The sequence below is a fragment of the Aquabacterium commune genome, assembly GCF_004362855.1.
Taxonomy (GTDB): Bacteria; Pseudomonadota; Gammaproteobacteria; order Burkholderiales; family Burkholderiaceae_C; genus Aquabacterium; species Aquabacterium commune.
Window position 1 is genome coordinate 350,407 of record NZ_SNXW01000001.1, and the last position, 114,657, is coordinate 465,063.

At 68.5% G+C, this 114,657-nt stretch carries 96 protein-coding genes, 1 other RNA gene, 2 pseudogenes and 1 riboswitch (2 of these 100 cut by a window edge); of the genes and pseudogenes, 41 read left to right on the top strand and 58 right to left on the bottom strand.

Annotation, left to right across the window (positions count from 1 at the left end; genetic code table 11):
- The 8 genes in view from EV672_RS01580 to EV672_RS01615 are tightly spaced (at most 53 nt apart) and all read right to left on the bottom strand, a layout consistent with a single transcriptional unit that may run on beyond the window.
- Positions 1-771: the 5' portion of an adenosylcobinamide-GDP ribazoletransferase gene (locus tag EV672_RS01580; protein ID WP_166643408.1), read on the bottom strand. Its footprint begins 123 nt before the window's first position; 771 of the gene's 894 nt are visible here — the first part of the coding sequence; the start codon lies at positions 769-771; its stop codon lies beyond the left edge, outside the window.
- Positions 772-778: 7 nt separating this feature from the next.
- Positions 779-1,852 carry a nicotinate-nucleotide--dimethylbenzimidazole phosphoribosyltransferase gene (gene cobT, locus EV672_RS01585; RefSeq protein ID WP_133605820.1) on the bottom strand — a complete coding sequence of 358 codons (1,074 nt, stop codon included), beginning with the start codon at positions 1,850-1,852 and terminating at the stop codon, positions 779-781.
- A 12-nt stretch (positions 1,853-1,864) separates the two neighbouring features.
- The gene (gene cobO, locus EV672_RS01590) at positions 1,865-2,434 is read right to left on the bottom strand and encodes a cob(I)yrinic acid a,c-diamide adenosyltransferase (RefSeq protein ID WP_133605821.1); all 570 of its coding nucleotides are present in this window, start codon (positions 2,432-2,434) and stop codon (positions 1,865-1,867) included.
- 35 nt (positions 2,435-2,469) lie between these two features.
- Positions 2,470-3,282, bottom strand: coding sequence for an ABC transporter ATP-binding protein (locus EV672_RS01595; protein WP_133605822.1), 813 nt, complete (start codon positions 3,280-3,282; stop codon positions 2,470-2,472).
- The gene (locus tag EV672_RS01600; protein ID WP_279536164.1) at positions 3,279-4,265 is read right to left on the bottom strand and encodes a FecCD family ABC transporter permease; all 987 of its coding nucleotides are present in this window, start codon (positions 4,263-4,265) and stop codon (positions 3,279-3,281) included. Before EV672_RS01600 ends, EV672_RS01595 begins: the two co-directional genes overlap by 4 nt.
- Before the next feature lie 53 nt (positions 4,266-4,318).
- On the bottom strand, positions 4,319-5,239 hold the full coding sequence (locus tag EV672_RS01605; RefSeq protein ID WP_243738458.1) for an ABC transporter substrate-binding protein: 921 nt from the start codon (positions 5,237-5,239) through the stop codon (positions 4,319-4,321).
- On the bottom strand, positions 5,230-5,823 hold the full coding sequence (gene cobU, locus EV672_RS01610; protein WP_133605824.1) for a bifunctional adenosylcobinamide kinase/adenosylcobinamide-phosphate guanylyltransferase: 594 nt from the start codon (positions 5,821-5,823) through the stop codon (positions 5,230-5,232). Before cobU ends, EV672_RS01605 begins: the two co-directional genes overlap by 10 nt.
- A 38-nt stretch (positions 5,824-5,861) precedes the next feature.
- Complete coding sequence (locus tag EV672_RS01615) at positions 5,862-7,889, bottom strand: TonB-dependent receptor (protein ID WP_166643409.1); 2,028 nt, start codon at positions 7,887-7,889, stop codon at positions 5,862-5,864.
- Between the two features lie 74 nt (positions 7,890-7,963).
- Positions 7,964-8,216: riboswitch (cobalamin riboswitch) on the bottom strand.
- An 84-nt stretch (positions 8,217-8,300) separates the two neighbouring features.
- Between EV672_RS01615 and EV672_RS18920 the strand changes: the two genes are divergently transcribed.
- The 3 genes from EV672_RS18920 to ssrS all read left to right on the top strand — a co-directional run bounded on the left by EV672_RS18920 (position 8,301) and on the right by ssrS (position 9,236).
- Positions 8,301-8,582: a cell division protein ZapB gene (locus EV672_RS18920; protein WP_243738459.1), complete on the top strand. Its 282-nt coding sequence runs from the start codon at positions 8,301-8,303 to the stop codon at positions 8,580-8,582.
- 5 nt (positions 8,583-8,587) lie between these two features.
- The gene (locus EV672_RS01625; protein WP_133605826.1) at positions 8,588-8,944 is read left to right on the top strand and encodes a cell division protein ZapA; all 357 of its coding nucleotides are present in this window, start codon (positions 8,588-8,590) and stop codon (positions 8,942-8,944) included.
- A 114-nt stretch (positions 8,945-9,058) separates the two neighbouring features.
- Positions 9,059-9,236: non-coding RNA, 6S RNA (gene ssrS, locus EV672_RS19330), on the top strand.
- A 92-nt stretch (positions 9,237-9,328) separates the two neighbouring features.
- Here ssrS and EV672_RS01630 read toward each other — a convergent pair.
- Entirely contained in the window at positions 9,329-10,324 is a 996-nt protein-coding gene (locus EV672_RS01630) for a GGDEF domain-containing protein (protein WP_166643410.1), read from the bottom strand.
- 233 nt (positions 10,325-10,557) lie between these two features.
- Here EV672_RS01630 and EV672_RS01635 point away from each other — a divergent pair, with 233 nt between their 5' ends.
- Entirely contained in the window at positions 10,558-11,463 is a 906-nt protein-coding gene (locus tag EV672_RS01635) for an NAD(P)-dependent oxidoreductase (protein ID WP_133605828.1), read from the top strand.
- Between the two features lie 27 nt (positions 11,464-11,490).
- On the opposite strand, the gene EV672_RS01640 is transcribed toward EV672_RS01635, so the two are convergent.
- The gene (locus EV672_RS01640; protein WP_133605829.1) at positions 11,491-12,393 is read right to left on the bottom strand and encodes a LysR family transcriptional regulator; all 903 of its coding nucleotides are present in this window, start codon (positions 12,391-12,393) and stop codon (positions 11,491-11,493) included.
- A gap of 102 nt (positions 12,394-12,495) precedes the next feature.
- On the opposite strand from EV672_RS01640, the gene EV672_RS01645 reads away from it, so the two are divergent.
- From EV672_RS01645 to EV672_RS01660, 4 genes are read left to right on the top strand one after another with little or no spacing between them, the layout of a single operon-like run.
- Positions 12,496-13,392 (top strand): alpha/beta hydrolase, encoded by an 897-nt coding sequence (locus EV672_RS01645; RefSeq protein WP_166643411.1) that lies wholly within the window; start codon positions 12,496-12,498, stop codon positions 13,390-13,392.
- Entirely contained in the window at positions 13,389-14,639 is a 1,251-nt protein-coding gene (locus EV672_RS01650; protein WP_133605831.1) for an efflux RND transporter periplasmic adaptor subunit, read from the top strand. Before EV672_RS01645 ends, EV672_RS01650 begins: the two co-directional genes overlap by 4 nt.
- A gap of 10 nt (positions 14,640-14,649) precedes the next feature.
- On the top strand, positions 14,650-17,856 hold the full coding sequence (locus EV672_RS01655; protein ID WP_133605832.1) for an efflux RND transporter permease subunit: 3,207 nt from the start codon (positions 14,650-14,652) through the stop codon (positions 17,854-17,856).
- Positions 17,853-19,454: an efflux transporter outer membrane subunit gene (locus EV672_RS01660; RefSeq protein WP_243738460.1), complete on the top strand. Its 1,602-nt coding sequence runs from the start codon at positions 17,853-17,855 to the stop codon at positions 19,452-19,454. The genes EV672_RS01655 and EV672_RS01660 overlap by 4 nt, the downstream gene beginning before the upstream one ends.
- A 43-nt stretch (positions 19,455-19,497) precedes the next feature.
- On the opposite strand, the gene EV672_RS01665 is transcribed toward EV672_RS01660, so the two are convergent.
- A complete protein-coding gene (locus EV672_RS01665; RefSeq protein WP_133605833.1) occupies positions 19,498-20,655 on the bottom strand; it encodes an HD-GYP domain-containing protein in 1,158 nt (385 codons plus the stop codon).
- Between the two features lie 186 nt (positions 20,656-20,841).
- The gene (locus EV672_RS01670; protein WP_133605834.1) at positions 20,842-21,930 is read right to left on the bottom strand and encodes a substrate-binding domain-containing protein; all 1,089 of its coding nucleotides are present in this window, start codon (positions 21,928-21,930) and stop codon (positions 20,842-20,844) included.
- 178 nt (positions 21,931-22,108) lie between these two features.
- On the opposite strand from EV672_RS01670, the gene EV672_RS01675 reads away from it, so the two are divergent.
- The 6 genes from EV672_RS01675 to EV672_RS01700 are packed head-to-tail and all read left to right on the top strand — an operon-like array spanning position 22,109 to position 29,944.
- Positions 22,109-23,782: an OFA family MFS transporter gene (locus tag EV672_RS01675; protein ID WP_133605835.1), complete on the top strand. Its 1,674-nt coding sequence runs from the start codon at positions 22,109-22,111 to the stop codon at positions 23,780-23,782.
- A 27-nt stretch (positions 23,783-23,809) separates the two neighbouring features.
- A complete protein-coding gene (locus EV672_RS01680; protein ID WP_133605836.1) occupies positions 23,810-24,292 on the top strand; it encodes a formate dehydrogenase subunit gamma in 483 nt (160 codons plus the stop codon).
- Positions 24,289-25,890 carry a formate dehydrogenase beta subunit gene (locus tag EV672_RS01685; protein WP_133605837.1) on the top strand — a complete coding sequence of 534 codons (1,602 nt, stop codon included), beginning with the start codon at positions 24,289-24,291 and terminating at the stop codon, positions 25,888-25,890. Before EV672_RS01680 ends, EV672_RS01685 begins: the two co-directional genes overlap by 4 nt.
- A gap of 53 nt (positions 25,891-25,943) precedes the next feature.
- Positions 25,944-28,832, top strand: a complete 2,889-nt coding sequence (gene fdhF / locus EV672_RS01690; RefSeq protein ID WP_133605838.1) for a formate dehydrogenase subunit alpha — start codon at positions 25,944-25,946, stop codon at positions 28,830-28,832.
- A complete protein-coding gene (fdhD, locus tag EV672_RS01695; protein ID WP_133605839.1) occupies positions 28,829-29,692 on the top strand; it encodes a formate dehydrogenase accessory sulfurtransferase FdhD in 864 nt (287 codons plus the stop codon). Before fdhF ends, fdhD begins: the two co-directional genes overlap by 4 nt.
- 18 nt (positions 29,693-29,710) lie before the next feature.
- Positions 29,711-29,944, top strand: coding sequence for a formate dehydrogenase subunit delta (locus EV672_RS01700; RefSeq protein ID WP_133605840.1), 234 nt, complete (start codon positions 29,711-29,713; stop codon positions 29,942-29,944).
- A gap of 2 nt (positions 29,945-29,946) precedes the next feature.
- Here EV672_RS01700 and EV672_RS01705 read toward each other — a convergent pair whose 3' ends face one another.
- Both EV672_RS01705 and EV672_RS01710 read right to left on the bottom strand, forming a co-directional pair.
- Positions 29,947-30,720 carry a helix-turn-helix transcriptional regulator gene (locus tag EV672_RS01705; RefSeq protein ID WP_166643412.1) on the bottom strand — a complete coding sequence of 258 codons (774 nt, stop codon included), beginning with the start codon at positions 30,718-30,720 and terminating at the stop codon, positions 29,947-29,949.
- A gap of 156 nt (positions 30,721-30,876) precedes the next feature.
- A complete protein-coding gene (locus EV672_RS01710) occupies positions 30,877-32,373 on the bottom strand; it encodes a cytochrome P450 (RefSeq protein ID WP_133605842.1) in 1,497 nt (498 codons plus the stop codon).
- A gap of 105 nt (positions 32,374-32,478) precedes the next feature.
- Between EV672_RS01710 and EV672_RS01715 the strand changes: the two genes are divergently transcribed.
- Genes EV672_RS01715 through EV672_RS01735 form a run of 5 tightly spaced genes read left to right on the top strand, consistent with a single transcriptional unit; the run spans position 32,479 to position 35,693 of the window.
- Complete coding sequence (locus tag EV672_RS01715) at positions 32,479-33,669, top strand: AraC family transcriptional regulator (RefSeq protein WP_133605843.1); 1,191 nt, start codon at positions 32,479-32,481, stop codon at positions 33,667-33,669.
- Positions 33,666-34,016: a DUF2185 domain-containing protein gene (locus EV672_RS01720; protein ID WP_133605844.1), complete on the top strand. Its 351-nt coding sequence runs from the start codon at positions 33,666-33,668 to the stop codon at positions 34,014-34,016. Before EV672_RS01715 ends, EV672_RS01720 begins: the two co-directional genes overlap by 4 nt.
- Before the next feature lie 6 nt (positions 34,017-34,022).
- Complete coding sequence (locus tag EV672_RS01725; RefSeq protein ID WP_133605845.1) at positions 34,023-34,892, top strand: hypothetical protein; 870 nt, start codon at positions 34,023-34,025, stop codon at positions 34,890-34,892.
- Positions 34,883-35,488, top strand: a complete 606-nt coding sequence (locus EV672_RS01730) for an IMPACT family protein (RefSeq protein WP_133605846.1) — start codon at positions 34,883-34,885, stop codon at positions 35,486-35,488. Before EV672_RS01725 ends, EV672_RS01730 begins: the two co-directional genes overlap by 10 nt.
- Positions 35,478-35,693: a DUF3820 family protein gene (locus EV672_RS01735; protein ID WP_133605847.1), complete on the top strand. Its 216-nt coding sequence runs from the start codon at positions 35,478-35,480 to the stop codon at positions 35,691-35,693. The genes EV672_RS01730 and EV672_RS01735 overlap by 11 nt, the downstream gene beginning before the upstream one ends.
- A 59-nt stretch (positions 35,694-35,752) precedes the next feature.
- On the opposite strand, the gene EV672_RS01740 is transcribed toward EV672_RS01735, so the two are convergent.
- Both EV672_RS01740 and EV672_RS01745 read right to left on the bottom strand, forming a co-directional pair.
- Positions 35,753-36,583, bottom strand: a complete 831-nt coding sequence (locus EV672_RS01740; RefSeq protein WP_243738461.1) for a crotonase/enoyl-CoA hydratase family protein — start codon at positions 36,581-36,583, stop codon at positions 35,753-35,755.
- 41 nt (positions 36,584-36,624) lie between these two features.
- A complete protein-coding gene (locus EV672_RS01745; protein WP_133605848.1) occupies positions 36,625-38,658 on the bottom strand; it encodes an NADPH-dependent 2,4-dienoyl-CoA reductase in 2,034 nt (677 codons plus the stop codon).
- A gap of 187 nt (positions 38,659-38,845) precedes the next feature.
- Between EV672_RS01745 and EV672_RS01750 the strand changes: the two genes are divergently transcribed.
- Complete coding sequence (locus tag EV672_RS01750; RefSeq protein ID WP_133605849.1) at positions 38,846-39,388, top strand: PadR family transcriptional regulator; 543 nt, start codon at positions 38,846-38,848, stop codon at positions 39,386-39,388.
- 4 nt (positions 39,389-39,392) lie between these two features.
- Here the strand turns inward: EV672_RS01750 and EV672_RS01755 are convergent, their stop codons facing one another.
- The 4 genes from EV672_RS01755 to EV672_RS01770 form a co-directional block, all read right to left on the bottom strand.
- Positions 39,393-40,631 (bottom strand): GGDEF domain-containing protein, encoded by a 1,239-nt coding sequence (locus EV672_RS01755; RefSeq protein WP_133605850.1) that lies wholly within the window; start codon positions 40,629-40,631, stop codon positions 39,393-39,395.
- A complete protein-coding gene (locus tag EV672_RS18775; protein ID WP_133605851.1) occupies positions 40,628-41,866 on the bottom strand; it encodes a GGDEF domain-containing protein in 1,239 nt (412 codons plus the stop codon). The genes EV672_RS01755 and EV672_RS18775 overlap by 4 nt, the downstream gene beginning before the upstream one ends.
- 234 nt (positions 41,867-42,100) lie before the next feature.
- On the bottom strand, positions 42,101-42,862 hold the full coding sequence (locus tag EV672_RS01765) for a hypothetical protein (RefSeq protein WP_133605852.1): 762 nt from the start codon (positions 42,860-42,862) through the stop codon (positions 42,101-42,103).
- Entirely contained in the window at positions 42,859-43,665 is an 807-nt protein-coding gene (locus tag EV672_RS01770) for a hypothetical protein (protein ID WP_133605853.1), read from the bottom strand. Before EV672_RS01770 ends, EV672_RS01765 begins: the two co-directional genes overlap by 4 nt.
- 117 nt (positions 43,666-43,782) lie before the next feature.
- Here EV672_RS01770 and EV672_RS01775 point away from each other — a divergent pair, with 117 nt between their 5' ends.
- Positions 43,783-44,025: an oxidoreductase-like domain-containing protein gene (locus EV672_RS01775; protein WP_243738462.1), complete on the top strand. Its 243-nt coding sequence runs from the start codon at positions 43,783-43,785 to the stop codon at positions 44,023-44,025.
- Between the two features lie 18 nt (positions 44,026-44,043).
- On the opposite strand, the gene tssH is transcribed toward EV672_RS01775, so the two are convergent.
- The 8 genes from tssH to EV672_RS01815 form a co-directional block, all read right to left on the bottom strand.
- Positions 44,044-46,857 carry a type VI secretion system ATPase TssH gene (tssH, locus tag EV672_RS01780; protein WP_133605854.1) on the bottom strand — a complete coding sequence of 938 codons (2,814 nt, stop codon included), beginning with the start codon at positions 46,855-46,857 and terminating at the stop codon, positions 44,044-44,046.
- A gap of 5 nt (positions 46,858-46,862) precedes the next feature.
- Complete coding sequence (tssG, locus tag EV672_RS01785; RefSeq protein ID WP_133605855.1) at positions 46,863-48,152, bottom strand: type VI secretion system baseplate subunit TssG; 1,290 nt, start codon at positions 48,150-48,152, stop codon at positions 46,863-46,865.
- Entirely contained in the window at positions 48,116-50,053 is a 1,938-nt protein-coding gene (gene tssF, locus EV672_RS01790; RefSeq protein ID WP_133605856.1) for a type VI secretion system baseplate subunit TssF, read from the bottom strand. The genes tssG and tssF overlap by 37 nt, the downstream gene beginning before the upstream one ends.
- A gap of 45 nt (positions 50,054-50,098) precedes the next feature.
- Positions 50,099-50,590, bottom strand: coding sequence for a type VI secretion system baseplate subunit TssE (gene tssE, locus EV672_RS01795; protein ID WP_133605857.1), 492 nt, complete (start codon positions 50,588-50,590; stop codon positions 50,099-50,101).
- Between the two features lie 112 nt (positions 50,591-50,702).
- Complete coding sequence (locus EV672_RS01800) at positions 50,703-51,239, bottom strand: Hcp family type VI secretion system effector (RefSeq protein WP_133605858.1); 537 nt, start codon at positions 51,237-51,239, stop codon at positions 50,703-50,705.
- A 65-nt stretch (positions 51,240-51,304) separates the two neighbouring features.
- Positions 51,305-52,786: a type VI secretion system contractile sheath large subunit gene (gene tssC / locus EV672_RS01805; protein WP_133605859.1), complete on the bottom strand. Its 1,482-nt coding sequence runs from the start codon at positions 52,784-52,786 to the stop codon at positions 51,305-51,307.
- 3 nt (positions 52,787-52,789) lie between these two features.
- A complete protein-coding gene (tssB, locus tag EV672_RS01810) occupies positions 52,790-53,320 on the bottom strand; it encodes a type VI secretion system contractile sheath small subunit (RefSeq protein ID WP_133605860.1) in 531 nt (176 codons plus the stop codon).
- Between the two features lie 25 nt (positions 53,321-53,345).
- A complete protein-coding gene (locus EV672_RS01815) occupies positions 53,346-54,038 on the bottom strand; it encodes a tetratricopeptide repeat protein (RefSeq protein ID WP_133605861.1) in 693 nt (230 codons plus the stop codon).
- Positions 54,039-54,352: 314 nt separating this feature from the next.
- On the opposite strand from EV672_RS01815, the gene tssJ reads away from it, so the two are divergent.
- From tssJ to EV672_RS01835, 4 genes are read left to right on the top strand one after another with little or no spacing between them, the layout of a single operon-like run.
- Positions 54,353-55,075, top strand: a complete 723-nt coding sequence (gene tssJ, locus EV672_RS01820) for a type VI secretion system lipoprotein TssJ (protein ID WP_133605862.1) — start codon at positions 54,353-54,355, stop codon at positions 55,073-55,075.
- A 44-nt stretch (positions 55,076-55,119) separates the two neighbouring features.
- Positions 55,120-56,490, top strand: a complete 1,371-nt coding sequence (tssK, locus tag EV672_RS01825) for a type VI secretion system baseplate subunit TssK (RefSeq protein WP_133605863.1) — start codon at positions 55,120-55,122, stop codon at positions 56,488-56,490.
- Between the two features lie 55 nt (positions 56,491-56,545).
- Entirely contained in the window at positions 56,546-57,313 is a 768-nt protein-coding gene (icmH, locus tag EV672_RS01830) for a type IVB secretion system protein IcmH/DotU (RefSeq protein WP_208110681.1), read from the top strand.
- A gap of 49 nt (positions 57,314-57,362) precedes the next feature.
- The gene (locus EV672_RS01835) at positions 57,363-57,941 is read left to right on the top strand and encodes a DUF2147 domain-containing protein (RefSeq protein WP_133605864.1); all 579 of its coding nucleotides are present in this window, start codon (positions 57,363-57,365) and stop codon (positions 57,939-57,941) included.
- A gap of 17 nt (positions 57,942-57,958) precedes the next feature.
- Here the strand turns inward: EV672_RS01835 and EV672_RS01840 are convergent, their stop codons facing one another.
- Positions 57,959-59,338, bottom strand: a complete 1,380-nt coding sequence (locus EV672_RS01840; RefSeq protein WP_133605865.1) for a replication-associated recombination protein A — start codon at positions 59,336-59,338, stop codon at positions 57,959-57,961.
- A gap of 169 nt (positions 59,339-59,507) precedes the next feature.
- Between EV672_RS01840 and EV672_RS19190 the strand changes: the two genes are divergently transcribed.
- Together EV672_RS19190 and EV672_RS01845 are read left to right on the top strand one after the other, a co-directional pair.
- Positions 59,508-59,633: a hypothetical protein gene (locus tag EV672_RS19190; protein ID WP_279536165.1), complete on the top strand. Its 126-nt coding sequence runs from the start codon at positions 59,508-59,510 to the stop codon at positions 59,631-59,633.
- Between the two features lie 400 nt (positions 59,634-60,033).
- Entirely contained in the window at positions 60,034-62,034 is a 2,001-nt protein-coding gene (locus EV672_RS01845; protein WP_208110682.1) for a DEAD/DEAH box helicase, read from the top strand.
- Positions 62,035-62,133: 99 nt separating this feature from the next.
- On the opposite strand, the gene lolA is transcribed toward EV672_RS01845, so the two are convergent.
- The 3 genes from lolA to EV672_RS01860 form a co-directional block, all read right to left on the bottom strand.
- Positions 62,134-62,895 (bottom strand): outer membrane lipoprotein periplasmic chaperone LolA, encoded by a 762-nt coding sequence (gene lolA / locus EV672_RS01850; protein WP_243738463.1) that lies wholly within the window; start codon positions 62,893-62,895, stop codon positions 62,134-62,136.
- A gap of 11 nt (positions 62,896-62,906) precedes the next feature.
- A complete protein-coding gene (locus EV672_RS01855; protein WP_166643436.1) occupies positions 62,907-65,324 on the bottom strand; it encodes a DNA translocase FtsK in 2,418 nt (805 codons plus the stop codon).
- A 268-nt stretch (positions 65,325-65,592) separates the two neighbouring features.
- Positions 65,593-66,264 (bottom strand): Crp/Fnr family transcriptional regulator, encoded by a 672-nt coding sequence (locus tag EV672_RS01860; RefSeq protein WP_133605867.1) that lies wholly within the window; start codon positions 66,262-66,264, stop codon positions 65,593-65,595.
- A 288-nt stretch (positions 66,265-66,552) separates the two neighbouring features.
- Between EV672_RS01860 and trxB the strand changes: the two genes are divergently transcribed.
- The 4 genes from trxB to fabI all read left to right on the top strand — a co-directional run bounded on the left by trxB (position 66,553) and on the right by fabI (position 69,164).
- Positions 66,553-67,509 carry a thioredoxin-disulfide reductase gene (gene trxB / locus EV672_RS01865; protein ID WP_133605868.1) on the top strand — a complete coding sequence of 319 codons (957 nt, stop codon included), beginning with the start codon at positions 66,553-66,555 and terminating at the stop codon, positions 67,507-67,509.
- A 219-nt stretch (positions 67,510-67,728) separates the two neighbouring features.
- Positions 67,729-67,962 carry a 50S ribosomal protein L28 gene (gene rpmB / locus EV672_RS01870; protein ID WP_133605869.1) on the top strand — a complete coding sequence of 78 codons (234 nt, stop codon included), beginning with the start codon at positions 67,729-67,731 and terminating at the stop codon, positions 67,960-67,962.
- Positions 67,963-67,975: 13 nt separating this feature from the next.
- Positions 67,976-68,146 carry a 50S ribosomal protein L33 gene (rpmG, locus tag EV672_RS01875; RefSeq protein ID WP_133605870.1) on the top strand — a complete coding sequence of 57 codons (171 nt, stop codon included), beginning with the start codon at positions 67,976-67,978 and terminating at the stop codon, positions 68,144-68,146.
- A 169-nt stretch (positions 68,147-68,315) separates the two neighbouring features.
- Positions 68,316-69,164 (top strand): enoyl-ACP reductase FabI, encoded by an 849-nt coding sequence (fabI, locus tag EV672_RS01880; RefSeq protein WP_133605871.1) that lies wholly within the window; start codon positions 68,316-68,318, stop codon positions 69,162-69,164.
- A gap of 102 nt (positions 69,165-69,266) precedes the next feature.
- Here the strand turns inward: fabI and EV672_RS01885 are convergent, their stop codons facing one another.
- The 9 genes from EV672_RS01885 to EV672_RS01925 all read right to left on the bottom strand — a co-directional run bounded on the left by EV672_RS01885 (position 69,267) and on the right by EV672_RS01925 (position 77,313).
- The gene (locus tag EV672_RS01885; RefSeq protein WP_133605872.1) at positions 69,267-70,493 is read right to left on the bottom strand and encodes a DesA family fatty acid desaturase; all 1,227 of its coding nucleotides are present in this window, start codon (positions 70,491-70,493) and stop codon (positions 69,267-69,269) included.
- Positions 70,494-70,634: 141 nt separating this feature from the next.
- The gene (locus EV672_RS01890) at positions 70,635-71,078 is read right to left on the bottom strand and encodes a type 2 periplasmic-binding domain-containing protein (protein WP_133605873.1); all 444 of its coding nucleotides are present in this window, start codon (positions 71,076-71,078) and stop codon (positions 70,635-70,637) included.
- A 19-nt stretch (positions 71,079-71,097) separates the two neighbouring features.
- Positions 71,098-72,429 (bottom strand): hypothetical protein, encoded by a 1,332-nt coding sequence (locus EV672_RS01895; RefSeq protein WP_133605874.1) that lies wholly within the window; start codon positions 72,427-72,429, stop codon positions 71,098-71,100.
- Between the two features lie 209 nt (positions 72,430-72,638).
- Complete coding sequence (locus EV672_RS01900; RefSeq protein ID WP_243738464.1) at positions 72,639-73,457, bottom strand: lysophospholipid acyltransferase family protein; 819 nt, start codon at positions 73,455-73,457, stop codon at positions 72,639-72,641.
- Positions 73,454-74,797 carry a dihydroorotase gene (locus tag EV672_RS01905; RefSeq protein WP_133605875.1) on the bottom strand — a complete coding sequence of 448 codons (1,344 nt, stop codon included), beginning with the start codon at positions 74,795-74,797 and terminating at the stop codon, positions 73,454-73,456. The genes EV672_RS01900 and EV672_RS01905 overlap by 4 nt, the downstream gene beginning before the upstream one ends.
- Positions 74,794-75,759: an aspartate carbamoyltransferase catalytic subunit gene (locus EV672_RS01910; RefSeq protein WP_133605876.1), complete on the bottom strand. Its 966-nt coding sequence runs from the start codon at positions 75,757-75,759 to the stop codon at positions 74,794-74,796. Before EV672_RS01910 ends, EV672_RS01905 begins: the two co-directional genes overlap by 4 nt.
- Entirely contained in the window at positions 75,759-76,274 is a 516-nt protein-coding gene (gene pyrR, locus EV672_RS01915) for a bifunctional pyr operon transcriptional regulator/uracil phosphoribosyltransferase PyrR (RefSeq protein ID WP_133605877.1), read from the bottom strand. The genes EV672_RS01910 and pyrR overlap by 1 nt, the downstream gene beginning before the upstream one ends.
- Entirely contained in the window at positions 76,271-76,729 is a 459-nt protein-coding gene (gene ruvX, locus EV672_RS01920; RefSeq protein WP_133605878.1) for a Holliday junction resolvase RuvX, read from the bottom strand. The genes pyrR and ruvX overlap by 4 nt, the downstream gene beginning before the upstream one ends.
- On the bottom strand, positions 76,726-77,313 hold the full coding sequence (locus tag EV672_RS01925) for a YqgE/AlgH family protein (RefSeq protein WP_133605879.1): 588 nt from the start codon (positions 77,311-77,313) through the stop codon (positions 76,726-76,728). Before EV672_RS01925 ends, ruvX begins: the two co-directional genes overlap by 4 nt.
- Before the next feature lie 74 nt (positions 77,314-77,387).
- Between EV672_RS01925 and EV672_RS01930 the strand changes: the two genes are divergently transcribed.
- Entirely contained in the window at positions 77,388-78,887 is a 1,500-nt protein-coding gene (locus EV672_RS01930) for a cryptochrome/photolyase family protein (protein ID WP_243738465.1), read from the top strand.
- Positions 78,888-78,902: 15 nt separating this feature from the next.
- Here EV672_RS01930 and EV672_RS01935 read toward each other — a convergent pair whose 3' ends face one another.
- From EV672_RS01935 to EV672_RS01965, 7 genes are all read right to left on the bottom strand, one after another.
- Complete coding sequence (locus tag EV672_RS01935) at positions 78,903-80,018, bottom strand: GGDEF domain-containing protein (protein WP_243738466.1); 1,116 nt, start codon at positions 80,016-80,018, stop codon at positions 78,903-78,905.
- A gap of 22 nt (positions 80,019-80,040) precedes the next feature.
- Positions 80,041-86,271 (bottom strand): hybrid sensor histidine kinase/response regulator, encoded by a 6,231-nt coding sequence (locus EV672_RS01940; protein ID WP_133605881.1) that lies wholly within the window; start codon positions 86,269-86,271, stop codon positions 80,041-80,043.
- Between the two features lie 23 nt (positions 86,272-86,294).
- On the bottom strand, positions 86,295-88,628 hold the full coding sequence (locus EV672_RS01945) for a methyl-accepting chemotaxis protein (protein ID WP_133605882.1): 2,334 nt from the start codon (positions 88,626-88,628) through the stop codon (positions 86,295-86,297).
- A 65-nt stretch (positions 88,629-88,693) separates the two neighbouring features.
- On the bottom strand, positions 88,694-89,269 hold the full coding sequence (locus EV672_RS01950) for a chemotaxis protein CheW (protein WP_133605883.1): 576 nt from the start codon (positions 89,267-89,269) through the stop codon (positions 88,694-88,696).
- A gap of 15 nt (positions 89,270-89,284) precedes the next feature.
- The gene (locus EV672_RS01955; protein ID WP_133605884.1) at positions 89,285-89,650 is read right to left on the bottom strand and encodes a response regulator; all 366 of its coding nucleotides are present in this window, start codon (positions 89,648-89,650) and stop codon (positions 89,285-89,287) included.
- A gap of 108 nt (positions 89,651-89,758) precedes the next feature.
- Positions 89,759-90,166 carry a response regulator gene (locus EV672_RS01960; protein ID WP_133605885.1) on the bottom strand — a complete coding sequence of 136 codons (408 nt, stop codon included), beginning with the start codon at positions 90,164-90,166 and terminating at the stop codon, positions 89,759-89,761.
- Between the two features lie 42 nt (positions 90,167-90,208).
- Complete coding sequence (locus EV672_RS01965) at positions 90,209-90,361, bottom strand: rubredoxin (RefSeq protein ID WP_133606457.1); 153 nt, start codon at positions 90,359-90,361, stop codon at positions 90,209-90,211.
- A gap of 153 nt (positions 90,362-90,514) precedes the next feature.
- Between EV672_RS01965 and thiD the strand changes: the two genes are divergently transcribed.
- From thiD to mpl, 3 genes are read left to right on the top strand one after another with little or no spacing between them, the layout of a single operon-like run.
- A complete protein-coding gene (thiD, locus tag EV672_RS01970; RefSeq protein ID WP_133605886.1) occupies positions 90,515-91,477 on the top strand; it encodes a bifunctional hydroxymethylpyrimidine kinase/phosphomethylpyrimidine kinase in 963 nt (320 codons plus the stop codon).
- Positions 91,467-92,771 (top strand): glutamate-1-semialdehyde 2,1-aminomutase, encoded by a 1,305-nt coding sequence (gene hemL, locus EV672_RS01975; RefSeq protein ID WP_133605887.1) that lies wholly within the window; start codon positions 91,467-91,469, stop codon positions 92,769-92,771. The genes thiD and hemL overlap by 11 nt, the downstream gene beginning before the upstream one ends.
- Positions 92,772-92,828: 57 nt before the next feature.
- A complete protein-coding gene (gene mpl / locus EV672_RS01980) occupies positions 92,829-94,205 on the top strand; it encodes a UDP-N-acetylmuramate:L-alanyl-gamma-D-glutamyl-meso-diaminopimelate ligase (protein ID WP_133605888.1) in 1,377 nt (458 codons plus the stop codon).
- A gap of 48 nt (positions 94,206-94,253) precedes the next feature.
- Here mpl and EV672_RS19335 read toward each other — a convergent pair.
- From EV672_RS19335 to EV672_RS02015, 8 genes and pseudogenes are all read right to left on the bottom strand, one after another.
- Positions 94,254-94,361: pseudogene (locus EV672_RS19335) on the bottom strand (PEP-CTERM sorting domain-containing protein); the annotation flags it as partial.
- A 72-nt stretch (positions 94,362-94,433) separates the two neighbouring features.
- A pseudogene (locus EV672_RS18925) lies at positions 94,434-95,294 on the bottom strand (SdiA-regulated domain-containing protein); the annotation flags it as partial.
- 30 nt (positions 95,295-95,324) lie between these two features.
- Complete coding sequence (locus EV672_RS01990) at positions 95,325-95,999, bottom strand: lamin tail domain-containing protein (RefSeq protein ID WP_133605890.1); 675 nt, start codon at positions 95,997-95,999, stop codon at positions 95,325-95,327.
- Positions 96,000-96,140: 141 nt separating this feature from the next.
- Positions 96,141-98,216 carry a CocE/NonD family hydrolase gene (locus EV672_RS01995; protein ID WP_133605891.1) on the bottom strand — a complete coding sequence of 692 codons (2,076 nt, stop codon included), beginning with the start codon at positions 98,214-98,216 and terminating at the stop codon, positions 96,141-96,143.
- 41 nt (positions 98,217-98,257) lie between these two features.
- The gene (locus EV672_RS02000) at positions 98,258-99,919 is read right to left on the bottom strand and encodes a GMC oxidoreductase (RefSeq protein ID WP_133605892.1); all 1,662 of its coding nucleotides are present in this window, start codon (positions 99,917-99,919) and stop codon (positions 98,258-98,260) included.
- 79 nt (positions 99,920-99,998) lie between these two features.
- Positions 99,999-101,033: an AraC family transcriptional regulator gene (locus EV672_RS02005; protein ID WP_133605893.1), complete on the bottom strand. Its 1,035-nt coding sequence runs from the start codon at positions 101,031-101,033 to the stop codon at positions 99,999-100,001.
- A 120-nt stretch (positions 101,034-101,153) separates the two neighbouring features.
- The gene (locus EV672_RS02010; RefSeq protein ID WP_133605894.1) at positions 101,154-102,317 is read right to left on the bottom strand and encodes an alkane 1-monooxygenase; all 1,164 of its coding nucleotides are present in this window, start codon (positions 102,315-102,317) and stop codon (positions 101,154-101,156) included.
- An 80-nt stretch (positions 102,318-102,397) separates the two neighbouring features.
- The gene (locus tag EV672_RS02015) at positions 102,398-103,453 is read right to left on the bottom strand and encodes a 2Fe-2S iron-sulfur cluster-binding protein (protein WP_133605895.1); all 1,056 of its coding nucleotides are present in this window, start codon (positions 103,451-103,453) and stop codon (positions 102,398-102,400) included.
- Between the two features lie 147 nt (positions 103,454-103,600).
- Between EV672_RS02015 and EV672_RS02020 the strand changes: the two genes are divergently transcribed.
- Positions 103,601-104,602, top strand: coding sequence for an AraC family transcriptional regulator (locus EV672_RS02020; RefSeq protein WP_133605896.1), 1,002 nt, complete (start codon positions 103,601-103,603; stop codon positions 104,600-104,602).
- Positions 104,603-104,919: 317 nt separating this feature from the next.
- Here EV672_RS02020 and EV672_RS02025 read toward each other — a convergent pair whose 3' ends face one another.
- The gene (locus EV672_RS02025; RefSeq protein WP_133605897.1) at positions 104,920-106,926 is read right to left on the bottom strand and encodes a sigma-54-dependent Fis family transcriptional regulator; all 2,007 of its coding nucleotides are present in this window, start codon (positions 106,924-106,926) and stop codon (positions 104,920-104,922) included.
- Positions 106,927-107,447: 521 nt separating this feature from the next.
- Here EV672_RS02025 and EV672_RS02030 point away from each other — a divergent pair.
- From EV672_RS02030 to EV672_RS02045, 4 genes are read left to right on the top strand one after another with little or no spacing between them, the layout of a single operon-like run.
- Positions 107,448-108,947: a benzaldehyde dehydrogenase gene (locus EV672_RS02030; protein ID WP_243738467.1), complete on the top strand. Its 1,500-nt coding sequence runs from the start codon at positions 107,448-107,450 to the stop codon at positions 108,945-108,947.
- A 59-nt stretch (positions 108,948-109,006) separates the two neighbouring features.
- A complete protein-coding gene (locus EV672_RS02035) occupies positions 109,007-109,912 on the top strand; it encodes a transporter (RefSeq protein ID WP_133605898.1) in 906 nt (301 codons plus the stop codon).
- A 37-nt stretch (positions 109,913-109,949) separates the two neighbouring features.
- Entirely contained in the window at positions 109,950-110,570 is a 621-nt protein-coding gene (locus EV672_RS02040; RefSeq protein WP_133605899.1) for a gluconate 2-dehydrogenase subunit 3 family protein, read from the top strand.
- A gap of 32 nt (positions 110,571-110,602) precedes the next feature.
- The gene (locus EV672_RS02045; protein ID WP_133605900.1) at positions 110,603-112,195 is read left to right on the top strand and encodes an FAD-dependent oxidoreductase; all 1,593 of its coding nucleotides are present in this window, start codon (positions 110,603-110,605) and stop codon (positions 112,193-112,195) included.
- A gap of 17 nt (positions 112,196-112,212) precedes the next feature.
- Here the strand turns inward: EV672_RS02045 and ugpQ are convergent, their stop codons facing one another.
- A complete protein-coding gene (gene ugpQ, locus EV672_RS02050) occupies positions 112,213-113,022 on the bottom strand; it encodes a glycerophosphodiester phosphodiesterase (RefSeq protein WP_133605901.1) in 810 nt (269 codons plus the stop codon).
- A 125-nt stretch (positions 113,023-113,147) separates the two neighbouring features.
- Between ugpQ and EV672_RS02055 the strand changes: the two genes are divergently transcribed.
- Positions 113,148-114,657 carry the 5' portion of a DUF3683 domain-containing protein gene (locus EV672_RS02055; RefSeq protein WP_133605902.1) on the top strand. 2,537 nt of this gene lie beyond the right edge of the window, so the window shows 1,510 of its 4,047 coding nt (coding positions 1-1,510); it begins with the start codon at positions 113,148-113,150; its stop codon lies off the right edge, out of view.

Genomic DNA, 114,657 nt, shown 5'->3' on the forward strand with positions numbered 1-114,657 from the left:
GAAGACGCCCGCGATCACGGCGGCCCCCAAGGTCTGCCCCATGGCCGCCAACAGGGTGCCCGTGGGCCAGCCGGCCTGGGCCAGGCACAGCCACATCGCACCTGCCACCAGGGTGGTGCCCCCTGCGGCCGCCAGCACCTGCGCGCCACTCACCTGCATGGCCAGGGGCTTGGCCTTGGCGTGGTCGGCGTCGCCCGCGTAAGGCAGCAGGCGGATCAGCACCACCGGCACCAGGCGCGACAGGGCGTGGCACCACACCAGCGCCATCGCCGTCCAGGCCAGCAGCACCTCGCGGACGTGGCTGGTCTCGGCGCTGTTGAGCTCTTGCAGGCGCGGCGTGGCCAGCGAGGCCAGCACGGTGGCCTTGAGGCCCAGCATCAGCACGAGGCCGATGGCGCCATAGGCACCGATGCGCGAGTCTTTCATGATGGTCAGCGCGCGCTCGCGGCCGACGTGGCCGCCCAGGGCGTCGCAGGTGTCGGCCCAGCCGTCTTCGTGGAAGGCGCCGGTCAGCCAGACGGTGGCCGCCATCGACAGCCCCACGGCCACGGCGGGTGGCCACCACTGCGCGGCCAGCACCAGCACCAGCGCGCCCCACAGGCCCACCATGGCGCCGACCAGGGGGAAGTGGCGCAGACAGCTTTGCAGCCACTGCGGCTGCCAGCCCACCCAGGCGGGCACGGGCACGCGGGTGAGGAATTGCAAGGCGACGAAGAACAGGCGCAATTCGTGGCTCAGTGTGTGGCGAACGGCGTGCAGCAGTGAGGTCATCCGCGCATCATGCCCGCGGCTCGGCAGTGCCACCCCCGGCCGTGCTGACCCCGGCGGCCTCGAAGCTGGCCATGTCGCACAGGAGGTGGCAGGCCGACACCAGCAGCGGCCAGGCCAGGGCCGCGCCGGAGCCCTCGCCCAGGCGCAGGTCCAGCTTGAGCACGGCCTCGGCGCCCAGGTGCGCCAGCATGCGGGCGTGGCCGCTTTCGTCCGACTGGTGGGAGAACACGCAGCGCTGCAGCACCTGCGGCTGCAGGGCCTGGGCCACCAGCACGGCGCTGCTGACGATGAAGCCATCGACCACGATGACGCGGCGCTCGGCCGCGGCCTGCAGGATGGCGCCCACCATCATCGCGATCTCGAAGCCCCCGAAGGCGGCCAGCACGGCCAGGGGCTCGCGCACCTCGGCATGGCAATGCAGCGCTTCTTGCAGCACGGCGAGCTTGCGCACCAGGCCGCTGCGGTCCAGGCCGGTGCCCCGGCCCACGCAGTCGGTGAGCGGCTGGCCGCTCAGGCGCGCCATCAAGAGCGAGGCGCTGGAGGTGTTGCCAATGCCCATCTCGCCCAGCAGCAAGGCATTGCCCTGCAAGCCACGGACCACGTCGGCGCCGGCCCGCAAGGCTTGCTCGCATTGGGCTGCGCTCATGGCGGGGCCCTGGGTGCAATCGGCGGTGCCGGGCGCCACCTTGGCATCGACCAGGCCCGGGTGCGCCGGCAGCGCGCTGGCCACACCGGCGTCCACCACGGTCAGCGCCAGGCCATGCTGGCGCGCCAGCACGCTGACCGCCGCGCCACCGCCCAGGAAGTTGGCCACCATCTGCGCCGTCACTTCCGCCGGGAAGGCCGACACGCCGCGCGCGGCCAGGCCATGGTCGCCCGCGAACACCACCATCTGGGGCTGCTGCAGCACCGGCCGCTCACTGCCCAGGACCAGGCCGATCTGGCGGGCCAGGCCCTCGATGCGGCCCAGCGAGCCCAGCGGCTTGGTCTTGTGGTCGAGGAGGTGCTGCAGCCGCGCGGCCAGGGCTGCGTCGTGCAGGTCGGCCACCTGCGGGATGAGGTCGTGCGGGGTCGCGTGCATGGGGTGGGCCACTCAGTCTTCGATGCCGCGCTGCGCCGGGATGCCGGCCTCGTAGGCGTGCTTGACCTTGCGCACCTCGCTGACCGTGTCGGCGATGGCGATGATTTCGGGCGGGCAGTCGCGCCCGGTGATGACGACGTGCACGTGCGAGGGGCGCGCGCTCAGCGCCTTGACCACCTCGTCCAGCGGCACCCAGCCGTAGATCAGCGGGTAGGTCATTTCATCGAGCACGACCATGAAGGTCTCGCCCGCGGCGATGACTTCGGCGGCCCGCGCCCAGCCTTCGCGTGCCAGTTGCGCCGAGTGTTCGAGGTCTTTGCTTTTCCAGCTGAAGCCGTCGCCCAGGCCTTCGATGGCGATGCCGAGTTGCTCCAGGGCACGGTGCTCGCCGAAGCGCGCGCTGGGCACCTTCATGAACTGGAAGATGCGCACGGACTTGCCACGGCCATGGGCGCGCAGGGCCAGGCCAAAGGCCGCCGTGCTCTTGCCCTTGCCGTCGCCGGTGTTGACGATGAGCAGGCCGCGGCGCTCGGCCTTCTCGCGCTGTTGCGGGGCTTCGGTGGGGGGGGTCTGGATGTCCATGGTGTGCGCTTGAAGGGGTTGTGTGCGGATGGGTTTCAGTAGCAGGGCAAGGCCGTCCAGCGCCCATCGACCTGGGCGATGCGCACGGCCTGCGCGAAGACGGTTTCGATGGCACGGTGCACGGCGGGCTCACCGGCATCGCCACAAGCGAGCAACACGCCCGATTGCATCACAGCGATGCGGTCGGCGGCCAGCGCCAAAGGCAATTCATGCAAGACGCTGACGACGGCACGGCCGCGCTGTGCCTGCGTGCGCAGCACCTGGGCCAGCAGGCGTTGGTGCGGCGCGTCGAGGTGGGCCGAGGGCTCGTCGAGCAGCAGCACCGGCGCCTGGGTGGCCAGGGCGCGGGCCAGGTGGGCGCGCTGGCGCTCACCGCCCGACAAGGCCTGCAAGGCACGGTGGCGCAGGGCGAGCAAGTCGGTGTCCTGCAAAGCCTGTTCGATGGCCTCGCGGTCGGCCGCCGAGTGCGCCGGCCAGCCCCACCAGCCCTGGTGCGGCAGGCGGCCCAGGGCCACGGTGTCATCGACCGAAAGGGCCTCGTCGCCGGGTGGGGTCTGGCCCATCCAGGCCAGCTGTCGGGCGCGTTGGCGGGCATGTTCGCGGGCATGTCGGCGGGCCGACACCCGCGCACCGCTCTGGCCATGCAACAACACCTCGCCCGAGGCCACCGGCCACAGCCCGGCCAGGGCCTGCAAGAGGCTGGACTTGCCCGCGCCATTGGGCCCAACGATGGCCAGCCACTGGCCCGCATGTGCCGCCAGGCTGACGCCGCGCACCACCGTGGCCTGGCCGCGCTGCACGCTCAGCTCGCGGGCCTGGAGCACAGGGACGTTCGGTGCCGCGCTCATGCCGGCCTCCGGTGCAGCAACACCAGCAGGTACAGGCCACCCAGCACCGCGGTCAACACACCGACGGGCAATTCCTGCGGCGGCAGCAGGCCGCGCGCCAGCACGTCGGACACCAGCATCAGCACGCCGCCCATGGCGCTGGCCGCCCACAAGAGCACGCGGTGGCGCCCGCCGCTGATGCCGCGCACCAGGTGGGGCGCCGCCAGGCCCACGAAGGCCACCAGACCGGCCTGAGCCACGGCCGCCGCGGTGGCCGCCGCCAGCACGCCCACCAGCACGCCGCGGGCCAGGCCCAGCGGCACGCCCAGGCTGCGCGCGGTGTCTTCGCCCAAGGCCAGCGCGTCCAGCACGCGCGACAGGGCCAGGGCCAGCGGCAAGGTGAGCGCCCACACCCCGGCCATGAGGGCACAGGCGTCCCAACCGAGCAAGGCGGTGTTGCCCAGCATGAAGGCCTGCATGGCCCGCCAGGCTTCGGCCGACCACAGCATCAGCCACTGCGTGAGCGCGCCCAGCACCACCCCGACGACGACGCCGGCCAGCAACAAGCGCAGGGTGTGGGCCGCGCCGCGGGCGAGCAAAAGCGTGAGCAACACGCCGCCCAGGGCGCCGACGAAGGCCAGGGCCGTCAGGCTCAGGCGCGCACCCAGGCCGGATGCCACGGCTGCGTCATTCCCCCCCGGCAACCAGCCCCAAGCACCGCCCGCGGCCAGCGCCAGGGCCATGCTCAGGCCGGCCCCGGAAGCGCTGCCCAGCAGGTGGGGCTCGGCCAGCGGGTTGCGGAACAGGCCTTGCGCCACCGCGCCGCCCAGGCCCAGCAAGGCCCCCACGAGGAAAGCCCCCAGGGTGCGCGGCGCGCGGATGTCCCACACGATGGCGCGCTGGCCGGCGTCGCCCCAGGCCTGCCAGGGCGCTTGCCAGCCCTCGGCGCCCATGCCCAGGCCCAGCAAGGCCAGCACGGCGACCAGGGCGAGGCCGGCGGCCAAGGGCACCGCCGGGTGCGTGGCTTGGCGTGCAGTTGGGAGGGGGTGCGGCGCCGTCATCGGGGCGCGGCAGGCGCGTGGTCCTGCAGGCAACGGGCCAGCACCATCGCCGCCTGGCCGACACGCGGACCGGGCCGCGACAGCACGTCCATGTCGGCCGGTGACAAGGCGCAGATGCGGCCCTGCCGCACCGCCGCCATGGCGGCCCAGCCGGGGCGCTGGGCCAGGCCTGCGCGCTCGCCGGCCGACACCACGATGAGCGCCGGCCGGGCCTTCACCACGAACTCCGGGTTCAGCTTGGGGAAAGGCCCCAGCGCAGCGGGCACCACATTGCGCGCGCCCAGTTGCGTCAGCAATTCGCCGATGTAGGAAGACTCGGACGCCGCGTAAGGCGCGCTGCCCACCTCGACGTACACGGCGATGCCGCGTGCGCGCTCCGGCACGGCCAGGCGCGCCACGCGCAGTTCATCCTGCAGGCGCTGCCACTGCACGGCTGCGGCCTGCGGCTGGCCGATGAGCGCCGCGACCTTGTCCAGCACGCGCCGCACCTGGCCCAGCTCGGTGGCGTCCAGCTCGGCCACGGCCAGGCCCAAGCTGCGCAGCCGCGCGCTCAGGCGCGACGAGGGCGCCAGCAAGACCAGGTCCGGGCGCAGGGCCACGATGCGCTCCACGTTGGCATCTTCCAGGCCGCCCAGCTTGGGCAGGTGGGCCACTGGCGCGGGCCAGTTCGACCAGCGGTCGGTCGCCACCAGGCGCTCGCAAGCGCCCAGCACGCACACGGATTCGGTCAAAGACGGCAGCAGCGACACGATGCGCTGCGGCGGTGCCGGCAAGGTCACGGGGGTGCCGCGGTCGTCCACCAGGGTGATGGGGGTGGGTGTTTTGGCGGTGGCGGTGGCAGTGGCGGTGGCGGTGGCGGCCACCAGCATGACCGAGGCCGCCCATGCCCTCAGGCCGGTGCGCCGCGTCAATCCCAACGCTGCACCTGCTGCGTGAAAGGCTGGCCGGCGGCCATCAGCGTGATGTGGCCGCAGCAATGGGCCACGTCCTGGTGCAGGCGCCCCAGTTCATCGACCACGCGGCGCACACCGGCGCCCAGCGGGATCACGCCCATGCCGATCTCGTTGGACACCAGCACCACCGGACCCTCGCGCTCGCGCAGGGCCGCCAGCAGGTCCAGCCGGCGCTGTGCCCAATCGGCCTCACCCACCAAGCCATCGGCTCGGGCGTCGGCCCGGGCATCGGCGGCACCGTGCAGGGGCATCAGCACATTCGTCACCCACAGCGTCAGGCAGTCGATGAGCACCAGGCGCTGCGGGTCGCGCACGCTGCGCAAGGCCCCAGCCAGGTCCAGCGGCGCCTCGGTGGCATCGAAGCTCGCCGGGCGGTCCAGCCGGTGCCGCGCGATGCGCTCGCGCATCTCGTCGTCCGACACCATGGCCGTGGCCACCACCGTCACCCCGTGCTGCGGCGAACGCTGCAACCAGGCTTGCGCCAGCCGCTCGGCATGGCGCGACTTGCCGCTGCGCTGGCCGCCGAGGATGAGGTGGTGTGGGCTCATGGACGTTGGGGTCGGTGCGAGGGTGCGCCAGCGACGCTTCAGAAGCGCCGCGTGACGGCGAGCTTCAGGCTGCGGCCGGCGTAGGGGTACACGCCACGCACCGTGGCACTCGCACCGCAGGGGTTCGAGCCGTCCAGGGTGTAAGCGTAACCGTAGTCGAAGCCACGGCGGTCGGTGAGGTTGTTGCCACTGACGGCCAGTGTCCAGTCGCGGTCTGACCACGCATAGCGCGCGTCCAGCAGCGTGGACGAGGGCACGCGCATCGAGCAACCGTTGCTTTCATCGCCGCTGTAGCGCGATGCGGCCAGGAACTGCACACCCGCGTCCAGGGTCTGGTGATCGTCGATGCGCCAGCTGGCGCGCAGCGTGGCCGAGCGCGGCGCCACCAGCACCATCTCTTTGCCCGCATTGACGCCCTCGCGAAAGCGTGCGGTGAGCTGCTGCACCACGGCCGACACGCTCAAGCGCTGCGTGGCCTGCCAGCGGCCTTCGGCCTCGACGCCCTTGCGCTGCGTCGGGTCGATGTTGGCATTCGCAAAGACCGAAGCGTCATAGACGATTTCGTCGCGCGTTTTCTGGGTGAAGTAGCGCACCGTGGCCGACTGCGCACCCTGCGCCCACTTCACACCGATTTCGCGGTCGCTGTTGCGCTGCGGGCGCAGTGGGCCCTGGCTGGGCGTCAGGCGGTTTTCGTCGATGTTGGCCAGGCGGTAGGACGTGGCCGCGCGGCCATAGACCTCCCACCCGGGGATCACGGTCTGGCTCAGGCCCAACTCGCTCGCGTAGAGGTGATCGTCGCGGTTGTAAACCGAGGCAGGCAGGCCGAACGAGCCGCCGGTGCCGGGGAAGTTGCCCACCTTGTTGACCGTCTCGCTGCGCCAGCCCGCGCTGATGCGCGTGGCCGTCGGCAGGGCCACATCGCCACGCGCAAAGAAAGCGCGGTTGCGCTGGGTGCCCGTCTCCAGGCCCAGGCTGCCGGTCTTGTCGAAGCGCCACTCCTGCAGGTCCACGCCCGAGACAGCCTTCACATCCACACCGGAGAAGTCCTGCGCGTAGCGCACGGTCGGTGTCAGCTGCGACTGCTGGCTGTTGCTGCGCACCTCTGCAGACCCGAACGACACATAGCGCGAGGCCGATGTGCGCTCGCGCTTGCCTGCGTCCAACTGCAGCGCCCAAGCTGGTGAGGCCTGCCACGCGAGTTGCGTTGTGTAGCGCATTTCACTGGCATTGGCGTAGTCCCTGGGCGTGTCGGTGCTGCGCGGACGCTGGCGTGCATCCTCGAAACTCAACGCTCCCGGCAGGCGCGAAGCCTGGTCTTCGTGCTGCACGCGAAACGCTGCGCGCACGTCCTTCAGCCGCAACTGGGCGCCGAAGCTGCCCACGTCCTGGCGGTACTCGGCGTTCTCGCGCCAGCCACCGTCGCGCACGCGTTTCACGGCAGCGTCCAGCAGCCAGGGGCCCATGCCGTATTCGCCACTGGCGCCCAGCTCATGGCCACCGAAAGACGCCACCGCCGCCTGCACGCGGCCCGACGTCACCGCTGCGCCGTCACGCGCCCCTTCGGGCTGCTTGAGGATCACGTTGATGGCGCCTGCCGAGGCGCCTTCGCCCCACATCACGCTGCTGCTGCCACGCACGATCTCGATGCGGTCGATGCGGTCCAGGGGGATCGCGCTGAGGCGGGCGGTGACGTTCTCGTTCTCGCTGAGGCGGATGCCATCCACCAGCACCACCACGTTCTGGCTGGCCGCATCGCCAAAGCCGCGCAGGTCGATCTTGTTCTCGCGGCCATTGGTGAGGTCCGCGCGGGCGGGCACGCCGCCCAGCTTGCGGATGGCCTCGTTGGCGTCCGACACGCCCGAGCGCTCGATCTGCTCGGCGGTGATGACGGTGGCGCCGATGGGCGCCGTGCGCAGCAACTGCGGCATCCGGCTGGCCGACACCACCACCGGGTCCACCTCATCGGCCCGCGCCGCGCCCCACGACAAAGCAGACAGCACACCACACGCCACGGCCACGGCCGAACGCACCCCGGGTGCGACACGCACCGAGTTCACAAAAAACATGATTGAAACAGACAGGCAAGAGCCCGAGCCAGCGTCCCCGCAGGCATGGGCGGAACAGCCCGACGGCATCGCTGCCATCGAACCCCTTGCTGGCCGGTATCCGGGCTGGGCGATGCGACCTGTGAAACCTTCCCAGGCCCGAAGACCCAGTGGCTGAAGCACACAAGCGGAGCACACGCAGCGATGGACAATCACTGCACGGCTCGACCGCCGACCGTTGCGGGGGCAGCGCAAGTCAGGCTGGCATCGGCGATGCGCAGACCCTCTTGCTTCCCGTTTAACTGCACCGGCGGAACACCGGTGCGAGCACCAACGGGGCGGATTCTACGCCCTGGCGCCCCGCCCTCCAGCGCACGCCTACAATCCGGCAACGTCCGACGCCTTTGCCGACGCTCCAGGTGGCCGCGCCCCATGTCCAGAATCGACGAACTCACCGACCGCATCGAACGGCTCCTGCTGCGCCACGAAGAGCTGCGACGCACCAACGACCTGCTGGCCCAGCAAGTCACGGTGATCACGCAGGAGCGCGACTCCCTGCGCGCGCGCCTGGCCGCCGCCCGCGGTCGCATCGACGCCCTGCTCGACAAGCTGCCGCTGCCCGCCACGGGCGCCCACCCCGGCATGGACGCCGACGTGGATGCCGATGACGTGGACGCGGCCGACCACGGCCATCCCCAGCCCCCCGACGCCTGAGCCCCATGAACCAGATCGAAGTCTCCATCATGGGCCAGAGCTACCGCCTGGGCTGCCCCGAAGGCGGTGAGGCGCGCCTGCGCGAGGCCGTGGCCCAGGTGGACCGCGAGATGTGCGCCATCCGCGACAGCGGCAAGCTCAAGGCGCGCGAACGCATCGCCGTGCTGGCCGCGCTCAACCTGGCCTATGTGCTCAGCGAACGGCAGGTGGCCGCGGCCGCACCGGCAGCAGGGCCGTCGCCATCGCCCGCACAGGCCAGCCGCCCGGACACCGACGCAGCCACCCCCACCGACGCCGCCTACATCGACCAGCTCATCGCCCGCCTCGACCAGACCCTGGGCCAGGACGGCCACCTGATTTGAGGCCCTGGCCACGGCCTGCGACAACACGATGTCAGTGCACCGCAAGCCCCTGTGAAAGGGGACGACATCGGCGCAATTTCTCGCCCACGCCGCGCGCCAAGTCGTAGAATGGAAGCGTCCGTCGGGTTCGTGGTTGTTTTTATTTCCTTGAACCGATGCTCTTAGAGCCAGGGCTTGGAACATCGCCCACTGGTGTGATCGTCTCGCGTCAGACGAACCCGAGGTGGTGCTGACCTCGCCCACCTGAATCCCCTGGGTTCAGGAATGCGGCAACCAGTTTCCGGCGGACCTTGCATGCACAACGGCCAGACACCTTCACAGGGTCTGGCCGTTTTTTTTGTGTGGCTTTGCTTTGTGTGGCTTTGCCGAACGCTCGACGCGGGCTCAGGTGGCTGGCGTGAACTGGATGCTGGCCAGCACGATGCGGTTGCCGCCTTTTTCGCGGGCACCGGCCAGGGCACGGTCGGCGCTGCGCATGAGCTCATCGACCAGACCCGCCGTGTGCGGGAAGCTGGCCACGCCCATGCTGACCGTGAAGGGGATGGGCTGGCCGTTGTGCGCCACGATGTGCTGGGCGCACTGGCGGCGCAGCTGCTCCATGCGCGAATGCGCCGTGGCCAGGCCCACGCCCGACAGCAGCACCACGAAGCGGTCACCGCCCAGGCGGCAAGGCGCGTCCATGGCGCGGGTGCCGGCACGCAGCAGGCGGCCCAGGGATTCGATGACGCGCTCGCAGCCGTCCAGGCCGTGGTGCTGTCGGATCTCGTCCATGTTGTCCACGGCGATGGCCACCAGGGCAAATTCGCGCTGCTCGCGGCTGGAGAGGTCGGCCTCGCGGCAGAGCTGCTCCTCGAAGTGCGCGCGGTGGTAGAGGCCCGAGAGCGCATCGCGCACCTGGCTGCCCTCGACGTCACGGCGCAGGTTCTCGTTGGCCTTTTGCTGCTGCTCCAGCTGGGCGAGCGCACCTTGCAGCTGGGCTTCGCGCCGCCTGGCGTCGGTGACATCCTGCCAGACCGACACCAGCTTGCTCGCGCCCTCTTCCGGCGTGAAGGCCTGGCGCCAGGCGGTGAATTCGCGGCGAACGCCCGCCAACTCCAGCTTGTGTTCAGAGATCACACCGCCGGGCGTGGCCTTGGCCTGCAGGTCGGCGGCACGCAGCGCCACGGCCAGGGTGGCATCGAAGAGGTCGGCGTCTTGCGCACCCACCAGTTCGCGGCCTTCCAGGCCCAGCAGGCGGGCGACCACGGTGTTGGCGAGGTCGTAGCGACCGGTGGACAAATCCTTGACCAGGACGCCCACGCCCAGCTGGTCAAGCGCGTGCAGCACCGCGATGTTCAAGGCGGTGCCGTCCAGCAAACCCGGAGCGAGGAGATCGGCCATGTGTGTGTGAATGAGTTCCGGGCCGCCTGCGCCGGACAGGTGCCGGGCGACCGATGTGTCGATGTTCGCTGAAATTCCAGCATGTGGCTGTCCTTCAAACGAGGGATCCACCTGGGGTTTTCGCGAAAGTCGTGGCATTTCGCACAGGCATTGGCCTAACCACTTGCCTGTTTGTTGCATCCCGGACAATACGGCAAGTCCGGAATCCCTGCCGCTGCTGCGGCCTCCCGCCCATGTCGAACACCCCCTCGCACGTCGCTCACATCGCTCTTTTGGGTTGCGGCCTGATGGGCCAGCCCATGGCCCGCCGCCTGCTGCAGGCCGGCCACACCCTCACCGTCTGGAACCGCACCCGCAGCAAGGCCGAGGCGCTGGTCGGCGATGGCGCGCAGGTGGCCGCCACGCCCGCGTCGGCCGTGGCGGGCGCCGACGTGGTCATCACCATGCTGGACAACGGCGAGGTGGTGCGCCAGGTGCTGTTCGAATCTTCGGGGCACGGCGGCTCGGCGGCCGATGCCATGCGCCCCGGTTGCCTGTTCATCGACATGGGCTCCATCCTGCCGGCGCAGGCCCAGGCGCATGCGCGCGACCTGGCGCCCCGCGGCCTGCGCGTGCTGGACGCGCCGGTCTCGGGCGGCACGCTGGGGGCGCAGGCGGGCACGCTGGCCATCATGGTCGGTGGCGCTGCGGCCGACTTCGACGCGGCCGTGCCGGTGCTGTCGGCGCTGGGGCGGCCGGTGCACGTCGGCCCGGCCGGTTCGGGGCAACTGGCCAAGCTGGCCAACCAGATGATCGTGGGCATCACCATCGGCGCGGTGGCCGAGGCGCTGCTGCTGGTCGAGCGGGGCGGGGCCGACCCGGCAAAAGTGCGGGAGGCGCTGCGCGGTGGCTTTGCCGAAAGCCGCATCCTGGAAGTGCATGGGCAGCGCATGGTCGAGGGGGATTTCGCCAAGCGCGGCTCGCTGGCCATCCAGCTCAAGGACCTGCGCAACGCCCTGCACACGGCTGGCGAGATGGCCTTCGACGCGCCCATCACCGAAGCGCTGAGAGGGCTTTATGCCGATGCCGCCGACCACGGCATGGGCGATCTGGACCAGTCGGGCCTGTTCTGCGAATTGCGGCGCCGCCAGGCAGGTTGAACGCGCTGCGCGGCTTCAGCGGCGCATTCAGCGGCGCATGGCCGGCATGCCCTCGAACACCTCCGCGACCCACTCCACGAAGGCCTGCACTTTGGTGGACAGGTGGCGACTGGATGGGTAGATGGCGTGCACCGGGAATGACTCGACCTGCCAGTCGGCCAGCAGGGGCACGAGGCGACCGGCGCGTTCGTGCCACTCCACCAGGAAGGCGGGCAGCTGGCCCACGCCCAGCCCGGCCACGCAGGCATCTTCATAGACGTTGGAGTCGTTGAGGGCGAGGCCGCCGTCGAACTTCAGCGCCAGGCGTTCGCCGTCCTTTGTGAAATCCCAGCCCACCACGCCGCTGCCATCGAAGTAGTTGATCCAGCGGTGGCGGCGCAGTTCCTGCGGGTGTATCGGCACGCCGTGCTCGGTGAGGTAGGACGGCGCCGCGCAGGTCAGAAAGCGCATGGAGCCGATGCGCCGTGCCGCCATGGCCGAGTCCTGAATGGCCCCGATGCGGATGACGCAGTCCACGCCCTCGCTCACGAGGTTGATGGGGCGGTCGGTGCAGCCCAGCTCCAGCGCGATGCCGGGGTGACGGCGCAGGAAATCGGGCACGGCTTCGCGCACCAGGTAGCGGGCCATGGCCGAGGTCATGTCCACGCGCAGCCGGCCGCTGGGCGCGCCTTGGCGGGACGAGACCGACTCGTCGGCCTCGCGCACATCGTCGAGCACCTGCACGCAGCGCTCGTAGTAGGCGGCGCCATCGGCCGTCAGCGTGACGCGGCGGGTCGAGCGGTGCAGCAGCCGGGTGCCGAGTTGGGCCTCCAGGTCCTGCACCAGGGTGGACACCGTTGCCTTGGGCATGCCCAGGGCCTCACCGGCACGCGTGAAACCGCCGGTGTCCACCACCTTGACGAAGGCTTCGAAGGCCTTGAGCTTGTCCATTGTTCAAATTCCTGAACAGTGATTTCAATGACAGGCAGTTTATTGAATAAAAGAAAGTCAATAAAGTGCAGCCCACGATGTCCCCACTCCCCTGCCTGCGCCATGTCCACTGATTCCTGCACGTCGGGCCCCAACGCCTCGGCCGATGCCCAGTTCGACTGGTCCGGCCACAGCGGCCCGCTGCACCTCAAGCTCTACAAGTCGCCCGCTCACCCGGTGGCTTGCGGCAGCCTGCTGGTGTTTTTCCACCCGGGCGGCTTTTTGGTGGACGACCTCGAAGAAGCCGATCACTGCCTGCGGGTGGTGGCCGATGCCTGCGAGGTCCATGTGCTGGCCCCGAGTTACGCCCTGGCGCCCGAGCGCCCCTTCCCTGCCGCGGTCGAGGACGCCCACGCGGTGCTGGGACAGGTCAGCGCGCACAAGCGCCTGCTGGGGTGGAAGGGCACGCACCTGTTCGTGGGTGGCGTGGAAGCCGGCGGCAACCTGGCCGCGGTGTCGGCCCTGGTCAGCCGCGACCGCCATGGCCCGCCGCTGGCCGGGCAGATCCTGGTGATGCCCATGCTCGACGCCAGCCTGGGATGCCACTCCATGCGCTGCGCCGAAGACGCCCAGGACGGCGGCAGCATGGCCCGCACCCTGGCCGACAGCTACCGCCGCTACCTGCCCCGTCCGGCCGACCGCCTCCACCCCTACGCCAGCCCGCTGAAAGCGCGCCGCCTGGGCGAGCTGCCACCGGCCCTGATCTTCCACACCGAGGGCGACCCCCTCGCCGACGAGGCCGTGGCCTACGCCGACAAGCTGCGCCAAGCGGGCAACCACGCCAGCGACATCGCCCTCCCCCCTGCCGACGTCAAGGACAACCAGGACCGCTGCGAGATCACCGCCGACGACCCCTGCATCCTCGCCATGAAACGCTTTCTGGCCGACATCGCCCAGAACGCCCATCCGCCTGCCACATCCAGCACACCCAACACATCCGCCAAGGGAGCTCAACCATGAACGCCACATCCCGCCCCGATCTCCACACCCGTGCACGTGCCCGCTTGCGCCCCGTGGCCCAGGCCATCGCCACCGCCATCACCATCGGCATCGTGAGCGCAGGCGCTCTGAGCCTGAGCGGCTGCGGCAAGGAACAAACCGCCCAGGCCGCCGCGCCCCAGGCCCCGCAAGCCGCGCCCGTGAGCGTGGCCGAGGTCATCACCCGCCAGGTGACGCAGGAGCGCAGCTTCTCCGGCGTCATCGAGGCCATCGAGCGCGCCCAGCTGCGTCCGCGGGTGGCCGGCACCGTCGAGCAGGTGCGCCTGCAGCCCGGCGCGCTGGTGCGCAAGGGCGATGTGCTCTTCGTCATCGACCCTCGCCCCTACCAGGCCGAGGCAGCGCGCCTGGAAGCCGCCGCCGCCAGCTCGCAACTGAAGGCCGAGCTGGCCCAGGCCGAGCTGGTGCGTGCACAGCGCCTGCTGGCCGACAACGCCATCGCCCAGCGCGACCACGACGAGCGCCAGTCCACCGCCCGCCAGCTGGAAGCCGCCGCCCGCGCCGACAAGGCCTCGCTGCAATCGGCCCGCCTGAACCTGGAATGGACGCAGGTGCGCGCGCCCTTCGACGGCCGCGTCGGCAAGGCCGAAGTCACCACCGGCAACCTGGTGGACGGCAACACGGTGCTGACCACGCTGGTGTCGGCCAACCCGATGTACGTGAGCTTCAACGGCGACGAAGGCACTTTCCTGCAAGTGGGCAAGCTGGCCCGCAGCAACCCCAAGGCGCTGAAGGTGCGCTTGGGCCTGGCCAACGAAGACGGCTTCCCGCACGAGGGCCGCCTGGAGTTCGTGGACAACCAGATCGACCCGCAGGCCGGCAGCGTGCGCATGCGCGCCGTGGTGGACAACAAGGACGGCCTGCTCACGCCCGGCCTGTTCGCCAAGGTGCAGATCGGCAACGACAACCAGGCCGGCGCGCCGTCTGCCCTGGTGGCCGAGCGCGCCATCGGCACCGACCAGAACCGCAAGTTCGTCTGGGTGGTCGATGACAAGAACCAGCCCGCCTACCGACCCGTCCAGCTCGGCACCCAGGTCGGCGACCTGCGCGTCATCACCGCGGGCCTGAAGGCCGGCGAGCGCGTCATCGTCGATGGCCTGCAACGCGTGCGCCCTGGCGCGCCCGTGGCGCCGCAGCTGGTGCCCATGAGCGGCCCGGCAGCCTCTGCCGCCCCAACGTCTGCCGCCTCAGCCGCCACCGCCGCCAAGTGAGGCCCACACCATGAACTTCTCACGCTTCTTCGTGGACCGGCCGATCTTCGCGGCCGTGCTGTCCATCCTCATCTTCATCGCGGGCACCATCGCCATCGTGCGACTGCCCATCTCCGAGTACCCGGAAGTGGTGCCGCCCTCCGTGGTGGTGCGCGCGCAGTTCCCCGGCGCCAACCCCAAGGTGATCGCCGAAACCGTGGCCGCGCCGCTGGAAGAGCAGATCAACGGCGTCGAGCACATGCTGTACATGTCCTCGCAGGCCACCACCGACGGCGCCCTGACGCTGACGGTGACCTTCAAGATCGGCACCGACGTGGACCAGGCCCAGACCCAGGTGCAAAACCGCGTGCAGCGCGCCTTGCCGCGCCTGCCCGAGGAGGTCCGCCAGATCGGTGTGACGACCATCAAGAGCTCGCCCAACCTGACGATGGTGGTCCACCTGCTGTCGCCCAAGGGCAGCTACGACGACGTCTATCTGCGCAACTACGCCACGCTCAACGTGAAGGACCGCCTGGCGCGCCTGAGCGGCATGGGCGACGTGCAGGTGTTCGGCGCGGGCGACTACGCCATGCGCATCTGGCTGGACCCGCAGAAAGTGGCCCAGCGCAGCCTGACGGCCGGCGACGTGGTGGCCGCCATCCGCGAGCAGAACGTGCAAGTGGCCGCCGGCGTGATCGGCGCACCGCCCGACACCAAGGCGCCGTTCCAGCTGTCGGTGAACGCCTCGGGGCGCCTGCAGACCGAGGAAGAGTTCGGCAACATCATCGTCAAGACGAACGCCGACGGCGGCATCACCCGCCTGCGTGACGTGGCCCGCATCGAACTGGGCGCCAACCAGTACGCGCTGCGCTCGCTGCTCAACAACAAGCCGGCCATCGGCATGGGCATCTTCGAGGCGCCGAATGCCAACGCGCTGCAGCTGTCGGCCGATGTGCGCAAGCTCATGGCCGAGCTGAAGAAGGACTTCCCCAGCGACGTGGACTTCGACATCGTTTATGACCCGACGCAGTTCGTGAGCGCGTCCATCGATGCCGTGGTCAAGACCCTGATCGAGGCCGTGGCCCTGGTGGTGCTGGTGGTCATCGTCTTCCTGCAGACCTGGCGCGCTTCGCTGATCCCGCTGTTGGCGGTGCCCGTGTCCATCGTCGGCACCTTCGCCGTGCTGCTGGCCTTCGGCTTCTCGATCAACACGCTGTCGCTGTTCGGTCTGGTGCTGGCCATCGGCATCGTGGTGGACGACGCCATCGTGGTGGTGGAGAACGTCGAGCGCAACATCGCCAACGGCCTGACGCCGCGCGAGGCCACCATCCAGGCCATGAAGGAGGTCTCCGGGCCCATCATCGCCATCGCGCTGGTGCTGTGCGCCGTGTTCGTGCCGATCGCGTATGTGGCGGGCCTGACGGGCCAGTTCTACAAGCAGTTCGCGATGACCATCGCCATCTCCACCGTGATCTCGGCCTTCAACTCGCTGACCCTGTCGCCAGCCCTGGCCGCTGCGCTGCTCAAGCCGCACGATGCGCCAAAAGACGCCCTCTCGCGCGGCATGGACGCGGTGCTGGGCGGCTTCTTCAAGCGATTCAACCGCGTCTTTGACCGGGCCTCGCACCGCTACCAAGGCGGCGTGGGCGGCACGCTCAGGCACAAGACGGCCACCATGGGCGTCTATCTGCTGCTGTGCGTGGGCGCCTTCTTCGTCTTCAAGGCCGTGCCCTCGGGCTTCGTGCCGGCGCAAGACAAGCAGTACCTGGTGGGCTTCGCGCAGCTGCCCGATGCGGCCTCGCTGGAGCGCACCGACGCGGTCATCCGCCGCATGACGGACATCGCCCAATCGGTGCCGGGTGTGGCCAATGCCGTGGCCTTCCCCGGCCTGTCCATCAACGGCTTCACCAATGCGCCCAACGCCGGCATCGTGTTCTACACGCTGGACGACTTCGCCAAGCGCAAGGGCCCCGGCCTGTCGGGCAACGAGATCGCGGCCGAGGTCAACAAGCGCCTGGGTGCCATCCAGGACGCCTTCATCATGGTCTTCCCGCCGCCCGCGGTGGAAGGCCTGGGCACCATCGGCGGCTTCAAACTCTTCCTCGAAGACCGCGGCAACGTGGGCTACGACGAGCTCTACAAGGCCACACAGGCCCTGCAGATGAAGGCCTGGCAGACGCCCGAGCTGGCCGGCGTGTTCAGCAGCTTCCAGATCAACGTGCCGCAGCTGTTCGCCGACGTGGACCGCACCAAGGCCAAGCAGCTGGGCGTGCCGCTCTCCAGCATCTTCAACACGCTGCAGATCAACCTGGGCTCGCTCTACACCAACGACTTCAACAAGTTCGGCCGCACCTTCCAGGTGGTGGTGCAGGCGGACGCGCCTTACCGCGCCTCGCCCGACAGCATCGCCAACCTCAAGGTGCGCAGCAACTCCGGCGAGATGATCCCGCTGGGCAGCCTGCTGAAGATGTCGGATTCGTACGGCCCGGACCGCGTGCAGCGCTACAACGCCTACGTCTCGGCCGACATCAATGGTGGCCCCGCCCCAGGCGTGTCTTCGGGCCAGGCCCAGGCCGCGATGGAGCGCATCGCCGCCGAAGTGCTGCCCAAAGGCGTCGGCATGGAATGGACCGACCTGACCTACCAGGAGATCCTGGCGGGCAACACGCTGGTCTATGTGTTCCCGCTGTGCGTGCTGCTGGTCTTCCTGGTGCTGGCCGCGCAGTACGAAAGCTGGACGCTGCCGCTGGCCGTGATCCTGATCGTGCCGATGTCCATCCTGTGCGCGCTGGCGGGGGTCTATCTCACCCACGGCGACAACAACATCTTCACGCAGATCGCGCTGTTCGTGCTGGTGGGGCTGTCGGCGAAGAACGCCATCCTGATCGTGGAATTCGCCCGCGAGCTGGAGCACCACGGACGCAGCATCGTTGAAGCTGCGCTGGAGGCCAGCAAGCTGCGCCTGCGCCCCATCCTGATGACGTCGATCGCTTTCATCATGGGCGTGGTGCCGCTGGTGCTGTCCACCGGCGCTGGCTCGGAGATGCGCCATGCCATGGGCGTGGCCGTGTTCTCCGGCATGTTGGGCGTGACGCTGTTCGGCCTCTTCCTCACCCCCGTGTTCTACGTGCTGCTGCGCAAGTTGGCCGTGAAGCTGGAGGGTCAGCAGCCTTCCTCCAAGACCGCCACGACCACCACCGCAGCCACCCACGACCTGCCCGCTCCGGAGGCACCATGACCCATTCCCTCTCTCTGCCCCAAGGCCCTGTGACCTTGCCAGTGACGATGCCATCGACGCCCACCACACGCCCACGCCAGCGCACGCACGCCTTCACCGCCACGGCGGCGGCCGTGCTGGCCACCCTCGTGCTGGCCGGCTGCAACACCGCCCCGGCCAGGCCCGACGCCCGCATCGCCATGCCCGAGGCCTACAAGGAAGCCTCCGCGCTGGCCGCCGCTCAAGCCACCGACCTGGCCCAGCCAGCGGCCGACGGCAGCCGCTGGAAGCCCGCCGAGCCCTCCGAGGCGCAAGCCCGCGGCGCCTGGTGGGAAACCTTCGGTGACCCCACCCTCAACCAGCTGGAACAGCAGGCCGAAGCCGCCAACCCCGGCCTGGCCGTGGCCGCCGCCCGCGTCAAGGCCGCGCGCGCCCTGCTCAGCAGCAGCCAGGCCAGCCGCCTGCCACAGCTGGGCGTGAGCGCGGGCGTGGCCCGCCAGAAGCCGTCTGCGGCCGAGCAAGGCCTGAGCGCCGACCAGAACATCGCGCCCAGCAGCCTGTGGCAAGCGGGCCTGTCCGCCAGCTACGAGGTGGACCTGTTCCAGCGCGTGGCCAACAGCGTGCAGGCCGCCGAGGCCGATGCCCTGGCCTCGCAGGCCAACCACCGCTCGGTGCTGCTCAGCCTGCAAGCCGATGTGGCACAGACCTACTTCCAGCTGCGCACGCTGGACGCCGTGGTCGCGCTGCTGACGCAAACAGCCTCCCTGCGCGAGCAGAGCCTGCAACTGGCGCAACGCCGCCTGGCCGCGGGCGATGTCTCCGAGCTGGACGTGGCCCGGGCCCACACCGAGCTGGCCACCACCCAGGCCGACCTGCAAGCCCAGCGCGGCGAACGTGCCCGCACCGAGCACGCCCTGGCCGTGTTGCTGGGCCAGCCCCCTGCCGCCTTCGGCCTGGCCGCACAGCCGCTGCCCGCCGATGCGCGCGTGCCCCTGGTGCCGGCCGGCCTGCCCTCGGCCCTGCTGGAGCGCCGCCCCGACGTGGCCGCCGCGCAAGCCCGCATGATGGCCGCCACCGCCCGCGTGGGCCAGGCCCGCTCGGCCCTGTTCCCGGCGCTGCGCCTGACGGCCGATGGCGGCTTTGCCTCCTACGAGCTGCGCGACCTGTTCCTGTGGAGCGCGCGCAGCTGGGTGGCCAATGCCGTGCTGTCGATGCCGATCTTCGATGGCGGTCGCAACCGCGCGGGCGTCAACCGCGCCGAGGCCGTGCTGGAAGAGTCGGTGGCCGACTACCGCCAGACCGTGCTGGGCGCGTTCGGCGATGTGGAAGACAAGCTCTCGGGCCTGGGCAGCGTGCGCGCACAGACCCTCTCGCTGAGCGAAGCCGTGGTGGCCGCGCGCCGCTCGGCCGAACTGGCCGACAAGCGCTACCGCGCCGGGGAAGACAGCTACCTCACGCTGCTCGACACCCAGCGCAGCCTGCTGGCGGTGGAACGCCAGGCCGTGCAACTGCGTGGCGCCTGGGCCACCGGCACCATCGGGCTGATCCGCTCGCTGGGCGGCGGCTGGGCACCCACGCCCCCTGGTCAGCCTGCGGCGGCGCAACCGACCAAGTCCTGAAGGCCTGACGTCCCGGTGAAGAGGTGCAGCGCCCCGGCGGCGCTCAACCCGATGCGGCCAGCGTGGCAGGCAGATCGTCGCCATCCGACAGCTCTTGTCGGATGCGCGTGCGGTCCGCCTCTGCCGCGATCAAGGCCTCCACGCAGCGCGCGTCCAGGCGGTGCAAGGCTGCTTCGCGGCGCAACTCGGCCACGCACTCGGCCTCCGACCATGCCCGCTTGTACGGCCGCGTCGATGAGATCGCGTCATAGACATCCGCCACCGCCACGATGCGCGCCTCGATGGGGATGTCGTCCAGCATCAGCCCCTGCGGGTAGCCCGAACCATCACCGCGCTCGTGGTGGTGCGCCACCACATTGAGCATCACCGACGCAGCGAGGTCGTTGTCGATGCCCAGGTCGCTGACGATGTTGCGCGCCAGCTGCACCCCCACCGGCACGTGCTGCTGCATGCAGCGCCGCTCCTCGTCGTCCAGCTTGCCCGGCTTGAGCAGGATGCGATCGGGAATCCCCACCTTGCCGATGTCGTGCAGCGGCGCGAACAGGTGCAGGTACTCGATGAACTCGTCGCTCAGGCCCAGGCTGTCGGCCAGCGCCACGGCGATCAGGCGGGAGTAGCCGGCCATGCGCTCCAGGTGCGCGCCGGTTTCCACGTCGCGCATGCGGGCCAGGCCCTTGGCCACATCGACCGCACCCACCAGCGTGTTGACCGCCGCCATGCGCAGCACATAGAGCTGGGCCAGGATGTCGGCGATGACGTCAAGGTCGGTGGTGATGTCGGGCGTGAAGGCCCCGGGCTGGCGGGAGTCGAAGAACAGGAAAGCCGACAGGCGGTTGCCGGCGTACACCGGCACCGTGTAGCTGCTCTGGTAAGACTGGGACTTGAGCCACAGCGAGTGCAAGGAGGGCTCGCTCAGGGCGAGGTCCATGTTGTCGATGACACGGGGGATGTGCTCGGCCGCCAGCGTACGCAGGGAGGGCACAGCCGCCAGGTGGACCTCGTAGTGGCGCAGCGGCTGGCCGTCGTCCGAACTGCTGGCGAAGGTGCGCAGCAAGTCTTTGGCGGGTTCGTACAGCACCAGTGCGATGCGGTTGACGGCAGGGTGACGGGCCCGAACGATGTCATGCAGCCCCGCGAGGCGGCCCGTCATGTCGGAGCGCGACATCGCGATGTTCTTGAGGACCAGGCTGTCGAAGGGCATGTGAAGAGGTTCGAGCACCACGGAGAAAGCGGTGTGGCCCGCCAGCGCACTGGCTTGACAGCCAACGCCACAGTGTCGGATGTTCGAAGCGGGGCATGCGCCTGTCAATCAAGACAAGCCCGCAAAGCGTGCAGCCCTCACGAACGGCCAGTCACCCAAGCCACCCAGACGCGCCACGCGCGTGGCTCAGCGGCGACGCCCCGACGCCATCTGGGGAAACGCTTTCTGCAAGGTCTCGACCTGCCCGCACTTGACGGCCGAGTAACCCGGCAGGGCATTGACCACGGCGTGGAAGGCCTCACCGCGCATCACCTCCAGCACCGCCTGCAGCTCGGGGCGCTGCAAATCGGCATCGCGGCACAGGAAAAAATAGCGCTCGGTGGCCACGGGCACGAAGTCCAGCTTGAAGCGGCGCGCCGGTGGCTCGACCCCGAAGCCCACATCGGCCATGCCGCTGGCCACGTAGGCCGCCACCGCCGCGTGCGTGAACTCGGCCAGCTCCCAGCCGGCAATCTGGCTGGTCGGCACTTTCGCCTGGCGCAGGCAGCACTCCAGCAGGAAGCGCGTGCCCGAACTGGGCTGGCGGTTGACGAAGCGCACGCCCTTGCGCGCCAGGTCCTGCACGCCGTAGATTTCCAGCGGGTTGCCATGCGCCACGAACAGGCCCTGACGGCGCGTGGCCATGTGGATGACGCGGCTGTGCTTGGGGCTCAACCACTGTGCGTAGTGCTGCAAGGCCACGTCCTCGAACACACCCTGCGGCACGTGGAAGCCCGCCAGGTCGCACGAGCCCGCGTGCAAGGAGGCGACGCCCTCCTGGCTGCCCACGTACTTGCGGTCGATGCGCTCGCCACGCTGGGCCAGCACCTCGAGGAGTTTTTCCACCGCGAAGCCGTGGCTGGCATGCACGCGCAGGCCGGTGGCGCCTGCGGACAGCACCCGGCCGAGTTCGGCTTCCAGCTCGGAGGCCAGGCTCTCCAGCGTGGGCGAGAGGCGCGCCTGGATGCGGTGCCCCGCCCAGACCAGGCGCTCGGCCAAGGGGGTGAGGGTCGAGCCCTTGCCGCGGTCCATGTTGAGCAGGGGCATGCCGAGCTGCGCCTGCCCCTGGCGGACGAGGTTCCACGCGTGCCGGTAAGACGCGCCCGTGTGCTTGCAGGCGCCCGAGAGGCTGCCGTGCTCCTGCACCTCGGCCAGCAAGCTCAGCAAGCGCGGCGACAACTGCTGACCGCTGTCGTCGGTGATGGTCCAGTGAGGGGTGATGGAAACGGTGTGCAAGGCAGGCCAAAGTTATGCTGTCAACAGCATGAAATATATGCTTTCACACATCGAACAGTTTCGTGGATATCCCCATCTATGAGTGAAAGACGACAACCCCTAAGATGCATGGTGTGCTGTCAAAGCATATGAACAACATCCACCCAGCGTGACGGGCTGTCCGCCTGCAGGAGACAACATGGCGATCGAAGCGCTCGGCAACCCCTCCGGACCGCCGGCCACCCAGGCCGGCTTCCTCGACAAGGAACGCATCATTGCGGGGTCCGGCTTCAACCGCTGGCTGGTGCCACCGGCTGCGCTCGCCATCCACTTGTGCATCGGCATGGCCTATGGCTTTTCGGTGTTCTGGCTGCCGCTGTCCAAGGCACTGGGCATCAAGGAGCCCCTCCAGTGCGGCGCCAACGTTGGCTTCTTCGCCGAACTGTTCACCACCACCTGCGACTGGAAGGTCTCCACGCTGGGCTGGATGTACACCCTGTTTTTCGTGCTGCTGGGCAGCTCGGCCGCGCTGTGGGGCGGCTGGCTGGAACGCGCCGGTCCGCGCAAGGCGGGCGTGGTCAGCGCGGTGTGCTGGTGCGGCGGCATGCTGATCTCGGCCCTCGGCGTGCACCTGCACCAGTTCTGGCTGATGCTGCTGGGCTCGGGCGTGATCGGTGGCATCGGGCTGGGCCTGGGCTACATCTCGCCGGTCAGCACCCTGATCAAGTGGTTCCCTGACCGCCGCGGCATGGCCACGGGCATGGCCATCATGGGCTTCGGCGGTGGCGCCATGATCGGCTCGCCGCTCGCCGCCGAGCTGATGAAGCGCTTCGCCACCGACACCAACGTGGGCGTGGCCTTGACCTTCGTCGTCATGGCCCTGATCTACTTCGTGTTCATGATGGCCGGCGCGCTCGGCTACCGCGTGCCCGCCACCGGCTGGAAGCCCGCAGGCTGGACGCCCCCGGCAGCCCAGACGGGCAACGCCATGATCACCTCCAAGCACGTGCACGTGAAGAAGGTGTGGGGCATCCCGCAGTTCTGGCTGGTGTGGATGGTGCTGTGCATGAACGTGTCGGCCGGCATCGGCGTGATCGGCATGGCCAGCCCGATGCTGCAAGAGGTGTTCGGCGGCAGCCTGATCGGCGTGGCCGCGAAGTTCAAGGACCTCGACAAGGCCCAGCTCAAGGACATCGCCGTGGTGGCCGCGGGCTTCACCGCCCTGCTGAGCCTGTTCAACATCGGTGGCCGCTTCTTCTGGGCCAGCCTGTCAGACAAACTGGGCCGCAAGCTCACCTACATCGTCTTCTTCGTGCTGGGCGGCCTGATGTACGCCAGCGTGCCGGCCAGTGCGCTGGGCGGCAACAAGCTGCTGTTTGTGGGCGCCTTCTGCGTCATCCTGAGCATGTACGGCGGCGGCTTCGCCACGGTGCCGGCCTACCTGGCCGACCTGTTCGGCACGCAGATGGTGGGCGCCATCCATGGCCGCCTGCTCACGGCCTGGGCCACGGCCGGCATCCTGGGGCCCGTGGTGGTGAACTACATGCGCGACTACCAGATCGGCCTGGGCCTGCCGCGCGAGCAGGTTTACAACCAGACCATGTACATCCTGGTGGGCATGCTGGTGGTGGGCCTGCTGTGCAACCTGATGGTGCGCCCGCTGGACCCCAAGCACTTCATGACCGATGCCGAACTGGCCGAGGAAAAGCGCCTGGCGCACGAGAAGGCCGCGGCCAGCGAGGTCGGCGCGGGCTCCGGCGCGGCTGGCCAGACGAGCAGCGCCATCGTCCTGCTGGCCTGGCTGGGCGTGGGCATCCCGCTGGCCTGGGGCGTCTATCGCACCGCGCTGAGCGTGGCCAAGTTCTTCAACTGACCCGTGACCTGACAGGTGGTGCATGCCATGACTTCGCTGACCGACATCCCGCGTGAGGCCGAGGTTCGCCGGCTCATCGCGGTACACGCCGACATGCCTGGCGGCCTCATGCCGCTGTTGCACGCGATCCAGGACACCTGCGGCTTCGTGCCCCCCGACGCGGTGCCCCTGATCGCCAAAGGCATGAACCTGTCGCGTGCCGAAGTGCATGGCGTCATCACCTACTACCACCACTTCCGCAGCACGCCGCCGGGGCGCCACGTCGTGCACATCTGTCGCGCCGAAGCTTGCCGCTCCTGCGGCTCGGAAGCGCTGATGCAGCACGCCCAAGCCGTCATGGGTTGCGCCGAGCACACCACCCGCGCCGACGGGGTGGTGACGCTCGAATCCGCCTACTGCCTGGGCCTGTGCGCCAGCGCTCCTTCGGTGCAGATCGATGACCGCGTCCACGCCCGCATGACGCCCGCCAAGCTGGACAAGCTGCTCAAGCAACTGGAGGTGAGCCCGTGAGCCAAGCCCCCGTCACCGTGTTCGTGCCGCGCGATTCGGCCGCACTCGCCGTCGGTGCCGACGAGGTCGCCCAGGCTTTGACCGAGGCTTGCACTGCACGCGGCATCGGGCTGCACTTGGTGCGCAACAGCTCTCGCGGCATGTTCTGGCTGGAGACGCTGGTCGAGGTGGCCACGCCCCAAGGCCGCATGGCCTTCGGGCCCGTGGAAGCCGACGACGTCGGCGCCCTGCTGGACGCGGGCCTGCTGGACGGCAGCACGCACGCGCAGTCGCACCCGCTGAGCCTGGGCCTGACCGAGCAGCTGCCTTGGCTGGCCAAGCAGGAACGCCTGACCTTCGCCCGCATGGGCCTGACCGACCCGCTGTCGCTGGCAGACCACGAAGCCCACGGTGGCTGGGCCGGCCTGCGCCGTGCCATCGCCCTGGGTGGCGAGGCGGTGGTGCAGGAGGTGCTGGACTCGGGCCTGCGCGGTCGCGGCGGCGCGGCCTTCCCCACGGGCATCAAATGGCGCACGGTGCGCCAGACGCCCGCGGCGCAAAAGTACATCGCCTGCAACGCCGACGAAGGCGACTCGGGCACCTTCTCCGACCGCATGACGCTGGAGGGAGACCCCTTCATGCTCATCGAGGGCATGGCCATCGCCGGACTGGCCGTGGGCGCGACCCAGGGCTACGTCTACGTGCGCTCGGAGTACCCGCACGCCATCGACACCTTCAATGCGGCCATCGCGCTGGCCACGCAAGCCGGCTTCCTGGGTGACGACGTCTGCGGCAGCGGTCAGGCTTTCCACCTGACCCTGCGCAAGGCCGCGGGCTCCTACGTGTGCGGCGAAGAAACCGCCATGCTGGAGAGCATCGAGGGCAAGCGCGGCATCGTGCGGGCCAAGCCACCGCTGCCGGCCATCGAAGGCCTGTTCGGCATGCCCACGGTCATCAACAACGTGATCACGCTGGCCAGCGTGCCCATCATCCTGGCCAAAGGCGCGGCTTTCTACAAGGACTTCGGCGTGGGCCGCTCCAAGGGCACGCTGCCCTTCCAGCTGGCCGGCAACATCCTGCGGGGTGGGCTGGTCGAGAAGGCTTTCGGCCTGACGCTGCGCGAGCTGGTCGAAGACTTCGGCGGTGGTACGCGCAGCGGCCGGCCCATCAAGGCCATCCAGGTCGGTGGGCCGCTGGGGGCTTACGTGCCCCCGTCGCAATGGGATGTGCCACTGGACTACGAGGCCTACGCCGCGCTCGGCCTGGTCGTGGGCCATGGCGGCATCGTGGTGCACGACGAGACGGCCAACCTGGCCGAGCTGGCGCGCTACGCCATGGCCTTCTGCGCACTGGAAAGCTGTGGCAAGTGCACGCCCTGCCGCATCGGCTCGACCCGTGGCGTGGAAGTGATCGACCGCATCACCCGCAACACCGGCGAAGTGCGCGAGCAGCAGGTCCACCTGCTGCGGGACCTCTGCGACACGATGCTGAACGGCAGCCTGTGCGCCATGGGCGGCATGACGCCCTACCCCGTGCTGTCGGCGCTGAACCACTACCCGGCGGACTTCGGGCTGGACGCCACGCCGGCCACCGGCAAACCCGCGACCGCCACCGCCTGAACGCCATCCCGCATCCACGTCGCCATCCTGACGACCCTGCCACGGAGCACCCCATGCTCGACCACTTCAAGCAAGACATCGACTTCGGCACGCCCGCCAGCACGTCCACCGAGCTGGTGACACTCACCATCGACGGCCAACAGGTGGCAGTGCCCAAGGGCACCTCGCTGATGCGCGCGGCGGTCGATGCCGGCGTGCGCGTGCCCAAGCTCTGCGCCACCGACAGCCTGGAGCCCTTTGGCTCCTGCCGCCTGTGCCTGGTGGAAGTCGAAGGCCGCAAGGGCTACCCGGCCTCGTGCACCACGCCCGCCGAGGCCGGCATGGTCGTGCACACGCAGACGCCCAAGCTGCAGGACATCCGCAAGGGCGTGATGGAGCTCTACATCTCCGACCACCCGCTGGACTGCCTGACCTGCAGCGCCAACGGCAACTGCGAACTGCAGGACATGGCCGGTGTGACGGGCCTGCGCAATGTGCGCTACGGCACCGCGGGCCAGGACGTGGCCGGCGTCAGCGGCGAGCACCATTGCCATGCCGAGAAAGACGAGTCCAACCCCTACTTCACCTACGACGCCAGCAAGTGCATCGTCTGCAACCGCTGCGTGCGGGCGTGTGAAGAAACGCAGGGCACCTTCGCGCTGACGATTTCAGGGCGTGGCTTCGAGAGCCGTGTCTCGCCCGGCCAGGACCAGGCCTTCATGGACAGCGAGTGCGTGTCCTGCGGCGCCTGCGTCGAGGCCTGCCCGACGGCCACGCTGCAGGAAAAAACGGTCACCTTCTACGGCCAGCCCGAGCACAGCGTCATCACCACCTGCGCCTACTGCGGCGTGGGCTGCGGCTTCAAGGCCGAGATGAAGGGCAACACCGTGGTGCGCATGACGCCCTGGAAAGACGGCAAGGCCAACGAAGGCCACAGCTGCGTCAAGGGCCGCTTCGCCTGGGGCTATGCGACCCACCAGGACCGCATCACCACGCCCATGATCCGCGCCAGCATCCACGAGCCCTGGCAGGAAGTCAGCTGGGAGGTGGCACTCACGCACGCGGCCTCCGAGATCAAACGCATCCAGGCCAAGTACGGCCGTGACTCGGTGGGCGGCATCACCTCCTCGCGCTGCACCAACGAAGAGGCCTACCTCGTGCAGAAGCTGGTGCGAGCGGCCTTCGGCACCAACAACGTGGACACCTGCGCCCGCGTCTGCCACTCGCCCACCGGCTATGGCTTGGGCCAGACCTTCGGCACCTCGGCCGGCACGCAGACCTTCAAGTCGGTGGAACACGCCGACGTCATCGTGGTCATCGGCGCCAACCCGTCCGATGCCCACCCCGTGTTCGCCTCGCGCATGAAAAAGCGGCTTCGCCAGGGTGCCAAGCTCGTCGTGATCGACCCGCGCAAGATCGACCTGGTGGCCTCGCCGCACGTGAAGGCGCAGCACCACCTGCCGCTCAAGCCGGGCACGAACGTGGCCGTCATCACCGCCATGGCCCATGTGGTCGTGACCGAAGGCCTGGTGAACCAGGCTTATGTGGCCGAGCGCTGCGACGACAAGAGCTTCCAGCAGTGGTGCGATTTCGTGGCCCGCCCCGAGAACTCGCCCGAAGCCTTCGAGGCCGACACCGGCGTGCCCGCCGCCGAGCTGCGCGCCGCTGCCCGGCTGTACGCACAAGGCCCCAACTCGGCCATCTACTACGGCCTGGGCGTGACCGAGCACTCGCAAGGCTCGACCATGGTCATGGGCATCGCCAACCTCGCCATGGCCTGTGGCATGGTGGGCCGCGAAGGCGTGGGCGTGAACCCGCTGCGCGGCCAGAACAACGTGCAGGGCAGCTGCGACATGGGCAGCTTCCCGCACGAGCTGCCGGGCTACCGCCACATCTCCGACACCACCACGCGCAGCCTGTTCGAGCAGGCCTGGGGCGTGACGCTGAACCCCGAGCCGGGTTTGCGCATCCCCAACATGTTCGAGGCCGCGCTCGACGGCGAGTTCAAGGCGCTGTACTGCCAGGGCGAGGACATCGTCCAGTCCGACCCCAACACCCAGCACGTGGCCGAAGCGTTGTCGCAGATGGAATGCATCATCGTGCAGGACATCTTCCTCAACGAGACGGCCAAGTACGCCCACGTCTTCCTGCCGGGGTCCTCGTTCCTGGAAAAGGACGGCACCTTCACCAACGCAGAGCGCCGCATCTCGCGGGTGCGCCAGGTGATGCCGCCGATGGCGCGCTACGCCGACTGGGAGACCACGGTGAAGCTGTCGGAGGCCCTGGGCTACCCGATGCACTACACCCACCCCGAGCAGGTCATGGCGGAAATCGCCGCGCTCACGCCCAGCTTCGCCGGCGTGAACTACGCCAAGATCGACCGCCTGGGCAGCGTGCAGTGGCCGTGCAACGACGACACCGACGAGGCCGGCACCCCCACCATGCACATCGACCGCTTCGTGCGCGGCAAGGGCAAGTTCTACCCGACGCAGTACCTGGCCAGCTCGGAGAAGGTCACCCGCCGCTTCCCGCTGTTGCTGACCACGGGCCGCATCCTGTCGCAGTACAACGTCGGGGCCCAGACGCGGCGCACGGCCAACAACGCCTGGCACAGCGAAGACCTGCTCGAACTGCACCCGCACGATGCCCAAGAGCGTGGCGTGAAAGACGGCGACTGGGTCGGCATCGAAAGCCGCGCGGGCCGCACCGTGCTGCGCGCCCTGGTCAGCGAACGCATGCAACCGGGCGTGGTTTACACGACTTTCCACTTCCCCGAATCGGGCGCCAACGTCATCACCACCGACGCCTCCGACTGGGCCACCAACTGCCCGGAGTACAAGGTGACGGCCGTGCAGGTCGTGGCCGTGGCGCAGCCCTCCGAGTGGCAGGAACGCTACGTGGCCTTCAACCGCGAACAAATGGACCACCTGGCCCGGGCGAAATCCCCCGCCGTGACGCCATGAACCTCGACAGCCCCTTGCAGCCACCCGCGGGTGCGCGCGCCGTCCACGTCACCGAGCACCGGGGGCACGGTGGCGCGCTGCAGCGCAGCGACTGGCTGGCCGAGGAGGTGCCCGTGGCCCTGGTGTTCAACGGCATCTCGCACGCCGTGATGATGGCCAGCCCGCAAGACCTCGAAGACTTCGCGCTCGGCTTCGGCCTGACCGAAGGCCTGCTGCTGAGCCCGGGCGAGCTGCACGGCGTGGAGGTGTTGCCCGTGGGGGACGACCCGCACATGGCCCAGGGCATCGAGGTGCAGATGGCCGTGTCCTCGGCCTGCGCCTGGCGGCTCAAGGGGCGCCGCCGCAGCTTGGAGGGCCGCACCGGCTGCGGTCTGTGCGGCACCGACAGCCTGGCCGACGCCTGCCGCGCTGTGCCGACGCCAACGCCTCGGTCGGTCGCCCCACAGGCACTGGCGCTCGCCATGGCCAGCCTGCGCGACTGGCAACCCCTGCAGCAGCTCACGGGGGCCACGCACGCGGCCGCGTTCTGCGACCTGGACGGCGCCGTGCAGCTGGTGCGCGAAGACGTCGGTCGCCACAACGCCCTGGACAAGCTCGTGGGTGCCATGGTGCGGGCCCGCCTGGCGCCCGACACCGGCTTCATCGCCATCAGCAGCCGGGCCAGCTACGAGATGGTCCACAAAACAGCGATGGCCGGCGTCTCGGTGCTGGCCGCGGTGTCAGCGCCCACCGCGCGCGCCGTGGACACCGCCCTGGCCGCTGGCATCGCCCTGGCAGGCTTTGTGCGCGGCCAGGACTGCGTGGCCTACACCCACCCGGAACGCCTCCACCCCGAAGGCATCGGCCTGCACACGCCGTGAACCCGAAAGGCCGTGACCATGAACACCGACCACCTCGTCCAGATGGCCAACCAGATTGGCAGCTTCTTCCAGTCTTTCCCGGATGCCGCCGAGGCCCGCCAGGGCATCGCCACCCACCTGCGCAAATTCTGGGAGCCGCGCATGCGCAAGCTCATCCTGGAACGCGCTCGGCAAGGCGAAGCCAGTGGCCTGGACGCGCTGGTACTGCAAGCCCTGCTGGAGCACCAGACCGCGCTGCAGCCCCAGGCATAACCTCATTGGGTTAGCAGCCTCACATCCGAAGCCATGGCACAGGCCTGCGTGCGGTTGCTGACGTGCAGTTTCTGCCGCACGCTCTCGACCTGGTTCTTGATGGTGTGTTCGCTGCGCCCGCAGATGCGCGCGATTTCCCAGTTGGTCTTGCCCTGGCACATCCAGTGCAGCACCACGCGCTCACGCTCGGTCAGGCGCTCGAGCCAGGCCGGCTGCTTGTCTTCGCCCATGTCCTCGGCAAACAAGGCCCGCTGCAGGGCCAGGGCCATGTGCGGCGTCAACAGGCGCAGCAGCGCTTCGGTCTGCTCGCCCGGGGTGTCTTCCATGCGCGACAAACAGAAGTAGCTGGCCGAGCGCGAGCTGTGGTCCAGCACGCCGTGGGCGGCCATGTTGTGCAAGCCCATGTCGTGGAACACCTCGTGCCAGCGGGTGTCGCCCAGGCTGGCCGTGTCTTGCGCACGCACGAGCTGGGGCTTGCGCTGCAGCGCCCATCGCCCGATGACCGGGCTGCGAAAGCGCCCGCCCTCCAGGGTCAAGGCGTCGAAATAGCCTGGGGGCCAGCCCTGCTGCAGGACCCGGCGCAGCACCACGCCTTCCCGATCGGTGCGCAGCACACCACATGCCATGCTGGCGTGGGGCAACACGGCCTGCAAAGGGCCCGTGGCCCAGGCCAGGAAATCGGACTGGGTGGCCACATCTTCAAGGGCCTGCTGCAGCGCGATGACGCGCAACAAGGTGCTCGCTTCGGGCTGAGGGCATGGGGCGGTGTACGGCATGTCGGGTCTCCAATGCCGTGTTTTACGGATGCCGCTGCGCGGCAGATGCATCGGAAACCCTGGCAGACACCCCCTGAACGGGTTATGACTCAGCCAAATTCATCGACAGATGGCGCCAAACACCCGAAAGCGACCTCTCACGCCCAGGTGAGCACCTCAAGCCGCGGTCCGCCGCCTCACGCGCATCTTCAAACCCACGGGCACCATGGTCAGGGCCATGTGCTCTTGCGCAGGGCGACCGTCCGGTGTGTCCACGGCGGCAATGTCGAAGGTCTGCAGCAGCATGGCCGCGGCGAGCTTGATCTCCAGCATCGCCAGGAAACGCCCTGGGCAGATGCGCGGGCCCGCACCGAAAGGCATGGACACCCGCTTGGCCGAGGCCGGCGCCAGGTGCTCGGCCTCGGGCAGCCAGCGCTCGGGCAGGAAGCGCTCGGCCTGGGGGAAGACCTCGTCGCGCACCGTGTCGTGGCGCATCACCAGCAGCACCGGGGTGCCTGCGCGGATGGGCACGCCGGCCACCTCGGTGTCCTTGAGCGCCTCGACCAGGTTGAAGGGCCCCACCGGTTTGAGGCGCATGCTTTCGTGGATGCAGGCCTCCAGCCAGTCGAGCTGGGCCAGGTGCTCGGGCGTCCACTGCGCCATCGGCAGGGGGCCTTCGGGCGTGGCCAGCAGGCGGTCGATCTCCTCGCGGGCGCGGGCCAGGGCGACGGGGTTGCGCCAGAGCTGCTCGATCATCCACGACAAGCTGGTGGCGGTGGTGTCTTCGCCGGCCAGCAGCATGGTGAACACATTGCCGGCCACGTCCTCGTCGCTCATGCCGCTGTCGGGGGCGTCGGCGGCCACCAGCATCGCCTCCAGCAGGTTTTGCGGCGCGGCACGGCGCTCAGGCGCTTGCAGGCGCACACGGGCCTGGGCCATGAAGTCGCGGATGGCGCCATTGACCAAGCGCATGCTCTCGTCGAGCGCACGGTCGCGAGGCAGCTTGACGACCTGCCAGTACGGCACCAGGGCGTGGGCGCGTCGCCAGATGGTGGGGAAGATTTTGTCGAGGTGGCGCTGGATGACGTCGTCGTTGGACTGCAAGGTGTTGACGTCAACCCCGAAGGCCAGGCCGGAGATGGCGTCCACCGTGAAGCGCATCAGGTCGGCCTGCAGGTCGATGTCCTGGGCGCCTTCGGTGGCCTGGTCTGCCGTGTGCAGCCAGCGCGCGCGCAAGCAGTGCGCCACGTTCAGCAGCGCAGGGAAGTAGGTGCGCACCTGCTGCGGCGCAAAGCTGGCCATGACCATGCGGCGCTGGCGGGCCCAGTGCTCACCCTCGGCCACGAAGACGCCATCGGGGATGCCCATCTCCCGCATGATGGCCTGCATGCGCGAGGGCCGGCGGAAGGTCTCGGGGCGTTCGCGCAGCAACTGGCCGATGAGGTCGGTGTCGGCCACCACCATCACGTGGAAACCGGCCAGGCGCACCTGCATCAGCGGGCCATGGACCTTGACCCAGTCTTCCATGTTCTGGTGCATGCGGTGCAGGCTGACCTGCAAGGCGTTGCCCACCACGGGCCAGGGTGGCGGCCCGGGCAGGTCGCTGAACCGGCGGGGCGGGGCCTGGGTGCTGACAGCTGCGGACTCAGGCGCTTCAAGTGTGGCGTGCTTCATGGTGACCGACTGTGCCGCCTGGTAAGGCGGATGTCATTGGCCGCACACGCCAGTGGCTTGTCTTCTGGTGCCAGCAGGGCCTGTCGCTGATCTACCATCGGCGCTGTGAGCCACCCTCCCGCCACCCCCTCTCCGTCTTCCTCGCCTTCCCAGCCTGCCCCCTCCTGCGGGCTGGGCTTTGCCGCCAGCTACGCCCGCCTGGTGGCCGACCACGTGCGCGCTCGCGACCTCGACCCGCGCCCCGTGCTGGCCGCCTTGGGATTGGACCTGGCTTCGGACGACGCCGACGGCAGCACGCCAGCATTGCCCGACAACCCCATCGGGGGCAGCGATGCCAGCACGCGCTGGGTGCCGGCCACCCGCCTGGCCGAGGGCCTCGCCGTGGCCGCCGAGCTGTGCGGTGACCCGCACACCGCCTTGCACATCGCGCAGCAGGTGCGCCCGGCCAACATGGGCGCCTTGGGCTACACCTTGATCAGCTGCGCCGCTTTCGAGAACGGCCTGGCCCTGTTCGAGCGCCTGCAAGGCCTGATCTGCACCCAGGTGCGCGCGGTGCACGTGCTGCAAGGCGAGCGCATCCGCAGCCGCCTGGAGCCCCTGGGCGAGGTGCCCCGCGACACCGCGCTGTGGACCTTCGCCCTGGCCACCCGCCTGGCCTTTGCGCGCTGGGTGTCGGGCCGCCACCTGGTGCTCGACGCCGTCTGGCTGCCCTGCACCGCCCCGGCCGACCCGGCGCCGCTGCAGGCCTATTTCGGCTGCCCCCTGCACTTCGATGCCGACGTGGCCAGCGAACTGGCGCCCGCCGCCTGGCTGAACCTGCCCAACCCGCACGCCGACCCGCACATGCACCGCCTCATGAGCGCCGTGACCGACCAGCAATGGGCGCAGCAGGCGCACGACGGCAGCCGCCTGGCCACGGTGCTGCGCCAGCACATTGCCGCGCGCCTGCAAGCCGGTCACCTGCCCCTGCTGGAAGACCTGGCCCCCGCGGTCGAGGCCGATCTGGGCACCTCGCCGCGGCAGCTGCAGCGCCGCCTGGCCGAGCAACACCTCAGCTTCAAGGACCTGGTCGAGCAGGTCCGCCGCGACCAGGTGCTCCACGAATTGCGCCACACCACCCTGCCCCTGGCCGACATCGCCCAGCGCGCCGCCTACGCCGAACCCAGCTCCCTGCACCGCGCCGTGCGCCGCTGGACGGGGCTCACGCCCCTGGCCGTGCGCCAAGGCCACGCCGCGTCGGGGACAATCGACACCGCCCTACCTCCGTCAGCATCGCCCCCCACATCGCCCCCATGAGCAAGAAACTCCACATCGCCGCCGAAGACATCCGGCCCCTGGCCACCGGCCTGGGCACCTGCATCGCCACCGACAAGATCACCGTGGCCGGCCTGCCCGTGCGCTTCATGTACCGCGAAGACCCCATCGGCCAGAACGACAGCGGCTGGCGCTTCCTGGCCGGCACCGAGAGCGATGCCTACATGGAGAACGCCAAGAACCAGGGTGCTTACGACGTGAACATCCTCGCCAACCTGGACCCGTCCATCATCCCCTTCCTGCAGGCGCCCATCGGCGCGGCCTTCCAGAAGATCGAAGCCGGCGGCACCTTCGAAGAAGCCGGCGACTGGGAACCCGACGAGGACTGAGCCGCCATGCCGCCTTCCAGCCGCCTGCACGCCGAATGGCTGCGCCTGTACGCTGCGGACACCACGGCTGACCCCACGGCCACGCCCGCGCTCGTCGATGCCCAAGGCCGCACCCGCACCCTGGTGCTGGCGCTGGGGCGCCCGGCCGACTGGGCCACGCTGTCGGCCGTGTGGCAAGCGGTGCAGGCCGAAGGCGGGCTGCCGGCGCCGGGCATCGCGGTGTCCGGCACCGACAGCTTCCATCTGTGGTTCTCCCTGGCCGAAGCGGTGCCTGTGGCCGAGGCCCACGCCTTCCTGCGCGCCCTGTGCCAGCGCTGCCTGGGCCACATCGGTGCCGCACGGCTGAGCTTGCTGCCTGCCTTGGACGATGCCTCGGTGTCGCACGGCGCACAAGCTGCCACCCTGGGTGGCACCGCCGTCGGCGCCCAGGTCGGCACCCAAATCGTCACCCAGGTCGGCCCTCATCACGCCGCCGCCATCCCGGCCCAGCAAGGCGAGGCCGAGCAATGGTCGGCCTTCGTGGCGCCCGACCTCGCGCCCATGTTCAATGGGGCACCGTGGCTCGACCTGCCGCCCAGCCCGGAGGGCCAGGCCGAGCTGCTGTCGCGCTTGCGCAGCATCCAGCCGACCGAATGGCGCGCAGCGCAAGCCTGGCTGCATGACGCAGGTGGTGCAGGTCTTGCCAGCGGCGCGCATGCTGCGCCGACAGACACCGCCGCACACCTCGCAGCACACCTCGCTGCGCCAGCGCCAGGCAGCGGCGCCCTCGGCCCGCACGCCTTCCTGCGCCAGGTCATGAACGATGCCTCGGTGCCATTGGCCCTGCGCATCGAAGCGGCCAAGGCGCTGCTGCCGCACACCCCGCCATGCCCTTGAGCCTGGCCAGCCCGGTTCACAGCGAGCTGGTCATCAAGAAAAGCCGCTTCATCGGCTGCGTGCAGGCCGTGGCCGACCGCGCAGAAGCCCAACAGGTGGTGGCCCGCCTGTGGGCCGAGCACCCCACCGCCACCCATGTGTGCTGGGCCTTGCTGGCAGGGGGCCAGTCGGCCGCGGTGGATGACGGCGAACCCAGCGGCACCGCCGGGCGACCCATGCTCGAAGTGCTGCGCCGGCAGGACCTCGAAGGCGTGCTGGCCACCGTGGTGCGCTATTTCGGCGGCGTGCAGCTGGGCGCAGGCGGCCTGGTGCGCGCCTACACCGACAGCGTGGCCCAGGCCCTGCTCAAGGCCGAGAAGGTGCCCATCACGCGGCACTGCACCGCGTCCTGCCGCGTGCCGTACGCGCTGGAAGGCCTGCTGCGGCGCGAGCTCGATGCGCATGGCGCGCAGTTGCTGGACGTGGCCCATGGCGACGATGTGAGCGTCACCTTCAGCCTGCCAGACAGCGCGCTCGCACCTCTCCGAACACGCTTGAACGACGCCGCACACGGCCGCATCGCCTGGACGACCGAGGAGGCCCACGGTGAACCCTGAAGACCTGCTCAAACTGGTCACCCACACCATGCCCTTTGGCAAGCACAAGGGCGTGGTGCTGGCCGACCTGCCCGGCAACTACCTGAATTGGTTCGCGCGGGAGGGCTTCCCCAAAGGCGAGATCGGCCGGCTGCTGGCGCTGATGCAGGAGATCGACCACAACGGCCTGAGCGGGTTGCTCAAACCGCTGCGCCCGGGCCGCTGAAACCCCGATGAGGCGCGGTGAAGCACGGTGAAGGGCGTCGAGGCCCGCCGCGCGGCGCCTCAGTCCTTGAACTCGGGCGTCTGCTTGGCCATGGAGGCCATCATCGCCGTCGTCAGGTCCTTGGACATCAGCATGGCCGCGTTCCAGCTGGCGATGTGCTGCAGGCCATCGGCCACGCTGTGGTCGCGGGTGTGGTTCAGCACTTCCTTGGTGCCGCGGATGGACAGCGGCGACTTGGCCGCGATCTGCAGCGCGATCTCGCGCACGCCGGCATGCAGGTCATCACGCGACTCGAACACCCGGTTGACCAGGCCGATGCGCAGGGCCTCCTCGGCGTCCACCTTGCGGCCGGTGTAGGCCAGCTCGCGCACCAGGCCCTGGCTGCCGATGATTTTGGGCAGGCGCTGCAGCGTGCCCACATCGGCCACCATGCCGATGTCGATTTCCTTGATGGTGAAGTAGGCGTCTGCCGAGCAATAGCGCATGTCGGCGCAGCTCACCAGGTCCACGCCCCCGCCGACGCAACCCGAATGGATGGCGGCCAGCACCGGCTTGCGGCAGCGCTCCAGGCTGGTCAGCGTGTCTTGCAGTTCGAGGATGAGGGCGCGCAGCTTCTCGCGCATGCGGCCGTCGCAGTCGTCCTGGATCTGGCCTTGCAGGCCCATCATCATCGTCAGGTCGATGCCGGAGGTGAAGTGCTTGCCCTCGCCCTGCAGCACCACGGCGCGCACACCGGGCGTGCGGTCGGCCCACTGCATGGCCGAGCGGATGTCCTGCCACATCTGCCAGTTCATGGCATTGGCCTTGTCAGGCCGGTTCAGGGTGACGGTGGCGACCTTGTCGGCCAGCGACAGGCGGAGGGTTTCGAGCGTGGGGATGGCGTCTGACATGGGGGTCTCCTCGCGGTCAATATGGGTCGATCAGGGTCGGCTCAGAGCGCCGCGGCCAGCTCGGTGCCTTGCTTGATGGCCCGCTTGGCGTCCAGCTCGGCGGCCACGTCGGCCCCACCGATCAGGTGCACCTTCTTGCCAGCGGCCTCCAGGCCGGCCTGCAGGGCGCGCAAGGGCTCCTGGCCAGCACACAGCACCACGTTGTCCACCGGCAGCACCAGCTCCTGCGCACCCACGGTGATGTGCAGGCCTGCGTCGTCGATCTTGCGGTAGGTGGCGCCAGCGATCATCTCGACCTTGCGGTTCTTGAGGGACGTGCGGTGGATCCAGCCCGTGGTCTTGCCCAGGCCGTCACCGACCTTGCTGGTCTTGCGCTGCAGCAGGTAAATCTGGCGCGGCGGGGTGTCCAGGTGCGGGGCCTTGATGCCACCGCGCTCGGCGTAGCTGGTGTCGATGCCCCACTCGGCGTAGAACTTGGCCGCGTCCAGGCTGGGGCTGCTGCCTTCGTGCGTCAGGTACTCGGACACGTCGAAGCCGATGCCACCGGCGCCGATCACGGCCACGCGCTTGCCCACGGGCTTCTTGTCGCGCAGCACGTCGAGGTAGCTCATCACCTTGGGGTGGTCCACGCCCTCGATGTCCGGGGTGCGCGGCGCCACGCCGGTGGCCAGCACGACCTCGTCGAAGCCACCCGCGGCCAGCTCGTCCACGCCCACGCGGGTGTTGAGCTTGAGCGCCACGCCGGTGAGTTCGATCTGCTTGCCGAAGTAGCGCAGCGTCTCGTAGAACTCTTCCTTGCCGGGAATCTGCTTGGCGATGTTGAACTGCCCGCCGATCTCCGAGGCCGCATCGAACAGGGTGACGTCGTGGCCACGCTGTGCGGCGGTGGTGGCGAAAGCCAGGCCAGCCGGGCCCGCGCCCACCACGGCGATGCGCTTCTTGGCCGATTGGGTCGATGCCAGCGGCTCGATCTTCAGGATGGTTTCGTGGCACGCACGCGGGTTGACCAGGCAGGACGTGATCTTGCCGCTGAAGGTGTGGTCCAGGCAGGCCTGGTTGCAGCCGATGCAAGTGTTGATCCGGTCGGCCTGACCGGCGGCGGCCTTGTTGACGAAGTCGGGGTCGGCCAGCAGCGGGCGCGCCATCGAGACCATGTCGGCCTGGCCCTTGGCCAGGATGGCCTCGCCCACTTCCGGCGTGTTGATGCGGTTGGTGGTGATCAACGGCAGCTTGACCTTGCCCTGGAGCTTCTCGGTCACCCAGGCGAAGGCCGCGCGCGGTACGCTGGTGGCGATGGTCGGGATGCGGGCCTCGTGCCAACCGATGCCGGTGTTGATGATCGTGGCACCTGCGGCCTCGACGGCCTGGGCCAACTCGACCACTTCGTCGAAGGAGGAGCCGCCGTCCACCAGGTCCAGCATGGACAGGCGGTAGATGATGATGAAGTTCGGGCCCACGGCCTCGCGCACCTTGCGCACGATCTCCACGGGAAAGCGCATGCGGTTGGCGTAGGAGCCGCCGAATTCGTCGGTGCGCTGGTTGGTGCGCGCGGCGATGAATTCGTTGATCAGGTAGCCCTCGGAGCCCATCACCTCGACGCCGTCGTAGCCGGCGACCTGGGCCATCTTGGCGCAGTGGGCGAAGTCGTCGATGGTGCGCTTGACCTCGTCGGTGGTGAGCTCACGCGGGGGCATGGGCGAGATCGGGGCCTTGATGGGGCTGGGGCCGACCAGGCCGGGGTGGTAGGCGTAGCGGCCGAAGTGCAGGATTTGCAGGGCGATCTTGCCGCCGGCCTCGTGCACGGCCTGCGTCACCACCTTGTGCTGCTCGGCTTCTTCCAGCGTGGCCAGGCGGGCACCACCGGGATAAGGGCGGCCGTCGTCGTTGGGGGCGATGCCGCCGGTCACCATCAGGGCCACGCCACCGCGGGCGCGCTCGGCGTAGAAGGCGGCCATGCGGTGGAAGCCGTCCTTGGCCTCTTCCAGGCCCACGTGCATGGAGCCCATCAGCACGCGGTTTTTCAGGGTGGTGAAGCCCAGATCGAGGGGGGCAAGCAGGTGCGGGTAGGCGCTCATGGTGGGGTCTCGCTCGGTGTCCTGGATGGGGACGTGGTGGGGATGTTGTGGGGGACGTCGTGGGGAAATTCGTTGTCGTGCAGAACTATGCAACCAGTTGCATGACTGCGAGCCATGAATGTAGGAGATTTGGCGTCACCCTGCAACTGGTTGCATACCGGAGTGCCCGCCGTTTAGACTGCACCCCATGTCCCTGGCCCACGCACTGCTGACCTCGCTGCAGGAGAAGTCCTCCTCGGGCTACGACCTGGCCCGCCGCTTCGACAAATCCATCGGATTTTTCTGGCGCGCCACCCACCAGCAAATCTACCGCGAGCTCGCCCGCATGGAGGCCGCGGGCTGGATCGCCTCGCAGGCCGCCCCGGACGGCGGCCGCACCCGCAAGAAGCTCTACCAGGTCTGCCCGGCTGGCCGCAAGGAGCTCAAGCGCTGGGCGCGCGAGCCCGCCCCCATGGTCGAGCTGCGCGACGAGCTCATGGTGCGCCTGCGCGCCGACGCCGTCGTCGGGCCGCTGGGCCTGGACAAGGAAATCGAGCGCCGCGCCGCCCTGCACGCCGAGAAGCTCGCCGCCTACGAGGCCATCGAGGCGCGCGACTTCCCCGCCGGGGCCGAGCTCTCCCGCGAAGCGCGCATCCAGCACCTCATCCTCAAAACGGGGATCATGTACGAAGCCAGTTGGGTGGCTTGGTCGCAAGAAGCGCTGGCGGTGCTGCAAGACGCCAAGGGCTGAGCCCTCAGCCACACCCGCCACTGTTCGCGCCCATGCAGTGGCGATCGCGCCCATCCCGCTTGGCCTGGTACAGCGCGGCATCGGCCTGGCCCGCCACCGCCGGCAACTGCTTGCGGTCGGTCGCCGGGCAGGCGAGTGCCGCCCCCACGCTGATCGTCACCACCCCGTCCACGCCGCCGCCACCGTGGCGCAGCCCCAGCATGCGCACCGCGGCGCACAGGCGGGCAGCCACCTCCTCTGCCAGGGCCACATCGGCGTGCGGCAGCAGCACGATGAATTCCTCGCCACCCCACCGCGCCAGGGCCGCATCGGGCTCTCGCAGGGCGGTCTGCAAGGCTTGCGCCACAAGCTTGAGGCACTGGTCCCCCGCGGGGTGGCCATGGTGGTCGTTGTAGGCCTTGAAATGGTCCACATCGACCAGCAACACCGCCAGGCATTCGCCCGAACGCTCGTGCTGGCGCCACTGCGCTTGGGCCACCTCGTCAAAGCGCCGTCGGTTGGGCACACCGGTCAGGGCGTCCTGGCGCGACAGCGCCGCCATCTGCGCCTGTGAGGCCTCCAACTCGCTGCGCAGCACGGCCTGGCGCTCCTTCTGCTGGAAGCGGCGACGCTCTTCCTTCTCCATGCGCAAGTTCATGATGAGGGTGTAGCCCGCCACCACGACCAGCACGAGGAAGGCGGGGGCTTCGATCTCCGGGTAGGGCGAGGGTTGGCCCATGGCCAAGCCCACCGAAGCCACATGACAGGCCACCACGCAGGCAGAAAACAGCAGCGCGAAGCGGAAGCGAAAGCGCTGCACCAGCGTGCCATACACCAGGATGGGCAAGAGCCCGCAGCGGTACATGCCCGCGTAAGGGCTGTCGGTGCTCACCAGCACCACCGTCAGGCACACCGCCGCCGCCACACCGCTGGCCACGACGACGCCCTCCAGCCGGTGGGCAGGCATCGCCTTCACCAGCTCGATGTGCCGCCAGGGCGTGTACAAGACGGCCAAGGCCACGGGGGTGAACACCAGCAAACGCAAGCGGACCGCCAGCCAGAAGGTGTCGGGCGCCATCAACCAGTCGGACAGCAAGAAGAGGTTGAAGATCACCAGCGCCACCACGCCGCTGACCATGAAGTGGCGGATGCGCGCCTCGTGGGTGCTGTCGATGAAGCGCTGCTCCTGCGCCTCATCGAAGCGCAACACAGGCTGGCGGTGGTCCCTGCGCATCCAGTCGCGCACAGCCATCACGATGCTCATGCCCTGCCCTCCCCGCCCGCCGGCGTGCAGCGGATCACGCCGTCGCTGCCCATGTCACAGACGCGGTTGCGGCCCTGCGCCTTGGCGGCATAGAGCGCGTCATCGGCACGTTTCATCAGCAGCAAAGCCTCGTCGCCCGGCCGCGGCCGCATCGACGCCACGCCCACGCTCACCGTGACGACCGGCACGCTTGGCGAGCCGCCATGGGGCACGCCCAGCGCCTGGACGCTGGCCTGGATGCGCTGGGCCACGCTCAGGGCCGAAGCGTGGTCCACGTCGTTCATGATGAGCACGAACTCCTCGCCGCCCAAGCGCGCCACCAGATCGCCCGCCCGGCGCGAGCAAGCGCTGAGCGCCCGCGCCACGGCCTGCAGGCAACGGTCGCCGCTGAGGTGCCCATGGTGGTCGTTGTAGCGCTTGAAGTGGTCGATGTCGATCATCACCAGCGCCATCGGCACCTGCCGCTGCTGCGCGTGCGCCCAGGTCTGCGCCAGGAAGTCTTCGGCATGGCGGCGGTTGGCCACCTCGGTCAGGGCATCGGTGCGCGCCATGCGGGCCAGTTGCTGGTGCGAGGTGTGCAGCGCGTCCTGCAGCGCCTGTTCGCGTTGCGCCAGCAGGTAGGCCATGCGCTCGTCGCGCTCCAGGGTGTAGTTGCCGTACAGCGTGAACACGGTGACGGCGCCCAGCAGCAAGGTGGTGTTGATGGCCAGCACACCCGTGAAGTCGGGCAGCGTGGTGGCCAGGCCCAGTTGCACCGCCATGGTGAACGCACCGAGGGCCAGCGCCGGCCAGAAGCGCGCCAAGGTACAGGTATAGACCACGATGATGTTGATCTCGACCAGCCTGGCCACCGCCCAGCGCCCCTCTGCCTGCAGCAGGATCAGCGCCGTCAGCGTCACCGCGAACATGCCCGCCAGGACGATCAGCCACTCGGTGAGCCAGGGGATGCGCAGCGCGTTCAGCACGGCCAACCCGACCAGCACGACGGGCCCGAACACCAGCAGGCGCACGGCCAAGGCGAACTTCACGGTGTCTGGCGTCAGCAATGCGTCCGCCACGACCATGCCGGCGAACAACATGACGGCGGCCAACCCGGCTTCGGTGATGGCACGTCGGCGACTGCCTTCGGCTTGCGCCAGGAAATGGGTTTCCAGTGCCGCAGGGAACGACAGCGCAGGCAAACCCTGAGCCAGGGTTTGCTCGACCCGCTCGGCGTGTTCGGCTTCCACCGACATCGCCCCATCCGACCGCATCACTGCCGTGCCCACGCCAGCCACTCCCGTACAGCCTCAGCCACATCACAGGGAAGGTTGCCATCCCCCACGGAGATGACTATGGCCCCGAGCGGCGCAAAACACACCCGGGATAAACGCCGTGGTCGCTGGCCGGGCCCCGTCAATGCGGGAGTGCACATGTCACGCCGCGCCGGCACGCTGGGCAGTGCTGCCCCAGGGATGACACTGTGGATCTCAGCGAGGGGCCTGGTTGGCCTCGCCATCGCCACGCTGGCGCAGGCGAGGCTGGCTGAACGGCAGGTTCAGTCGCGCGTGCTCGATCAGCACAGGCATGGGTGGCATCGGCCCCTGCAGGCGGAAGGCCATCTGCCGGCCGATGCCCACCCTCAGGTTCCCCCGCACCTCGGGGCGCAAGCGCAAATCGACGTCCAGCGGCACCTGCAAAGGCGCGCGCAACTCGCCGCTGGCCAGCACGTCCAGGTCGAGCGGCACCTCGATCTTGATCGGCACGTCCAGCTTGACGGGCAAGTCCAGCACCAAGGGCACGGTGACCTCGAAGCGCGGCAGCCAGCTCACCACCGGCACGCTGAGCTGCAGCGAGGTGCGCACCGGCACGCTCTGCGCGACGTGCACCACCGTGTCCACGGGCACACGGGTCTGCAAGCGGGCCCGCGCCTGCAGGCTGTCAGACACCTCGACCGCCAAAGTCTGGTGCACCGGCACCACCACCCGTGGCGCCAGGTTCACCCGGGTCTGCAGGGGCGCCGAGACCTCGGCCAGGGCTTGCAGCCCCTCGGGCAGGCGCAATGTGATCGGGTGCTGGCGCAACTCGACGATGGCATCCCAGCGGGCATAGACGTACCAGGTGGCCGCAAGCATCAGCAAGCCCCACAGCAAGAGCACCGCGACCCCGACCAGCACCAGCGCCACCGGGCGCACCGGGCGGTTCCAGCCGCGCGGTGGGTGCGCGCCGTGCAGGGTCGCCACAGGCTTCACGGCGCGGCGCCCGTGCTGCGGCGCAAGGCCATGGTCACCGCCTCGAAAGGCACGGTCAGGTCCATCAGGTCCAGCCCCGCCTTCACCTGCTGCTGCGGGAAGGTCAGCCGGGCCGCCACGGGCTCGGTGATGGGCAGGCGCATGGCCTCGTGGATGGGCACCTGGGTGTGGATGACCGTGTCGATGCGGGTGCGCAGCGGCTCGGTGATGCGCACCTGGGCCAGCGTGGTGAACGCGATCGGCAGGTCTTTGTGCACCGGGATGACCATGTCCACCGGCACATCGGCCTTCACCGGCACGCGCCCCTGGATGGGCAGGGTCAGGTTGAAGCCCAGCACGCGGGTGCGCACCTGGGTGTCGATGTCCACCGTCTGGTCGAGGTGGATGGTCTGGCGCACCGGCACGTCCAGGCGGATGGGCAAGACCGTGTCGATGCTGACCTGCACGGGGATGGCGTCTTGGATGGGGATGAGCAGGTCTTGCTGGATGGGCACCCGGACCGGCAAGGTCTGGTCGATCCGCACAGCCACCTGGCGGGTCAGCTCGGCGCGCACCGACAGCGCATCGGGCAGGCGCACCAGGGCCTGCTGCTCGCGCAAGGCCACGTTCACGACCAGGTGGTGCCAGGCCCACCAGCCCGCCGCCACGGCCAGCGCCGACATCAGCAAGATCAGCAACAGCGCCGTCAGGATGAGGTGGCGCCAGGTGATGGTGTGACCATAGACCGCGAGCATGGGGCTCTCGGCCATGGCGGATGCAGTGGCGCTGGGGGTGTCGGGGGTGTCGGGGGTGTCGGGGCTCACGCTTTGACTATGCCACGGGCACAGCGCGCCAAAGGCGGCCAGGCTGGCTAAGATGCCGCCTGTGTCGCCAGCCAGCCCCGCCGGCTCATTGCCACCTCTTGCCCCAGACATCACACCGTGTCCGACCCGTTTTTCAGCCAAGCCTTGTTCACGCAGCCCTTGTTCGAGCTGGCCACGGCCCAGGCCGTGTTTGCAGCGCTGCAGTCGCTCGCCCAAGCACGGGGTGTGAGCCTGCGCGCGCCGCCGCCCGAACCCACCACCTGCTGCGGCCGTGGCTGCAACGGCTGCGTCTGGGAGGGCTTTTACGCTGCCGCCACCTTCTGGCGTGACGAGGCCCTGCTGGTGCTTGACGTGCTTTAAGCCCCAGCCGCGATCGGCTCAGTCCACCTGGAAGGTGAAATCGCCCTGGGCGTCGGTGCCGACGTGGATGCGCTGCAGGCGACCGCCCTGTGCCATGCGCGCCAGCACGTGGTCGGCCACCGCTGGCAGGAGGCTGCCGTTGAGGATGTGGTCCACCGCACGCGCGCCGGTGTCCACCTCGGTGCAGCGGGCCAGCACGGTGTCGATCAAGGCCTCGTCGTAGGCGAACTCGGCCTGGTGCTGGGCCTGCACGCGCGACGCAATGCGCTCGAGCTTGAGGCGGATCACCTCGGCCAGCACATCGTCGTGCAAGGGGTAGTAGGGCACCACCTTCGTGCGGCCCACGAACGCGGGCTTGAACGTCTTGTAGAGCACCGGCCGCAGCCCCTCGGCCAGCGTGTCGGCGTCGGGCATGGCCTCGGGCGCTTTCATCACGGTCCCGCCGACAGCCTCGTCCTGGGCGAAGCAGGCCTGCATGATCTGCTGGGAGCCCGCGTTCGAGGTCAGGATGATGAGGGTGTGGCGGAAGTCGATCTCGCGGCCCTCGGCATCGTCCATGCGGCCTTTGTCGAAGACCTGGAAGAACATCTCCAGCACGTCGGGGTGGGCCTTCTCGACCTCGTCAAGCAAGAGCACGCTGTAGGGCTTGCGGCGCACCGCCTCGGTCAGCACCCCACCCTGGCCGTAGCCCACATAGCCCGGGGGCGAGCCCTTGAGGCCGCTGACGCTGTGGGCCTCCTGGTACTCGCTCATGTTGATGGTGATGAGGTTGCGCTCGCCGCCGTAGAGGCTGTCGGCCAGGGCCAGGGCCGTTTCGGTTTTGCCCACACCGCTGGGCCCCACGAAGAGGAACACGCCGCGCGGCTTGCACGGATCTTCCAGGCCGGCGAAGGCGGTGCGCACGCGCTGCGCGATGGCCTCCAGCGCGTGGTCCTGCCCGATGACACGGGCCTGCAGCGCCGCCGACAGGCCACGTGCTGCGGCGACCTCGTCCTGCACCATCTTGCCCAGGGGGATGCCCGTCCACGACGACACGATGTCGGCCACGACCTGCGCGTCCACCTGCAGGGGCACGAGCGGGCTGGCTGGCGCATCAGCATGCGCCCCCCCTTGCGCCCCCCCTTGCACACCCTCTTGCCCGCCACGCTGCAAGGCTGCCAGACGGGCCTGCAGCCCTTGGAGTTCGGCGCGCTCGGCCTCGCTCAGGCCACCGGCGTGCTGCTCGGCGCGCTGGCGCAGGGCCAGGATGTCCTGCACGGCCTGCTGCTCCAGGTGCCAGCGGGCCTCGTCGGCCTGCAGGCGGGCTTGCAGATCCATGCGCTGCATGCCGAGGGCGTCGAGGCGAGCGGCATGGGAGGCAGGGTGGGCGCTCGGGTGAGAGGCCAGGTGAGCGCCCTCCAACGCCAGGTGCACGCCTGCGGCGAGCTCGCGCTGCAGCGCCTGCGATTCGGCATCGATCTGCGCCAGGCTGCGGCGGGTGTCTTCGATGCGGGCAGGCGTGCTGCGCTGACCCAGGGCCACGCGAGCGCACGCTGTGTCCAGCACGCTCACGGCCTTGTCGGGCAGCTGACGGCCGCTGATGTAACGCGCCGACAGGCGCACCGCCTCGGTGATGGCCTCGTCAAGCAGCTGCACGCCAAAGTGCTGGGCCATCAGCGGCGCCATGCCGCGCAGCATGGCCGCGGCCACAGGCTCGCTGGGCTCTTCGACCTTGATGACCTGGAAGCGCCGCGCCAGGGCCGCGTCTTTCTCGACGTGCTGCTTGTACTCGCTCCAGGTGGTGGCCGCGATGGTGCGCAACTCGCCGCGCGCCAAGGCGGGCTTGAGCAGGTTGGCCGCGTCACCGCCACCGGCGGGGCCGCCCGCACCGATCAGCGTGTGCGCCTCGTCGATGAACAGGATGATGGGGTGCGGGCTCTGGCGAACCTCGCCGATGACGTTCTTCAGGCGGTTCTCGAACTCGCCCTTGACCGAGGCCCCGGCCTGGAGCAAGCCCATGTCCAGCACGTGGATGGCCACGCTCTGCAGCACCTGCGGCACGTCGCCCGCGGCGATGCGCAGGGCCAGGCCCTCGACAACCGCCGTCTTGCCCACGCCCGCTTCGCCGGTGAGGATGGGGTTGTTCTGGCGCCGGCGCAACAGAATGTCCATGGCCTGGCGGATCTCGGCATCCCGACCGATGACGGGGTCGAGCTGCCCGGCGCGGGCGCGCTCGGTGAGGTTGGTGGTGAACTGGTCGAGCGCGGGGGTGCGCGCGGGCTGGGCCACACCGGCGCTGCCTTCGCGCGCACCCTCACGCACACTTTCGTGCAGTGGCTCGCCCGCGCGGGCAGTCGCGGCAGGCACCTCGAACACAGCCTCAGGTGACGCGGAGGTCAGCTCGGCCAGATGGTGCTTGAGCTCGGCCAGCGGGAACTGCCGCAGGCGTGCCGAGGTCTGCACCGCCAGCTGCGCCAAGGTGGGTTCCGTCATCCAGGCCAGCAACAGGTGCCCGCTGCGGATGCGGCCTTGTGGCGACGCCAGCGAGGCCATCAACCAGGCCTGCTCCAACAAAACAGGCACATGCACCGAGAACACCGGCGGGCGCATGCTGTGGCGGGTCTCTCGCTGCAGTTCAGCCTCCAGGTCCTCGCGCAAACCTTCCAGGCTCACACCGGCATGGCGGCACAGCAGGATCAGGTCATTGGCCGGCTGGGCCAGCAAGGCCAGGAAGATGTGCTCCAGGTCCACCTCGTGGTGCCCGCGCTGTTTGCACAGGACCACGGCCTGTTCGGCCGCGCGCCGGGTGGCGTCGTTGAGCTTGGCGATCAGCAGTTCGAGCGAATGGGACATGGTGTTCAGGCGAAAGCAAAGAGGCGGGGCGCCGGTGTGGTCGAGGTGGCGGTTGCTGGGCGGTCGGCCGCAGCACAGGCAGAAGAAAGCGGCTTCACAGCGGCAGGGCCGCCGGACACCAACGGAGGTTCAGGCTCACCGGGGCGGATGTCGTAATGCACGTCCTGTCTGTCGGACGACGCCGGCTCGGTCAGCAGGAAGGTGTCCCAACCCAGCCGTCCGGACAGGGGCGACCGCTCGGCGTCCAGTGCGCAGCCTCGCACCGCGTCGCGGCACAGCAGCAGTTGCACCTCCACCTCCAGCGCCGGCCCCAGCAACAGGCCCAGCCATTGGTGCAAGGCCTGTGCCCCCGCACCGCCAGGCAGAAAGCGCAAGAAAGGGGTGTGGTCCAGGGGGCCGAGCACAAGGCGAACGCAGAGGTTGCGTTGCCACACGCGTTCGCCCAGCAAGGCCGAGCGGCCCAGCACGCCGGAGCCGCCCGACACCGCCGCACCAGCACCAGCACCAGCACCAGCAACAGCACCAGCAACAGCAGCACCACCCAGCACCGTGCGCCCGGCCTCCGGCACCCGGTACCAGCGCCCCACGAAGGGCTCGATGCGCACCGGCACGCCCAGGTAATGCGACAGCAGGCGCTGCAAGTGCGCCATGGGCAAGGTGCGCTGCTGCAGGATGCCGGAGAAGTACGCCAAGGCCTCGTCGCTGACCCCACCGCGCTCGGCCCCCAACCGGTGCCTCAGGCCCTTGAGGCCCATGCCTGACAAAGCCAACGCTTCGGACACCAACGCGCGCGGCGCGGGTGAGACGCCCTTCGACTCGCGGTGACGCACAGCCTCCTGCTCGTGGCGCAGCGCCAGGCGGTGCTTGCACCAAGCCTGGTAGAAAAGCGTCACCGAGCGGTGGCTGAAGACGTCCAGAAAAGCCCGCGCCGCGGCATGCCGCCCCTTGACCTCCGCCTGGGCCAGCCACTCGGTGTAGAACAGAGGCAAAGCGCCAGACACCCCCAGCAAGCCCAGGCACGCAGGCGTCAGGTCGATGCGCTGCACGCCCTCGGCAGACACCACGCCATCGCCTTGCAAGGGCAGACCCACCACCTCGGGCGAGGTCCAGTGCGCTTGCAGGGATTCGATCTCGCTGGCCGGAAAGCTCAGCGACACCGAGTTGTGGAACTGCACACGCTCCAGCCCCACCCAGCGTTCCAGCAGGCGCACGGCCTGGAAGAAGCCGAACTGCTGCGGCGCATGCAGCAGCTGTGAGATCACAGCAAGGGGCGCGCGCCATGCCGGGGTGGACATGCGATCAACTCCTCGTGGGTGCGTGCGGACAGCACGGTCAGCCGGACGTAGCTGTTGATGTGGACATACAGCCCGAAAAAGTGGTCCAGCACCGTGGCGAACAAGCTCAGGCCCGTGCCCACGAAGCCCTGCTCATCAACGGTGAGGCGCACTTCGGTGCCGCGCACGAAAGTCGCAAACGGCTCACCCGGCAACCAAGCGGTGTCCGGCTTGAACGCGATGGCCACCAAAGCCTCCACCTGGCGGCGGTTGCTGAGGCTGTGCGGCAGGTCGTAGAGTCGCAGCAGCTCCTTGAGCGCGTCGATGCCGCCGCCGGTGAGCGACAAGTGGTTGAGCGACAGGTGCGAGATCAGGCGCCACAACATGCCTTTGTCGCGACGCACCCGCTGGCTGCGCGTGGGCTTGCGCAAGAGCACCACCTCGCGCGCAGGCCCACCACCGCCCATGAACAGGTCGCCACCTGGGGTGCCCGGCGCCAGCAAATGCGGCAAATCACGGTTGGTGGCCAGCACGTCCAGCGAAAGCGTCTCCACCGAGGGCGTGGTGAGGCGCTGGCTGGCGTCCACCAGGGTCAGCAGCAGCTCATGGCCTGGGCTGCGCTCGGCCAGGTCCTCGTCGCGGTGCAATTGCCAGTAGGCGGCGATGGCGCCAGGCGCGCTCGCTGCGCCTTGCGGGCTGAGGCCATCGTCGGCCAGCAAGGCGCCGTGTTGCAACGAAAAGAAGGGCTTGACCTCGTCGATCACGTCACCGTGTGCCGTCTGGCGCACCCGGTACACCCGCTCCAGGGCATGCACTTCGTGGCCATGGGCGCGGCGGCCATCGACCACCACCGCATGGCTGTCCTGCTGGTGGGTGATGCGGATCGGGTCGGCCGCCTGGCGGAACAGGTTGACCACCGGCGCGGCCCCCAGCACGATGTTGTGCACGGCCACCGCCTCCAACAGGCGGCTGGCATCGGCATCGGCGCGCAGCCCGGCCACCAGCACATGCACCGTCAAGCGCGATGCCAAGGCGCCCTCACCCGCGGCGCTTGGCGTAACGCCTGTCGCAAGGCCTGGTGAGGTGGGAACGGAGAACAGCGCCGGCAGGTCCACGAACTGGAACTTGTCCGGGAAGGCGAAGTACTCCGTGAGCAAACGGTAGGCTGGGTGGGAACGGTCGTCCCAATCGATGAGGGCCTCATCTTCGGCAAAGCCCACGCCCTGGGGCAAGGCCGCTTCGCCACCCGCCGCGTGGCGCCAAGGTCGGCCTGCGTCGGTCTGCCACATCACGCCGACGGCCTGGCGGCACAGGGCTTCGCGCAAGGCACTGACCTGGGAGGCCTCGCCGTCCAGGTAAATGCGCAGAGGGGCCGACAAAGCCGCTTGCCACGACAAGGCCGGCGAGAGCTTGTCAAGCGTGATGGACAGCACCGACGTGGCCTGCGGCGGCAAGGGCGTGCCTGCAGGCGCACCCAGGGCATGCCGGAAGCCGACGCTGGCCACGCGCAGGGGCAAGAGCGTGGTCGCCTGGCTGGTGCGGAAGCGGCACGGCACGCCTTTGACCGGGCGCGACGTCAGCTCGGTGCCACGCGGCAGGATGGCAGGCTGGCTCATCTGCAAGGCCTGGGCGCTGAGGTCGAAACGCGCCACAGCGCACGACGGGAACGGGCGCAGGTAGTGAGGGTACAGCACCTCCAGCAGGGCTTCGGTGAACAGCGGGAAGTCGTCGTCCAGGCGCTTGTGGACGCGCGCGGACAGCAGCGCGAAAGACTCCATCAGGCGCTCGACGTGCGGGTCATCGCCCACATCCCCGGAGAGCTGCAAGCGCCCAGCGATCTTGGGGTAGCGCTGTGCGAAATCGGCCGCGCGGGTGCGCAGGAAGGCCAACTCGCGTTCGTAATGGGGCAGGAGGTCGTCCATGGAACGGCAGGGGACGGTGAAGGGCGTTGACCGACCGAGCAAGGCTCAAGCGGCGTGCATGAAGCGGGACTGGGTGACGTGGTAGCGCGAGGCCGCGGGCATGAGCACCGCGTCAAAGCTCACGCCTTCTTTCAGAGGGGTCACGACCAGCATCGCGCGGACGGTGAACTGCAGGGCCGTGCCGGTGCTCGCATCCAAACGGAAATCGACGCTCACATGGCGCAGGCGGGGCTCGTGGCGCTCAATGGCCTGGGTCAGGCTGCGCGCGATGTGGCGCTGGTCCTCTGAGCTGGCCAGCACGCGGGAAGCGAAATCGCGCACACCGAAACTCAGCACGGAGCGACGCGCGTGAGGCCCCAAGGCCTCGCTGTCTGCATGCAGCGCAGTGCGCGTGTTCAAGAGACGTTCCAGGTCGGCTGCCACGGCGTCACGCAACTGGTCGAGCGTGTACGTGGGCATCACGCCATCTGGCACGTCCTGATGCGCACCCAGCAGGCGATCGAACAGGCTGCGGCGGATCCGCAAGGAGGATGACATCCGGGGCTCCAAGGGCAGAAAAAAAGCATCCGACGCACCATCCGCCGGATGCAAAACCTGATCCCCCGGGGTCCACACCGACCCCAGGTTTGACGCCTGACTCAGGTCAGACTCAGTTCGGCGCGTCGAACGCGGCCTTGTTGGTGGCCAGGCTCCAGGAAGCGACTTGACCCGGCTTGGACTTGCCGTCCATGGTCTGCTGGGTGTAGGTCCACTGGACAGCGGAGTAGCGCAAGCCGAAAGTTTCTGTCGGCAGGCCTTCCGACTCGACCTGAGGCACCACCTGCGAGATCAGCACCTTCTTCAGCTGGATCTTGAGGTACAGCACGCGGTCATTGGTGCCGTTGGCGCGCATGAAGTGGATTTCCACGTCGTCGTACAGCGTACCGGCCGAGCAAGCCTCCCACAGTTGAGGACTGACCAAGTCCAGGTCCTTGGTGAAGATCATTTCGCCGTGCTCGCAGCGCTCGGCGGTGTGACCACCCGCGGTCGACGCCGTGGCCGACTTGGGCTGGCGGATGATGTGGTTCCAGCTGATGGCTTCGAACCAGGGCGCAGCGTGCTGGGTGCCAGCACCGGCATCACGCGATTCGCCCTTGATTTCCTTGCCGTTCAGCGGCTTGCCGAACTTGATGTAGATGTCTTTCATGATTCACTCCTGTGTTGTTGTGCCGCCGCGGATGCCTCCACCCGCGGTCGAGCTGGTGGGAAAGGTCACTTCGAGCCTTGCGGCAACTCGGCAACCAGACGCAGCGACACCGACAGTTCGTCCAGCTGGTAATGCGGGCGCACAAAAGCCACCGCGCGGTACGAGCCGGGGCGCCCCGGGACTTCGCTGACTTCGACGCTGGCCTCACGCAGCGGCTTCTGGGCACGGATCTCCTGAGAGGCGTCCTGCGCATCCACCACGTACTGCATCAGCCAGTTGTGCAAATAGCGCTCGACGTCCAGCGTGTTGGCGAAGCTGCCCACCTTGTCGCGCATCATGGCTTTCATGTAGTGCGCAATGCGGCAGACCGCGAACATGTACTGGAGTTGAGCCGACAGGGCCGCATTGGCATTGGCCGCATCGCTGTCGTACTTCTTGGCCTTCTGGGCCGACTGCGCACCAAAGAAGGCGGCGTAGTCCGTGTTCTTGCAATGCACCAGGGGGATGAAGCCCAGGTCGCTGAGCTCCTTCTCGCGGCGGTCGGTGATGGCGACCTCGGTGGGGCATTTCAGCGCGATCTCGCCGTCGTCCGTCTTGAAGGTGTGGGTGGGCAGGTCTTCGACCAGGCCACCGCCCTCGACGCCACGGATGGCGGCGCACCAGCCGTACTGCTCGAAGGCCGCCGTCAGCCTCGTGCCCATGGCGTAGGCGGTGTTGACCCACAGGTAGCGGCTGTGGTCGCTGCCATCGACCTCTTCGACGAAATTGAAGCCCTCGGTGCTGGTGCCTTCCTTGGGGTCGTAAGGCAGGCGACCGAGGAAACGCGGCACGGTCAGGCCCACGTAGCGGGCGTCTTCCGATTCGCGGAAGGACTTCCACTTGGCGTAGTCCACCGTGTCGAAGACCTTGGCCAGATCGCGGGGTTTGCCCAGCTCGGTGAAGGCTTCGAGGCCAAAGAGCTCGGCCGAGGCAGAGGAGATGAAAGGTGCATGGGCGGCGGCCGCCACATGGGCCATCTGCTCCACGAAGAACATGTCTTCTGCGCCTCGGCCGATTTCATAGTCGCCGATCAGGGCACCGAAGGGCGCGCCACCGAAGGTGCCGAACTCTTCCTCATAGACCTTCTTGAACAGCGTGGACTGGTCGAAGTCGATGGCGGTCTTGAAGTCCTTGACCATGTCCTTCTTGGTGGCGTTGAGCAGCTTGATTTTCAGGCGCTCGCCGGTGGACGTCTGCTTGCAGAGGTACTGCAGGCCGGTCCAGGTGGACTCCAGCTTCTGGAACTCGGGCGCGTGCATGACGGCGCTGAGCTGGGCCGAGATCAGGCGGTCGATGTCGGCGATGCGCGCATCGATGCTGGCCGAGAGGTTGTCCGACACCGTCACGGTGCCCGCCATCACTTCGCGGACGAGCTCACCGATGATGTCCTTGGCGCGGGCATGCTCGACCTCTGTCTTGGCGACCTTGCTGCGCGCGACGATGTCATCGAGCAGGCTCTGGGCTTCGGCGGCCGCAGGCTGGCCATGGGGTTGCAGTTGGGCGCTCATGGTTCACTCCTGATGGGTGGTGTCGGAGGCCACCTGGGCCTCGGCTTCCAGCAGGCGGCGCTGCTCGGTGTTGCCCAGCACTTCGCCCAGGGCGTCTTCCAGCTTTTCGTTGCCGGCCAGCTTGTTGCGCAGGTCGGAGAGCTTGGTGCGCGCCTCCAGCAGCTTGCGCAGGGGCTCGACCTGCTGCACCACGGCCTCGGGGCGGAAGTCGTCCATGCCCTCGAAGTCCAGGTTCACGGCGAACTCGCCACCTTCGGGCGACAACAGGTTGGGCACGCGGTAGCTGGCACGTGGCGCCATGCCGGCCATGACCTCGTCAAAGTTGTCCATGTCGATCTGGACGAACTTGCGGTCCTTGAGCTTGGCCAAGGGCTTGTCAGGATCGGGCTGGCCGGTGAAATCCGCCATCACGCCCATCACGAAGGGAATTTCCTTTTGCTCGATGGCATCCCCGACTTCCACGTCGTACGTGAGCTGAACGCGGGGTGGGCGAACGCGCCCCAGGCGCTGTTGAACGCTGTCTTTCTTGGCCATGGCCGGACTCCTTGATTGAACGGGTTTACTGCAAAGCCCCAAAGGGGTTGGTGCGCGCGGAGGGAACAGGGGACGGTGCCTGCGTGGGCCGCGGTGCAGCGACCGGCGCTGCGGCAGGCACAGCACCCGGGGCCTGAGACACCGGCGCTGCGGGGCGGGGCCGCACGACAGCGCCCCGGGCGCGGCCATTGCCGGCGACCGGGCCGGCGGCAGGGGCAGACGCCTGCGCGGGCGCAGACGCGGCCGGAGCCGACAGCAAGATGGGTTCGCCCAGGGCCTCGTGGATGATGCGGGCGACGCTCTCGGCCTCGCTGCGGGTCGAGCCATTGACCTCGTTGACCTTGCGCAACTGCTCCAGCGCCTGGGCGCTGACCCGCAAGCCGCTGACGGCCAGGATGCTCTGCGCGGTGAGGTCGCGCACATCGCGCTGCAGCACCTCCTGGGCCTCGGTGATGGCCAGCCCGTACTGGCGCGCCTCGAAGTGGATCTGCGCCTTCTTCAGCCACGGCTGCTTGGCAGCCGGGTCCACCTGGATGGCACTGTCGAGTTGAGCCAGGGCCTGGTCGGTCTGGCCCTGCTTGAGGGCCTTGTCGGCCGCGGCCATGCGTTCATCGACCTTCTCCTGCAGCGCCAGCTTGTCGGTGACGCCAGACTTGCCCGACATCGAGCCGCAACCCGCCAACACCGTGACCGCCGCCGCGCTGGCGAGCAGCGCCATCCACCTGTGACCGGCACGCGGACGCACCCCCAAATGGGCCGCGCCCACAAGCGCACGGCTCTTGTCATTCGAATGCAATCGAACACTCCCTGATGGTTCAAATGTCGGCACCGGCTTCATGTTGAGTCGGTTGCCTTTGCGGCGGATTAGAGCCGAATTCAGAGGTCGTGCATTCCCCCATTGGAGGGTGATTTACAGACTCTTGCATTCGGTTGCATGTGCGCTCCCCTCTTGTGGGGGGACGCCGCCAAAGAAGCCACCGCAGCTGCCTACACTACGCGCGGCGATGGGCGCAGCTTGCCCCGCACACACACATGAACCCAGGGATCCACGGACGCTTTTCAGCGGCCCCGGCCGCATCGTTGCTGGCTGGGCGCCTGACGCTGCTACTGGCGTCGTGCCTGGCGTCGTGCGCATCGGCACCACCGATCACCGATGCGGTGAGCGCCGCGGGCACGGCCGGCGCAACAGGCGCAGAGGCCCCGAGCGGGGTCATGGGTTTGCTGGGCTCGGTGGCCGACAAGGCCCTGGAAGTCACCGGCATCAAGGCGCCCGCCAAGCTGCCGGACAACCTGCCTGACAGCGTCCTGCCCGACCGCCGCATCCGCTGGCAACTGCACGCGAGCAGCTCACTGAACGCGACCGACAACGGCCAGCCCCTGGGGCTCGTCACGCGCATCTTCAAGCTGCGCAACCCTGACAGCTTCCTGCAAGCCCAGGCGGACGTCTTCGGCGACCCGGCCCGGGAAAAACAAGCCCTGGGCGATGACCTGGTGGCCGTGCGGGAAGTGCAACTCGTGCCCGGCCAGCACCACGAGGCCACCGACAAGGTCGCGCGCGATGTGCCCTACGTCGGCATCGTGGCGCTCTACCGCCGTCCAGCAGCTGGCCGATGGCGTTACGCCTTCAAGGCGGCCGACGCCGAACTCGGTGGGCTGTCGCTGGGTGCGCACGCCTGCGCCCTCAGCGTGCAATCAGGCACCCCCGTGGGCCAGGCGGCAGGCAGCGCGCGCTCGGTCGCGGTGAGCTGCCCCTGACATCGCACACGCACTGACACCACATCCAGCAAGGAGTACCGCCCATGATCCCGTCTGCCAAGGTCCTGTGGGGCGAAGGCTTGTTCCTGAGGCCCCAGCATTTCCAGCAACAGGACGCTTACCACGAGTGGCGGCTGGCCCAAAGCATGCGCGCCTTGCATCCCTACGCCTGGGGCGTGCGACATCTCAAGGTCGATGCCGATGCACTGCAAGCTGGGCGGCTGCACCTGCTGGAGCTGCAAGTGGTCTTCCCCGACGGCGAACTGCTGAACGCGCCCGCCGAAGACGAGTTGCCGCCGCCCATCGACCTGGGCAGCCTCGGCCAGAGCCCCTCCGATGTGCATGCCGAGGGCAGCACGCTGGCCTTCCACCTGGCCATGGCCCCCGTGCGCCACCAGGGCAGCAACCTGGCGGCGACCCAGGAAGAGGCCGACACGGCCGTGCGTTACCACCGCGTCGCGCAGCACATCGGCGATGGTTACACGGCGGCGGTGTCGGCGGAGGTCGTCACGCTGCACAAGTCGGTGCGGCTGCTGTCCGAGCCAGTACCCCGCTCGCACCTCATGAGCCTGCCGCTGCTGCGGCTCAAGCGGACCTCTGCGGGTGGCTTCGAGCTGGACGGGCGCTTCATGCCGCCCTGCGTGCACATCCAGTCTTCGCCGATGTTGTCCCTGCACCTGCGGCGCCTGCTGGAAGTGCTGCAGGCCAAGGTCGATGCGCTGTACGGCATGCACCGCGAGCCTTCGCGCAACGTCATCGAGTTCCGCTCGGGCGATGTGGCCTCGTTCTGGCTGCTGCACACGGCCAGCACGGCGCTGGCAGGCCTGAGCCACCTGGCCCGCCACCCGGCCCTGCACCCCGAGCGCCTGTTCGAGAAACTGCTGGAGCTGGCCGGGGCGCTGATGACTTTCTCGAAAACGTTCACGCTGGCCGACCTGCCCAGCTACGACCACCAGCAGCCGGGACCGGGCTTTCAGCGCCTCGACCAGATCCTGCGGGAGCTGCTGGAAACCGTCATCTCCACGCGCTGCTTCGCGATCGCGCTGCAAGAGCGCATCCCGTCCTTCCACCACGGCCAACTGGCGTCGGAGCAGATCACCCAGGGCACCCAGTTCTTCCTGGGCGTGAGCGCGGCCATGCCACCGGCCGAGCTCGTCGAGGTGGTGCCGCAGCGCTTCAAGGTCGGTGCGCCGGACGATGTGGACAAGCTTGTGCTGTCGGCCATGCCCGGCGTGCGCCTGGTGCATGCGCCCCAAGTGCCGGCCGCCGTGCCGGTTCGCCCTGGCAGCTATTACTTCAGCCTGGAGCCCCGCGGCAGCCTGTACGAGCGCATGCTGCAGGCGCAAGCCCTCACGCTTTACGCACCCACCGGCATCCAGGACCTGCGCCTGGAGCTGGTCGCGGTGAACGCCTGAAAGGCACGCTCCCATGATGTCTTCATCGCCCGCATCCCCTTCATCGCCATCCTTGATGAGCGAACCGACACCGCGCACCGCCGTGGCCACAGCGCCGCCTCAGCCCGCGTCCGCCCCCATGCCGGCGCGCCTGCTGGACCTGATGTACGACGGCTTTTACCTGCTGTTCCTGGTCAAGGGCAAGCACGCCCCGCAGGATGCCGACGTCTTCCGCGACCGCCTCAAGCAGTTCCTGACGCAGTTCGAGCGCGGTGCCGGCAAGCTGGGCGCGTCCACCGAAGACATCTACGCGTGCAAGTACGCCTATTGCGCGACGGTGGACGAGGCCATCCTGACCTCTGGCTTCAAGGTGCGCGACAGCTGGCAGCGCTTGCCGCTGCAAGTGCAGTTGTTCGGCGAGCAACTCGCCGGCGAGCAGTTCTTCCAGAAGCTCGAAGAACTGCGGCAGCAGGGCCTGCCCCGGCTGCAGGCGCTGGAGGTGTTCCAGATGTGCCTGTTGCTGGGCTTTCAGGGCAAGTACCTCATCGAGGGCACGGAGAAGCTGGGTTACCTGACCGCCCGCCTGGGCGACGAGATCGCCCGCATGAAGGGGCAGAGCGTGGGCTTTGCGCCGCACTGGGCCGCACCCGACCGCATCCGCCACCAGCTGCGTCACCAGGTGCCTCTGTGGGTGGTCGGCGCGGTGTTCGGCGCGATGGCCTTGCTGGCCTTCACAGGGCTGCGCTGGCAGCTGGGCGAACACACGCAGGTGGCCCTGGGCGCTTACCACCACGTGGTGCAACTGGCGCCCCAGGTGGCGAACATCACGGTGACGCTGCCTTGATGTTGCACGAACTCTGCAATCATTGGGGTTTTTGCGCGACAATCTGTGCATGCGTGCCTCACACCCCACATTCAGCAATACAGCCCAGACCACCTCCCGCACGGTTCAGGTCCGCGCCCCGCGCGGCGGCCTGCGTTCAAGCGCGGGCTCGCCCATCTGGCGCCCGCTGAGCGCTGCGTTCCTGCCTTTGCTCCTGTCCTTGGTACTGCTCCTTGGCAGCCAGGGCACGGCCTGGGCCCAGAGCACGCCTGCGGGCGAGTGGCAGACCATCGACGACCACTCCGGCAAGGCCGTGTCCCACGTGGTGGTGAAAGAGGTCGGCAAGACCTTGCAAGGCAGCATCACCCGCATCCTCGACCCCAACAAGGTCAACCTCCAATGCGAGGCTTGCGAGGGTCCGCTGCGCGATGCGCCCTTCATCGGTCTGACGATCATCCAGGGCGTGGGGAGCGTCCCCACCGAACCCCTGACCTGGGAAGGCGGCCACATCCTCGATCCCAAGAGCGGTCGCAGTTACCGCGTCCGCCTGCGCCTCAAGGACGAGGGCCAGACGATGGAAGTGCGTGGCTATTTCGGCTCGCCGTACTTCGGTCGCACGCAGATCTGGCGTCGGGTGACGGCGCCGTGAGTTGGCGCGACCGCTGATCAGTCGCTGGCGTCTTTGTCGGGGTCCGCACGCCCGTCTGCGGCCAAGGTACGCAACTGCGCCACGCGGTCCGAAATCTTGATCTCCAGACCGCGGGGCACCGGCTGGTAGAAGGCCTGCGGCGCCATGCCGTCGGGGAAATAGCGCTCGCCGGCGGCCACCGCATCGGGCTCGTCGTGGGCATAGCGGTAGCCCTCGCCGTGCCCCAGCGTCTTCATCAGCTTGGTGGGCGCGTTGCGCAGGTGCATGGGCACGGGGCGCGTGGTGTCTTGCTTGACCCAGGCGCGCACGGCCTTGTACGCCGTGTAGGCCGCGTTGCTCTTGGGCGCGATGGCCAGGTAAATCACGCATTCGGCCAGGGTCAGCTCGCCTTCGGGTGAGCCCAGGCGCTCGTAGGTTTCGGCGGCATCGAGGGCCATGCGCAGGGCGCGCGGGTCGGCCAGGCCGATGTCTTCGCTGGCCATGCGGATGAGCCGGCGCACGATGTAGCGCGGGTCCACGCCGCCATCGAGCATGCGCACCAGCCAGTAGAGCGCGGCGTCGGGGTCCGAGCCGCGCACCGATTTGTGCAGCGCCGAGATGGTGTCGTAGAACTGGTCGCCACCCTTGTCGTAGCGGCGCAGTTGCTCGCCCAGGGCGCGCTGCAGCAGGGCCTCGTCGATCAGGGCGTGGCCCTTGAGCATGCCGCTCAAGGTCTCGTAGGTGTTGAGCACGCGGCGCGCATCGCCATCGGCATAGGCGATCAGGCGGGCGCGGGCGTCCGGCGTGAGCTCAGGACCCGACAAGGCCTGTTGGCCACGCTGCAACAGCGCCGCCATGGCGTCCTCTTCCACCGCGCGCAGCACATGCACCGTGGCCCGCGACAGCAAGGCGGCGTTGACTTCGAACGAGGGGTTCTCGGTCGTGGCGCCGATGAAGGTGAACAGGCCGGATTCGACGTGCGGCAGGAAGGCGTCCTGCTGGGCCTTGTTGAAGCGGTGCACCTCGTCCACGAACACGATGGTGCGGCGACCGTTGCGGCGCACGGCCTGCGCCTGCTCGACGGCCTCGCGGATGTCCTTGACGCCCCCCAGCACCGCCGAAATCGCCAGGAACTGCGCGTCAAAGGCATGGGCCATCAGGCGCGCCAGCGTGGTCTTGCCCACGCCGGGGGGGCCCCACAGGATCATCGAATGCGGCTGGCCAGACTCGAAAGCCACGCGCACCGGCTGACCCGGTCCGAGCAAGTGGTCTTGGCCGACCACCTCGTCGAGCGTGCGGGGGCGCAGTCGTTCGGCCAGCGGGGCATGGCTGGCAGCCGCGCTGTCATCGGCGCCCGGCTTGGCGTGCGCCCGCCGGTCGGGGTGCTCTGGCAAGTCGAGGGACAGGTTGTCTTGCATGGGGAGATTGTCGCCGCGTGGCGGGCCAACATCGAAAGCCAGAAAAATGACAGTTTGATGAAGGTAAACACTGATTTGAACCTTTCGCGACAGGCGCATCCTTGAGGCTCACACCGGCGCTCGTTCACGGTCGGCTTCCCCCATTTGAGAAGGAAAGCTGAGGTCCCCCATGTTGACATTGACCATCCTTGCCCTGGTCACCATCCCCATGCTGATCGACCTGGGGCTGCGCGGTCGCCACCAGACGATCGAGCTCTCCATGATGCGCACGGGCACGACACTGGACAAACCCTGATATTTGCGCCACAATGAGCGTCTTCGTTCTTCAGAGGACGAAGTTTTCCGTTCATCCCCTCTGACCTTTTTCAAGCCAGGTCGTGGCAGCAACCTCGGAGACACCTCCGGCGCGTTGCCCACAGACCTGAAGCGACGGCGCAGTCCGGGCACAGCCCGCGATGCTCAGATCGTGTCTTGAGTTCCGGTTGGCGGCGATGCCGTCGCTTTCACCGACTCAACGTGGTCATCCACCGCCAGGGCTCGTCAGCCCGCGGTCGTCACGAGGTCTGGACACGAATCCCAGCGACTCCACCCTGGCCGCGGCCAGCCGGCAACTTTGCCGCAACCGCGCCATGGCGTTTCTGACCCCATTTTTCATCCGGGGTCGGCAGCGCATTGCTTTGCTTGAAAGACGTCACATGACTGATTCCTCCCGCGATCAAGAGATCAACCCCATCGCCTCGACCGAAGGCGGCACCGAGACCATTGCCAACGTGGACGCCCACAGCGCTTCGCTGATCGACGCCCTCGCCCGCCGCATCCAGGCCGAAGGCAGCGATGCCGAGTTCGGTGCCGCCGATGAAGCCGACGACAGCACCCCCGCCGAACCCGAAGGCCCCGGCTTTGGCGCCCTGGGCCTGAGCGAGCCGCTGTTGCGCTCCCTGCGCGATTCTGGCTACACCCAGCCCACCACCGTGCAGGTGCAAGCCATCCCCGCCGCCATCAAGGGCGTTGACCTGATGGTCGCCTCCAGCACCGGCTCGGGCAAGACCGCCGCGTTCATGCTGCCCGCGCTAGAGCGCCTCATTGTCGCAGCACGTGGCGAAGGCAAGCGCCGCATCCAAGGCCCGCGCATCCTGGTGCTGGCCCCCACGCGTGAACTCGCCATGCAGGTCGCCAAGGCCGCTTCGACTTACGGCAACCACATGCAGGGTCTGCGCGTGGCCACCATCGTCGGTGGCGTGCCTTACGGCTACCAGCTCAGGGCCCTGAAGGGCCCGCTGGACGTGCTGATCGCCACCCCTGGCCGCCTGCTCGACCACATCGGCACCGGCGCCGCCGTGCTGAGCAGCGTCGAAACGCTGGTGCTGGACGAAGCCGACCGCATGCTGGACATGGGCTTCATCGAAGACATCGAACAGATCGCCGAAGCCATTCCGGCTGACCGCCAGACCCTGATGTTCTCGGCCACTTTCGCCGGCCACGTGGGCCAGCTGGCCCAGCGCCTGACGCGCGACGCCATGCGCATCGAAGTGGCTTCGCACACCGACAGCCACGACAACATCGAGCAGCGCCTGCACCTGGCCGATTCGCTGTCCCACAAGAACGACCTGCTGGACCACCTGCTGACCACCAAGGAAGTCGATCAGGCCGTGGTGTTCACCAGCACCCAGCGTGACGCCGACATCCTGGCCGACCGCCTGGCCGACATGGGCCACGCCGTCGCCGCACTGCACGGTGGCATGCCCCAAGGCCGCCGCAACCGCGTGCTGCAAGCCCTGCGCTCGCGCGAGTTGCGCGTGCTGGTGGCCACCGACGTCGCCGCCCGCGGCATCGACGTGCCCACGATCACCCACGTGATCAACTACGGCATGCCCATGAAGGCCGAGGACTATGTGCACCGCATCGGTCGCACGGGCCGTGCCGGTCGCTCCGGCCTGGCCGTGACGCTGGCCGAGCGCCGCGACATCCCGATGGTGCGCCGCATCGAGCGCTTCACCACGCAGCGCATCCCCGAGTCGGCGATCGCCGGCCTGGAGCCCAAGACCAAGATCATGGCCGACAAGGGTGGCCCGCGCCGCGACAAGCCGATGCCCGGCTACGGTCGCCGTGACGACCGCGGCCAGCGCTTCGGCGGCGGCGGCTACGGTGGCGACCGCGGTGGTGACCGTGGTGGCTTCGGTGGCGGTCAGCGCGACGGCGGTTGGGGCGAGCCCCGCGGCTTCGCACCCCGCGAAGACCGTGGCGACAACCGTGGCTTCACGCCGCGCGAGGAGCGCCCGTCCTTCAAGCCCAACCACGACCCGCGCTTTGAAGGCCAGGGCCGTCCGTCGGAAGACCGAGGCTTCGCACCGCGCGAAGAGCGCAGCTTCGGTGGCCCGCGCTCTGACGACCGTGGCCCGGCCAAGTCCTTCGGCAACAAGCCTTTCGGTGCCAAGCCTTTCGGCGGCAAGCCTTTCGGTGACCGCAGTTTTGGCGACCGCCCCCAAGGCGACCGTCCCTTCGGTGACAAGCCCTTTGGCGACAAGTCGTTCGGCGGCAAGCCGGCTGGCAAGTCCTTCGGTGGCAAGCCCTCCTTCGGCGGCGAGCGCTCGTTCGGCGACAAGCCTGCCTTTGGCGCCAAGCCCGGCTTCAAGTCGGGTGGTCCCAAGCCTGGCTTCGGCGGCAAGCGCCCCGGCTTTGGCAAGCGCGAAGGCTGATCCAGCCTGAGCTGAGGGCAACGGCGGGGATGTCCCTGCCGCCCTCACCGACCTGACCTCACCCGGACGGCGCGAACGTCGTCAGGGTGAGCGTCAAGGTCAAGGTTGCGCCAGCACGTCGGCCCCCTTGGGCGGCGTGAACTGGAAGCGATCGGCCGCCACCTTGGCGTGCGGCTCGAACTGCGTGAATGTCAGGCGCGAACGTTGCCCGAAGCTGTCGAGGATCTCCAGCTCGGCCAGTTGTCCTTGACGGAAGCCCACGCGCACCGACTGGAACTGCCCTTCCTTGTGACGAGGACGGGCCTCCACCCAACTCAAGGCCACTGTCGCTGTGGACGCCCCCGAGGGCGCCACGGCCGACGGTGCCATCGCTTTTGTTGCCTGTTGAGCCGTCGGGGTCGCGGACGCCGCACCCGACGAGGACACAGCCACGATCGCATCCGATGGCACTTGGCTCAGCACGAAGTCTTTGTCCAGTGAACCACCGGCCAGCAAGGCCGCCGGCGTGGCGCCCAGGGCCTGGCCCATGGGGCGCACCGTGACCTGGTTGAGGTCGGCGTCGTACAGCCACACCTGCTTGCCATCGCCCACGATGAGCTGCTCCATCGGCGCCGTGTAGGCGAAGCGGAAGCGGTTGGGCCGCAAGAACTCCAGCGTGCCGGCGGACTTGCGCGTCTTTTTGCCATCGGGCGAAGTCACGGTCTGCGTGAAGCTGCCGCGCCCGGACTGCACCTCTTTGACGAAGGCACGCAGCTGCGCCACGGCATCCTGATCGCGGGGTGCGGCAGCTGTCGCTGCCCCCGCGTTGGCACAGGTCACGGCCAGGGCCGCACCACACATCCACAAAGCTGTTGTCGCCATGCTTGTTCGCATCACACGTCCCACGGTGCCGCGTTGGCACCGCCTTCCCCGCCGCGTTGCGGCACGATGAGTTCACGGTTGCCGTTGGTGGCCATGCTGGACACCAGGCCGGATTTCTCCATCTGCTCCAGCAGGCGCGCGGCACGGTTGTAGCCGATGCGCAGGTGGCGCTGCACCAGCGAGATCGACGCTTTCTTGTGCTGCAGCACGATGGCCACGGCGTTGTCGTACATCGGGTCTTGTTCGCCATCGCCACCGCCCGAAGGCGAGCCGTCCAGGTTGCTGCCCTCGTCGGCCAGGCTGCCACCTTCCAGGATGCCTTCGATGTAGTTGGGCTCGCCCTGCGTCTTGAGGTACTCGACCACGCGGTGCACCTCTTCGTCACTGACGAAAGCGCCGTGCACGCGCACCGGCAGGCCCGTGCCCGAGGGCATGTAGAGCATGTCACCCATGCCCAGCAGCGCTTCGGCGCCCATCTGGTCGAGGATGGTGCGGCTGTCGATCTTGCTGCTGACCTGGAAGGAAATGCGCGTCGGGATGTTGGCCTTGATGAGGCCGGTGATGACGTCCACGGAAGGCCGCTGCGTGGCCAGGATCAGGTGGATGCCGGCTGCGCGGGCCTTCTGCGCCAGGCGCGCGATCAATTCTTCGATCTTCTTGCCAACCACCATCATCAGGTCGGCGAGTTCGTCGATCACGATCACGACATGCGGCAGGCGGTCCAGCGGCTCGGGCTCGTCGGGCGTCAGGCTGAAGGGGTTGGGGATCAGCTCGCCGCGGGCCTTGGCCTCGTCCATCTTCTTGTTGTAGCCGGCCAGGTTGCGCACACCCATCTTGGACATGAGCTTGTAGCGGCGCTCCATCTCGCCGACGGCCCAGTTCAGGGCGTTGCTGGCGAGCTTCATGTCGGTCACGACCGGACACAGCAGGTGCGGGATGCCCTCGTAGACGCTCATTTCCAGCATCTTCGGGTCGATCAGGATGAGGCGCACATCGCGCGCCTCGGCCTTGTAGAGCAGGCTCAGGATGGTGGCGTTGATGCCCACCGATTTGCCCGAGCCGGTCGTGCCGGCCACCAGGCAGTGCGGCATCTTGGCGAGGTCGGCCACCACGGGCGCGCCAACGATGTCTTTCCCCAAGCCGATGGTCAGCATCGACTGGGCAGCGTGGTAAACCTCGGAGCCCAGGATCTCGGTGAGCCGGATCATCTGGCGTTTGGCGTTGGGCAACTCCAGGGCCATCAGGTTCTTGCCAGGAATGGTCTCGACCACGCGGATGCTGACCAGCGAGAGCGAACGGGCCAGGTCCTTCGCCAGGTTGACGATCTGCGAGCCTTTCACGCCTGTGGCCGGTTCGATCTCGTAGCGCGTGATGACCGGGCCCGGCGAGGCTGCAACCACGCGCACCTCGACGCCGAAGTCCTTGAGCTTCTTCTCGATCATGCGAGACGTCATCTCCAGGGAGTCGGCGGTGATGGTCTCCATGCGGCCCGGGGCGGCGTCGAGCAGGTCGATCTGCGGCAGCTTGTTGTCGCCCATTTCGGCGAACAAGGGCTTTTGTTTTTCCTTGACGACGCGCTCTGACTTGGGCACCTCGATCACCGGTTGCTCGATGATCAGCGGGATGGGGTCGGCGGGCAGCTCGTGGCGCACTTCTTCGACCACGCGCTCGCGCTCGATGGCGGCTTGCTCCCCGATGCGCAGGTCTTGTGCCACCTCGCGTTGGGCTTCGTGCTTGTCGCGCAGGCCCTCGATGCGCTCGCCGATGCGCTCGGCCAACTCCAGCCAGGAAAAGCGCAGCGCCAGGGCGAGGCCCGCGACCAACAGCGCGATCCACAGCACGCCGGAGCCGTTGAAGCCCAGCCAGGTCATGCCCAGCTTGCCCAGGGCGTAGCCCAGCACACCGCCAGCGCGCTCGCCAGCCAGCAGTTCTTCGTGGCGGTACAGGCGCGCCCATTCCAGCGCACAGCTCGACGACATCAGCAGCACCGTGCCCAGCCAGACCGTCCAGGCCGGTGCATCAGCTTCAGACGTGCCGTGCGCCGCTTGCTGGGCTTGTCCTCCGACGGCCACGGACACCGCTGTGTCGCGGCGCAACCAGCGCGCCAGGCCGCTCAACCAGGCCCGCCCGCCGATGAGCAGCAGCCACCAGGCCGACAAGCCGAACAGCATCAAGGCGATGTCGGAGACCTGCGCGCCCAAGTTGCCCACCCAGTTGGCAGCATCGCGGTGCTGACCAGACGTGGTGAAAGCCGGGTCCAGCCGATCGTGGCTGATCAGGGCCAGCAGGAACAGCAACCAGGTCACACCGCCCAGCAGCAGCCCCAGTTGGAAACGCAGGGTGTTTTCGGCCGGTGCCGCGGGCGCGGCCACGCGCTGCCCGCCCGGCACACGGTGCAAACGGCCGGAAACCGTGGTGGCCGTGCCCATGCCGCGCACCAGCGACTCATCGCGCCGGTCTGCCGAAGCGCGGGCCGGCTTCGCCCGCTTGCCGCTCTGGGAGGCCGCACCGGCGTCGGTCTGAAGGGAGTCCAGGGGAAAGGTCATGCCACGATTGTGGATCAAAGCAGCGCCCTCACCCGCTCACGGCGCACGCCATTGACCACCCGACACAGTTTCGGGAGGCGCAGCAAAAAGCCGACCCATGGGCCGGCTTTTCAAGGAACTGCTTGTCGGCCAATGAGCGGCCGCATCATGATCAGGCGGTCGCGGCCAGCCGGTCCTTCAGCACCACGCTGCCGGAATCCTGCGTTTCGATCAGGCCGCGCTCTTCGAGGTCCTTCATCACGCGCGACACCATCTCACGCGAGGCTCCCACGTGTTTGGCCAGATCCTGGCGCGACACCTTGCCACGGATGACCTTTTCGCCAGCATCTTCGTCGGCCATGTCCAGCAAGGCGCGGGCCACGCGGCCGTAAACGTCCAGCAGAGCCAGGGATTCGATCTGGCGGTCGGCATTGCGCAGGCGCTGCACCAGGCCACGCAGGATGGCGTAGCTCAGCGAAGAATTCTCGGGCAGGCAACGGGCGAACTCGGCACGGCCCAGCACCAGCACATCGGTCTGGACCTCGGCGCGCACGGTGGCCGAATGCGGCTCGTTGTCGATCAGGCTCATCTCGCCGAGGTAGTCTCCCGCCTCCAGCACGGCCAGGATGACCTCGCGGCCACGCTCGTCGGACGCCACCACGCGGGCACGGCCGGTCAACAGGATGAACAGGGCGTTGGTCTTGCGACCGCGCTCCACGATGAGCTCGCCGCGGCGGTAGCGGCGCTTGACCACACCCTCGGCGATGGCTTCGGCCTGGGCTTGCGTCAGCATCGAAAACAGCGGAACGCGCCGGATCAGGTCAAGGTTGGACAACATGGCCATGGAGGGCTCCTCAGCGGGTATGGAGACGGTCAAGTCCGTCGTGTGACGGGAACTTCAGGTGAAAAAAAGCACCTGCGCGGGTGTGACAAACAACCTGTCTGACCATATTTCGGCATCCGCGCGGGATTTTTTAGCACTTTATGGAATCTCACACCAGCCGCATCGCCGGAACAGCCATGGGAATCCCTCACAGCTCGCAGCCGACGCATCTCTGAGCGAAAATGGCCGCCAACGAACGCACGGCCATCCGCGGCCTGATCCTGCGGCACGCCACCCAGAAAGGCAACCATGAGCACCCCCCAGCACAGCAACGTCCTCATCCTCGGTTCGGGCCCTGCCGGCTACAGCGCCGCCATCTACGCCGCGCGCGCCAACCTGCACCCCACCCTGGTGACCGGCATGGCCCAGGGCGGCCAGCTGATGACGACCACCGAGGTGGACAACTGGCCTGCCGACGTGATGGGTGTGCAAGGCCCGGAGCTGATGCAGCGCTTCCAGCAGCACGCCGAGCGCTTCAACACCGCCATGGTCTATGACCACATCAACCAGGTGGACCTCTCCAAGCGCCCCTTCACGCTCAAGGGCGACAGCGGCACCTACACCGCCGACGCCCTGATCATCGCCACCGGCGCCTCGGCCAAGTACCTGGGCCTGCCCTCCGAGGAGGCCTTCATGGGCCGCGGCGTGAGCGGCTGCGCCACCTGTGACGGCTTCTTCTACCGCGACGCCGTGGTGTGCGTGGTGGGCGGCGGCAACACGGCCGTCGAAGAGGCGCTGTACCTGTCGAACATCGCCAGCAAGGTGCACCTGATCCACCGACGCGACAAGTTCCGCGCCGAAGCCATCATGATCGACAAGGTCCAGGAGAAGGTCGCCGCCGGCAAGATGGAGCTGCACCTGTTCAACACGCTCGACGAGGTTCTGGGCGACCAGAGCGGCGTGACGGGCGTGCGCATCAAGAATGTCAACGACGGCTCGACGAAAGAGATCGAGCTCAAGGGCTGCTTCATCGCCATCGGCCACTCGCCCAACACCGACATCTTCAAGGGCCAACTGGAGATGAAGGACGGCTACATCCTCACCCGCAGCGGCAGCAACGGCTTCGCCACCATGACCAGCGTGCCGGGCGTGTTCGCTGCCGGCGACGTGCAGGACCACGTGTACCGCCAGGCCATCACCAGCGCCGGCACGGGCTGCATGGCCGCACTCGACGCGCAACGCTTCCTGGAGCAAGGCGGCGCCTGAAAAGCGATTGCAGCCGGATTTTGCCAAACGGTCAGAATCTGGCTATAATCGATGTCTTTGCAAATTCGTCCCGACGCCAGTGGCGGGTTCACGGTTTTTCGTGGGCTTGATCACAGTGCTCGGAAGGGTGTTCACCAGGGCTTGCGTCCTGCTCTGTGCACTGGCCACGCAACATCAGCATCGCCCCAAGCGGTGCATATCAGCGAACGGAGAAGCGTCATGGCACGCGTCTGTCAAGTCACGGGTAAGGGCCCGATGTCCGGGAACAATGTTTCCCACGCCAACAACAAGACCAAGCGTCGTTTCCTGCCCAACCTGCAGTACCGCCGTTTCTGGGTCGAGAGCGAAAACCGCTGGGTGCGTCTGCGCATCAGCGCCGCCGCTCTGCGCCTGATCGACAAGAAGGGCATCGACGCGATCCTGGTGGATCTGCGCGCCCGCGGCGAACTGTAATTAGGAGAACACCATGGCTGCTAAAGGCGGACGCGAAAAGATCAAGCTGGAATCCACTGCGGGTACCGGCCACTTCTACACCACCAGCAAGAACAAGAAGACCACGCCCCAAAAGCTGGAATTCATGAAGTTCGACCCCAAGGCACGCAAGCACGTCGCCTACAAGGAAGTCAAGCTGAAGTGATGTGTCGGGGTGCCCCGGCACCCCTCATGCCACACGCAAAGCCCACCTGGCGCCAAGCCCGGTGGGTTTTTCTTTGCGCGCAAGCTTTGTCCTAGCGCGCCACTCGGCTGACTTGCGGCATTCATGTGTGCAGCGCAGCATGGGGCTTTGGCCGCCCTGCTCACCCACCATGCCCGACACCGCCCCCGACGCCACTCACAACACCACTCACAACGGCGACGCCAGCACCCACACCTCGCCCACTCAGGCCCTGCCGCCCCTGCTGGCCGGCAAAAAGGCGCTCGTGGTGGGCGTCGCCAACGGGGACTCCATCGCCACGGGGTGCGCGCGGGCGTTTCGGCTGTGTGGCGCCGACGTCGCCCTGACCTACCAGAACGACAAGGCCCGGCCCCACGTCGAGCCCATCGCCCAGGAGATCGGCGCCGAGATGCTGCTGCCGCTGGACGTGACCCAGCCGGGCCAGATGGACGCCGTGTTCGAGGCCCTGCAGACCCGTTGGGGCCGGCTGGACCTGCTGGTGCACTCCATCGCCTTCGCGCCCAAGGCCGATTTGCAATCGGGCCTGCTGCAGAGCTCCGCCGAGGGCTTCGCCATGGCCATGGACATCTCCTGCCACTCCTTCCTGCGACTGGCCCGACGCGCAGCGCCGATGATGACCGAGGGTGGCACGCTCTTCGCCATGAGCTACCTCGGGGCCAACAAGGTGGTGCCCAACTACAACCTGATGGGCCCGGTGAAGGCCGCGCTGGAAGCCAGCTGCCGCTACCTGGCCTACGAGTTGGGACCGCAAGGCATCCGGGTGCACGCCATCTCGCCCGGCCCCATCGCCACACGCGCAGCCTCGGGCCTGAAAGAGTTCGACGTGCTGCTGGCGCACGCGGCCAGCGAGGCGCCCTTGCACCAGCCCATCGACACCATGGACGTGGGCCTCACCTGCGCGCACCTGGCCAGCCCGCTGGCACGCCACCTGACCGGCTCGACGGTGTACGTCGATGGCGGGCTCAACATCATGGCGTGAGCGCCCAGCTGTCGGACATGAAAAAGCCGCCTCATGGCGGCTTTTGTTGGCGGCGTTTGCTGGCAGCTTTTGCGGCGAACGGCGCCAACCGGTTGAGGCAGCTCAGGCGTGGGCTGCGCGCAGCTTCAGCGAGAACTCCTGCAGCGCCTGGATGCCGCTGGCTTCGGCGCGCTGGCACCAGTTCTGCAGGTCGGCCACCAGTTGCTCGGCGGACACATTGGTGCGCGTCCAGAGGGCACGCAGCTCCTCGCGCATGGCGATCAGCTTGGCCAGGTGCGGGTGGGCCTCACAGGCTGCGGCCACTTCCTGCGGCACGCCGGCGGGCATCTGCTCGACGTCGCGGTGCATCCAGCGGCGCACGCGCGCCAGGCGGCTGGCAGCGCCCTCTTCCCCCGAAGCCTTCAGGCGGTTCAGTTCACTGCGACAGGCCAGGCGCACCTCACGGGCGTAGCCAGCCATCAGCTCGTAGCGGTTGGCCACGATGGCTTCCAGCGTCTTGGCGTCGGCCACGGGCTTGATGTTGCCCAGGGTCAGGCGCGGCGGGGTCTTGCGGACCTTGGCCAGGCCCAGCATTTCCAGGCCACGGATGTAGCCCCAGCCGATGTCGAATTCGTAGGGCTTGACCGACAGCTTGGCCGAGGTCGGGTAGGTGTGGTGGTTGTTGTGCAGTTCTTCGCCACCGATGATGATCCCCCAGGGGGAGATGTTGGTGGAAGCGTCGGGCGCCTCGAAATTGCGGTACCCCCACCAGTGGCCCAGGCCGTTGATGATGCCGGCCGCCGTGATGGGGATCCAGACCATCTGCACGGCCCACACGGTGATGCCGATGGCGCCGAACAAGGCCAGGTCGATCAGCAGCATGGCGATCGGGCCCCAGTTGTTGCGCGGGGTGTAGAGCGTGCGCTCCAGCCAGTCGTCGGGCGTGCCGTGGCCAAATTTCTTGAGCGTGTCGGCCTTGGCGGCTTCCACGGCGTAGAGTTCACGGCCGGTCAGCAGCACAGTCTTGATGCCGTGGGCCACCGGACTGTGGGGGTCTTCGGCGGTTTCGCACTTGGCGTGGTGCTTGCGGTGCACGGCCACCCACTGTTTGGTGACGGTGCTGGTGGTCAGCCACAGCCAGAAGCGGAAGAAGTGCGAGGGGATGGCATGCAGCTCCAGCGACCGGTGGGCCTGGGCGCGATGCAGGAAAATCGTCACCGAAGCGATGGTGATGTGGGTGAGAAGCAGGGTGTAGGCAACAATTTGCCACCAACTGGCATCGGCCAGACCCTGAATGGCCCAGCCCAGCAGGCCGTCGTGCAGGGCCTGCAACAAAGCGGAATCGAACATCAAAAGACCTTTCAGCGGGACGCAAGATTGTAGGTGTCCGCGAGGGTGCGCCCGTCCCTGCCGAAAAGATAAAGGGTTGCCGCGCGGCCAAAGCCACGAGACAACCCTGAGTCGCCGGTCATTTGACCGCTCGGAGGCAGATCAGTCGATCGTCAGCACGGCTTTGACGGTGCCGTCCACCGCCGATTTCTCGATGTAGCCGATGGCGTCGGGGTTGGCCGCCACGAACTTCTTGACGTCGGCCGAGCTGCCCAATTCCTTGGGCGGCGTGGCCTTGCCGGAGAAGGTCAGGCGGGCCCAGGTGGCCTTGACCTGGGCCGAGGTCTTGCCGGTGGCCTTGGTGTAGAACTGCTCGTGCACGGGGCTGCCGTCGGGCAGGTCCACGGGCGCAGCGGTGCTGCCGGACGGCAGGGTGTTGCTCTTGCCCAGGAAGATCGACGAGACCTGCTCGGGCGAGAGGTTGGCGATGGCGCTCTTGGGGTTGACGATCACGGCCACCTGGGCGGATGCCGCGTGGGCCAAGGTCAGCAGGCCGATGGCGACCGCAGACTTCAGCACGGACTGGAGGGTGTGGGGGTGTTGCATGTGTGTGGCTCCCTCAGGCTCAAAACACGAAATCGACGGCCAGGCTCAGCACGTTGACTTTCTTCTTGTTGTTGAAGAAGTCCTGGCCCGAAGCGGTCGTAGCGTCGGGGTTCAGGAACAGGCCGTTGCTGCTGGAGGGCTTGGAGATCCGGTCGAACTGCGCTTTGAGGGCCATGCCCGTGCGGAAGTCCCAGCGGGCGCCCAGGGACAGGGTGTTCTGTGCCACCTTGCCGCTGTTCTGCAGGGCAACGGCGCCGCGATAGGCATCTGCACTGAAGTTGGCCAAAGCAGGGTTCACCGTGCCGTTGATGCCATCCACCGTGAGGCGCGAGACCACGGCGTACGGCAGGACCGAGCCGATGCGGTAGCCGCCCAGGACGTACCAGCCCGTGGTGTCTGCCACCGTGCCTTGCTGGATTTTGCGCACCGTGTACTCTGTGGCCAGCACGATGTTGTTGCGGTCCATGGAGAAGCCTATGCCTGTGAAGGACGAATCGGTGCCGTTGGTGGCGACAGCAGCGGAGGCGCCGGCCGCCAAGGCGCCGGCCTGGGCGCCGAGTTGGGCCGAACCGGTCTGAAGCGCCACGCCCGGACCGAGCAAGGCCAGACCTGACAGCAGGGTGTTCGTCGATGCCGATTCAACGGTCAGCTTGCCCTGACTGTGGCCCAGGCGAACGGTGTAACCGTCGTCGAACTCGGCCTGCAGGTTCAGCCCGAACTGGTTTCGCAACTTGACGACCACCGGGTCCAGGGCAGCACCGTTGCTGGCCAGCGCGGAGGCGTACTTGGCCTTGGTCTGGCCGGCCCACAGGGTGCCCGTGACAGTGGCGCTGCCCAGGGTGATTTGGTGGCTCAGGTCGCCGCCGTCGGTGAAGCTCACCGGCACCTGGCCATAGACGTCCAGCGGAGGACGCACGGGGGTGTTGGCGTAACCCACGTCGCGGAAGTCGGACACCATGAAGAACGGCGCGCCGATGCGACCCACACGCAGCGTGGTCGAGGGCGTGGCTTGCCACTTGGCAAAGGCCCACTCGATCTGGGGCGTGTACTCGCCGGTGGCGCGGTACTTGGTCAGCAGCTGGGCAGTGGCCGAAACCGTGTCGGTGAGTTTGTAGGTGCCTTGCAGGCCCAGCTTGGTGTCGGGGTCGAAGCTGGCCGAACGATCGGCACCACCGCCTTGACCGGGGTAGTTGAAGTAGGCCTGGTCGTTGTTCGTGCGGGACACACCGACGGTGCCGAAGCCGGACAGGCGCAGCTTGCCGTCGGCGAAGGTGTACTCGGCCTGAGCGCTCATGCAGACGACCATGGCGGCTGCAGCCAGGGGCAGGCACCGAAGGTTCTTTTTGGACATGGAGGGACTCCTCAAGGGGTTGGGGTCGATGCCACGGCGCCCAGGCCTCGGTCGAGGAAACCCATGAGCGTCGCAGGCCCTTTGCGCGATGCGGCAAGGGGTGGCCTAAGACTATCGGCCGATGGCCCGAGAAGTTGTCCGAAAAAGCACCCAAATGCTGCGCAATTGTTCACACAAGCGCGCAACACATCTTCACGGCTGAAGGTGGATCAAGTCTGATCGGCTTGATGCGCTGCCTGGATCGCGGCCGACAGGCGCTGCGACATCTCGCTGTGCAGCCGCTCGGTCAGCACGCGGCGGTCGGCGTGGACCACGGTTTCGGCGGGCAGGATCTGCACCGACACCGTCAGGTCCTTGGCGCTGGCCACCATCCACATCGACGTCAGCAACCCCGTGTCGCCGATGTAAGCCGCCGAGGGGCTGACGGCATGCTGGGCGTCGCGGTAGCTCAGCACCACCGGCTGGATGGGCGCAGGCGCGTCGATGGCCGACTGCACGAGGTTGGCATGGAAGTGCATGAGTTCGTGGCCCGCCCCCGTGGTGCCTTCCGGGAAGACGGCCACGCTCTGGCCATCGCGCAGGGCTTGCGCCATCAGGCCCAGCACGCGCATGGCGTCGCGGCGGCGCTCACGCACCAGGAACAGGGTGCCCGCGGCCGTCACCAGGCGGCCGATGACCGGCCATTGCCCGACCTCGGCCTTGGAGACGAAGCGCGAGGGCATGACCGAGTTGATGACGATGATGTCCAGCCAGGAGATGTGGTTGGAGACCACCAGGCGCGCCCCCGCATGGGGCCTGCCCTGGCACTGCACGGTCAGGCCCAGCAGGTTGAGCAGGCGCATCGACCAGGCGATGGTGCGGCGCTCGCGCGTGGCGACGTCTTGCGCATCCCAGACGGTATAGACCAGCACCAGCCCGTAGAGGATGTGCGCCACCACGCGGCTCAGGCGCCAGATGGCGATCGGTGCGCGCCACCAGTTCGTCGCCATCGAGGCTGTGGGCACGGGCCCAGGTGCCGCGGCGCTCATGGGCTTGCGTTCAGGGCGGCAGACTCGTGGGCCACCTGGCCGGCCACCAGGGTCAGGCGCACGCGGCCTGACAGCTCGAAGCCGGTGGTCTCGAACGCGAACGGCGTGTGCTTGCCCTGGCTGACCAGCTCGGCCGGCGTCACCGTCCAGCGCGCGGCGGGGTCGAACACGACCACATCGGCCACGCCACCGGGCACCAGGCGCCCAGCGCTCGACGACAACGAACCCAGGGCATCGCCCAGCACCTTCACCGGGCCTTGCGTGACCACCGACAGCGCGCGGCGCAGCTTGTCGGCCGCGGGCTGGGCCTGGTGGTCGGCACCGGCCCACTTCAGCGCCAGGCTGAGCAGCAGTTCCAGACCGGTGGCACCGGGCTCGGCCTCACCGAAAGGCAGCACCTTCTCGTCTTCGCTGACCGGGGTGTGGTCGGAGACCAGCGCGTCCAGCGTGCCATCGGCCAGGCCGGCCTGCAAGGCGTCGCGGTCGCGGCCCTGGCGCAGCGGCGGCGTCACGCGCATGACCGCATTGAAGTAGCCGATGTCAACGTCGGTCAGCAGCAGGGAGTTGATGCTGACGTCGGCCGTGATGGGCAGGCCCTGCGCCTTGGCCTGGCGCACCAGCTCGACGCCAGCGGCGCTGCTGATGCGGCACAGGTGCAGTCGGGTGCCGGTGGCGCGCACCAGCTCGATGAGGGTGTGGATGGCGATGGTCTCGGCGCTGACGGGCACGCCCGAGAGGCCCAGGCGCGTGGCGACCGAGCCGCTGGCGGCCACGCCCTTGCCCAACCACGGGTCCTGCGGGCGCAGCCAGACGGTGTAGCCGAAGGTGGCGGCGTACTGCATGGCACGCTGCAACACCAGGGTGTCCTTGATGGCGACCTCGGCTTGCGAGAAGCCGATGCAGCCGGCCTCGACCAGCTCGGCCATCTCGGTGAGCGTTTCGCCCTTGAGGCCCCGCGTGAGCGCGCCCAGCGGGAACAAGCGGCAGCGGCTGAGCTTGCGGGCACGCAGCTTGAGCATCTCGACCAAGCCAGGCTCGTCGAGCGTGGGGTCGGTGTCGGGCAGGCAGACCACGCTGGTCACGCCGCCGGCGGCAGCAGCGGCCAGCTCGGACTCCAGCATGCCTTCGTGCTCGTGACCCGGCTCGCGCAGGCGGGCGGCCAGGTCCACCAGGCCCGGCGCCACGATCAGGCCGGTGGCGTCGATGCTGCGGTCAGGCGCGAAATCGGCCGGCACCTTGCCGATGGCGCTGATGCGGCCCGAGGTGATGGCCAGGTCACCGACCTGGTCCAGGCCGGAAGCGGGATCGACCAGGCGGCCGTTCTTGATGATGATCTTCATGCTTCATTCCCCGCGATGATGCCCATCACCGCCATGCGCACCGCGATGCCGAAGGTGACCTGCGGCAGGATGACGCTTTGCTTGCCATCGGCCACGGCCGATTCGATCTCCACGCCGCGGTTGATCGGGCCCGGGTGCATCACGATGGCGTCGGGCTTGGCCAGGGCCAGCTTGGCTTGCGTGAGGCCGAACTCCTTGAAGAACTCGCCGGAGCTGGGCAGCATGCCGCCGGTCATGCGCTCGTTCTGCAGGCGCAGCATGATGACGACGTCGGCATCCTTGATGCCCTCTTCCATGCTGTGGCAGACGCGCACGCCCATCTCGCGCAGGTCGCCGGGCACCAGGGTGCGCGGGCCGACCACACGCACCTCGGGCACGCCCAAGGTGGTCAGCGCGTGGATGTTGGAGCGGGCCACGCGCGAATGCACGATGTCGCCCACGATGGCCACGGTCAGGCTGGAGAAGTCTTTCTTGTAGTGCCGGATCGTGTACATGTCCAGCAGCGCCTGTGTGGGGTGCGCGTGGCGGCCGTCACCGGCGTTGACCACGTGCACGTGCGGGGCCACGTGCTGGGCGATCAGGTAGGGCGCACCCGACTCGCTGTGCCGCACGATGAACATGTCGGCCTGCATCGCGGACAGGTTCGCGATGGTGTCCAGCAGGCTCTCGCCCTTGGAGGCCGACGAGCGCGCGATGTCGAGGTTGATGACGTCGGCGCTCAGGCGCTTGGCCGCGATCTCGAAGGTGGTGCGCGTGCGCGTGCTGTTTTCGAAGAACAGGTTGAAGACGCTCTTGCCGCGCAGCAGTGGCACCTTCTTGACCTCGCGCTCGTTGACGCTCAGGAACTGCTCGGCGGTGTCCAGGATCTGGTGCAGGATGGCCTTGGGCAGGCCTTCCGTGGACAGCAGGTGGATCAGCTCGCCATGCGCGTTGAGCTGCGGGTTGCGTTGGGGTTTTTTCATCACACCCTCTCGAAATGGAACTGGAAGCGACCTTCCGGCGTGCGGTCCAGGGACACGCGCTCGTCGTCGGGCAGGGCAATGCGGGCGGCGGAGAACGCCGGCTCGATGGGCAGCTCGCGGCCGCCCCGGTCCACCAGCACGACCAGGGTCACGCTGGCAGGGCGACCGAAGTCGAACAGCTCGTTGATGACGGCGCGCGTGGTGCGGCCGGTGTAGAGCACGTCGTCGATCAGCAGGATGCGGCGTCCATCGACCTCGAAGGGCAGGTGCGTGGCGTCCTTGCCCACGGCCAGACCGCGCGAGCTGAAGTCATCGCGGTGCAAGGCCGAGGAGATGACGCCGTGCGGCGTCTTCAGGCCGAGGTCGGTGGCGAGGCGTTCGGCCAGCCAGGCGCCGCCCGACCAGATGCCGACCAGGGCCGTGTCCGGCGTGGCCAGACGGCGCACGCCATCGAGAAGGCTGCCGTAGAGGGCCTCGGCGTCGAGGCTCAGGGTGTGGGGTGCAGGGGATGTCACTCGGGCCTCTCGGAGGGTGTGGCGGCGGGGGTGGCAACAGGGGTCGCGACCGGGATCGCGTCAAAGAATTGCTGCAGCAGGATGGCCGCCGAGGCCGCGTCCAGGTCGCGTGCGCCGAAGGACTTCGCCTCGGTGGTCGAGTAGCGCTCATCGACCTCGTGCACGGGCAGGTGGAAGCGGCCCGAGAGCTGGCGGCCGAACTTGCGCGCGCGCAAGGTGTTCTCGTGCTCGGCGCCGTCGGGGTGGTAGGGCACGCCCACCACCAGGGCGGCGGGCTGCCACTCGCTCACCAGCTGGCCGATGCGGGCAAAGCGTGCGTCGCCCTCGGCCGCGATGGTTTGCAGGGGCTGGGCCTGGCACGTGAAGCTGTTGCCCGTGGCCACGCCCACGCGCTTGAGCCCGTAGTCGAAGGCCAGGAAGGTGCGGACCGCGGACGACGGCGTCGGCCCGGTCATGCGTGCCCGGCCTCGCCCATCAGGAAGCTGCGGTCCACGCCCAGCAGAGACAAAGCCTTGTCATAGCGCTGCGCCACCGGTGTGGCGAAGATAAGCTCCGGATCCGCGTTGACCGACAGCCAGCCATTGCGCGAGATCTCGTCTTCCAGCTGCCCGGCGCCCCAGCCCGCGTAGCCCAGCGTGACGAACACGCGCTTGGGGCCAGCGCCGCTGGAGAGCGCTTCCAGCACATCGCGCGAGGTGGTCATCTCCAGGCCGCCCGAGATCTTCAACGTCGAGCTGTAGTGCTCGCCATCGTCGCCCAGGCCCTCGTGCAGCACGAAGCCGCGCTCGGTCTGGACAGGGCCGCCGTAGAACACGGGGCGCGCGGCGAGGTCATCGCGGTCCAGCGACAGGTCCACGCGCTCGAACAGGTTCTTGAGGTTGATGTCCGTCGGGCGGTTGATGACCAGGCCCAGGGCGCCGTTGTCGCTGTGCTCGCACAGATAGACGACGGTGCCCGCAAAGTTGTCATCCACCATGCCCGGCATGGCGATGAGAAACTGGTTGGTCAGGTCGATGGAATGGGAAACGTCGGCAGACATGCCATGATTTTAGGCCAGCCGCCTGCGGCTGCACCAAGACAATGCAAGACAACGCTTTCGGGCCGAACAATGTCATGAACGAAGTCCACTCATCCGCCCTGGTCTGGCTGCGCCGCGACCTGCGTTGCCACGACCACGCCGCCCTCTTCCACGCCTTGAAAAACGCGCAGAAGGTGTGGTGCGCCTTCGTGTTCGACACCGACATCCTCGACGCCCTGCCCCGCCAGGACCGCCGCGTGGCCTTCATCCGCGAAAGCCTGTTTGAGCTCGACGGCGCCCTGCGTGTGCTGGCCGCCAATGCCGGGGCGCCCGCGCCAGCGCTGACGGGGCTGATCGTGCGACACGGCCCGGCGCGCCGCGAACTCCCGAAGCTGGCCGAGCAGTTGGGCGTGCAATCGGTCTATGCCGCCCACGACGACGAGCCCTACGCCCTGCAGCGCGACGCCCAGGTGCGCGGGGCGCTGAGCAACGTCGGTGCGGCGCTCTACACGCTGAAGGACCACGTCGTCTTCGAGCGCAACGAGGTGCTGACGGGCAACGACACGCCCTACGGTGTGTTCACGCCCTACAAGAACGCCTGGTTGAAGAAGGTCGATGACTTCTACGTCAAACCCTACCCGGTGGAGAAGTACGCCGCCCGCCTGGCCACCATCCCAGCCGCGGTCTGCCCGCCCGAGCTGCCGCGCGTGCCCACCCTGCCCGACCTGGACTTCGAACCCGTGGACACGCTCAAGGTGCCCCCAGGCACCCGTGGCGGCCAGGCATTGCTGGGCGACTTCCTGGAGCGCATCGACCACTACGGCGAGACCCGCGACTTCCCCGGCGTCAAAGGCCCGAGCTACCTGTCCACCCACCTGCGCTTCGGCACGGTGTCCATCCGCGAGCTCGCCGGCCTGGCCTGGCGGCGCGCGCAGGCGGGCTCGGAAGGGGCGCGGGTGTGGTTGTCGGAGCTGATCTGGCGCGATTTTTACCACCAGGTCCTCTTCCACCACCCGCACGTGGTCGGCCACGCCTACAAGCGCGAGTACGACCTCATCAAATGGGCCAACGGCAAGCACGCCGATGCGCACTTCGCCGCCTGGTGCGAGGGCCGCACGGGTTACCCGCTGGTGGATGCAGCCATGCGCCAGCTCAACCAGACGGGCTACATGCACAACCGCCTGCGGATGGTCACGGCCAGCTTCCTCATCAAGGACCTGGGGATCGACTGGCGCCGTGGCGAGGCCTACTTCGCCGAAAAGCTGCTGGACTTCGACCTCGCCGCCAACAACGGTGGCTGGCAATGGGCCGCATCGTCAGGCTGTGACGCACAACCCTATTTCCGCATCTTCAACCCCATCAACCAGAGCGAGAAGTTCGACCCGCAGGGCAAGTTCATCCGCCGCTACGTGCCCGAGCTGACCAGCCTGCCCGACAAGGCCCTGCACGCGCCGTGGCTGGCGCGCCCGGCCGACCTGGCCGCGGCCGACGACGTGGTGATCGGGCGCGACTACCCCCAGCCCATCGTGCAACACGACGAAGCCCGCGCCGAGACGCTGGCGCGCTATGCGGTGGTGAAGGCGAACAAGGCCTGAAGCTCGGCCGCCAGCTCAGAACAGCTCGACGTCGCCGATGTGCTGTTCGCTGGACGCCATCACGCCATCGCGCACCAGCGCTTCGTGGCACAGCACCTGGTCGCGGCCCTGGTGCTTGGCGCGGTAAACCGCCTGGTCGGCCCGCGAGAACGTCACGTTGGGCGTGTCGTGGTGCATGACCTCGGTGAAGCCCACACTGACCGTGACGCGCTCCACCTGCGGGAAGGGGTAGCTGGCCACGTTGCGGCGGAAGCGCTCGAACGCGCCCATGGCATCGGCCTCGGTGCCCCCGCGCAGCAGCACCACGAACTCCTCGCCGCCGAAGCGGTAGAGTCGGTCGTAGTGGCGGAAGGTCTGGCGCATGATGCGCGCCACCAGCACCAGCACCTCGTCACCGATGAGGTGGCCGAAGTTGTCGTTGACGCGCTTGAAATTGTCGATGTCGATCACGCCCAGCCAGTAGCCCGCGGCGCTGTTGTGCCGGCGCTCGCCCTGGGCATGGCCGGCCTTGCGCTCGGCCAGCGGCATCGAGGCCTTCAGGAAGGTGGCGTCGAAGGTCTGGCGGTTGAGCAGGCTGGTGAGCGCATCGCGCTGGCTGGATTCCAGCAGGTTCTGGAAGTTGCCAAACACCTTCAGCAGGGTCTGGACCGTGCGCATGGCCTGCACCGACAAGGGCTCGGTGGAGCCCACCTCCAGCACGCCCGCCAGGCCCACTTCGACGGGCAGCGGCAGGGTGACGATGTGGCGGGCCAGCACCGCGTGCTCGCCGTGGCCCATGAGCTGCTCTTCGTCGTGCTCGGGCAGGCGCGATGCCAGGGCGCGCTGGCGGTGGGGGTACTCTTCTTCCAGCGGCAGTTGGTGGAGGTCCACCCACATCGGGTCGCTCACCGTCAGGCTGCCCTTGCGGGACAGCCCGCAGCACAGCCAGCGGCGGGATTCGTCCTCGCGCCCGATCAGGCGATAGACGGCCACGCTGGCCGCGCCCAGCAGGTCCAGCACGCCTTGCGCCAGGGTGACGTCCAGCAGTTCGCGGTCGCGCTGGGCGGTCAGCGCCGCCAGGTGCGTGATGGCGTCGTCCACCCCGGGCACGGGCCCGTGGCGAGCGTCGGATGTCGGAACCTGGGACTGCAAGGTGGTGGCTGCTGTGAAACCTTCAGGGGACCACGGTCGCAGGCACGCGAGCGTAGGTGGCCACCAGGGCCAGCAACTCCTCCTCGCGGTAGGGCTTGCCGAGGTAGTGGTTGACGCCGAGTTCGGCCGCGTAGTCGCGGTGCTTCTGTGCAATGCGTGACGTGATCATGATGACGGGCAGGTCGGCCAGTTTCCGGTCGGCGCGGATGTTGCGCACCAGATCAAAGCCGTCCATGCGGGGCATCTCGATGTCGGACAGTACCACCGTCGGGCGCTCCTGGGCCAGGAATTCAAGGGCTTCCAGGCCGTCTTTTGCCAGCACCACGCGGTAACCCTCGCGCGCCAGCAGGCGCTGGGTGACGCGGCGCACGGTGAGGGAGTCGTCCACCACCAGCACCATCGGCACATCGCGTTCGGCCGGGGTGAGCTCGCCTGCTTGCGGCTTGATGTGGCCGCGGGCGTCCGGCTGCAACCAGCCCGCCCAGGGCTGGCCGTTCAAGCCCAGCTGCAAGGCCTGGCCGGTCAGGGCGTGGGCGCGCTCGCCATAGACCGTGGCCAGGGCCACCGGGTTGTAGATGAGCGAGACGGCCCCCGAAGGCAGCAGCGTCATCCCGGCCAGGCCCGGCAGGCGCGCCAACTGGCTGCCCAGGTGCTTGACCACCACTTCCTGGTTGCCGAGCACTTCGTCCACGTGCACCGCGATGCGCTGCTGCGCCGAGCGCACGATGACCACCGGCAGGCTGCGGGCGCCTTCGAGGCCCACGGGGCTGAGGTCCAGCAATGCGCCCAGCCAGAAGAAGGGCAGGCTCAAGTCGCCGAACGGCATCTGGCCCTGGTGGTAGGCCTGCTCGATCTCGGCGGGCCGCGCGCGGCGCACCATCTCGATGAGGTGGGTGGGCACGGCCACATTGACCTGGCCGCAGCGCAGCATGACCACGCGCGTGACGGCGGTCGTCAGCGGCAGCACCAGGGAAAAACGCGTGCCCTGCCCCGCTTGCGTCTGCGTCTCGATGCGCCCGCCCATGGCGTTGACCTCGGACCGGACCACGTCCATGCCCACGCCGCGGCCCGCCAGTTCGGTGACTTGCTCGGCGGTGGAGAAGCCCGGTGTGAAGATGAGCTGGGCGAGCTCGGCGTCGCTGAGTTGCGCATCGGCCGCGATCAGGCCTTGGGCCACGGCGCGGTCGCGGATGCGGCCCAGTTGCAGGCCGGCGCCGTCGTCGCTGAAAGCCAGGCTGACTTCGTTGCCTTCCTGCGCCAGCGTCACGGTGATGGTGCCGGTGGCGTCCTTGCCGGCTGCCGTGCGGGCCTCGGGCGGCTCGATGCCGTGGGTCACGCAGTTGCGCAGCAGGTGCTCGAACGGGCCGGTCATGCGCTCCAGCACGCCGCGGTCCACTTCGGTGCTGCCACCGACGATGTCCAGGCGCACCTGCTTGCCCGTTTCCTTGGCCGCCTGGCGCACCACGCGGTAGAGGCGCTCGGAGAGGCCTTCGAACTCCACCATGCGGGTGCGCAGCAGGTCGTCTTGCAGGTCGCGCGTCAGGCGGGCCTGGGCCACGAGCTGGTCTTCGGTGGTTTCCAGGCTGCGCTGCAGGGTGCGCTGCACGGTGGCCACGTCGTTGACCGACTCGGCCATCATCCGGGTGAGTTCCTGGAAGCGCGTGTAGCGGTCGAACTCCAGCGGGTCGAACTGCTGGGAGGCGGCCCGCGCGGCTTCCATCCGGGTGGCGACCTGGGTCTCGGCCTGCAGCTCGATGTCGCGCAGCTGCTGACGCAGGCGGTCGAGGTTCTCGGTCAGGTCGGTCAGGGAACCACGGATCTGGCCGACCTGGCCTTGCAGGCGTGAGCGCGTGATGGCGACCTCACCGGCGTGGTTGACGAGGCGGTCGAGCAGCTGCGGGCGCACGCGCACCGCGGCCTGCGAGGGGCCTTGCACGGCCTCGCGGGCAACCGGGCGCAGGACCACGCCTTGCGGGCGCACCAGGGACGACCAGGCGATGGGCGCGAGGGCCTCAGCGGTCGCAACGGTCGCAACGGTCGCGGCAGAGCCCCGCGGCTCGGTCACGCTGGCGGTGTCATCGGGTGCCGGCGACAACGCGCCCTGGTCGAGATCGAGGTCCAGTGCCACATCGGCATCGGCATCGGCATCGAGGCTCACCAGGGGGGCCGACGGCTCGGCGATCGGCACCGCCTCGGGCAGGGCCTCCAGGGCGGGCTGCGCCGCCTGGGCCTGGGCATCGGCCTGGCGCAGGGCTTCGAACACATCGACCAGGCGGTCCACCCGGGCTTCGAGCGGGGCGATGGCGTCGCGGTCCACGGCCCCATGGGCCAGCAGGCGCTCGATGCTGGACTCCAGCCGGTGCGCCAGCTCGCCCAAGCGCATGGCGCCGGCCAGGCGCGCGCCACCCTTGAAGGTGTGCAGCGTGCGCATGCAGGCGGCAGGGGCATCGGGCTGATCGGGGTGGTCCAGCCACTGGCGGGTTTGCGACGACAGCTGGGGCAGCAGCTCCAGCGCCTCTTCCTCGAAGATGGGAAAGAGGTCCGCGTCGATGTGGTCGGCGGCGTCGATGTCGTCTTCGTCGTCCCAGGGCAGGTGCAAGGGCGCCAGGGCGTCGTGCGGGCTGGGCGTGGTGTGGGCGATGGTGTGCGAGATCTCGACCGGCATCGGCTCGTCGCTGCTGTGCACCAGGCGCAGGTGCGATGCAGGTGCCTCGGCAGGCTGGCCGAAATCGCCGGCCTCGATGCGGCGCGAGGCTTCGTGGTCAAAGTCCTCCAGTCGCTGGCGCAGGGGCTCGGAGGGCTCGCGCAGGAAACCGGCGGCGAACTGGTGAAGCAACTGGCGGATTTCGTCAGCGGCTTCGTTGAACAGCTCGGCGGTGTCGGCATCGGCCGGGCCCAGCTGCTGCGAGCGCATCAGGCCATGCTCCAGCAAGCGGGCGAGCTGCGACAGGCCGCTGTAGCCCACGGCCGCGGAGTTGCCGGCCAGCGAGTGCGCCAGGGCCACGGCCTCGTCGCTGACGGGACGGTGCACCTCCAGCGCCCATTCGTTGAGCGCGGTGCACAGGCGGCGCGATTGCTCGTCGGCCTCGTTGAGGTAGATGTTGAACAGCGGGATGCCGATGCGCAGCGGGCCGATCACCTTGACCTGCTCGTCGCTGTCTTCCGCGGGCACCATCGGCTCAGCGGCCTCTGCGACGTCCGCAGCTTCCACGACGTCTGCGGGCTCGGAGAGGTCGATGTCCGGCGCCGCATCCGTGGCCAGCGGCGCAGGCAGGGTCGGGTCGGTGTCGTCGAGCAGCACGACGTCGGTGGGCTCGATGACCTCCAGCGTGCCCAGGTCCAGCGCGATGTCGGGCTCGGCTGCGGACGCATCGGACGCGGTGATCTCTCTGGCGGTGTCGCTGTCGCTGCCGGCCACACCATGCGCAGGTGCTTGGGTCAGCTCAGACAGCTCGGGCAAATCAGGCAAATCGGACAGGACTGGCAGGTCGAGCGCCAGGCGATCTGGCTCGGCGACGGCGTCCAGTTGCATCGCCGGCGGCGGGGTGTCCGGCAGGACATCGCTGAGCGGCAGCTCGGGCCGTGCTTCGGGCAACACCTCGGGCAGAACCTCCGGCAACAGCACGGATGGCAACCGCAGCGGCTGGCGTTCACCGCGCAGGCGCAGGGCTTCGGCAGCGGCCACCACGGGCGCGCTGTGCCAGCCGGCGTCCTGGCCGGTGGCGATGGCCTCGGTCCAATCGGCCAGGACACCGAGCACCTCGTCGGTGAGGCCGGTGAGGTCGTCATTGGCCGGTTGCTGCGAGGCCAGCCAGGTGTTGCAGAGCTGTTCGCAGGCCCAGCCGGCTTCGCCAAACTCCTTGAGGCCCACCATGCGCGAGCTGCCCTTGAGCGTGTGGAAAGCCCGGCGCACGGCCGTGAGGGCGCTGAGGTCCGAAGGCTGGCGCTGCAGCGTGGCCAGGGCTTCGCGCGCCTCGCCGATGACCTCGCGGGCTTCCTCCAGGAAGATGCCGCGCATCTCGTCGTCGTCTTCCAGGCCGGTCGATGCGACTTCGGCCGTGGGCGTGGGCGCCAGCAGAGGCAGCACCTGCGCTGCGGGCTCCTCCGGCACGGGCTCCGATGGGTTCAGGTCGGCCAGGACCTGCGCGACCTGCTCGGCCACGTGTTCGCGGGCGGCGGCCACGGCCTGGGCGTCGGCCTCGCCGTGTGCGCCCTGGCGGGCCTGATCCAACGCGGCTTGCGCGGCCGCGAGCTGGTCGGCCAAGCCGGCCTGGTCCTGCACATGGGGCGTCTCGGCCAGTTTCTGCAATTGCTCGGAGACATCGTCCAGGCCCGCATCGCCCTGCCCCAGCGCCTGCACCACCTCTTCGGCGGCGGCTTGGGCTTCGTCCTTCTCGGCCTGGTGAACGTGGTGGGCCGCGGCCTCAACGGGATCGTCGGGCGTCAGCGGTGTTTTTTTTTCCCGGCCCATCAGCGGCGACAACACGCCGGTGGCCTCGTCGAAAGTGAACAGCGACTTGGCCAGGCCCGGCTGCACGCCCATCATGTCGATGAGGAAGCCGAGCGCGCCCAGGTTGGTGGCCAGGCGGTCGAACACGCCAGCTTGCGCGGCAGCGTCCAGGTCGGTCTCGGGCTGCAGCAGGTGCTCGACGTCGTGGCGCATGTGCACGCTGGCCTGGGCAGCGAGGTCCAGGCCCAGCACGGCCAGCACGCCGCGGACGGACTGCAGTTGTTTGGGCACCTCGATCAGCGGGCTGCGGTCCTGCGGGTCGCGGAAGAACTGGTCGATGTGCTTTTCGGACTCGGACAGCGCCGTGCGCAACTCCTGCACCACGCTGCCAATGGTCTGGCGGTCGGAGACGCGGCGGTAGAGGTCCTCCATCCAGCCTTCCAGCGGGGCGGCCGGCTGGCCTTCGCTGACCTGGCGGATGCGCTCGGCCAGGCGGTGCACGCGGTCGCGCTGCTCGGGCTGGTCGAATTCGGCGTCTTCCAGGCTGGCTTCGACGTACAGCAGGCTGGTGGCCACTTCCATGGCCAGGCCAGCGTCCGGCGCCTGTGCGCGGGCCACGCTGCGTTGCACGGCATCGGTCAGGGCATTGCCCAGAACCTCGCCCTCGGGGAAAAGCTTGCGCAGCGAATCGCCCACGAGCGAGAACTGCTCGCCCAGGCCGCCCAGGCGCAAGACCTCGCCCGCGGCCACGGCCGACCAGCCTTCCTTGGCACTGCCCACGCGCTTGAGCGCCTGGGTGATGACGGCCGGGTCGTGTCGGCCCAGCGCCGATTGCACCAGGCTGACCGGGCGGTGGCGCTCCAGCCCGAAGGTCTGGCGCACGCGGGCCAGCACGGAATGGTCAGAAGGCTGGGCCTCGGCGGCTTGCGCGCAGAAGAACAGCAGCTCGGAGGCCAGTCGGTCGGAGGGCACGCCATTGCCCTTGACGATCACGCGCAGCTGGCTGAGCAGGGACGACAGCACGCGCTTGGCGTGCACGCTGAGCTCGATGTGGCGATCGGACAGCCCTTCCAGGAAACCGCTGGCCAGCATCCAGGTGGCGGCCTCGCGGTGGGCACGGCGCTGCTCGGCATCGCGCGCCAGGCCGGTGCACAGGCCGGCCAGGGTCTGGGCGTCTTCGGGTTGCTGGCGGCGCAGCAGGCTCAGCAGGCCGGCTTCGAAGGCTTCGACGGTCTCGGCATCGGCCTTGCGCGGCGCGACGTCTTCGGGCGCGGCCAGGGTGGACTCCAGCGACAGCGCCGGCCAGTCCTGCGCCCACAAATCGGACGGGCGCGGCAGCGTGCCGCCCACGCGGGCCACCAAGGCCTCGTACTGCGGGAACAGCGCCACGGCCGAGACCTGCTTGCCCGCCACGCGGCGCGACATGTAGTCCAGCAAGGCGAAAGACGCGCGTTCGATGTCGCGCACCGCGTCGGCGCTCAGCGCGCTGGGGCGGTTGACAAACTTCTGCACCACGGCCTCGCTGGCACGCAGCAGGGCGGCACCGGCGGGCAAGCCGGCCAGCTCCAGCGCGCCCACGCCTTGGTGGATCTGCTGGCGCGCGGTGCGCAGCACGGCCGGGTCGAGCGCATCGACGTCCGACTGCGCGGCCGATTGCCGGTCCTTGAGGGCGCGGTGCAGCGCCTTGTGCGCAGCGTCCAGCGACTTGCGCAGTTCCTCCTGCACCCAGGCCAGGGCGCTGAGGTCGTCGGCATGCAGGTCTGACTCGCGTGCGTCAGCGGCGTCGGGGTGGAGGCTGTCCATGGCGTTGGTGTCCCTGTTCGGGCTCAGGCCGAGATCTTGAAGCGGGCCACCGACTGCTGCAGCTCGTCGGCGGTTTTGGCCAGTTCGCGCACCAGCTGGGCGGTGGAGCGCGTGCCCTCACCCGTCTGCTCGGTCACGGCAAAAATGTGCTGGATGTTCGACACCACCACGTTGGCGGAGGCGGCCTCGCGCAGGGCCTGCGAGGAAATCTGCTCGATCAGCTCGGCCAGGCGGCGCGACACGCGGTCGATGTCGCCCAGTGCGGAACCGGCGGCGTCCGACAGGCGGGCACCTTCCACCACACCCTGCGTGGAGCGCTCCATGGCGGCCACGGCGTCTTGCGTGTCGGTCTGAATGGTGCGCACCAGCGCGGCAATTTCGCGGGTCGCGTCGGCCGAGCGTTCGGCCAGGCGCTGCACTTCCTCGGCCACGACCGAGAAGCCCCGGCCCGCTTCACCGGCCGATGCGGCCTGGATGGCGGCGTTCAAGGCCAGCACGTTGGTCTGCTCGGTGATGTCCGAGATCAGTTCGGTGATTTCGCCGATTTCCTGCGAGGACTCGCCAAGCCGCTTGATGCGCTTGGAGGTTTCCTGGATCTGCTCGCGGATGGTGTTCATGCCGCCGATGGCGTTCTGCACGGCGGCCAGGCCGGAGTCGGCCGCGGCCAGCGACTGGCGCGCCACTTCGGCAGAGTGCTGGGCTTGCGCCGACACCTCGTTGATGCGGCCCGCCATCTGCAGCACCGACTCGCCGGTTTCGCGGATCTCGCGCAGCTGCTCGTCGGAGGCGGCCAGCAGCTCGGTCGAGGTGGACTCCACCTGCCCGGTCGTGTCCGACACCCGCGACACCGCGCCCTGCACCTGCGCCACCAGGGTGCGCAGTTCTTCCACCGTGAAGTTCACCGAGTCGGCGATGGCGCCGGTGATGTCTTCCGTCACCGTGGCCTGTTGCGTCAGGTCGCCCTCGGCCACCATCTGCAGCTCGTTCATCAAACGCAGAATGGCCGCCTGGGTCGCGTCGTTGACGCGCTTGGCCTCGCGCTCCTGGCGTTCGGCCTCCTGGCGCTGGGCCTCGGCCACCAGGGCGCGTTGGCGTTGGTCGGTCAGGAAGACGCGCAGCAGGCCATACGCCGCCGCCGCCGTCACCAGCAGGAAGATCAGGATCAGCGCCACGTTCAGGCCGCCGATGCCGGCACCCTCGGTCAGCTTGCGCTGCACCTCCTCCAGGCCCTTGCGCAGGGGTTCCGAATCGTCGATCACGGCCACCTGTGCGTCGCGCGCGGCCACCAGGCCTTGCAGCGAGCCCAGGATGAAGGTGGACTGCGTGCGGGTGCGCTCGAAAATCTTCAGCAGCGCGTCGAGTTGCTCGCGCACCACCGGATCGCGCGAAGCCACCAGCTTGAGATCCTGGTTGCCGTTGAGCAGGCCCTCGGCGATTTCCTTGAAGGCGTTGAGGTCCTTGCCCAGCAGGAACACGGCCTCGGTGGACACGCCTTCCACCGTGAGGAATTCGTTGGCCGACTTGCCAATGCGCTGCGTCAGCATCACCAGCTGGTTCAGGGACAAGGCCTCGGCAGGGCTCACGCCGCCCTTCTCGATGCGGGCCGAGGCGATGCCCTCGGCCAGGTCCAGCAGCTCGGAGGACTGCCCGTTGACTTCGCGCAGCGCCGAGCTCACCTGGGTCAGCGTCTGCTTTTGCGAGAGCACGAAGTTGGCGTTCTTCTCGGCGCGGTCCACCAGCGGGATCAGGCCATTGAGCGCCTCTTGCGCCCCGCCCTGCACCTGGTTGAGGCCCATGCCGCTGTCGCCCTGGGCCAGGCCACGCACGTTGCTGGCCAGCACCTTGGCGCTGTCCGACACCTCGGTGAAGGCCTGCGCGCGGCCGATCAAGGCCTGCGAGACCGACTTGGCCAGGCGTTGCGACTGCATCAGCGCCTGACCGGTGGCACCGGTCTGCGCGGCGCGGCGGTCTGCGGAGTTCACCGACAGGAAGGCGCTGAGCATCAGGCCCAGCACGCCCACGGCCAGCGTGGCACCCAGCACGCGCTGCTGGCGGTCCAGGCGCAGGTGGCCGATCAGGGGCAAGCCCGAGCGGGCCTCGCTGGCGGGCTGGCCGTCGGCATCGGGGTGCAGGCGGGTTTCGTTGTAATCGTCGGGGAACTGCGAGGGCGCGGCTTCCGAGATGATGGAGTCAGACGTCGTGGTCGCGCCGCCCTGGAGGGTCGAGGGCGAGGCCTGCGTGTCCACCATCTGCACACCCGCGGCGGTCACCATGCCTTCCGTGCTCAGGGCCTCAGGCTGGACCTCGTCTCGGTCCTGTGATTTGCCCAGTTCCTTGAAACGGCTCAGGAAACTCATGCTCGCTCTCCAATGACTTCAGAATGATTCGGTGTGCAGACCACGGGCTCAGGCCTCCATGCGCATCAGTGCGCGTCGATGCGCGCGAAAGCTTCGTCCGCGGCCAGTGCCGCCAGGTCGAGCTCATACCAGATGCGGCCCTGGGCGTCGGCCATCTGCTGGCCAATGAAATGGGGTTTGCCGGCTTCTTCGGCGGTAGGCGCGGGCTGCAGCGCGTTGGCGTTGCGCAGGCCCAGCAGGCGGTCGATGAACAGCGCGGCGTTGACCTGCAGTTTGCCGTTGAAGGCCACCAGGCGGGCGCCTTCACGGGCCTCGCGGGTGTCGCGGGCGGGAGCGGCGAGCTGGGCGCGCAATGTGCTGCGGGAGGCGTCGCGCGGCAAGCCAACGAAACCCGCCAGGTCGATCACCCCATGCAGCTGGCCACGCAGGTTGGCCACGCCCAGGAACCAGGGCTGGCTGTGCGGCACAGCGTGCACCGCCGACAACGGGAAGATTTCACCGGCCTGGTCCAGCGGCAGCAAAAAGCCGTGGCCGGCCATCTCGACGGCCAGCCAGTTGCGGGTCGGGGCTTGTTCGCGCACCGTCTGCAGGCGCTGGGCCAGCCGTTGCTGCAGCTCCCTCAGGGCGTCCTTGTTGGCCATGTCCTCGCGCCCCGATCAGCCGAAGGCCTTGATCTTGGACAGCAGCTCTTCGGGGTTGACGGGCTTGACGACGTAGTCGCGTGCGCCCTGGCGCATGCCCCAGACCCGGTCGGTTTCCTGGTTCTTGCTGGAGCAGATGATCACCGGCACGCTGGCGAACAGCGGGTCGCGGGTGATGGCACGGGTCAGCTGGAAGCCGTTCTGGCCGGGCATGACCACGTCCATGATGATGAGGTCTGGCTTTTCTTCCGCCAGACGGCGATGCGCCTCTTCGCCGTTCTCGGCGGTGCGCACTTTGTAGCCGCGCTTGGTCAGCAACTCCGACAGCACATGCAGTTCGGTCTTGGAGTCGTCAACGAGCAGAATCTTCTGGATTGGCATAGGAACCTCATGAAACGCCGCCCTGCGTCATCCCCGGGCTCCGCCGGCGGCGTGGAACTCACATTCTGGCGGCAATGGGTGACACCCACGGGCCCCATTGAACCCAGGTCATCCCTGAGTCTGAGCGGTGCATTGGGCGACAGCCTGCAGCAACTGGTCTTTGGTGAAGGGCTTGGTGAGGTAGTCCTGCGAGCCCACCATGCGGCCTCGGGCCTTGTCGAACAGGCCATCTTTGGACGACAGCATGATCACGGGCGTGCGGGCGAAACGCGGGTTGCGTTTGATGATGGCGCAGGTCTGGTAGCCGTCCAGACGGGGCATCAAGATGTCACAAAAAATAACATCTGGGGCGTGATCGTTGACCTTTGACAACGCATCGAAGCCATCTTCGGCCAGCACCACCTCGTATCCGCCCTGCTTGAGGAAGATTTCGGCGCTGCGCCGGATGGTGTTGCTGTCGTCGATGACGAGGACTTTGGTGGTTGCGGGCTCTTGCGGCTTGTCGAAATCAGACACGGACACCTTCCTCCATCCCTTGCGGGGAGCGCGCAGCGGCCATCAGACCGGCACCATCTCGAAATCGTCCTTGCGCGCGCCGCATTCGGGACACACCCAGTTCATGGGAACGTCGGCCCAACGCGTGCCGGGAGCGATGCCTTCTTCGGGCAGGCCCGCAGCTTCGTCGTAAATCCAGCCACAGATCAGGCACATCCAGGTAGATAAGTCGCTCACGTCGCTTGGGTTCACTTGAATACAATGAACCCATTGTAGCCACGGGCCTGCGGCGCGATTCCTGGGAATATCACAGGGTGTCGCGCCCACCTCGGGCACTGGCTCACGCTTCTTACATTGCTTACCTCACGCATGAATGCCCCCCAGACCGGCCCCCAGAACGTCTCTGACGAGACCCTCGACCCCGCTGACCAAGATGCGGGTGCCCCGGCCTGTGTCTTGAGCTTCAACGCCAACGACCCCAGCGGGGCCTCCGGCATCGCGGCCGACATCGCCACCATCGCGGCCATGGGCGCGCATGCCCTGCCCGTGATCACCAGCCTGCTGATCCGCGACACCGCCGAGGTGTTCGAGTCGGTCGAGATCGACGCCGACGCCATCGCCGAGCAGGCGCGCTCCATCCTCGAAGACGCCACCATCGCGTCGTGGAAGGTCGGCTTCCTGGGCAGCGCCGAGGGCGTGAGCGTGGTCGCCGAGATCATCTCGGACTACCCCGATGTGCCGCTGGTGTCCTACCTGCCCAACCTGTCGTGGATGGAAGAGGATGCCCAAAGCGCCTACCTGGAGGCCTTCCGCGAGCTGATCGTGCCGTCCAGCCATGTGCTGGTGGGCAACCACACCACGCTGACCGATTTCCTGCTGCCCGATTGGGAGTCCGAGCGCCCGCCTTCGGCGCGCGAACTGGCCGTGGCCGCTGCCGAATTGGGCGCGGGCTATGTGCTGGTGACGGGCGTGCAGTTGCCCGACCAGTTCATCGACAACGTGCTGGCGACGGCGCAAGGCGCGGTGGCCGGTGAGCGCTTCGAGCGCTTCGAGGCCAGCTTCGTCGGTGCCGGCGACACGCTCTCGGCGGCCCTGGCGGCCATCATCTCCACCGGCACCGAGCTGGACGTGGCCGTCTCCGAGGCCCTGAGTTTCCTGGACCAGTCGCTCGATGCCGGCTTCCGCCCCGGCATGGGCGGCGTGGTGCCTGACCGCTTCTTCTGGGCCCTGCCGCCGGGCGAGCCGCCTGCCGAAGGCGAAGACGCCACCGAGTCCGGCCATCCCGCGCTGGACGATTCCGTTCCTCCGCCGAGTTCCCGCAATGTCCACTGATGCCATGAGCAACGCCGCCCTGTTCGAACGCGCCCAGCGCGTCATCCCGGGCGGTGTGAACTCGCCCGTGCGCGCCTTCAAGGCCGTGGGCGGCACACCGCGCTTCGTCCAGCGTGCCCAAGGCCCCTATTTCTGGGACGCCGAAGGCACGCGCTACACCGACTACATCGGCTCCTGGGGCCCGATGATCCTGGGCCACGGCCACCCCGAGGTGCTGGCAGCGGTGCAGAAGGCCGCGCTGGATGGCTTCAGCTTCGGTGCGCCCACCGAGCGCGAGGTCGAGCTGGCCGAGGAAATCCTCAAGCTCGTGCCCAGCGCCGAGCAGGTGCGCCTGGTCAGCTCCGGCACCGAGGCGGGCATGAGCGCCATCCGCCTGGCGCGCGGCTTCACCGGCCGCAACAAGATCGTCAAGTTCGAAGGCTGCTACCACGGCCACGCCGACGCCCTGCTGGTCAAGGCCGGCTCCGGCCTGGCCACCTTCGGCCACCCGACCAGCGCGGGCGTGCCCGCCGAGGTGGTGCAGCACACGCTCGTGCTGGAATACAACAACATCGCGCAAATCGAAGAAGCGTTTGCCAGCCAGGGCAGCGAGATCGCCTGCGTGATGATCGAGCCCATCGCCGGCAACATGAACTTCGTGCGCGCCAGCGTGCCCTTCATGCAGCGCCTGCGCGAGCTGTGCACGCAGCACGGCGCCATGCTGGTGTTCGACGAGGTGATGAGCGGCTTCCGCGTGGCCCTGGGCAGCGCACAGAGCGTGTACGCCAAGGCCATTCCCGGCTTCGCGCCCGACATGAGCGTGTTTGGCAAGGTCATTGGCGGCGGCATGCCGCTGGCGGCCTTCGCTGCATCGCGCGAGGTGATGTCCCAGCTGGCGCCGCTGGGCCCGGTCTATCAGGCAGGCACGCTGTCGGGCAACCCGGTGGCCACGGCCTGTGGCCTGACCACGCTGAAAATCATCCAGCGCCCGGGCTTCTTCGAGCAGTTGGGCCAGCGCACCCGCAGCTTGATGGACGGCTTCGTGAAAGTCGCAGGCGATGCCGGCGTGACGCTCACGGCCGACAGCGAAGGCGGCATGTTCGGCTTCTTCTTTGCCGACAGCCTGCCGCAGAACTACCAGACCGTGATGGCCAAGGGCACCGACACCTTCAACCGCTTCTTCCACCTGATGCTGGACCAGGGCGTGTACTTGGCACCGGCCATGTACGAAGCTGGCTTTGTCAGCGCCGCCCACACCGAGCAAGACATCGCCGACACCGTGGCCGCGGCCGCGAACGCGTTCCGCCAGCTCTGACACGGGGCCTGGGCCAGTCGCTGGTCCCGTCTTTGGCCCTTTCTTTCGGAAGTCCCCATGCACATCCACATCCTCGGCATCTGCGGCACCTTCATGGGTGGCGTGGCGGCCCTTGCCCGTGAAGCGGGTCACCGCGTGACCGGTTGCGACGCGGGCGTCTATCCGCCGATGTCCGACCAGCTGCGCGCCCTCGGCATCGAGCTGATCGAAGGCTACGGCGTGGAACAGGTCGCGCTCAAGCCGGATCTGTTCGTCATCGGCAACGTGGTCAGCCGCGGCAACCCGCTGATGGAGGCCATCCTGGACGCGGGCCTGCGCTACACCAGCGGCCCGCAATGGCTGAGCGAACACGTGCTGCAAGGCCGCCACGTGCTGGCCGTGGCGGGCACGCACGGCAAGACGACGACGACGTCCATGCTGGCCTGGGTCCTGGAGGCCGCCGGCCTGCAACCGGGCTTCCTGGTGGGCGGCGTGCCGCAGAACTTCGGGGTGTCGGCGCGACTGGGCCGCACGGACGAGGCAGTGCGCCCGGCCACAGGGCACCCCTTCGTCATCGAAGCCGACGAGTACGACACCGCCTTCTTCGACAAGCGCAGCAAGTTCGTGCACTACCGCCCACGCACGGCCGTGCTCAACAACCTCGAGTTCGACCACGCCGACATCTTTGCCGACCTGGCCGCCATCGAAACGCAGTTCCACCACCTCGTGCGCACCGTGCCCGCCTCGGGCCGCCTGGTGGTCAACGCCCGCGAGGAAGCGCTGGAGCGCGTCCTGGCGCGCGGCTGCTGGAGCGACGTGGCGCGCTTCGGCGTCCGTGGCGACGTGCCGGGCTTGCGCGCCCGCGGCGAGCCCCATGCCTTCGACGTGCTGAAAGCCGGCGTGCTGGTCGGGCGCGTGGAATGGGCCCTGCTGGGCGAGCACAACCAGATGAACGCGCTGGCGGCCATCGCGGCGGCCGAGCACGTGGGCGTGGCGCCCCAGGTGGCCTGCGAGGCGCTGGCCCGCTTCGACAACGTCAAGCGCCGCATGGAAACCAAGGGCGAGGTGCGCGGCATCACCGTCTATGACGACTTTGCGCACCACCCCACGGCCATCCGCACGACGGTGGACGGCCTGCGCCGCAAGGTCGGGCCGGACGCGCGCATCCTGGCGGTGTTCGAGCCGCGCTCCAACACCATGAAGCTGGGCACGATGAAGGCCCAGCTGCCCTGGTCACTGGAAGACGCCGACCTGGCGTTTTGCCACTCGGGCGGCCTGGGCTGGGACGCCCACGAAGCGCTGGTGGAAATGGGCGAGCGCGCCGTGGTGGCCGACACCATCGAGGCCATCGTGGCCAAGGTGGTCAAGGTCGCCAAGCCGGGCGACCACATCCTGTGCATGAGCAACGGCGGCTTTGGCGGCATCCATGCCAAGCTGCTGGCGGCGCTGGGCTGAAGCCTCACGCCACCCGCCGTTGCCCAGGCCCCAAGCTCAGACCCAAATTCAGGCCTGAATGGCCCGCTTCTGGCGACGCGACACCGCGCCCATCAGGCCCAGACCGGCCAGCACCAGGGCCACGCCCTCGGGCTCCGGCACGGCGGCCGTGACGTTGGACAGCACGATCAGCTGCGAGGCGGGGTTGGCCAGCACGTTGCTGCCGTCCTGGACCTGCTCGGCCACCAGGTAGATGGTGCCGTTTTCGTCGATCGTCACGCCTTCGATGCCGTTGTGCGGCAGCACGTTGGACAGGTCGAAGCTGCTCTTGATCACGCCAGCGCGGGTGATCTCGATGAGCTGGCGCGAATCCAGGCTCAGGATCAGCAGGTTCTCGGCAGCGGCGGTGCCGTTCAGGCCATCGACGGCACCCAGCACGGCCACGTCCGACAGGCTGTTCAGGCCGAACAGCGACGTGTAGGTGCTCGAACCCGGGGCCGTGGGCACCGCCGCGAACGACGTGGTCGGCGTGGCATCGGCACCCGCCGTGGTCGAAAAGGTCAGCGCGTTGTAGATGCTCAGAACGGATGGGTCGTCCTGCTTGACGGTCACGAAGTTGCCATTGCGGGCGTCGTAGCTGATGCCTTCGATGCCGATGTTGCCGATGGTCGGGCCGAAGGAAACGAAAGGCGCACCGCCCAGGGCCGCGGTGCCGCCGGCGCTGTAGCTGAACTTGTAGCCGTTTTGCAGGCGCTCTTCGGTGACGACGAACTGGCCATTGCCCAGGTAGGTCAGGCCTTCGGTGTCGTTCTTGGTGGCGCCGGTGCCGGCCCAGTTGAAGGCCATGCTGCCGATGGTCTGGCCGGTGAGCGAGATCTCGATGATGCCCGAGCCTTCGTCACCGACGAAGAACAGCGTGCCGCGGTCGCGGGCGTAGGCGATGGCCGAGCCCTCCAGGCCGGACAACAAGCCGCTGGTGTTGGCGCCGTTGAAAATGGGCAGGCTGTAGGTGCCGGTGACCTGGTAGTTGGCCAGGTTGATCGCATCAGCGGCTTGCGCAGAAACGCAGCCAGCCGCCGCCAGGGCGAGGACGAGGTGTTGGATTTTCATGGTGTGAGCCTGTGTGCTTGTCCGGGGAGATCAGGCTTGACGCTTGCGCGCCACCAGACCGATGACGCCCAGTGCGGCCAGCGCCAGCGCGAGGTTCTCGGGCTCGGGCACGGCCGAGATGCTGCCGGGCGAGCCGATTTCAGCGACATCGTTGGCGGCCACGAAAGCGCCGTTGACACCCACCACGCTCAGTTGCGAGATGGTGACGCCGTTCAGGCCGGCGGCGTTGTCGAAGGTCTGGTAAGGCGAGGTGGCATCGGCAGTGCCGAAGCTGACATTGGCTTGCAGCACGCCGCTGGCGTTGAAGATGTTGACCGCGTCACCGCCGGTGCTGAGGCCCACGCCCGCGCCGGTGTAGGTGCCGATCTTCAAGCTGGCAGGGGCATTGGCGCCGAACCAGGTGCTCAGAAAAGAAGCTGCAGCGGCGTTCTCGGTGAAGATCACCGACTCGCCCGCGGCGATGCTGCCGATGCCGGACAGGGCCACCTTGGCCGAGCCGTTGGAGCTGTCGTCCATCGTCCAGCCGCTGAGGCTCACGGCGGTGCTGCCGAAATTGGTCAGCTCGAACCAGTCGGTGGTGTAGGGTGCATTGCCGCTGGCCCAGGGCGCCACTTCGGTGATGCGGACTTGGGCCTGGGCACCGGTGGCGGCCAGGGTGAGGACGCCGGCAGCGGCGGCCAGCAGGGAAGAGGTCAGCTTGTGCATGGGTGTACTCCTGTGGTGGGTGTGCCCGCAGACACATCTCGAAACAGGCGACCATGCGGGGGCCACATGACCCTCCCGTGACAAGCCCCACACCTCCCCCTCAAGCGCGGGGAGGTGCCAGCGCCGGCTTTGCGGCAGCGCTCAGTTCAGCGCGCTGGTCGGCACCACGGGCAGCACGACGCTGGAGGGGTGCGCCGGGTCGCTCAAGATGGTGCTGACGTTGCCGTTGGCCTTGAGCTGCTGCGGCGTCGGCCACACGCCCTGCGCCTGGTTGCTGGCGCTGATGGCAATGCGCAGCTTGTGGCCCTTGCGGACCAACGCCGCGGCCGGGAAGACCTCCACCGGCACCAGCATGGCCTGGCCCGGCACCACGGGCAACTTCGAGGCCTCCGTGAAGGGGTGCCAGGGCTGGACCATCACGCCCTTGACGACGCGCGAGCGGCTGGCGTCCACCGCGCGGAAGCTGGCCGACATCAAACCCGTGCTGATGGGCGTGGCCACGCCGAAGGCATCGACGTCATCGACGCGCACGGCCACGGCGGCCTCGGTGTTCGTGGTGCGCATCCAGATGTCGGCCTGGATGGGGCCATTGAGGTAGAGGTCGCTGGTGAGGGTCTCGGTCTGGTAGATCAGCGCGTTCTGCGTGCGCTCCACCGTGGCGCTGTTGGTGTAGCAGGGCTTGGGCAGCAGGCCCGCCATGCCCAGGGACCACTGCACGAAGCTGCTGGAGCAGTCGCTGCCGTCGTTGATGGCGATGCTGGCCTTGACCGCCGTGCCGTCGCTGCTCTTCTCGTAGGTGACGACCGGGGCTGCGGGTTCGCGCACGGTGCGCAAGGTGTCGGCGGTGGTGGGCTTTTGCGTGCTCAGGGCCAGGTTGCCGCGCAGGTACAGGCGCTGCGGCGTCATCTGCGGGTGGGGCCAGTCGGTGGCGCGGGCGAAGCGGGTCGTGCCCAGCAGGCCATAGCCCTCGACGAACTGCGTGACGTTGGGCAAGGCGGCCGCACCGGTGTCGATGCCCTTGAGGTACTGGTCGAACCACTGCAGCATCAGCGAGGCCGAGCCCGGCGCGCCGTTGGCCAGCGCGGTGTCGGCGCCGGCCGAGGCCGACAGCACCGCCTGGATGTGCGAGCCCTTGAGCACCACCAGCTTGGTGTTGACGCGGCGCTTGAGCTGTTCGTAGAGCAGCGGCTCGTCGCGCTGGAAGATGTCGTTGCTGCTGCCCACCAGGAAGGTCGGCACCTGGACCTTGGCCGCGCCCTCCACCGGCGAGCGCACGGCCCAGAAGTCGCCATCGTCGCTGGCGTAGCCGGTCTTGCCCGACAGCGAATTGGCCACGGTGGGCAGGTACCAGCTGTCGATGGACGCGATGTGCTGCTGGTTCGCCGCCTTGATCTGCTCGGCATAAGCCGGGTTGTTGTTGATGGCCAGCGAGTTGCCCACGCTCAGCGACTGCGTCAGCGGCAGCCACAGGCTGATGAACTTGGCGTTGAGCAGGCCGCCCACGCCGACGGTGCCGCGGTAGGCATCGCCCATGGGCACTTGCGCGAACACGGCCTTGACGGCCGGGTGCTGTTGCTGCGCCGTCAGCAGGCTGGTGATGCCCAGGTAGGAGGTGCCGGCCAGGCCGAGCTGCCCGTTGAACCAGGGCTGGCGGGTGATCCAGTCCACCGCCTCGCCATAGCCGGCCTGCTCGGGCGCGCCCAGCAACTGGGCCTCGTCGCTCGACATGCCCGAGCCCAGCACGTCAACGGCCACCGAGATGTAGCCGCGCTTGTTCATGAAGCGGTCCTGGCCGCCCACCAGCAAGGTGTTGCCCGTGCCCAGCACGGTGCCGAGCAGCTGGCCCAGGTCGATGCGGTAGGCCGTCTGCGTCAGGATGACGGGGAAGGCGCCGGCCACGGCCCGGCCATTGGCATCGGCCGGCACAGACACCAGCACCGCCAGCTTCTGCCCCGACTTCGTCGTGATGAACTGCAGCGGCAAGGTGACGGAGCCCGGGTGGTCCTCGGCCCGCGCATAGGCCTTCCAGGTGCTGCCCGCGTTGCTGGTGATGGGCGCGTTGGCTTGCGCCAGGCTGCCGCGCGTGCCCAGGGTGGTGGTTTGCGCCAGGGCGTCCACGCCCAGGCTGAGGGCGCACAGGGCTGCCATGGCGGCGGCAACGCCGCGCAAGGCCAGGGTGGCGGGTCGCGTCTTGCGGGTCAGGGTGGCGTGGGTCATGGGGTCTCCTTGGGTGATGGGGTGTGGGGCGCGGGCCAGGCTCAGAAATCGCGCTGCAGGATGTGTTCGATGTTGCGTTCGGCCAGGGCGGCCACGGTCAAGGCCGGGTTGGCCACCAGCGCACCGGGGATGAGCGCGCCGTCCATGACGTAGAGCCGCTCGTACCCCGCCACGCGGCCGAACAGGTCGGTGGCCTTGCCCAGCGGGCAGCCACCCACCGGGTGGTAGGTGCTGCTGTCGGCGAAGGTCTTGCCGCTGAACAGGTCGCTGCGGTAGTGGGTGCCGGCGGCCTGGTTGACGCGGTCGAAGATGTGCTTGGCGCTGCGCACCGCGGGCGCGTTCTGGCCGTTCCAGCGCAGCACCGCGCGGCCCGTGGTGGCGTCGTAGCCGAAGCTGCCCAGCTCGGGGTTTTGCGTCATGACGATGTTCATGTTCGCCCACGACTCCAGCACCAGCGGCAAGGGGATGTTCATGGAGAACACCGGGCGGCCATCCTGGTCGCGCGTGCGAAAGCCCGTGGCCGGCACCAGCGACTGTTTGGTGCCGGTGGGGTTCCACACCGGGTTGCCACGCACCACGAAGATGTCGCTGTTGGCGCTCCATTGCGTGCCGACGGCGCTGTTCAGGCGGGGCAAGGTGCCGGTCTCGCGGGCGCGCACCAGCATCTCGGAGGTGCCCATGCTGCCACCGGCCAGGAAGAGGTGGTCGCAGCCCAGCTCGTAGCGCTGCACGGTGTTGCCCATCACGTCGATTTCCTCGACGGTGACGACGTAGGTCCCATCGGGCGCCTGCGCGATGCGCTTGACCGAAGACATCGCGCGGATGCTCACCAGGCCCGTGCCCACGGCGTCGGCCAGGTAGTTCTTCGTCAGGTTGCGCTTGCCGTGGTTGTTGCCGTAGCCGCCTTCCATGCCCAGCGCAGACTTGGGCACCAGGCCGGCCTCTTCCTGCTCCATGTAGTTGAAGTCGTAGCCCGAGGGCAGGAAGTCCGTGGTGTAGCCGGCGCGGGCCAGGGCCGCGCGGTTGACGCGGGCGTAGCGGTGGTAGGCGCTGCCCTCGAAGTAGGCCGGTCGGATGAGGTTGGCGCCCAACTGGCCCAGGGCCTTGGGGCACTGGCGGCGCAGGAAGTCATCGACGTCGAAGCCGGTCGGCATCAGGCCCTGCAGCACCTCGCGCTGCGGCGTGATCAGCATCGCCATGTTGACCAGCGAGCCACCGCCCACGCCTCGGCCGCAATAGACGTCCATGGCGCCGTTGGGTGCGCGCAGCACGTCGAGCACGCCTGCCGAGTACGGCACCTTGATGTTGATGGGGATGTTGAAGAGGCTGGTGGCCACGGCCGCGGCCTGGGTCGAGAACCACATGGCGCGCTCGTCGGGTTTGAGGCTGTTGCAGAAGATGTTGCCGTCCTTGCCCGGCTTGTTCCACAGCTGGCCCATCTCCAGCAGGGTGACGGGGATGCCGCGCTGCGCCAGGCGCATGGCGGTGACGGCGCCGCCGTAGCCGGTGCCCACGACCAGGGCGCGCACGTGCTGGGTGGCCGCGCTGGCCTGCGCGGCACCGGCCACCGACGCGGCTAGCCCGCCCGCGGCCAGGGACCGGCCCACCGCGCTCATGGCGCCCACGGCGCCCACGCTCTGCAGGCCGAGGCCGGCGGCGGTGTGCAAGATCTGCTGGCCGAGCTGGCGGCGGGTGGGGTGCATCGGGGCCTCCTGTTGCGTGTTGAACGAGGTCCGATGCTAGGCACTCAGCCCGCGCGCACCAATGGCCGGACTGACCAACTCATTGCCCCGGGCGGCCCAGGCTTTCCCCAATGGCCACCCCCTGGTCGCGCCAGGCCGAGGGTGTCACGCCCGACCAGCGCCGAAAGGCGCGGTGGAAGCTGTGCACCGACAAAAAGCCCAGCGCCTCGGCGATCTGCTTGAGCGGCATGCGCCCCTCGGCCAGCAGGCGCTCGGCCACCAGTTGCTGGCACTCCTGCATCAGGGCGGCGTGCGAGGTGCCCAGCAGCAGCAGGTGGCGGCGCAAGGCACGCTCCTGCAGGCCCAGGTGGGCGGCGGTCTCGGCCACCGTGGGCTGGCGCGGGAAGGCCTGCAGCAGCCACTGGCGCACGCGCTCGGCCACGTCGGTGCCCGCGCGCATGGCGGCCAGCACCGATTCGGCCCGGGTGCGCGCCGACACGTAGGCCACCGGGTCGTGCATGGGCATGCGCGCGTCCAGCAGGGCGGGGTTGAAGTCGATGCCGCAGTCCTTGCGCCCGAAGGCGATGCGCGGCCCGAAGGTGGCTTCGTAGCGCTGCGCCTGGCCGACGGGCTCGGCGTAGGGGAAGTCCACCTGGAAGATGTCGGGGTTGCTGGCGCCGGCGAACTTCAGCATCTGCACGGCGCTGGTGGCCACCAGCTCCATGCGGAAGTGGCCGCTGCGGCCGTTGCGCACCACGGGCGTCACCCGCAGGCGCGCGCCGCGGGTGGACTCCACCAGCTCGATCTCGCTGTGCTCGACCGTCAGGCCGGCGAAGCGGCGCAGGTCATCGAGCAGCTGGCGCAGGCTGGGCGTGGACAGCACCAGCGGCGTGATGGTGCCGTGGCGCATCAGCGCGATGCTCTTGCCGGCCACCAGGCCGAAGGCGGCGTCGCCCGTGGCCTCGATGGCGGCGGCCATCATGCGGTCGAACAGCGCCACCGGCAGCCACTCGCCATCGTCCTGCAAGGCCTCGGCGGACGCAAAGCCGCAGGCTTGCAAGGGACCCGACGCGTCGAAGCCTTCCACGTCGAGGGTGTAGGCCAGGATCTTCAGGTTGACGGGGGAGACGCGCATGGGGACAGGGCAGGACACAGGGTCGAACGGATTGCGGGCAATGCAAGCCGGAGGATGGCCCCTGTTGCGGCGCTGTCAGGCTGGGGCTTTCCATGCGCTGCCCCCCTTGATCACGGGGCCTCAGCCGGCCGTCACCATCGCGGGGATGTGGCTGTCGCGGTTGGCCTGGCGGGCCAGTTCGCGCTCGGCGGCCGAGGCGTGGTCGCGGTCCCAGGCCAGCACCTTGGGCGTCATCAGCTTGTGCCACAGCGGCGGGACCATGGCCACGGCGATGGTGGTGAGGTAGCCGCCGATCATCATGGGCGCGTCGGGGAAGGGCTTGAGGTCCTGGTAGGGCACTTCGCCCTGGGCGTGGTGGTGCGAGTGGCGGGTCAGGTTGAACATGGTCCAGGAGCTGATGCGCTTGTTCGTGTTCCACGAGTGGCGCGGCTGCACCGGGGTGGCCGGGTCGCGCACCATGCCGTAGTGCTCCATGTAGTTGACGATCTCCAGCAGCGCCTTGCCCCACAGCGCACAGGCCACGAACCAGGCCGCGGCTTGCGCGCCGCCCAGCCAGGCGGCAGCGCCCACCAGCAGCACGCTCATCAGGTGGCCGCGGATGACGGCGTTGAAGGGCGTGAGCACGCCGTGGCCTGCGCGCTTGAGGCGCTTTTGCTCGATCTTCCAGGCGCTGATGTTGCCCTTGATGGTCGAGGCCAGGACGTGGAAGTACACGTTGCGGCCGCGCGGTGCGGTGGCCGGGTCTTCGGTGGTGGACACGTAGCGGTGGTGGCCATAGACGTGCTCGATGGCGAACACCGTGTCGAAGCTGAAGGCCAGCAGCCAGCGCCCGACCAGCATCGAGACCGGGTCCCAGGTGCGGTGCGTCAGCTCGTGCGCGGGGATGGTGCCGATCATGCCGATCATCAGGCCGGTGAGCACCACGCCCGAGACGTGGTGGCCCCAGTGGGCCGCATCGCGCATGGCGATGGCGTCGTGGCCGGTGAACTGCTGCACCAGAGCGCCCAGGCCCAGGGCGTCACCGGGGCTGACCGACCACACGAAGGCCAGCACGATGGCCGACAGCAGCGGCAAGGCCATCCAGAGCTGGACGGTCAGGATGCCGGTGTGCTGGAGCTTGGGCGTGGCCGTGTCGTCGCCACAGACGGCGTCACCCACCATGTAGATGGCCAGCACGGCGATCAGCCCGACCGTGACCCAGACGCCGCCGGCCATCAGCATGGTCAGGGCCAGCAGGCCAATGGCATGGAACAGGAAGTACTTGAGGTAGTGGAACAGCGTCATGGGGGTGTCTCCTCGGTGGCGATCAGGCGTCGCTTGTCATGTGGATCAGGCAGGGGCGCAGCAAGCGCTCCGGCAGAGGTTCAGGCAGCCGCGGCCAGGTCGTGCTGCGTGGTGAAGCGGTCGGCGTGGATGTGCGCGCCGGGCAGGCCGCGCTGCAGGAGCACGGCGCGGGCGCTGTCCACCATGGGCGGCGGGCCGCAGAGGTAGGCGTGGCTGTCGGCAAAAGTTCGGTCGCTCAGGGCGTGCTCGGCCAGGACGTCCACCACCAGGCCGCGCAGGCCTTGCCAGGACGAGCCCTCGGGCTCTTGCGAGAGCACGGGCACGAAGGCGAAGTGGCGCGGCCATTGGCGCGCCAGCTCGGTGAGGGTGTCCAGGGCGCAGAGGTCGGCCTGGGTGCGCGCGCCGAACAGCAGCGTGACCGGCCGCTTCACGCCCGCACACAGGGCCTCTTCCAGGATGGCCAGCACCGGCGCCAGGCCGCTGCCACCGGCCACCATCAGCATCGGCGCCTCGGCGGTGCGCAGCCAGAAGTCGCCCATCGGCCCTTCGACGCTGACGCTCTGGCCGACCAGCGCTTGCGCGTGGATGTGCGAGGAGAAGACCCCGCCCGGCACCTTGCGCACGAAAAAGCTCACCTGGGCGTCGGGCTGCATGCGCGTGGCGAAGGAGTAGCTGCGCGAGACCCCGGGCAAGCCTGCGATGGCCAGCTGCGCGAACTGCCCGGCCTTGTAGGGCAGCGTGCCGTCGAGCTGGATGCGCAGCCGCACGATGTCGTGGGTGAGGTGGTCTTGCGCGATGACGCGGCCAGCCACCTGCTGGCGCGCGGCGGCGCCCTGGGTGTCCACCGTGACCTTGACGTCGCCCCGGGGCACGCTCTGGCAGGCCAGGATGTAGCCTTGGTCCAGCTCGGCGTCGGACAGGATGTAGCCGGCCTGGGTCAGCTCCTTGACCCGGCCCTCCACCAGGCGGCACTTGCAGGTGGCGCAGCCGCCCACGCGGCAGCTGTGGGGAAAGTCGATGCCCTGGCGCAAGGCGGCCTGCAGCAGCGTCTCCTTGGGCTGGACGGTGATGGCGACGTCGTTGACCAGGGCGGTCACGGGCTTGTCGGCCTGGAATTTGGACAGCAACCAGCGCATGCACGCTCCCTTCGATCAGGCAATTGGCAGGGGCCCAGGCACGGGGCCAGGGATGCGTTCATCGTAGGAAACGGGGCTGGGGTGCGGGAGGGCCCGCGTTGACATCGACAGGTCATTTATTGACAATCGCGGCCCGGAACCCATCCCATGGCCGACACCGACTTCTTTCTCCCCTCCCAGTACGTGCAGCAGATCGCCGGGCAGATGACGCGCATGGGCGTGCGCCTGCCGGACTGGCTGCTGCAGCTGCAGCGCCCCGGCCTGAACGGCGAGCTGGAGGTCCAGCACCTGTCCTTCGCCGACTTCCAGCGCCTGGTGCGCGAGGCCATCGCGCTGACGGGCGAGCCGGCCTTCGGCCTGCTGGTGGGCGAGCGCCTGCTGGTGCACAGCCACGGCATCCTGGGTTATGCGGCCGTCAACAGCCTCAGCCTGCGCCAGGCCCTGCAGCTGATGGAGCGCTACTTCCTCGTGCGCACCTCCCTGCTCAGCGTGCAGGTGGTGACCGACGGGGCGCTCACCCGCCTGGTGTTCTCGGAGCCGCACCCGCTGGGCGACATCCGCATGCCGGTGATGGAGGCCGTCATCCTGACGATCAAGAACCTCGTCGATTACGTGACCCTGGGCGTGTGCCAGGTGGCCACGGTGAGCTTCCCCTTCGAGGCCCCGGCCCATGCCGACCTGGCCCGCGAGCTGTTCGGCTGCGAGGTGCGCTACGGCGGCGACTGGACGGGCTTTGCGCTGAGCTCCGAGCACCTGGACCAGCCGCTGCGCTCGGGCAACCCGGAGGCCCTGCGCGAGGCCGAGCAGCTGTGCCAGCAGGAGCTGGCCAAACTGACGCGCCAGCAGACCCTGTCAGCCCGGGTGCGCCGCCTGATGCTGGAAAAGCAAGGCGGCTTCCCCACGCTGCAGGTGAGCGCGCGCCTGCTCAACATGACGCCGCGCACCCTGCACCGGCGCCTGCAGGACGAGGGCACGTCCTACCGCGACATCCTGGAAGACATCCGCCACCACCTGGCGGTGGAACACATCAAGGCCGGCAAGCTGACGCTGCAGGAGGTGGCCTACATGCTGGGCTACGACGACCTCTCCAACTTCCGGCGCGCCTTCAAGCGCTGGGAGGGGGTGGCGCCGAGCGCTTTCCGCGCTTGAAGGGCGGCCCGCCGCCTTCGGCGAGCGATGCGCCGTGCACTTTCCGCGGCACGTCGGGCACCTCACCCCCATGCGCCGTGCTTTGTGCGACAAGCGCCGCGCAATTGGCGACAAAACTTCCGTCAGCGCGGGCCATCGGCCGCGCGCGGAGGGCCGCGCTCCGCGCTTTTCGCGACACGCTCGGCGCGCCCAGTGCGGCGCTCGGCCCGCGAAGTGCCACGCACGGCACAGCCCGACGCAAAAGATGACTTGCCGACCGCGGTCGATGGCACTGCCAGTGCGGTGCACGGCACTTTCAGCGCGGCACGCCGCCCCGCTCAGGCGGCTTTGGCGCCCAAACGGCGGTACAGCGTCGCCCGGCCGATGCCCAGCAGCTTGGCCGCGGCGGTGACGTTGCCTTCGCAGCGGGCAAGGGCGGCTTCGATGGCCTCGTCCTGCGCTTTTTGCATCAGGTTCGGCACCGGATTCGGCGCCAAAGCCCCGCCCACACCGCCCACCCCGGCCTCCGGCATGGCCTGGCGCAGCGCCGCCACGCCGACCGCGCCCTGCGGCTCGGCCAAAGCCAGCACGCGCTTGAGCACCTGGCGCAGCTGGCGCACATTGCCCGGCCAGGGCTGGGCGGCCAGCCAGGCGCGGGCCTCGGTGTCCAGGCGGCCCAGGGGGCAGGCCATGTCGGCCAGCAAGGCCTGGAGCAAGGCGTCGAAGGCACTGCGCTCGCGCAGGGGCTTGATGTGGAACTCGTAGCCGGCCAGGCGGTAGTACAGGTCCTCGCGGAAGCGGCCTTGCGCCACCAGAGCGCGCAGGTCCTGGTGGGTCGCGCTGACGATGCGCACGTCCACCTTGCGGGATTGCGCCGCGCCCAGGCGCACCACCTCGCGGCTGTCGAGCACGCGCAGCAGCGTGGCCTGCACGCCCAGGGGCATGTCGCCGATCTCATCGAGGAACAGGGTGCCGCCATGCGCGGCCTCGACCTTGCCGCAGGCGCCGCCCTTGCGTGAGCCGGTGAAAGCGCCATCGACGTGGCCGAACATCTCGCCGGCCAGCAACTCGGCCGGCAGGCCCGCGCAGTTCACGGCCACGAAAGGTGACTTGGGGTTGTGGCGCAGGCGGTGGCTGTGCGCGTGCAGCGCCTGCGCCACCAAGTCCTTGCCGCAGCCCGTCTCGCCGGTGATCAGCACCGGCAGGTCGGCGGCGTAGGCGCGGCTGGCCAGGGCGAAGGTCTGGCCCAGGTCGGCATCGCCCAGCTCCAGGGCAGTCACCTTGGCGCTCACATTGGCGGTCACATTGGCGGTCACATTGGCGGGCCAGGGGCCGCCGGCCGGCGTGTCCGTGGCGTCGCCCATGGCCCCCATCGCACCGAACGCACGCTGGCGACGCCCTGCCGCGCCATTGAGCACGCGGGCGCGCAGCTGGATGCCACCGCGCAGGCGCAAGGCCAGGCGCTCGGGGGCGGCCAGGGCCTGGTCCATCCAGTGCTGGAAGCCGCCCTCGAAGACGTCGTCGAAGTGGATGCCATCGACCTCGGGCGCCAGGCTCATGAGCTGGCGCGCGCTGCGGCTGATGGCCATGAGCTCGCCGTCCTCGCCGATGGCCAGCAAAGCCTGGGAGCCGCCACTGCCACCACCGTCCAGGCCCTGGGCCAGGTCCAGCTCGACGTGCAGGAAGGCGGGGCGGGACTCGAACAGCCCGCGCTCGATGCGGTTGGCGCAGCGCTGGGCCAGCCACAGCGAGCTCTCCAGCATGCCGGGCATGTCGCGGCTGATGTCCACCGTGGCCACGATGCGCCCTGAGGGGTCGAACACCGGCACGGCGCAACAGTGGAAAATCTGCGTGGCCGAGAGGTAGTGCTCGGGCCCGAAGATGCGCACGGCCTGGTGCTCGGCCAGGGCCACGCTCATGGCGCTGCTGCCGATGACCTGCTCGGAGACGTCCACCCCCGGGCGGAAGGCGCGGCGGAAGAACACGTTCTGCGACGGTGTGGCGCCCTCGGCCAGCAGCACCACGCCACTGGCGTCGGTCAGCATGACGGCGTAGCCCGCGTCGGCCACGGCACCGGCCAGCGTTTCCACGGCGGGACGGGCCGCGCTCAGCAGCATGGCGTGGCGCTCCAGCAGGGTGCCCAGCGCAGGGCGGTCGAGCTGGCAGAAGTCGATGGCCTCGTCCGGGCGGCGGCCCAGCGACTGGCAGCGTTGCCAGGAACGCAGCACCACGTCCGACACCAGGCCGTGCGGCGCGCGCCCTTCGTCGAAGAAGCTGCGTCGGGCAGACCAGATCTGCTCGGGTCGGTAAGCGGCAACCGCCTGGAAAGAGCGCGTGGGGGACATGGGTGCAAAGCGGAACAACAGTGAGCCGCGACAGTACCCAGCCCGGGGCGAACGCGCAATCGGTGACGGCCCGGTGGGGCCCAGGGGAGGTCCTCGGTGCGCTCTCGGGGGCGCCCAGGGCCTGCCTTGGGCGTGCCTCGGGATGGCCTCGGGCGTGCCTGTCCGGGCCAGCCGCGCGTTCGCATGCCGCACACCGCGCCGCGCCGTTCGTGCCGCCGTCTCAAAGTGAGACGGCCACTGCGCCATGAGACACCCCCTGAGACGAGACGGGCCGAGACAGCGGCATGCCAGACCCTGCCGACACGCTCGGTGTTAACCCGACACCTTCCCTGGGAAGGCGGGCCGTGCGGCGCCGCATGGGCATGAGCTGGATCAATTTGTGCGCTCTGTCAGGCATGGCCAGCGTGGCCCACCGACCACCGACCTGGCCACCCAAGCTGTCCGCCCAGCTGGCGACAGACCACAGCACACCGCAAGAAGCCGCGACCGACCGCGACAGACCGTGACTCAAAGGAGACGAAGTGAATAACCCCGCCAACAACGCGTCCATTCCAAACACCGCCCCGGCCTGGGAGGCCCGCATCTTCAGCCCCGGCTGGCGCGCCTCCGAAGGCGGCCACGTGGCCGTGATGGAGCCCGCCACGGGCGAGACCATCGGCGCCATCGGCGTGGCCAACCAGGCCGATGTGCAGCGCGCCGTGCAGGTGGCCGCGCAGGCCAACGCCGGCTGGGCCGCCACGCCCTTCGACCAGCGCGCCGAGGTGATGCGCCGCGCCGCCACCCTGCTGCGCGAACGCGCCACCGAGTTCCACCACTGGAACGTGCGCGAATGTGGCTCCATCGGCCCGAAGGCCGAGTGGGAGCTGCACGCCACGTACGAACAGCTGCAGATGTGCGCCGCCCTGCCCATGCAGCCCATCGGCGAGATCTACCCCTCCACCCTGCCCGGCCGCATCAACCACGTGCAGCGCGTGCCGCTGGGCACCGTCGCCGTGATCACGCCCTGGAACTTCCCGCTGTTGCTGGCCATGCGCTCGGTGGCCCCGGCCCTGGCCATGGGCAACACCGTCATCCTCAAGCCCGACCTGCAGGCCGCCGTCACGGGGGGCGCCTTGATCGCCCAGCTGTTCGCTGACGCCGGCCTGCCCGAAGGCGTGCTGCAGGTGCTGCCCGGTGGCCCCGAGGCGGGTGAGGCGCTGGTGCAGCACCCGGACGTGGCCATGGTGTCCTTCACCGGCTCGACCGCCGTGGGCCGCCACATCGGTGAGGTGTGCGGGCGCATGCTCAAGAAGTGCATCCTGGAGCTGGGCGGCAACAACGTGCTGATGGTGCTCGAAGACGCCGACCTCGACGCCGCCGCCTCCAGCGGTGCCTGGGGCGCCTTCCTGCACCAGGGTCAGATCTGCATGCAGGCCGGCCGCCACCTCGTGCACCGCAGCGTGGCCGCGGCCTATGCCGACAAGCTGCGCGCCCGTGCCGAAGCCCTGGTCGTGGGCGACCCGCACCGCGCTCAGGTCCACCTGGGCCCGGTCATCAACCGCCGCCAGCACGAGCGCATCGACGAAATCGTGCAGGACGCCGTGCGCGCCGGTGCGCGCCTGCTGACGGGTGGCCCCGTGAGTGGCCCGAACGCAGGCCTGTTCTACCGCCCCACCGTGCTGGCCGACGTCGGCACCGAGATGCGCGCCTTCAAGGAAGAGATTTTCGGCCCGGTGGCGCCCATCACCGTCTTCGACACCGAAGACGAGGCCATCGCCCTGACCAACGCTTCGCCCTATGGCCTGGCCGCTGGCATCCACACCCGCCAGCCGCACCGCGCCCAGCAAATCGCGCAGCGCCTGCACACCGGCATGGTCCACATCAACGACCAGACCGTGAACAACGAGTTCCACGTGCCTTTCGGTGGCATGGGCGCCTCGTCCGGCAACGGCAGCCGCTTCGGTGGCCCGGCCAACCTGCACGAGTTCACCCAGACCCAGTGGGTGAGCGTGATGGCCCAGGGCATCCAGTACCCGTTCTGAGCCCCGTCCCCCTGTTCCGAGCTTTCCCCCACCCCTGCCCATTCCAAAAGGAGACACCCATGAGCCTGTCCAAATCCCTGTTCCCATCCCTGCGCGCATCGGCCCTGGCCGCCGTCGCATGCTGCACCCTCACCAGCCAGAGCGCCCACGCCATCGACATCGACGCCGGTGACTACACCGCCCTGCCCGAAGGCACCAACGTCGTCGCCCTGTACGGCCAGCACGCGCAACGCAACAGCCTGTATGCCCGCGGCGACCAGGTCAACGGCAACTACGGCCTGGACTCCAACATCGGCGTGCTGCGCATCATCCACTTCACCAAGATCGCCGGCTACATCGTGGACCCGCAGATCCTGCTGCCCTTCGGTGAGCTGAAAGCCAAGGGCGATGTGGCCCCCGTGCTGAGCAAGGGCAGCGGCGTGGCCGATGCCATCTTCGCGGCCACGGTCTGGACCCTCAACGACCCGGTCAACCGCCGCTACCTGGGCATCACGCCCTTCGTCTATGCCCCGATTGGCAACTACGACCGCAACAAGGCCCTGAACCTCGGCGAAAACCGCTGGAAGTACGCGCTGCAGGTCGGCTACATCCACGGCATCGGTGAAAAGTTCACGGTGGACCTCGCCGCCGACGTGACGGTCTATGGCAAAAACAACCGGGCCAACGCTGCAGGACAGACCCTGGAACAAAACCAAAGCTACCAATTGCAGGCCTTCCTGCGCTATGACCTGCGCCCGGGCATCGACCTGCGCGCCGGCCTGTCGCGCGGGTACAGCGGCAGCAACCAGCTGGACGGCGTCAGCCAGGCCAACACGGGCAACCGCGTGGACAAATTCCAGCTGGGCACCGCAGCCTTCATCACCCCCACCACGCAGGTCATGGCGCTGTGGGGCAAGGACCTGACGGTGAGCAACGGTTTCAAGGAAAACTCGCGCATCAACGTCCGCCTGCTGCAACTGTTCTGACCCCGGACACCGCCCCACACCCCCACGAGGAGACCCCATGAGCACGTCGATGCCCTCCACCGAGATCGCCGAGATCGCCCAGGCCGCCGCGGCCCTGCGCCAGCTGCCACGGCGCCAGTTCCTGCGCGCGGCCACCGCCGCCGCAGCCGCCGCCACGGCCGCCTTGACCCTGGGCCCCACGCTGGCCTTCGCCGCACAGGCCACCGCCTCTTTGCCCGCGCTGAAGTTCATGAACGCCGACGAGGCCGCCGTGATGCAACGCCTGCTGGAAGTGATGCTGCCCACTGCGGGCACGTCCCTGCTGCCGCTGGCCCAGGTGCCCATGCTGCAAACCCTGGACGCGGCCCTGCTGGCCACCATGGCGCCGCACATCCTCGCGGGCCTCAAGGGCGGCATCGGCTATTTCAATGAAGGCCCGCAGGCCACCTTCGGCAAGCGCTTCGTGGACCTCTCCGACGAGCAGGCCATCCGCTTTTGCGACAGCTGGGCCAACGCGCCCGAAGAGCCCAAGCGCGCCCTGAGCATGGGCCTCAAGAAGCTCCTGGCCCTGTCCTACTTCGCCAACCCGCCCACCTGGGCCCCGCTGGGCTACCCCGGCCCCTTCACGCGCCGCAGCGGCATCCCCTCGTTGGGCAACGCACCTGCCCCACAGGCCTGAAGTCCGACGCACCCCACGGAGACAGACACACCATGAACACCGTTCACATCGCCAAGAACAAGGCCCGCATCCCCGCCGCCGCCGTGCCCAAGCACGGCCTGCAGGTCACCCAGGCCTCGGACATCCGCGACAGCCAGATCAGCTGGGAAGCCGATGCCGTCGTGATCGGCTCGGGCGCTGGTGGCGCCATCGCCGCCTTCGAGCTGGCCAAATCGGGCAAGAAAGTCATCGTGCTGGAGGCCGGCCCCTACGTGCCCTCCGAGAAATTCACCGAGATGCTGGCCGTCAGCATGGGCCAGCTGTATGCCGACCACGGCGGCCAGAACAACGCCACCGGCGACATCGCCATCCTGCAAGGCGCTTGCGTGGGTGGCTCCACCGTGGTGAACGCCGCGCTGTGCTTCCGCACGCCCGACCACTACCTGCACGCCTGGGGCAAGGATTTCGGCCTGACGAACCTGACGCCCGCCGTCATGAAGCCCTACTTCGAGCTGGTCGAGCGCAACCTGCGCATCAACACCGTGGCGGGACACGAAACCAGTGCCGGCGCCGAGTTGATCGGCAAGGGCCTGGACAAGCTGCGCCTGCCGCGCGGCAAGGCCCGCCGCAACGTCAAGGACTGCGTGATGAGCGGCGCCTGCTTCTCGGGCTGCGCCTCCGACCGCAAGCAGTCCATGCTGGTCACCTACCTGCCCTGGGCCGTCTCGCACGGCGCCAAGATCGTGGCCGACACCCGCGTCACGCGCATCCTCACCACCGAGGGCCGCGCCAGTGGCGTCGAGGCCGAGGTGATCGACCCGGCCACCGGCCAGAAAAAGGCCGACGTGGTGGTGAAGGCGCCCCTCGTGGTGCTGGCCGCCGGCCCGGTGCAATCGCCCGTGCTGTTGCTGCGCAGCGGCATCGCCAACAGCAGCGGCCAGGTCGGCAAGAACTTCGCCTGCCACCCGACCATGTCCGTCACGGGCATCTTCTCGCAGGACGTGCGCGATTTCTTCGGCGCCACCCACTCGCTGTACATGGACAAGTACACCCTGCCCCAGGCCGGCGGCTACCTGCTGCTCAACGCCGTGCAGGACCCGGTCGAGGCCAGCACCCAGGTCGAGCCCGGCACCGGCAAGCCCTATGCGGCCTACATGACGCACTACAAGAACACGGTGCGCCTCATCAGCCTCATCCACGACAAGAACTGCGGCGAAGTCACCTGGAACAATGGCGTCAAGGAGATCAAGTACGACGTTGACGACGAGGACTTCGAGGCCATGAAAAAGGGCCTGATCACCACGGCACGCGTGCTGTGGGCCTCGGGCGCCAAGACGCTGCACATCCCGGCGTCGCAGAAGGTGGAGATCACCCGCGAGCAGGACATCGTGCCGACCATCATGGCGCTGAAGAACGAGAAGTCGCGTTACCGCTACACCTCCTTCCACCCGCAAGGCACCTGCCGCATGGGCGCCGACCCGAAGCGCACCGTGGTCAACCCGCAGGGCGAAACGCACGATGTGCGCAGCCTCTACGTGGTGGACGCCAGCCTGCTGCCCACTTCGATTGGCTACAACCCCTCGGAGACGGTCTATGCCCTGGCCCACTACGTGGTGGACGGCATCACCGGCAAGAGAAAGGCCTGATCACAGGCACGGGCTGATCAGGCGATCAGCACGTCGGGCACCAGGTTCAGCCCCGGGCAGGCGCCCAGCCGGGCCTGGGGCTCGAACAGGTCCACGCGGTCGGTGACCATGCCGTCCAGGCCGGACAACCACAGCGTGCCGGCGCGCTCGGCGTCGTTGACGGTGTAGGCCAGCGACTTCATGCCCGCGGCGTGGATGGCCTCGATGCGGCGGGCGTTCAGGAAGGCCTGGTGCACCACCAGGGCGCAGCAACCCAGCCGGTTGGCCTCGTCGATGCCCTCCGGCTGCCAGCGCTCCAGCAACAGGGCGCGTGGCAATCCGGGCTGGGCTTCGGCCGCCGCTTCCAGGGCGGTCACGCTGAACGAGCTCAGCAGCGGCTTGACCTCGCTGCGTGCCCACAGCGCAGCCACGCGCTCGGCCACGACGCGGCCGGTGCGGACGTCGTCGCCCGGGTTGGGCTTGATCTCCAGGTTGACCATCAGCCCCAGGCCTTGCAACCAGCGGGCCAGGGCCTCCAGGCGCAGCAGCGGCTCGCCCGCATGGGCGCGGCCATGCCAGCTGCCAGCGTCCAGGCGCGACAGCGCGTCCCAGCTCAGCAGCGCGGACGCCCCCTGGCCGTTGGTGGTGCGGTCGAGTTCCGCATCGTGCAACAGGAAGGGCTCGCCATCGGCACTGAGCTTGACGTCGCACTCGAACATGGCGAAGCCGTGGTCCGCCCCCAGGCGGAAGGCCGCCAGGGTGTTCTCAGGGGCCAGCGTGCCGGCGCCACGGTGGGCAATCCAGCAGGGATAAGGCCATGGCGCGAGGTGGGAATCCGGCATCGTCATGGGCATGAGCATACCCAGATGCCCCCGCCTTGAAGCGATCCACAAGGCCCGAGGAAGTGGCCTTTTCCCGGGAAGGTCAAGGTGGCTGCGTTACCATTCCGCCTCAGGCGCGAAGACACCTCCCCATGAACGCACCCACCGAGCTGAACCACATGACCGCCCAGGCCGCCAAGGTCCTCACCGACGGCCTCCCGCGCCTGCGCGAGATCCCCTACAACTACACGTCCTTCTCAGACCGCGAAATCGTCCAGCGCCTGCTGGGCCAGCGTGCCTGGGAGGTGCTCAGCCTGCTGCGCACCGAACGCCAGACCGGCCGTTCCGCGCGCATGCTCTATGAAGTGCTGGGCGACATCTGGGTGGTGCAGCGCAACCCCTACCTGCAGGACGACCTGCTGGACAACCCCAAGCGACGCGGCCAGCTCATCGAAGCGCTGCAGCACCGCCTGGGCGAGGTGGACCGCCGCCGCCACAGCGCCGACGTCCAGGCCGATGCCGCCCATGCCGCGCAGGACGCTTCCCGCGACAAGCTCGTGGCCGAGCTGCTGGCCAGCGCCCGCCAGGCCATCGACCGCTTCGCCAAGGCCTTCGACCAGACCGCCACGCTGCGCAAGCGCACCGCGCAGGTGCTGGGCGCCGTCACCCGCGCCGACAACATCAAGTTCGATGGCCTGAGCCGCGTTTCGCACGTGACCGACGCCACCGACTGGCGCGTCGAGTACCCCTTCGTCGTCCTCACACCGGACACCGAAGAAGAAATGGCGGCCCTGGTCAAGGGCTGCGTCGAACTCGGCCTGACCATCATCCCGCGTGGGGGCGGCACCGGCTACACCGGCGGCGCCGTGCCACTGACCTGGAAGAGCGCGGTCATCAACACCGAGAAGCTCGAACAGATGACCGAGGTCGAGATGGTGGCCCTGCCCGGCGTGGACAAGCCGGTCGCCACCGTCTGGACGGGCGCAGGCGTGGTCACGCAGCGCGTGGCCGATGCCGCCGAGCGCGCCGGCTTCGTCTTCGCCGTGGACCCGACCTCGGCCGAAGCATCGTGTGTGGGCGGCAACGTCGCCATGAACGCCGGCGGCAAGAAGGCCGTGCTGTGGGGCACCGCCCTGGACAACCTCGCCTCGTGGCGCATGGTCACGCCCGACGCGCAATGGCTGGAGGTGGTTCGCCTCAACCACAACCTGGGCAAGATCCACGACGTCGAGACGGCCAGCTTCGAGCTGCGTTATTTCCAGGCCGATGGCAAAACGCCCATCCGCACCGAGCGCCTCGACATCCCCGGCCGCACCTTCCGCAAGGAAGGCTTGGGGAAAGACGTCACCGACAAGTTCCTCGCCGGCCTGCCCGGCATCCAGAAAGAAGGCTGCGACGGCCTGATCACCAGCTGCCGCTGGATCGTCCACCGCATGCCCAAGCACACCCGCACGGTGTGCCTGGAGTTCTTCGGCAACCCGACCCTGTGCGTGCCCTCGATCGTCGAGATCAAGGACTTCATGTTCGCCGAAATGGCGCAACCAGGCGGCGCCATCCTGGCCGGCCTGGAGCACCTCGACGACCGCTACCTCAAGGCCGTGGGTTACGCCACCAAGAGCAAGCGCACGGTGGCAGGCTCCGGCCTGCCCAAGATGGTGCTGA

Excerpts from the sequence above, each read along its gene's own strand:
- EV672_RS01905 (WP_133605875.1), bottom strand. The coding sequence starts at position 74,797 with ATGAAGATCATCATCAAGAACGGCCGCCTGGTCGATCCCGCTTCCGGC.
- EV672_RS01815 (WP_133605861.1), bottom strand. The coding sequence starts at position 54,038 with ATGGCGCTGCTCGCCAGCGCGGCGGCGGTCACGGTGTTGGCGGGTTGC.
- EV672_RS01745 (WP_133605848.1), bottom strand. The coding sequence starts at position 38,658 with ATGAGCGCCTACCCGCACCTGCTTGCCCCCCTCGATCTGGGCTTCACC.
- tssG (WP_133605855.1), bottom strand. The coding sequence starts at position 48,152 with ATGTCCACCCCGGCATGGCGCGCGCCCCTTGCTGTGATCTCACAGCTG.
- EV672_RS01840 (WP_133605865.1), bottom strand. The coding sequence starts at position 59,338 with ATGCAAGACAACCTGTCCCTCGACTTGCCAGAGCACCCCGACCGGCGG.
- EV672_RS02005 (WP_133605893.1), bottom strand. The coding sequence starts at position 101,033 with ATGCGCGTCTCCCCCGTCAACCTGAAGATCCTGGCCTACACCCTCGAC.
- EV672_RS01645 (WP_166643411.1), top strand. The coding sequence starts at position 12,496 with ATGTCCACTGATTCCTGCACGTCGGGCCCCAACGCCTCGGCCGATGCC.
- tssB (WP_133605860.1), bottom strand. The coding sequence starts at position 53,320 with ATGGCCAAGAAAGACAGCGTTCAACAGCGCCTGGGGCGCGTTCGCCCA.
- EV672_RS02020 (WP_133605896.1), top strand. The coding sequence starts at position 103,601 with ATGGCCGACACCGACTTCTTTCTCCCCTCCCAGTACGTGCAGCAGATC.
- rpmB (WP_133605869.1), top strand. The coding sequence starts at position 67,729 with ATGGCACGCGTCTGTCAAGTCACGGGTAAGGGCCCGATGTCCGGGAAC.
- EV672_RS01595 (WP_133605822.1), bottom strand. The coding sequence starts at position 3,282 with ATGAGCGCGGCACCGAACGTCCCTGTGCTCCAGGCCCGCGAGCTGAGC.
- EV672_RS01710 (WP_133605842.1), bottom strand. The coding sequence starts at position 32,373 with ATGAAGCACGCCACACTTGAAGCGCCTGAGTCCGCAGCTGTCAGCACC.
- EV672_RS01855 (WP_166643436.1), bottom strand. The coding sequence starts at position 65,324 with ATGGGCACGGCCACCACGGTTTCCGGCCGTTTGCACCGTGTGCCGGGC.
- EV672_RS01700 (WP_133605840.1), top strand. The coding sequence starts at position 29,711 with ATGAACACCGACCACCTCGTCCAGATGGCCAACCAGATTGGCAGCTTC.
- EV672_RS01635 (WP_133605828.1), top strand. The coding sequence starts at position 10,558 with ATGTCGAACACCCCCTCGCACGTCGCTCACATCGCTCTTTTGGGTTGC.
- tssF (WP_133605856.1), bottom strand. The coding sequence starts at position 50,053 with ATGGACGACCTCCTGCCCCATTACGAACGCGAGTTGGCCTTCCTGCGC.
- mpl (WP_133605888.1), top strand. The coding sequence starts at position 92,829 with ATGCACATCCACATCCTCGGCATCTGCGGCACCTTCATGGGTGGCGTG.
- lolA (WP_243738463.1), bottom strand. The coding sequence starts at position 62,895 with ATGGCGACAACAGCTTTGTGGATGTGTGGTGCGGCCCTGGCCGTGACC.
- EV672_RS01675 (WP_133605835.1), top strand. The coding sequence starts at position 22,109 with ATGGCGATCGAAGCGCTCGGCAACCCCTCCGGACCGCCGGCCACCCAG.
- EV672_RS02045 (WP_133605900.1), top strand. The coding sequence starts at position 110,603 with ATGAACACCGTTCACATCGCCAAGAACAAGGCCCGCATCCCCGCCGCC.
- EV672_RS01930 (WP_243738465.1), top strand. The coding sequence starts at position 77,388 with ATGAACGAAGTCCACTCATCCGCCCTGGTCTGGCTGCGCCGCGACCTG.
- EV672_RS01660 (WP_243738460.1), top strand. The coding sequence starts at position 17,853 with ATGACCCATTCCCTCTCTCTGCCCCAAGGCCCTGTGACCTTGCCAGTG.
- tssC (WP_133605859.1), bottom strand. The coding sequence starts at position 52,786 with ATGAGCGCCCAACTGCAACCCCATGGCCAGCCTGCGGCCGCCGAAGCC.
- EV672_RS01940 (WP_133605881.1), bottom strand. The coding sequence starts at position 86,271 with ATGGACAGCCTCCACCCCGACGCCGCTGACGCACGCGAGTCAGACCTG.
- icmH (WP_208110681.1), top strand. The coding sequence starts at position 56,546 with ATGAGCGAACCGACACCGCGCACCGCCGTGGCCACAGCGCCGCCTCAG.
- tssH (WP_133605854.1), bottom strand. The coding sequence starts at position 46,857 with ATGTCCCATTCGCTCGAACTGCTGATCGCCAAGCTCAACGACGCCACC.
- ugpQ (WP_133605901.1), bottom strand. The coding sequence starts at position 113,022 with ATGACGATGCCGGATTCCCACCTCGCGCCATGGCCTTATCCCTGCTGG.
- EV672_RS01990 (WP_133605890.1), bottom strand. The coding sequence starts at position 95,999 with ATGCACAAGCTGACCTCTTCCCTGCTGGCCGCCGCTGCCGGCGTCCTC.
- EV672_RS01860 (WP_133605867.1), bottom strand. The coding sequence starts at position 66,264 with ATGGCCATGTTGTCCAACCTTGACCTGATCCGGCGCGTTCCGCTGTTT.
- EV672_RS01625 (WP_133605826.1), top strand. The coding sequence starts at position 8,588 with ATGAACCAGATCGAAGTCTCCATCATGGGCCAGAGCTACCGCCTGGGC.
- tssE (WP_133605857.1), bottom strand. The coding sequence starts at position 50,590 with ATGTCATCCTCCTTGCGGATCCGCCGCAGCCTGTTCGATCGCCTGCTG.
- EV672_RS02025 (WP_133605897.1), bottom strand. The coding sequence starts at position 106,926 with ATGTCCCCCACGCGCTCTTTCCAGGCGGTTGCCGCTTACCGACCCGAG.
- EV672_RS02010 (WP_133605894.1), bottom strand. The coding sequence starts at position 102,317 with ATGACGCTGTTCCACTACCTCAAGTACTTCCTGTTCCATGCCATTGGC.
- EV672_RS01910 (WP_133605876.1), bottom strand. The coding sequence starts at position 75,759 with ATGAAAAAACCCCAACGCAACCCGCAGCTCAACGCGCATGGCGAGCTG.
- EV672_RS01955 (WP_133605884.1), bottom strand. The coding sequence starts at position 89,650 with ATGCCAATCCAGAAGATTCTGCTCGTTGACGACTCCAAGACCGAACTG.
- EV672_RS01665 (WP_133605833.1), bottom strand. The coding sequence starts at position 20,655 with ATGCCCTTCGACAGCCTGGTCCTCAAGAACATCGCGATGTCGCGCTCC.
- EV672_RS01630 (WP_166643410.1), bottom strand. The coding sequence starts at position 10,324 with ATGGCCGATCTCCTCGCTCCGGGTTTGCTGGACGGCACCGCCTTGAAC.
- fabI (WP_133605871.1), top strand. The coding sequence starts at position 68,316 with ATGCCCGACACCGCCCCCGACGCCACTCACAACACCACTCACAACGGC.
- EV672_RS01885 (WP_133605872.1), bottom strand. The coding sequence starts at position 70,493 with ATGTTCGATTCCGCTTTGTTGCAGGCCCTGCACGACGGCCTGCTGGGC.
- cobO (WP_133605821.1), bottom strand. The coding sequence starts at position 2,434 with ATGGACATCCAGACCCCCCCCACCGAAGCCCCGCAACAGCGCGAGAAG.
- EV672_RS01995 (WP_133605891.1), bottom strand. The coding sequence starts at position 98,216 with ATGACCCACGCCACCCTGACCCGCAAGACGCGACCCGCCACCCTGGCC.
- EV672_RS01800 (WP_133605858.1), bottom strand. The coding sequence starts at position 51,239 with ATGAAAGACATCTACATCAAGTTCGGCAAGCCGCTGAACGGCAAGGAA.
- EV672_RS18920 (WP_243738459.1), top strand. The coding sequence starts at position 8,301 with ATGTCCAGAATCGACGAACTCACCGACCGCATCGAACGGCTCCTGCTG.
- EV672_RS01950 (WP_133605883.1), bottom strand. The coding sequence starts at position 89,269 with ATGGCCAACAAGGACGCCCTGAGGGAGCTGCAGCAACGGCTGGCCCAG.
- EV672_RS02015 (WP_133605895.1), bottom strand. The coding sequence starts at position 103,453 with ATGCGCTGGTTGCTGTCCAAATTCCAGGCCGACAAGCCCGTGACCGCC.
- EV672_RS01835 (WP_133605864.1), top strand. The coding sequence starts at position 57,363 with ATGCGTGCCTCACACCCCACATTCAGCAATACAGCCCAGACCACCTCC.
- EV672_RS01705 (WP_166643412.1), bottom strand. The coding sequence starts at position 30,720 with ATGCCGTACACCGCCCCATGCCCTCAGCCCGAAGCGAGCACCTTGTTG.
- fdhF (WP_133605838.1), top strand. The coding sequence starts at position 25,944 with ATGCTCGACCACTTCAAGCAAGACATCGACTTCGGCACGCCCGCCAGC.
- rpmG (WP_133605870.1), top strand. The coding sequence starts at position 67,976 with ATGGCTGCTAAAGGCGGACGCGAAAAGATCAAGCTGGAATCCACTGCG.
- EV672_RS01640 (WP_133605829.1), bottom strand. The coding sequence starts at position 12,393 with ATGGACAAGCTCAAGGCCTTCGAAGCCTTCGTCAAGGTGGTGGACACC.
- thiD (WP_133605886.1), top strand. The coding sequence starts at position 90,515 with ATGAATGCCCCCCAGACCGGCCCCCAGAACGTCTCTGACGAGACCCTC.
- EV672_RS01680 (WP_133605836.1), top strand. The coding sequence starts at position 23,810 with ATGACTTCGCTGACCGACATCCCGCGTGAGGCCGAGGTTCGCCGGCTC.
- EV672_RS18775 (WP_133605851.1), bottom strand. The coding sequence starts at position 41,866 with ATGTCGGTGGAAGCCGAACACGCCGAGCGGGTCGAGCAAACCCTGGCT.
- trxB (WP_133605868.1), top strand. The coding sequence starts at position 66,553 with ATGAGCACCCCCCAGCACAGCAACGTCCTCATCCTCGGTTCGGGCCCT.
- EV672_RS01965 (WP_133606457.1), bottom strand. The coding sequence starts at position 90,361 with ATGTGCCTGATCTGTGGCTGGATTTACGACGAAGCTGCGGGCCTGCCC.
- EV672_RS01725 (WP_133605845.1), top strand. The coding sequence starts at position 34,023 with ATGCCGCCTTCCAGCCGCCTGCACGCCGAATGGCTGCGCCTGTACGCT.
- EV672_RS01845 (WP_208110682.1), top strand. The coding sequence starts at position 60,034 with ATGACTGATTCCTCCCGCGATCAAGAGATCAACCCCATCGCCTCGACC.
- EV672_RS01650 (WP_133605831.1), top strand. The coding sequence starts at position 13,389 with ATGAACGCCACATCCCGCCCCGATCTCCACACCCGTGCACGTGCCCGC.
- EV672_RS01740 (WP_243738461.1), bottom strand. The coding sequence starts at position 36,583 with ATGTCAGACGCCATCCCCACGCTCGAAACCCTCCGCCTGTCGCTGGCC.
- EV672_RS01945 (WP_133605882.1), bottom strand. The coding sequence starts at position 88,628 with ATGAGTTTCCTGAGCCGTTTCAAGGAACTGGGCAAATCACAGGACCGA.
- EV672_RS01750 (WP_133605849.1), top strand. The coding sequence starts at position 38,846 with ATGTCCCTGGCCCACGCACTGCTGACCTCGCTGCAGGAGAAGTCCTCC.
- EV672_RS02000 (WP_133605892.1), bottom strand. The coding sequence starts at position 99,919 with ATGCACCCCACCCGCCGCCAGCTCGGCCAGCAGATCTTGCACACCGCC.
- EV672_RS19190 (WP_279536165.1), top strand. The coding sequence starts at position 59,508 with ATGTTGACATTGACCATCCTTGCCCTGGTCACCATCCCCATGCTGATC.
- EV672_RS01755 (WP_133605850.1), bottom strand. The coding sequence starts at position 40,631 with ATGAGCATCGTGATGGCTGTGCGCGACTGGATGCGCAGGGACCACCGC.
- EV672_RS01720 (WP_133605844.1), top strand. The coding sequence starts at position 33,666 with ATGAGCAAGAAACTCCACATCGCCGCCGAAGACATCCGGCCCCTGGCC.
- EV672_RS02040 (WP_133605899.1), top strand. The coding sequence starts at position 109,950 with ATGAGCACGTCGATGCCCTCCACCGAGATCGCCGAGATCGCCCAGGCC.
- EV672_RS01730 (WP_133605846.1), top strand. The coding sequence starts at position 34,883 with ATGCCCTTGAGCCTGGCCAGCCCGGTTCACAGCGAGCTGGTCATCAAG.
- EV672_RS01890 (WP_133605873.1), bottom strand. The coding sequence starts at position 71,078 with ATGCAACACCCCCACACCCTCCAGTCCGTGCTGAAGTCTGCGGTCGCC.
- EV672_RS01900 (WP_243738464.1), bottom strand. The coding sequence starts at position 73,457 with ATGAGCGCCGCGGCACCTGGGCCCGTGCCCACAGCCTCGATGGCGACG.
- hemL (WP_133605887.1), top strand. The coding sequence starts at position 91,467 with ATGTCCACTGATGCCATGAGCAACGCCGCCCTGTTCGAACGCGCCCAG.
- ruvX (WP_133605878.1), bottom strand. The coding sequence starts at position 76,729 with ATGACCGGGCCGACGCCGTCGTCCGCGGTCCGCACCTTCCTGGCCTTC.
- cobU (WP_133605824.1), bottom strand. The coding sequence starts at position 5,823 with ATGAGCCCACACCACCTCATCCTCGGCGGCCAGCGCAGCGGCAAGTCG.
- fdhD (WP_133605839.1), top strand. The coding sequence starts at position 28,829 with ATGAACCTCGACAGCCCCTTGCAGCCACCCGCGGGTGCGCGCGCCGTC.
- cobT (WP_133605820.1), bottom strand. The coding sequence starts at position 1,852 with ATGCACGCGACCCCGCACGACCTCATCCCGCAGGTGGCCGACCTGCAC.
- EV672_RS01895 (WP_133605874.1), bottom strand. The coding sequence starts at position 72,429 with ATGTCCAAAAAGAACCTTCGGTGCCTGCCCCTGGCTGCAGCCGCCATG.
- EV672_RS02035 (WP_133605898.1), top strand. The coding sequence starts at position 109,007 with ATGAGCCTGTCCAAATCCCTGTTCCCATCCCTGCGCGCATCGGCCCTG.
- EV672_RS01655 (WP_133605832.1), top strand. The coding sequence starts at position 14,650 with ATGAACTTCTCACGCTTCTTCGTGGACCGGCCGATCTTCGCGGCCGTG.
- tssJ (WP_133605862.1), top strand. The coding sequence starts at position 54,353 with ATGAACCCAGGGATCCACGGACGCTTTTCAGCGGCCCCGGCCGCATCG.
- tssK (WP_133605863.1), top strand. The coding sequence starts at position 55,120 with ATGATCCCGTCTGCCAAGGTCCTGTGGGGCGAAGGCTTGTTCCTGAGG.
- EV672_RS01615 (WP_166643409.1), bottom strand. The coding sequence starts at position 7,889 with ATGTTTTTTGTGAACTCGGTGCGTGTCGCACCCGGGGTGCGTTCGGCC.
- EV672_RS01925 (WP_133605879.1), bottom strand. The coding sequence starts at position 77,313 with ATGTCTGCCGACGTTTCCCATTCCATCGACCTGACCAACCAGTTTCTC.